At 39.7% G+C, this 115,343-nt stretch carries 87 protein-coding genes, 7 tRNA genes and 2 rRNA genes (1 of these 96 cut by a window edge); 51 read left to right on the top strand and 45 right to left on the bottom strand.

The window, feature by feature from the left end; translation table 11 throughout:
* The 20 genes from AACH28_RS11305 to AACH28_RS11400 form a co-directional block, all read right to left on the bottom strand.
* A 23S ribosomal RNA gene (locus AACH28_RS11305) occupies positions 1-285 on the bottom strand (it extends 2,597 nt beyond the left edge of the window).
* Between the two features lie 229 nt (positions 286-514).
* Positions 515-588, bottom strand: a tRNA-Ala gene (locus AACH28_RS11310).
* A gap of 11 nt (positions 589-599) precedes the next feature.
* Positions 600-673: transfer RNA gene (locus tag AACH28_RS11315), tRNA-Ile, on the bottom strand.
* 121 nt (positions 674-794) lie between these two features.
* Positions 795-2,324, bottom strand: a 16S ribosomal RNA gene (locus AACH28_RS11320).
* The 16S and 23S rRNA genes sit together here with 2 tRNA genes alongside, the layout of an rRNA operon.
* Before the next feature lie 112 nt (positions 2,325-2,436).
* Complete coding sequence (locus AACH28_RS11325) at positions 2,437-2,598, bottom strand: hypothetical protein (RefSeq protein ID WP_341832987.1); 162 nt, start codon at positions 2,596-2,598, stop codon at positions 2,437-2,439.
* Between the two features lie 479 nt (positions 2,599-3,077).
* Positions 3,078-7,355, bottom strand: coding sequence for a DNA-directed RNA polymerase subunit beta' (gene rpoC, locus AACH28_RS11330; protein ID WP_070566328.1), 4,278 nt, complete (start codon positions 7,353-7,355; stop codon positions 3,078-3,080).
* Between the two features lie 71 nt (positions 7,356-7,426).
* Positions 7,427-11,236 (bottom strand): DNA-directed RNA polymerase subunit beta, encoded by a 3,810-nt coding sequence (gene rpoB, locus AACH28_RS11335; RefSeq protein ID WP_046672286.1) that lies wholly within the window; start codon positions 11,234-11,236, stop codon positions 7,427-7,429.
* 168 nt (positions 11,237-11,404) lie between these two features.
* Complete coding sequence (gene rplL / locus AACH28_RS11340) at positions 11,405-11,782, bottom strand: 50S ribosomal protein L7/L12 (RefSeq protein ID WP_002992785.1); 378 nt, start codon at positions 11,780-11,782, stop codon at positions 11,405-11,407.
* A gap of 78 nt (positions 11,783-11,860) precedes the next feature.
* Positions 11,861-12,379: a 50S ribosomal protein L10 gene (rplJ, locus tag AACH28_RS11345; RefSeq protein WP_286778552.1), complete on the bottom strand. Its 519-nt coding sequence runs from the start codon at positions 12,377-12,379 to the stop codon at positions 11,861-11,863.
* Positions 12,380-12,381: 2 nt separating this feature from the next.
* Positions 12,382-13,080: a 50S ribosomal protein L1 gene (gene rplA / locus AACH28_RS11350; protein WP_341832988.1), complete on the bottom strand. Its 699-nt coding sequence runs from the start codon at positions 13,078-13,080 to the stop codon at positions 12,382-12,384.
* A gap of 22 nt (positions 13,081-13,102) precedes the next feature.
* Complete coding sequence (rplK, locus tag AACH28_RS11355) at positions 13,103-13,546, bottom strand: 50S ribosomal protein L11 (protein ID WP_028072660.1); 444 nt, start codon at positions 13,544-13,546, stop codon at positions 13,103-13,105.
* A gap of 265 nt (positions 13,547-13,811) precedes the next feature.
* Positions 13,812-15,395, bottom strand: a complete 1,584-nt coding sequence (locus AACH28_RS11360) for a S41 family peptidase (protein ID WP_341832989.1) — start codon at positions 15,393-15,395, stop codon at positions 13,812-13,814.
* Between the two features lie 69 nt (positions 15,396-15,464).
* Entirely contained in the window at positions 15,465-16,010 is a 546-nt protein-coding gene (gene nusG, locus AACH28_RS11365; protein ID WP_046672242.1) for a transcription termination/antitermination protein NusG, read from the bottom strand.
* 20 nt (positions 16,011-16,030) lie between these two features.
* On the bottom strand, positions 16,031-16,225 hold the full coding sequence (secE, locus tag AACH28_RS11370) for a preprotein translocase subunit SecE (RefSeq protein ID WP_028072657.1): 195 nt from the start codon (positions 16,223-16,225) through the stop codon (positions 16,031-16,033).
* 22 nt (positions 16,226-16,247) lie between these two features.
* Positions 16,248-16,318: transfer RNA gene (locus AACH28_RS11375), tRNA-Trp, on the bottom strand.
* Between the two features lie 159 nt (positions 16,319-16,477).
* The gene (gene tuf, locus AACH28_RS11380; RefSeq protein WP_070566283.1) at positions 16,478-17,662 is read right to left on the bottom strand and encodes an elongation factor Tu; all 1,185 of its coding nucleotides are present in this window, start codon (positions 17,660-17,662) and stop codon (positions 16,478-16,480) included.
* Between the two features lie 71 nt (positions 17,663-17,733).
* Positions 17,734-17,805 (bottom strand) — tRNA-Thr (locus AACH28_RS11385).
* A gap of 95 nt (positions 17,806-17,900) precedes the next feature.
* Positions 17,901-17,973, bottom strand: a tRNA-Gly gene (locus AACH28_RS11390).
* 50 nt (positions 17,974-18,023) lie between these two features.
* Positions 18,024-18,104: transfer RNA gene (locus AACH28_RS11395), tRNA-Tyr, on the bottom strand.
* Positions 18,105-18,130: 26 nt separating this feature from the next.
* Positions 18,131-18,203, bottom strand: a tRNA-Thr gene (locus AACH28_RS11400).
* A gap of 326 nt (positions 18,204-18,529) precedes the next feature.
* Here AACH28_RS11400 and AACH28_RS11405 point away from each other — a divergent pair.
* Complete coding sequence (locus AACH28_RS11405; RefSeq protein WP_286778550.1) at positions 18,530-19,693, top strand: BamA/TamA family outer membrane protein; 1,164 nt, start codon at positions 18,530-18,532, stop codon at positions 19,691-19,693.
* Positions 19,694-19,868: 175 nt separating this feature from the next.
* Here the strand turns inward: AACH28_RS11405 and AACH28_RS11410 are convergent, their stop codons facing one another.
* The 4 genes from AACH28_RS11410 to AACH28_RS11425 all read right to left on the bottom strand — a co-directional run bounded on the left by AACH28_RS11410 (position 19,869) and on the right by AACH28_RS11425 (position 24,675).
* Positions 19,869-20,396: a hypothetical protein gene (locus tag AACH28_RS11410; protein WP_341832990.1), complete on the bottom strand. Its 528-nt coding sequence runs from the start codon at positions 20,394-20,396 to the stop codon at positions 19,869-19,871.
* A 115-nt stretch (positions 20,397-20,511) separates the two neighbouring features.
* Positions 20,512-21,831 (bottom strand): HAMP domain-containing sensor histidine kinase, encoded by a 1,320-nt coding sequence (locus tag AACH28_RS11415; protein WP_341832991.1) that lies wholly within the window; start codon positions 21,829-21,831, stop codon positions 20,512-20,514.
* A gap of 3 nt (positions 21,832-21,834) precedes the next feature.
* A complete protein-coding gene (locus AACH28_RS11420; protein ID WP_286778547.1) occupies positions 21,835-23,196 on the bottom strand; it encodes a sigma-54 dependent transcriptional regulator in 1,362 nt (453 codons plus the stop codon).
* Between the two features lie 99 nt (positions 23,197-23,295).
* A complete protein-coding gene (locus tag AACH28_RS11425) occupies positions 23,296-24,675 on the bottom strand; it encodes a TolC family protein (RefSeq protein ID WP_341832992.1) in 1,380 nt (459 codons plus the stop codon).
* Between the two features lie 161 nt (positions 24,676-24,836).
* On the opposite strand from AACH28_RS11425, the gene AACH28_RS11430 reads away from it, so the two are divergent.
* From AACH28_RS11430 to AACH28_RS11510, 17 genes are all read left to right on the top strand, one after another.
* The gene (locus tag AACH28_RS11430; protein ID WP_341832993.1) at positions 24,837-24,989 is read left to right on the top strand and encodes a hypothetical protein; all 153 of its coding nucleotides are present in this window, start codon (positions 24,837-24,839) and stop codon (positions 24,987-24,989) included.
* A gap of 367 nt (positions 24,990-25,356) precedes the next feature.
* Positions 25,357-26,610, top strand: a complete 1,254-nt coding sequence (locus AACH28_RS11435) for an efflux RND transporter periplasmic adaptor subunit (protein ID WP_120333433.1) — start codon at positions 25,357-25,359, stop codon at positions 26,608-26,610.
* 66 nt (positions 26,611-26,676) lie between these two features.
* Positions 26,677-29,043 (top strand): ABC transporter permease, encoded by a 2,367-nt coding sequence (locus tag AACH28_RS11440; protein ID WP_341832994.1) that lies wholly within the window; start codon positions 26,677-26,679, stop codon positions 29,041-29,043.
* 91 nt (positions 29,044-29,134) lie between these two features.
* Complete coding sequence (locus AACH28_RS11445) at positions 29,135-29,812, top strand: ABC transporter ATP-binding protein (RefSeq protein WP_046672289.1); 678 nt, start codon at positions 29,135-29,137, stop codon at positions 29,810-29,812.
* Positions 29,813-29,856: 44 nt separating this feature from the next.
* Positions 29,857-32,262: an ABC transporter permease gene (locus AACH28_RS11450; RefSeq protein WP_341832995.1), complete on the top strand. Its 2,406-nt coding sequence runs from the start codon at positions 29,857-29,859 to the stop codon at positions 32,260-32,262.
* Positions 32,263-32,395: 133 nt separating this feature from the next.
* Positions 32,396-34,771: an ABC transporter permease gene (locus AACH28_RS11455; RefSeq protein WP_341832996.1), complete on the top strand. Its 2,376-nt coding sequence runs from the start codon at positions 32,396-32,398 to the stop codon at positions 34,769-34,771.
* A gap of 62 nt (positions 34,772-34,833) precedes the next feature.
* Positions 34,834-37,254, top strand: coding sequence for an ABC transporter permease (locus AACH28_RS11460; protein ID WP_341832997.1), 2,421 nt, complete (start codon positions 34,834-34,836; stop codon positions 37,252-37,254).
* 34 nt (positions 37,255-37,288) lie between these two features.
* Positions 37,289-39,760 carry an ABC transporter permease gene (locus tag AACH28_RS11465; protein WP_341832998.1) on the top strand — a complete coding sequence of 824 codons (2,472 nt, stop codon included), beginning with the start codon at positions 37,289-37,291 and terminating at the stop codon, positions 39,758-39,760.
* Between the two features lie 47 nt (positions 39,761-39,807).
* Entirely contained in the window at positions 39,808-42,216 is a 2,409-nt protein-coding gene (locus AACH28_RS11470; protein WP_341832999.1) for an ABC transporter permease, read from the top strand.
* A gap of 69 nt (positions 42,217-42,285) precedes the next feature.
* Positions 42,286-44,745 (top strand): ABC transporter permease, encoded by a 2,460-nt coding sequence (locus AACH28_RS11475; RefSeq protein WP_341833000.1) that lies wholly within the window; start codon positions 42,286-42,288, stop codon positions 44,743-44,745.
* A 33-nt stretch (positions 44,746-44,778) separates the two neighbouring features.
* Positions 44,779-47,142 carry an FtsX-like permease family protein gene (locus AACH28_RS11480; protein ID WP_341833001.1) on the top strand — a complete coding sequence of 788 codons (2,364 nt, stop codon included), beginning with the start codon at positions 44,779-44,781 and terminating at the stop codon, positions 47,140-47,142.
* A 215-nt stretch (positions 47,143-47,357) separates the two neighbouring features.
* Complete coding sequence (locus AACH28_RS11485; protein ID WP_312744859.1) at positions 47,358-49,748, top strand: FtsX-like permease family protein; 2,391 nt, start codon at positions 47,358-47,360, stop codon at positions 49,746-49,748.
* A 100-nt stretch (positions 49,749-49,848) separates the two neighbouring features.
* On the top strand, positions 49,849-52,242 hold the full coding sequence (locus tag AACH28_RS11490) for an ABC transporter permease (protein ID WP_341833002.1): 2,394 nt from the start codon (positions 49,849-49,851) through the stop codon (positions 52,240-52,242).
* 51 nt (positions 52,243-52,293) lie between these two features.
* Positions 52,294-54,684: an FtsX-like permease family protein gene (locus AACH28_RS11495; RefSeq protein WP_341833003.1), complete on the top strand. Its 2,391-nt coding sequence runs from the start codon at positions 52,294-52,296 to the stop codon at positions 54,682-54,684.
* A 33-nt stretch (positions 54,685-54,717) separates the two neighbouring features.
* A complete protein-coding gene (locus AACH28_RS11500; RefSeq protein ID WP_313419254.1) occupies positions 54,718-55,989 on the top strand; it encodes an ABC transporter permease in 1,272 nt (423 codons plus the stop codon).
* Between the two features lie 83 nt (positions 55,990-56,072).
* Positions 56,073-57,122 (top strand): FtsX-like permease family protein, encoded by a 1,050-nt coding sequence (locus tag AACH28_RS11505; protein WP_341833004.1) that lies wholly within the window; start codon positions 56,073-56,075, stop codon positions 57,120-57,122.
* 190 nt (positions 57,123-57,312) lie between these two features.
* Positions 57,313-59,718 (top strand): ABC transporter permease, encoded by a 2,406-nt coding sequence (locus AACH28_RS11510; RefSeq protein WP_341833005.1) that lies wholly within the window; start codon positions 57,313-57,315, stop codon positions 59,716-59,718.
* A gap of 72 nt (positions 59,719-59,790) precedes the next feature.
* On the opposite strand, the gene AACH28_RS11515 is transcribed toward AACH28_RS11510, so the two are convergent.
* Positions 59,791-60,459 carry a hypothetical protein gene (locus AACH28_RS11515; RefSeq protein WP_341833006.1) on the bottom strand — a complete coding sequence of 223 codons (669 nt, stop codon included), beginning with the start codon at positions 60,457-60,459 and terminating at the stop codon, positions 59,791-59,793.
* 129 nt (positions 60,460-60,588) lie between these two features.
* Between AACH28_RS11515 and AACH28_RS11520 the strand changes: the two genes are divergently transcribed.
* The 8 genes from AACH28_RS11520 to AACH28_RS11555 all read left to right on the top strand — a co-directional run bounded on the left by AACH28_RS11520 (position 60,589) and on the right by AACH28_RS11555 (position 70,305).
* Positions 60,589-60,813, top strand: a complete 225-nt coding sequence (locus AACH28_RS11520; protein ID WP_070566237.1) for a helix-turn-helix transcriptional regulator — start codon at positions 60,589-60,591, stop codon at positions 60,811-60,813.
* A gap of 204 nt (positions 60,814-61,017) precedes the next feature.
* Positions 61,018-63,459: an ABC transporter permease gene (locus AACH28_RS11525; protein WP_341833007.1), complete on the top strand. Its 2,442-nt coding sequence runs from the start codon at positions 61,018-61,020 to the stop codon at positions 63,457-63,459.
* A gap of 27 nt (positions 63,460-63,486) precedes the next feature.
* Positions 63,487-64,803 carry an ABC transporter permease gene (locus AACH28_RS11530; RefSeq protein ID WP_341833008.1) on the top strand — a complete coding sequence of 439 codons (1,317 nt, stop codon included), beginning with the start codon at positions 63,487-63,489 and terminating at the stop codon, positions 64,801-64,803.
* Between the two features lie 10 nt (positions 64,804-64,813).
* Positions 64,814-65,776: an FtsX-like permease family protein gene (locus tag AACH28_RS11535; protein ID WP_341833009.1), complete on the top strand. Its 963-nt coding sequence runs from the start codon at positions 64,814-64,816 to the stop codon at positions 65,774-65,776.
* Positions 65,764-65,934 (top strand): hypothetical protein, encoded by a 171-nt coding sequence (locus AACH28_RS11540; protein ID WP_341833010.1) that lies wholly within the window; start codon positions 65,764-65,766, stop codon positions 65,932-65,934. The genes AACH28_RS11535 and AACH28_RS11540 overlap by 13 nt, the downstream gene beginning before the upstream one ends.
* A gap of 256 nt (positions 65,935-66,190) precedes the next feature.
* Complete coding sequence (locus tag AACH28_RS11545) at positions 66,191-68,593, top strand: FtsX-like permease family protein (protein ID WP_341833011.1); 2,403 nt, start codon at positions 66,191-66,193, stop codon at positions 68,591-68,593.
* A 103-nt stretch (positions 68,594-68,696) separates the two neighbouring features.
* Entirely contained in the window at positions 68,697-69,356 is a 660-nt protein-coding gene (locus AACH28_RS11550; protein ID WP_046672265.1) for an ABC transporter ATP-binding protein, read from the top strand.
* 97 nt (positions 69,357-69,453) lie between these two features.
* Positions 69,454-70,305 (top strand): transglutaminase-like domain-containing protein, encoded by an 852-nt coding sequence (locus tag AACH28_RS11555; RefSeq protein WP_341833012.1) that lies wholly within the window; start codon positions 69,454-69,456, stop codon positions 70,303-70,305.
* Between the two features lie 8 nt (positions 70,306-70,313).
* Here AACH28_RS11555 and AACH28_RS11560 read toward each other — a convergent pair whose 3' ends face one another.
* Positions 70,314-71,483: a hypothetical protein gene (locus AACH28_RS11560; RefSeq protein WP_341833013.1), complete on the bottom strand. Its 1,170-nt coding sequence runs from the start codon at positions 71,481-71,483 to the stop codon at positions 70,314-70,316.
* 178 nt (positions 71,484-71,661) lie between these two features.
* On the opposite strand from AACH28_RS11560, the gene AACH28_RS11565 reads away from it, so the two are divergent.
* The 12 genes from AACH28_RS11565 to AACH28_RS11620 all read left to right on the top strand — a co-directional run bounded on the left by AACH28_RS11565 (position 71,662) and on the right by AACH28_RS11620 (position 81,713).
* On the top strand, positions 71,662-72,312 hold the full coding sequence (locus tag AACH28_RS11565; protein WP_070566227.1) for an epoxyqueuosine reductase QueH: 651 nt from the start codon (positions 71,662-71,664) through the stop codon (positions 72,310-72,312).
* A gap of 102 nt (positions 72,313-72,414) precedes the next feature.
* Positions 72,415-72,951, top strand: a complete 537-nt coding sequence (locus AACH28_RS11570; RefSeq protein WP_341833014.1) for a DUF177 domain-containing protein — start codon at positions 72,415-72,417, stop codon at positions 72,949-72,951.
* A 14-nt stretch (positions 72,952-72,965) separates the two neighbouring features.
* The gene (gene rpmF / locus AACH28_RS11575) at positions 72,966-73,157 is read left to right on the top strand and encodes a 50S ribosomal protein L32 (protein WP_046672269.1); all 192 of its coding nucleotides are present in this window, start codon (positions 72,966-72,968) and stop codon (positions 73,155-73,157) included.
* 106 nt (positions 73,158-73,263) lie between these two features.
* A complete protein-coding gene (plsX, locus tag AACH28_RS11580) occupies positions 73,264-74,202 on the top strand; it encodes a phosphate acyltransferase PlsX (RefSeq protein ID WP_046672270.1) in 939 nt (312 codons plus the stop codon).
* Positions 74,203-74,209: 7 nt separating this feature from the next.
* On the top strand, positions 74,210-75,199 hold the full coding sequence (locus AACH28_RS11585) for a beta-ketoacyl-ACP synthase III (RefSeq protein WP_046672271.1): 990 nt from the start codon (positions 74,210-74,212) through the stop codon (positions 75,197-75,199).
* A 74-nt stretch (positions 75,200-75,273) separates the two neighbouring features.
* Positions 75,274-75,753 (top strand): acetyl-CoA carboxylase biotin carboxyl carrier protein, encoded by a 480-nt coding sequence (gene accB, locus AACH28_RS11590; RefSeq protein WP_336833885.1) that lies wholly within the window; start codon positions 75,274-75,276, stop codon positions 75,751-75,753.
* A gap of 73 nt (positions 75,754-75,826) precedes the next feature.
* Positions 75,827-77,182: an acetyl-CoA carboxylase biotin carboxylase subunit gene (gene accC / locus AACH28_RS11595; protein WP_046672273.1), complete on the top strand. Its 1,356-nt coding sequence runs from the start codon at positions 75,827-75,829 to the stop codon at positions 77,180-77,182.
* A gap of 76 nt (positions 77,183-77,258) precedes the next feature.
* Positions 77,259-78,119, top strand: coding sequence for a twin-arginine translocase subunit TatC (tatC, locus tag AACH28_RS11600; protein ID WP_070566223.1), 861 nt, complete (start codon positions 77,259-77,261; stop codon positions 78,117-78,119).
* 12 nt (positions 78,120-78,131) lie between these two features.
* The gene (gene rpiB, locus AACH28_RS11605) at positions 78,132-78,578 is read left to right on the top strand and encodes a ribose 5-phosphate isomerase B (protein ID WP_046672275.1); all 447 of its coding nucleotides are present in this window, start codon (positions 78,132-78,134) and stop codon (positions 78,576-78,578) included.
* 179 nt (positions 78,579-78,757) lie between these two features.
* Positions 78,758-80,332, top strand: a complete 1,575-nt coding sequence (locus tag AACH28_RS11610) for a M28 family peptidase (protein ID WP_341833015.1) — start codon at positions 78,758-78,760, stop codon at positions 80,330-80,332.
* 153 nt (positions 80,333-80,485) lie between these two features.
* The gene (locus AACH28_RS11615; protein WP_070566219.1) at positions 80,486-81,418 is read left to right on the top strand and encodes a DnaJ C-terminal domain-containing protein; all 933 of its coding nucleotides are present in this window, start codon (positions 80,486-80,488) and stop codon (positions 81,416-81,418) included.
* Between the two features lie 4 nt (positions 81,419-81,422).
* Positions 81,423-81,713 carry a chaperone modulator CbpM gene (locus AACH28_RS11620; RefSeq protein WP_046672278.1) on the top strand — a complete coding sequence of 97 codons (291 nt, stop codon included), beginning with the start codon at positions 81,423-81,425 and terminating at the stop codon, positions 81,711-81,713.
* Between the two features lie 23 nt (positions 81,714-81,736).
* On the opposite strand, the gene AACH28_RS11625 is transcribed toward AACH28_RS11620, so the two are convergent.
* The 5 genes from AACH28_RS11625 to AACH28_RS11645 all read right to left on the bottom strand — a co-directional run bounded on the left by AACH28_RS11625 (position 81,737) and on the right by AACH28_RS11645 (position 86,048).
* Complete coding sequence (locus AACH28_RS11625; protein WP_070566215.1) at positions 81,737-82,627, bottom strand: hypothetical protein; 891 nt, start codon at positions 82,625-82,627, stop codon at positions 81,737-81,739.
* Between the two features lie 16 nt (positions 82,628-82,643).
* Positions 82,644-84,377 (bottom strand): energy transducer TonB, encoded by a 1,734-nt coding sequence (locus AACH28_RS11630; RefSeq protein WP_201639723.1) that lies wholly within the window; start codon positions 84,375-84,377, stop codon positions 82,644-82,646.
* A 31-nt stretch (positions 84,378-84,408) separates the two neighbouring features.
* A complete protein-coding gene (locus AACH28_RS11635) occupies positions 84,409-84,777 on the bottom strand; it encodes a BlaI/MecI/CopY family transcriptional regulator (protein WP_341833016.1) in 369 nt (122 codons plus the stop codon).
* Positions 84,778-84,927: 150 nt separating this feature from the next.
* Entirely contained in the window at positions 84,928-85,332 is a 405-nt protein-coding gene (arfB, locus tag AACH28_RS11640) for an alternative ribosome rescue aminoacyl-tRNA hydrolase ArfB (RefSeq protein ID WP_070566211.1), read from the bottom strand.
* The gene (locus AACH28_RS11645; RefSeq protein WP_341833017.1) at positions 85,329-86,048 is read right to left on the bottom strand and encodes a DUF1003 domain-containing protein; all 720 of its coding nucleotides are present in this window, start codon (positions 86,046-86,048) and stop codon (positions 85,329-85,331) included. Before AACH28_RS11645 ends, arfB begins: the two co-directional genes overlap by 4 nt.
* A 361-nt stretch (positions 86,049-86,409) precedes the next feature.
* Between AACH28_RS11645 and bshA the strand changes: the two genes are divergently transcribed.
* From bshA to AACH28_RS11665, 4 genes are all read left to right on the top strand, one after another.
* On the top strand, positions 86,410-87,552 hold the full coding sequence (gene bshA / locus AACH28_RS11650; RefSeq protein ID WP_046672291.1) for an N-acetyl-alpha-D-glucosaminyl L-malate synthase BshA: 1,143 nt from the start codon (positions 86,410-86,412) through the stop codon (positions 87,550-87,552).
* A gap of 73 nt (positions 87,553-87,625) precedes the next feature.
* Positions 87,626-88,330, top strand: a complete 705-nt coding sequence (pyrH, locus tag AACH28_RS11655) for a UMP kinase (protein ID WP_046672284.1) — start codon at positions 87,626-87,628, stop codon at positions 88,328-88,330.
* A gap of 28 nt (positions 88,331-88,358) precedes the next feature.
* Positions 88,359-88,922, top strand: a complete 564-nt coding sequence (frr, locus tag AACH28_RS11660; RefSeq protein WP_070566206.1) for a ribosome recycling factor — start codon at positions 88,359-88,361, stop codon at positions 88,920-88,922.
* A 230-nt stretch (positions 88,923-89,152) separates the two neighbouring features.
* Positions 89,153-90,136: a sugar phosphate isomerase/epimerase gene (locus tag AACH28_RS11665; protein ID WP_341833018.1), complete on the top strand. Its 984-nt coding sequence runs from the start codon at positions 89,153-89,155 to the stop codon at positions 90,134-90,136.
* A gap of 44 nt (positions 90,137-90,180) precedes the next feature.
* Here the strand turns inward: AACH28_RS11665 and purE are convergent, their stop codons facing one another.
* The 8 genes from purE to glyA all read right to left on the bottom strand — a co-directional run bounded on the left by purE (position 90,181) and on the right by glyA (position 98,326).
* Positions 90,181-90,690 carry a 5-(carboxyamino)imidazole ribonucleotide mutase gene (gene purE, locus AACH28_RS11670; RefSeq protein ID WP_088160297.1) on the bottom strand — a complete coding sequence of 170 codons (510 nt, stop codon included), beginning with the start codon at positions 90,688-90,690 and terminating at the stop codon, positions 90,181-90,183.
* An 8-nt stretch (positions 90,691-90,698) separates the two neighbouring features.
* On the bottom strand, positions 90,699-91,841 hold the full coding sequence (locus AACH28_RS11675; protein WP_336833870.1) for a 5-(carboxyamino)imidazole ribonucleotide synthase: 1,143 nt from the start codon (positions 91,839-91,841) through the stop codon (positions 90,699-90,701).
* 31 nt (positions 91,842-91,872) lie between these two features.
* A complete protein-coding gene (locus tag AACH28_RS11680) occupies positions 91,873-92,376 on the bottom strand; it encodes an NADH-quinone oxidoreductase subunit B (protein WP_088160295.1) in 504 nt (167 codons plus the stop codon).
* Positions 92,377-92,378: 2 nt separating this feature from the next.
* A complete protein-coding gene (locus AACH28_RS11685) occupies positions 92,379-92,969 on the bottom strand; it encodes an NADH-quinone oxidoreductase subunit A (protein ID WP_312744823.1) in 591 nt (196 codons plus the stop codon).
* A 335-nt stretch (positions 92,970-93,304) separates the two neighbouring features.
* Positions 93,305-94,645, bottom strand: coding sequence for a signal recognition particle protein (gene ffh, locus AACH28_RS11690; protein WP_046674043.1), 1,341 nt, complete (start codon positions 94,643-94,645; stop codon positions 93,305-93,307).
* A 133-nt stretch (positions 94,646-94,778) separates the two neighbouring features.
* Complete coding sequence (locus AACH28_RS11695) at positions 94,779-95,474, bottom strand: zinc metallopeptidase (RefSeq protein ID WP_313419246.1); 696 nt, start codon at positions 95,472-95,474, stop codon at positions 94,779-94,781.
* A 441-nt stretch (positions 95,475-95,915) separates the two neighbouring features.
* Positions 95,916-96,512 carry an RNA polymerase sigma factor gene (locus AACH28_RS11700; protein WP_046674045.1) on the bottom strand — a complete coding sequence of 199 codons (597 nt, stop codon included), beginning with the start codon at positions 96,510-96,512 and terminating at the stop codon, positions 95,916-95,918.
* Positions 96,513-97,054: 542 nt separating this feature from the next.
* Positions 97,055-98,326, bottom strand: a complete 1,272-nt coding sequence (glyA, locus tag AACH28_RS11705; protein ID WP_046674046.1) for a serine hydroxymethyltransferase — start codon at positions 98,324-98,326, stop codon at positions 97,055-97,057.
* A gap of 285 nt (positions 98,327-98,611) precedes the next feature.
* Here glyA and AACH28_RS11710 point away from each other — a divergent pair, with 285 nt between their 5' ends.
* The 7 genes from AACH28_RS11710 to AACH28_RS11740 all read left to right on the top strand — a co-directional run bounded on the left by AACH28_RS11710 (position 98,612) and on the right by AACH28_RS11740 (position 106,354).
* Positions 98,612-98,962 (top strand): iron-sulfur cluster assembly accessory protein, encoded by a 351-nt coding sequence (locus AACH28_RS11710; RefSeq protein WP_070562327.1) that lies wholly within the window; start codon positions 98,612-98,614, stop codon positions 98,960-98,962.
* Between the two features lie 213 nt (positions 98,963-99,175).
* Entirely contained in the window at positions 99,176-102,589 is a 3,414-nt protein-coding gene (gene ileS / locus AACH28_RS11715) for an isoleucine--tRNA ligase (protein WP_341833019.1), read from the top strand.
* Positions 102,590-102,592: 3 nt separating this feature from the next.
* Positions 102,593-102,979 carry a TraR/DksA C4-type zinc finger protein gene (locus AACH28_RS11720; protein WP_046674049.1) on the top strand — a complete coding sequence of 129 codons (387 nt, stop codon included), beginning with the start codon at positions 102,593-102,595 and terminating at the stop codon, positions 102,977-102,979.
* Between the two features lie 55 nt (positions 102,980-103,034).
* Positions 103,035-103,685, top strand: a complete 651-nt coding sequence (locus AACH28_RS11725; RefSeq protein ID WP_075991120.1) for a lipoprotein signal peptidase — start codon at positions 103,035-103,037, stop codon at positions 103,683-103,685.
* Positions 103,686-103,774: 89 nt separating this feature from the next.
* A complete protein-coding gene (locus AACH28_RS11730) occupies positions 103,775-104,719 on the top strand; it encodes a M20/M25/M40 family metallo-hydrolase (RefSeq protein ID WP_286710154.1) in 945 nt (314 codons plus the stop codon).
* A gap of 178 nt (positions 104,720-104,897) precedes the next feature.
* Positions 104,898-105,812, top strand: a complete 915-nt coding sequence (locus AACH28_RS11735) for an SDR family oxidoreductase (RefSeq protein WP_286710153.1) — start codon at positions 104,898-104,900, stop codon at positions 105,810-105,812.
* A gap of 14 nt (positions 105,813-105,826) precedes the next feature.
* Positions 105,827-106,354, top strand: coding sequence for an acyl-CoA thioesterase (locus AACH28_RS11740; protein WP_046674180.1), 528 nt, complete (start codon positions 105,827-105,829; stop codon positions 106,352-106,354).
* 107 nt (positions 106,355-106,461) lie between these two features.
* Here the strand turns inward: AACH28_RS11740 and AACH28_RS11745 are convergent, their stop codons facing one another.
* The 4 genes from AACH28_RS11745 to AACH28_RS11760 form a co-directional block, all read right to left on the bottom strand.
* Positions 106,462-106,869, bottom strand: a complete 408-nt coding sequence (locus AACH28_RS11745) for an EVE domain-containing protein (RefSeq protein ID WP_075991117.1) — start codon at positions 106,867-106,869, stop codon at positions 106,462-106,464.
* Between the two features lie 27 nt (positions 106,870-106,896).
* Positions 106,897-107,247 carry a gliding motility protein GldC gene (gldC, locus tag AACH28_RS11750; RefSeq protein WP_088160288.1) on the bottom strand — a complete coding sequence of 117 codons (351 nt, stop codon included), beginning with the start codon at positions 107,245-107,247 and terminating at the stop codon, positions 106,897-106,899.
* Between the two features lie 104 nt (positions 107,248-107,351).
* Positions 107,352-107,597 carry a hypothetical protein gene (locus AACH28_RS11755; RefSeq protein ID WP_286710152.1) on the bottom strand — a complete coding sequence of 82 codons (246 nt, stop codon included), beginning with the start codon at positions 107,595-107,597 and terminating at the stop codon, positions 107,352-107,354.
* 6 nt (positions 107,598-107,603) lie between these two features.
* Entirely contained in the window at positions 107,604-108,974 is a 1,371-nt protein-coding gene (locus tag AACH28_RS11760; protein WP_286710151.1) for a DEAD/DEAH box helicase, read from the bottom strand.
* Between the two features lie 176 nt (positions 108,975-109,150).
* Here AACH28_RS11760 and AACH28_RS11765 point away from each other — a divergent pair, with 176 nt between their 5' ends.
* Positions 109,151-111,289: a S46 family peptidase gene (locus AACH28_RS11765; RefSeq protein WP_286710150.1), complete on the top strand. Its 2,139-nt coding sequence runs from the start codon at positions 109,151-109,153 to the stop codon at positions 111,287-111,289.
* Between the two features lie 118 nt (positions 111,290-111,407).
* Positions 111,408-111,587 carry a histone H1 gene (locus AACH28_RS11770; protein WP_070562307.1) on the top strand — a complete coding sequence of 60 codons (180 nt, stop codon included), beginning with the start codon at positions 111,408-111,410 and terminating at the stop codon, positions 111,585-111,587.
* A 61-nt stretch (positions 111,588-111,648) separates the two neighbouring features.
* Here the strand turns inward: AACH28_RS11770 and AACH28_RS11775 are convergent, their stop codons facing one another.
* Together AACH28_RS11775 and AACH28_RS11780 are read right to left on the bottom strand one after the other, a co-directional pair.
* The gene (locus tag AACH28_RS11775) at positions 111,649-112,440 is read right to left on the bottom strand and encodes a GLPGLI family protein (RefSeq protein ID WP_286710149.1); all 792 of its coding nucleotides are present in this window, start codon (positions 112,438-112,440) and stop codon (positions 111,649-111,651) included.
* A 1-nt stretch (position 112,441) separates the two neighbouring features.
* Positions 112,442-115,159, bottom strand: coding sequence for an outer membrane beta-barrel protein (locus AACH28_RS11780; RefSeq protein ID WP_341833020.1), 2,718 nt, complete (start codon positions 115,157-115,159; stop codon positions 112,442-112,444).
* Between the last annotated feature and the right edge of the window lie 184 nt (positions 115,160-115,343).

A 115,343-nucleotide genomic window follows, 5' to 3' on the forward strand; every position in this document is an offset into this window, starting at 1 on the left:
CCTACAACCCCGACCATGCCGTAACATGATCGGTTTGGGCTCTTTCCCGTTCGCTCGCCACTACTTGGGAAATCATTGTTATTTTCTTCTCCTACGCCTACTTAGATGTTTCAGTTCAGCGCGTTCGCGTTTTATACGACTATTCTTCAAATAGTCAGGTTGCCCCATTCGGAAATCTCTGGATCAAGTCGCATTTGCCAATCCCCAAAGCTTATCGCAGCTTATCACGTCCTTCTTCGCCTCTGAGAGCCTAGGCATCCCCCGTGTGCCCTTATTTACTTTCTTCACCGGCATAGCCTTTTGCTACTATGCGGCTGCTTTTGATATATATACACCTATGCTACGTAAAGATTCGTTCGGCCTTGACCGAGGGTCTCCTCTTTACATCAAACACATACACGTATTGTCTCTATACTGTTGTCTTCTCTTGTAATTTTTTTTCTCTTTCAATATGTCAAAGAACTCTTTTTCCGGTATATTCTAGGACCATCTGTCGATGTTCCTCCCGGAGATGTGGAGAATAACGGATTCGAACCGTTGACCCCCTGCGTGCAAGGCAGGTGCTCTAGCCAGCTGAGCTAATTCCCCTTAACTTTTCGTAGTCCCGAGCAGATTTGAACTGCTGACCCCTACATTATCAGTGTAGTGCTCTAACCAACTGAGCTACGGGACTAGCTTATCTTGTTCATCTCTTTCTCTCGGTCCTGCTCCTTTCGGGGCGGGCACTTTCTTCTGATGTTTTTTCTTCTTGCAATCATATGTAACGTGACGAGCACCGATCTTCGATACTCTAGAAAGGAGGTATTCCAGCCGCACCTTCCGGTACGGCTACCTTGTTACGACTTAGCCCCAATTATCGGTTTTACCCTAACACGCTCCTTGCGGTAACATGCTTTAGGTACCCCCAACTTTCATGGCTTGACGGGCGGTGTGTACAAGGCCCGGGAACGTATTCACCGCGTCATTGCTGATACGCGATTACTAGCGAATCCAACTTCATGGGGTCGAGTTGCAGACCCCAATCCGAACTGTGAATGGCTTTTAGAGATTAGCATCATATTGCTATGTAGCTGCCCGCTGTACCATCCATTGTAGCACGTGTGTAGCCCCGGACGTAAGGGCCATGATGACTTGACGTCGTCCCCACCTTCCTCTCTGTTTGCACAGGCAGTCTGTTTAGAGTCCCCACCATGACATGCTGGCAACTAAACATAGGGGTTGCGCTCGTTGCGGGACTTAACCCAACACCTCACGGCACGAGCTGACGACAGCCATGCAGCACCTAGTTTCGTGTCCCGAAGGACGAGTGCGTCTCTGCACTCTTCACTAACTTTCAAGCCCGGGTAAGGTTCCTCGCGTATCATCGAATTAAACCACATGCTCCTCCGCTTGTGCGGGCCCCCGTCAATTCCTTTGAGTTTCACCCTTGCGGGCGTACTCCCCAGGTGGATAACTTAACGCTTTCGCTTGGACGCTGGCTGTCTATCGCCAACATCGAGTTATCATCGTTTAGGGCGTGGACTACCAGGGTATCTAATCCTGTTCGATCCCCACGCTTTCGTGCATCAGCGTCAATACCAGCTTAGTGAGCTGCCTTCGCAATCGGAGTTCTAAGACATATCTATGCATTTCACCGCTACTTGTCTTATTCCGCCCACTTCAAATGGATTCAAGCCCATCAGTATCAAAGGCACTGCGATGGTTGAGCCACCGTATTTCACCCCTGACTTAATAGGCCGCCTACGCACCCTTTAAACCCAATAAATCCGGATAACGCTCGGATCCTCCGTATTACCGCGGCTGCTGGCACGGAGTTAGCCGATCCTTATTCTTCCAGTACATTCAGCTAGATACACGTATCTAGGTTTATTCCTGGACAAAAGCAGTTTACAACCCATAGGGCAGTCTTCCTGCACGCGGCATGGCTGGTTCAGGCTTCCGCCCATTGACCAATATTCCTTACTGCTGCCTCCCGTAGGAGTCTGGTCCGTGTCTCAGTACCAGTGTGGGGGATTCTCCTCTCAGAGCCCCTAGACATCGTCGCCTTGGTAAGCCGTTACCCTACCAACTAGCTAATGTCACGCGAGCCCATCTCTATCCTATAAATATTTAATCAACTGAACATGCGAACTGTTGATATTATGCGGTGTTAATCTCTCTTTCGAGAGGCTATCCCCCTGATAGAGGTAGGTTGCTCACGCGTTACGCACCCGTGCGCCACTCTCACCATCTTCGAGCAAGCTCTCCGATGGATCCCGTCCGACTTGCATGTATTAGGCCTGCCGCTAGCGTTCATCCTGAGCCAGGATCAAACTCTCCATTGTAAAATGAAGTTTTTGATTCCAACTATTTACATAATCAGAATTCTTTTTTTATATCTCTGATCTTGGATCGAATTGAACGAATTACTTGAATTTGTTCATGACTTTCGTTTGTCTACTCGTCACGCTTACATGATTGTGTTTTCTTAAAGAACTTTGTCGCTTCAACTTCCGTATCTGCTTTATTCCGATAGGCATTGCGCCCCTCTTTATCGTTTTGTTTTCCCCTTCGTTTCCGTTGGGACTGCAAAGGTAGAAATCTTTTCTGAACTTCCAAAAACTTTTTGAAGTTTTTTTTCTTTTCTCTTTTTTCGATTTCCGCGTTTAAAATAAAATCAGCTGGATTTTAAATCCTGCCAAACTTCTCTTAAACCCTTCTTTTTTTCATGATTCCTTCTTTCGAAGTAACCGTGCCTCCCTTGCGGAGTGGTGCAAAGATAGGGAGTTTACTAACAAACTTCCAAGCCTTTTGTTTATTATTTTTTAATATTAAAGTTAACTAACTGTAACATTGAACGATTCATTTAAGATAGCTATGCTTTAAACCGTCCTATCAGGTAAAATTAACCAATTAAACGGCCAAGCTGCTTGCTATAAATTTCAGTTCGCCCCCTTCCTTAACAAGCAATTTCACCGCTAAAAAAGCAAGCTAAATATATTTTACGACCTTCTTCAATATCATATAAGGTCGTTATCGAAACAAAAAAGGTCCAGACGAATGTCTGGACCTTCCTATATAAAATAATCGAGTAACGATTAATCTTCTTCTTTCGAAGCCAACAATTGATCGTACTCCTCGCGAGAGCCCACGATTAAATTGCTGTATTGACGGATACCTGTACCAGAAGGGATCAAGTGACCAACAATTACGTTTTCTTTCAAACCTAATAAGTTATCACGTTTACCTGCGATAGCAGCCTCGTTCAACACTTTTGTAGTCTCTTGGAAAGAGGCAGCAGAGATGAACGATTTCGTACCCAATGAAGCTCTGGTAATACCTTGCAACAATGGACTTGAAGTCGCCGGAATTGCTTCACGAACTTCAACAAGTTTTAAGTCACGACGTTTCAGACTAGAGTTCTCTTCTCTCAACTTACGTAAAGAAACAATTTGTCCCGGACGTAAATTATTAGAGTCCCCTGCATCAACAACAACTTTCTTGTCAAACAAAGAATCATTTTCTTCCATGAAATCCCATTTGTTAACGGCTTCTTTTTCTAAGAAACGAGTATCTCCTGGATCTTCGATGTTAACTTTTTGCATCATTTGGTGAACGATCGTCTCGAAGTGTTTATCGTTGATCTTCACACCTTGCAGACGGTATACCTCTTGGATACCATTCACAATGTAATGTTGCACTGCTGATGGACCTTTGATCGACAAGATATCCGCAGGAGAGATCGAACCATCTGATAATGGCATACCAGCTTTCACAAAGTCATTATCCTGAACAAGGATATGTTTAGAAAGAGGTACCAAGTATTTCTTGATTTGACCATCACGAGACTCGATAGACATCTCACGGTTACCACGTTTCACACCACCCAATGTTACCACACCGTCGATTTCTGTTACTACAGCAGGGTTAGAAGGGTTACGTGCTTCGAATAACTCCGTTACACGTGGTAGACCACCTGTGATATCTCGCGTTTTACCTGTAGAACGAGGGATTTTAACGAGGATACCACCTTCTTTCACTGTTACACCATTAGCAACTGCAACGTGGGCGCCTACCGGGATATTGTAGGTACGAATAACCTCTCCCGATTTATCAAGAATCTTGATGGATGGGTTTTTCGTTTTATCACGTGTTTCAATAATTACCTTCTCTTTGTGACCAGTTTGCTCATCTGACTCTTCACGGAAGGTAACACCTTCGATAATTGCGTCAAATTCAACTTTACCAGCAAATTCAGAAATAATTACTGCATTATATGGATCCCATTCGACCAATTTATCGCCTTTAGCTACTGTACCGCCATCCTCAACGAACAACTGTGAACCATAAGGGATATTTTGTTGGAATACGATTTTATTATGTGCATCAATGATCTTAACCTCACCAGAACGTCCTAAGACTACCTGATGTGTGCCATTATCGTTTGTTTGCGAAACAGTACGTACGTTTTCAAATTCGATTTTACCATCGTATTTAGAAATGATACTTGAATCAGCAGCAATGTTCGATGCCGTACCACCCACGTGGAATGTACGAAGTGTCAACTGTGTACCTGGCTCACCAATTGATTGAGCGGCGATAACACCCACAGCTTCACCTAACTGAACACGCTTACCTGACGCCAAGTTACGTCCGTAACAACAAGCACAAACACCACGCTTAGACTCACAAGTTAATACCGTACGAATCTCAATTCCTTCGATACCTGCTTTTTCGATAGTTTCGGCAATTTCCTCAGTGATATCTTCATTTGCAGAAACGATCAATTCGTCAGTATCCGGATGAAGAACATCATGCAATGGTGTACGACCCAAAATACGATCGAACAATGGTTCAACAACATCATCATTATCTTTCAATGCTGTTGTATAAATACCACGTAAACCACCACAATCTTGTTCCACAACGATCATATCTTGCGCTACGTCATGTAAACGACGTGTCAAGTAACCCGCATCCGCTGTTTTCAATGCCGTATCGGCAAGACCTTTACGCGCACCGTGGGTAGAAATAAAGTACTCCAATACGGACAAACCTTCTTTAAAGTTTGACAAGATCGGGTTTTCGATAATCTCACCACCAGAAGTACCTGATTTTTGAGGTTTCGCCATCAAACCACGCATACCACATAACTGACGGATCTGCTCTTTCGAACCACGGGCTCCAGAATCCAACATCATGTAAACTGAGTTGAATCCTTGGTTATCATTCGAAAGAATATCCATAACGTGTGCCGTCAATCTGTTGTTGATACGCGTCCAGATATCGATGATTTGGTTGTAACGTTCGTTGTTTGTAATGAAACCCATGTTATAGTTATTCATTACTTCTTCAACCTCGTTAGTTGCTTGTTGAATCAATTCAGCTTTCGCAGCAGGAATGTTCAAATCTTCCAAGTTGAACGAAAGACCACCTTTGAAGGCCGTTTGATATCCCAATTCTTTCATATCATCCAAGAACTGTGCTGCACGGGCCATACCCGTAGTCTTCACAATTTCACCGATGATATTACGCAAAGATTTTTTCGTAAGCAATTCATTGACAAATCCCATTTCGTCAGGAACAACTTGGTTGAAGATCACACGACCTACAGTTGTTTCTAATAAGGTATCAACGATGCTACCATCTTTTTGTCTAACTTTTGTTTTTACTTTAATCCAAGCGTGAAGGTCAATTTGCTTCTCATTTAAAGCGATGATAACCTCTTCAGCCGAATAGAAAGTCATATCTTGACCTCTTACGATGTGATCGCCAGCAGTTCTACGGCCTTTAGTAATATAGTAAAGACCCAATACCATGTCTTGAGATGGTACTGTGATTGGAGAACCATTCGCAGGGTTTAAGATATTGTGCGCGCCTAACATTAAGATTTGGGCTTCCAAAACTGCAGCATTACCAAGAGGTAAGTGGACTGCCATCTGGTCACCGTCAAAATCGGCGTTGAACGCTGTACACACTAATGGGTGTAATTGAATAGCTTTACCCTCTACCAATGTAGGTTGGAAAGCCTGAATACCCAAACGGTGAAGCGTAGGTGCACGGTTTAGTAATACAGGGTGACCTTTCAATACATTTTCAAGGATATCCCATACCACAGGATCTTTACGATCCACAATTTTCTTAGCTGATTTTACTGTTTTTACAATACCACGCTCGATCATCTTACGGATGATAAACGGTTTGTAAAGTTCTGCAGCCATATCTTTAGGAAGACCACACTCGTGTAATTTCAAGTGAGGACCTACAACAATTACCGAACGAGCCGAATAATCCACACGCTTACCTAACAAGTTTTGACGGAAACGACCTTGTTTACCTTTCAAAATATCAGATAAAGACTTCAATGCACGGTTACCTTCTGTCTTAACAGCGTTCACTTTACGTGAGTTGTCAAACAAAGAGTCTACCGCTTCTTGAAGCATACGTTTTTCGTTACGTAAGATTACTTCAGGAGCCTTGATTTCGATCAAACGTTTTAGACGGTTGTTACGGATAATCACACGACGATATAAGTCATTCAAATCCGAAGTCGCAAAACGACCACCATCCAAAGGCACTAAAGGACGTAATTCAGGTGGAATGATTGGAACGATTTTCACAATCATCCATTCTGGACGATTCTCGATATTTTCACGTGAACTACGGAAAGCCTCAACCACATGAAGGCGTTTTAACGCTTCATTTTTACGTTGTTGAGAAGTTTCGTTAGCAGCTTGGTGACGTAAATCGTATGACAATTGATCCAAATCAATACGTTTCAACAAATCTTCTAACGCCTCAGCACCCATCTTGGCAACGAATTTTTGAGGATCGTTATCGTCTAAATATTGATTTTCTTTTGGTAAGGTATCTAAAATATCTAAATATTCTTCTTCAGTCAAGAAGTCCATAAAGTTGATACCATCTTCTTCTTTAATACCAGCTTGGATAACCACATAACGTTCGTAGTAAATGATCATATCCAATTTCTTGGTAGGAAGTCCCAATAAATAACCAATTTTATTAGGAAGAGAACGGAAGTACCAGATGTGTGCAACAGGAACAACCAAATTGATGTGTCCCATACGCTCACGACGTACTTTTTTCTCAGTTACTTCAACACCACAACGGTCACATACGATACCTTTATAACGGATACGTTTGTATTTACCACAGTGACATTCGTAGTCCTTCACAGGACCAAAAATGCGCTCACAGAATAAACCGTCACGTTCTGGTTTGTAGGTACGATAGTTAATCGTTTCCGGTTTTGTAACTTCACCACTTGAGCGTTCCAAAATAGTTTCTGGAGAAGCCAAGCTGATCGTAATCGAAGTGAAGTTGCTTTTAATTTTATTATCTTTTTTGTAAGACATACTTATTCAAAAGTTAAAGCTTTATAAAGAAGCTTTGAAGGACTGAGCCCTTCAAAGCCCTATTTGCTTAATTAATCCAATGTGATATCTAGACCCAATCCACGTAACTCGTGTACCAATACGTTGAACGATTCTGGTACCGATGGTGTCGGAAGGTTGTTACCTTTTACGATTGCCTCGTAAGTTTTGGCACGACCAACCACGTCATCCGATTTCACAGTCAAGATTTCTTGAAGGATGTTAGACGCACCGAATGCTTCCAATGCCCAAACCTCCATCTCACCGAAACGTTGACCACCGAATTGCGCTTTACCACCCAGAGGTTGTTGTGTGATCAATGAGTACGGACCGATTGAACGTGCGTGCATTTTATCATCAACCATGTGACCTAATTTCAACATGTAGATTACACCCACTGTCGTCGGTTGATCGAAACGGTCACCTGTCAATCCGTTGTACAAGTATGTACGTCCAGATTTTGGTAGGCCAGCTTTCGCAACCCAATCTTGTACTTGATCCATTTCAGCACCATCAAAGATAGGTGTAGCAAATTTCACACCCAATTTTTGACCTGCCCAACCCAATACGGTTTCGTAGATCTGTCCCAAGTTCATCCGTGAAGGTACCCCTAGTGGGTTCAACACGATATCAACTGGTGTACCATCTTCTAAGAATGGCATATCCTCATCACGTACAATACGTGCAACGATACCTTTGTTACCGTGACGACCGGCCATCTTATCCCCTACTTTCAACTTACGTTTTTTAGCAACGTAAACTTTAGCCATCTGCACAATTCCTGATGGAAGTTCATCACCGACAGATACTGCGAATTTATCACGTTTGAATGAACCTAACTCTTCATTAATCTTGATATTGTAATTATGAAGAGCCATTTTGATCAACTCGTTTTTATCTTCGTCAGTTGTCCATCCCATTGGGTTGATGTTGTTGTAATCTAATTCAGCCAGGATTTTTTGCGTAAACTTAGCTCCCTTAGCAACCAACAACTCTTTATAGACATTGTATACCCCTTGGCTTGTTTTACCATTCACGACAGTGAATAATTTTTCAACCAAACGATCTTTCAATGATTTAACTGCTCTATCGTGAGCAACCTCTAGTTTCTCTAAAGTTTTACGCTCAACCTCTTTAGACATTTTCTTCGCACGCGAGAATAACTTCGTATCGATAACAACACCTTTTAATGATGGTGGAGTTTTCAATGAAGCATCTTTCACGTCACCAGCTTTGTCACCAAAGATTGCACGTAATAATTTCTCTTCTGGAGAAGGATCTGACTCACCTTTAGGTGTGATTTTACCAATTAAGATATCACCACCACCCACTTCAGCACCGATACGGATAATACCGTTTTCGTCTAAGTCTTTTGTCGCTTCTTCAGATACGTTAGGAATATCAGCTGTTAACTCTTCTTCACCACGTTTTGTATCACGAACTTCAAGTTCGAATTCTTCAATGTGAAGAGAAGTAAACCAGTCTTCTTTCGCTACACGCTCAGAAATTACGATCGCATCCTCAAAGTTATATCCTTGCCAAGGCATGAATGCTACTTTCAAGTTACGACCTAATGCCAATTCACCATTTTCAGTTGCATAACCTTCACATAATACCTGTCCTGGTTCAACTCGTTGACCTTTCTTAACGATAGGTTTCAAGTTCATACATGTATTTTGGTTGGTTTTCTTGAATTTGATCAATTTATACGTTTTGACATCATCATCGAATGATACAAGACGATCATCGTCGTTTCTGTCGTAACGGATTTTGATTTCATCAGCATCTACATATTCTACTACACCATGACCTTCCGCATTGATCAATGTACGTGAATCTTTCGCTACACGACCTTCAAGACCAGTACCTACGATAGGAGCTTGTGGACGCAATACAGGCACGGCCTGACGTTGCATGTTCGATCCCATCAATGCACGGTTGGCATCATCATGTTCCAAGAAAGGAATTAATGAAGCCGCAATAGATGTAATTTGGTTTGGAGCAACGTCCATATAATCAAGCATATTAGGCTCGATAATTGGGAAGTCACCCTCATATCTGGCTTTCACTTTCGCATCTTCGAAATTACCTTTGTCATCATACAAAGCATTCGCTTGTGCGATTGTTTTACCATCTTCATCCTCAGCAGATAAATATACGACTGGCTCGTCAACCACAACAACCCCATCTTTTACCTTACGGTAAGGAGTCTCGATAAATCCTAAGTGGTTAATTTTCGCATGTACAGCCAATGAGGAGATCAAACCGATGTTTGGACCCTCAGGAGTTTCAATTGTACAAAGACGACCGTAGTGTGTATAGTGAACGTCACGAACCTCGAAACCTGCACGCTCACGGGAAAGACCACCTGGACCTAAAGCTGACAAACGACGCTTGTGCGTAATTTCAGCAAGAGGGTTAGTTTGGTCCATGAACTGAGACAACTGGTTTGTACCAAAGAACGAATTGATTACGGACGAAAGTGTACGAGCATTAATCAAATCGGTCGGCGTAAACACCTCATTATCACGAATGTTCATACGCTCACGGATTGTACGGGCCATACGAGATAAACCGACACCAAATTGAGCATATAATTGTTCACCTACAGTACGTACACGACGGTTTGACAAGTGGTCAATATCATCTACTTCAGCTTTAGAATTGATCAAATTGATCAAATACTTCACAATCGCAATGATATCCTCACGGGTTAATACTTTCGTATCATCCGGAGTTCCCAACTTCAACTTACGGTTGATACGGTAACGACCTACATCACCTAAATCATAACGTTTGTCAGAGAAGAATAAACGATCGATGATACCACGAGCAGTTTCTTCATCTGGTGGTTCAGCGTTACGCAATTGACGGTAGATATGTTCTACCGCTTCTTTTTCTGAGTTGGACGTATCTTTTTGTAAAGTGTTATATATAATAGAATAGTCCGCATTGTTTGACTCATCGTCTTTCGCTAAGATAATAGACTTAACGCCAGCTTCAATAATCAAATCAATGTGATCTTCTTCTAGAACAGTTTCACGCTCGAGGATAATTTCGTTACGGTCGATAGATACAACTTCACCTGTATCCTCATCCACGAAATCTTCTACCCATTTTTTCAATACCCTAGCCGCAAGACGACGACCAACATATTTTTTAAGACCAGATTTACTCACTTTTACTTCATCCGCTAAATCGAACAATTCTAAGATATCTTTATCCGAATCGTAACCGATAGCACGCAATAAGGTCGTAACTGGGAATTTCTTTTTACGGTCGATATAAGCATACATGACGTTGTTTACGTCAGTTGCAAATTCGATCCAAGATCCTTTGAAAGGAATTACCCTTGCAGAATAAAGTTTAGTACCATTTGTGTGTCTACTTTGACCAAAGAAAACGCCTGGTGAACGGTGTAATTGCGATACGATGACACGCTCTGCACCATTTACCACGAAAGTACCTTTAGGAGTCATATAAGGGATAGTCCCTAAATACACATCCTGAACAATAGTTTCGAAATCTTCGTGTTCTTCATCATTACAAGATAACTTTAACTTAGCCTTTAAAGGAACGCTATAAGTCAAGCCGCGCTCGATACACTCTTGGATATCATAACGTGGTGGATCAATGAAATAATCCAAAAACTCTAGCACAAAAATGTTTCTTGAATCAGAAATAGGGAAGTTTTCCGAGAATACCTTGAACAGCCCTTCCTGATGGCGGTTGTCAGAAGTAGTTTCTAATTGAAAAAACTCCTTGAAAGATTCCAATTGCACATCTAAGAAATCTGGATATTCCAATACTTTCTTACTTGTCGCAAAGTTTATTCTTTCTTGTTGAATATTATTGTTTGCCAAGGGAATATGAATTTTAGTTTTAAAAAAACTGCGCTTACACTTATGCTGTAAACCACCTTTCCACTGTGCCCAGCATATACACAGCATAGTGGCGTATTGATATAAATAGGAATAGACTCTGACGAAAAATCGTCAGAGTCTAAACCTTTTCGGGCTAATTAGTTGAGATTATTTAATCTCAACAACAGCACCAGCTTCTTCTAATTGTTTTTTCAAAGCTTCTGCTTCGTCTTTAGATACACCAGCTTTTAATTCTTTAGGTGCTCCGTCAACTAAATCTTTAGCTTCTTTCAAGCCTAATCCAGCTAAATCTTTAACCAATTTAACTACAGCTAATTTTTGACCACCAGCTTCTTTCAAGATAACGTCAAATGAAGTTTTCTCTTCTGCAGCAGCAGCACCACCTTCAGCTGGAGCAGCAGCTACAGCAACAGCAGCAGCAGCAGGCTCGATGCCATACTCGTCTTTTAAGATATCAGCTAATTCTTTAACTTCTTTTACTGTTAAGTTAACTAACTGTTCAGCAAGTTGTTTTAAATCTGCCATTTTATTTTGAATTTTTGAATGTACTTTATAAAAATTGTTAATTAAATTGTAACGAATGTTTCTGTTCTAGAGGATTCGTTAACCTCTTTCTTCTAAAGCTTTTACTAAGCCAGCAACAGTATTTCCTCCAGATTGAAGAGCTGAAATAACATTTTTCGCAGGCGATTGCAATGCAGCGATAACATCAGCGATAAGTTCGTTTTTAGATTTAAGATTAACTAATGCAGTTAATTGATTATCTCCAACGAATGCAGTTTGCTCAATGTAAGCAGCTTTCAATACTGGTTTGTCACCAGCTTTGCGAAGCTCTTTGATCAATTTTGCAGGTGCATTTGCAACTTCAGAAAATAACATTGTAGAAGCACCTTTTAGTGTGCCAAAAATATCTTCTTCGTCAACACCAGCTTCGATCAATGCTTTTTTGATCAACGTGTTTTTTACCGCTTTAATTTCGATACCTTGCTCGAAACATTTGCGACGGATGCCATTTATTTTTTCAACTGTTAAATCAGCAGTATCGGCAATGTAAAAGTTACCGTAAGATTTAATCTGTTCGGCTAAAGCTAGAACAATTTCTTGTTTTTCTTCTTTTCTCATGATTAAATACCCGCTACTGATTTAGTCTCAATATGAATACTAGGACTCATAGTTGAGGAAATGTGAATACTTTTAAAGTAAGTTCCTTTAGCTGCAGATGGTTTCAAACGAGCTAGAGTTTGTAATACCTCTAGTGCGTTATCATATATCTTATCTGCATCGAACGACGCTTTACCAATAGAAGTATGGATGATACCGGTTTTGTCAACTTTGAAATCGATCTTACCACCTTTTACATCTGTTACAGCTTTACCAACTTCTGTTGTAACTGTACCAGTTTTAGGGTTAGGCATCAAGTTTCTTGGACCTAAAATACGACCCAATTTACCAACTTTAGCCATAACACTAGGCATAGTAATAATGATATCAACGTCAGTCCAACCACCTTCAATTTTGCTGATGTAATCATCTAAACCTACGTAGTCTGCACCTGCCGTTTTAGCTTCTTCTTCCTTATCAGGAGTACATAAAACTAAAACACGAACAGTTTTACCAGTACCGTGAGGTAATGTTGCAATACCACGAACCATTTGATTTGCTTTACGAGGATCTACGCCCAAACGAACGTCGATATCCACAGAAGCATCAAATTTGGTCAATGAGATTTCTTTAACTAAAGCCGAAGCTTCTTTTAAAGAGTATGCTTTACCAGCTTCAATTTTGGATAGTGCCGCTTTTTGATTTTTTGTTAATCTAGCCACTTTTCTTAAATTGATTTCTTAATTAATTGTTCCAAGGAGCATTACCTGATACAGTAATACCCATACTACGTGCTGTACCAGCTACCATTCTCATAGCAGCCTCTACAGTAAATGCATTTAAATCAGGCATTTTATCTTTAGCGATTGTCTCAACTTGTTCCCAAGTGATAGCCGCAACTTTTTTACGGTTAGGCTCGCCAGATCCACTTTTCAATTTCGCAGCGTCTTTCAACTGAACCGCTACCGGTGGAGTCTTGATGATAAAATCAAATGATTTATCAGCGTAAACTGTAATGACAACAGGCAATACTTGACCTGGTTTGTCTTGCGTACGAGCGTTAAACTGCTTACAGAAATCCATAATATTCACACCTTTAGCACCTAATGCAGGTCCTACTGGAGGTGAAGGATTCGCAGCTCCGCCCTTAACTTGTAATTTTACTAACGCACTGACTTCTTTTGCCATTTTGTTTTGAATTTAATTTTGTTAAATGTCTGTTAGTAAGTTGGAAGCAAATAACGTAACATTCATCGATCGGGACGTAACACCCCAACCGAGGTGCAAAGTTAATAAGAAGATTTGAATCCTGCAAGTATCTAACTTTTAATTTTTCAGGAATTTATACTTTTTTTATATAGTTGCCGAGATCGCACATCTTCCTACAAAAAATCTTGACACTTCTTTAGATATTAACACTAGAATTATCGGATTAAACAAATTCACATCAGTTCTATTGAACTTTAATAGACTTCAGCACCTTATCCAATACCGGATCTTTCCCCTTGATAACATCATCAACACTGCGTACGACTGGAACATCAGGCATAACACCCCGCCCCGCTTCGTTTACTTGATAATAAGGTTTGACATCCATTAAGCCGAAACGCCAACGCAGATGGGAGTTTGGCAGTTTCAGTACAGGAAGAACTCCCGCAACCGTACCGCTAGCTGCACCACCAGTTTCCTCGCCCACAAACACAGCCCGCTTCCCAACTTTTAAATTTGTAGCAATTAAACTCGCGGCAGAAAATGTCCCGCCATCAATCAATACAAATAAATCACCGCGATAGCGATTGCCTTTTGATTTTTCACTTTTACTCCCTGTAAGGTGGGTATAATTTCTCCCATCTTTGGAAAAGGTCTTTGTCCAGGATACAACCGCACTAGGTATGATAAATGGCGATAAAACGGGATAAGACCAGCCCGGCAATCCTTTTATCTGATAGAACGGCAACTTGAATTTTGAATTGATTACTGCTGGCTGAACAAATTGGTATTTATCCTCCTCTACCAGATAACTATACAGCTCCTTCACATCGAATAAGCGTCCGCCCAAATTGCCACGAAGATCCAAGATCAGGTATTGTACCGAATTAAGCTCCAGCCGATCAAAAATCCTTCTGTAAGCTTCCTTTGGACGTCCATAGGAAAAGTCTGCCACCTTCAACAAAGCAATACTACTGTCGCCTTTGACAGGGAAAGAGAGCTGTTTACTCATTCTTTTTAGATTGGCATTATAACCAAAGATTTTACGCTGCTTTTTTAGATCACTTTTCTTCTGATCAGGCTGGCGCACTTTTTTCACAGCTGTGGTCGTTATCCCTGACTTAGCCTTTGTATCGACACTGTCAAACCTTCTGACAACAATCCGCTCATATGTACTATCGGCCCGAGAGAACAAAACCGAGATAGAATCTTTATACCCCAGTTCCAATTGGTAAAACCGAGGCAATAAACGCTCAAAAGCCTGATCTATAAATGTCGTATTATAGCCGTCCGACGTAAAGGTCGGACGATATTTTGTATATAGATTTTGCGGTTGTATGCCTTCAATGGCAAGAATTTTAGAGCCTAGGACCAAGCTTGAATCTAACGTCCCATTTTTTGAGAGATAGAGTGTATTTTCCTGCCAATGGAAACCCAGCTGTGAAAAGGGACCCTTACTTTTTTGATAACGGACTTTATCCTTACCTTTTGGATCAAATTTGGAAATAAGAGGACTCAGCGTCATATGCCCCTGCCGAACTTGAGCCAGTACAGATGCTAATTCCAGCTGAAATTGGTTGGGCAATAAGGGTTGACGGATCGCAGCACGAAGGCTATCAAACTTAGTCTTTAACTGATTTTCCCGCACATACAGAAACAGGTCTGGATGCATTTTCCATAAGTTATGCTCAACATAGTTGATATCTTGCTGCATAGCTTCCACTGACAGGGGAGTTTCAATAAATCGATTGTACTTCTCGACATTTGCACAGCTTAATAATGTCAGCACATACACCAATACGAATAGATAAATAGTTGGCCTTTTCATTTGTAGTAAGATACAAAAAAAGCCTTTCAATTTTCATGAAAAGCTTTTCTCTATCGTTAATTACTAATCTTATTCTTTTTCTACTTGCATGTAGTTTAGTTCAAGTGGCGTCTTACGACCGAAGACTTTCACCATCACGATTAATTTCTTTTTATCTTCGTGAACCTCTTCGATTTCTCCGGTAAATCCGTTGAAAGGACCATCGTTTACTTTCACTGTTTCACCCACATAGTAAGGAACGTTAATGGTTTCACCTTGCTCGGCCATTTCATCCACTTTACCTAGGATACGATTTACTTCTGCTTGGCGTAAAGGGACCGCGTTACCGGCTTTATCTCCCAAGAAACCAATTACACTATTGATATTTTTGATGATGTGCTCTAACTCACCGTCAAGAGCTGCTTCTAATAATACATAACCAGGATAGTAGTTACGCTCTTTAGCAACTTTCTTACCATCGCGCATCAAGTAGTATTTTTCCATTGGAATCAACACTTGAGGAATCAAGTGTTCAATACCTAAACGGCTAACTTCGGCATCAATATATTGCTTTACTTTCTTTTCTTTACCACTTACAGCACGAACTACGTACCACTTTAAACCTTGATCTGCCATAAATAAATACGATTGAAAAATTAAGAAGCAATACCGTACAAGAATTCTAACCCTACACTTGAGGCTTTATCCATTACAAAGACAACCAATGCAATAAGAAGAGAAGCAACAAGCACAATAACAGCTGAACTTTGTAACTGAGACCATGTAGGCCAAGTCACTTTCTCAGTGATCTCTACATAAGAGTCTTTAAAAAAATCAAGTACTTTTGCCATTTTAGTTTATCTGTTTTATAAGCACGGGCACCAGGACTCGAACCCAGACCAAAGGTTTTGGAGACCTTCGTTCTACCTTTAAACTATGCCCGTGTATTTCTTATTTTGTGATGCAAATATAGTGTTTTAAACCACTTTCTGCAAATCTTTTTTCACTTTTTTTTATTCTAATCCGATAAATCGCTTATCGAAAAAATAAGCTAATCAACTGAGGTTGATTAGCTTATTTTATTTAGAATAATCTGATTCAGATTATAAAATTTCTGTTACCTGACCAGCACCTACTGTACGACCACCCTCACGGATAGCGAAACGTAGACCTTTTTCCATTGCAATAGCAGAAATTAATTTCACGCTGATTGTAACGTTATCACCTGGCATAACCATTTCAGTACCTTCTGGTAAAGAGATCTCTCCAGTTACGTCAGTTGTACGGAAATAGAATTGAGGACGGTATTTGTTGAAGAATGGAGTGTGACGACCACCTTCAGCTTTTGACAATACGTAAACCTCAGCTTTGAAATGATCGTGAGGAGTTACTGAACCTGGTTTACAGATAACCATACCACGTTTGATATCAGTTTTCTCAATACCACGTAACAATAAACCTACGTTATCACCAGCCTCACCGTAATCTAAGATTTTACGGAACATCTCAACACCTGTTACTGTAGATTTCAAGTTCTCAGCACCCATACCTAAGATCTCAACTGGATCACCAGAGTTGATTACACCTCTTTCGATACGACCTGTAGCAACTGTACCACGACCTGTGATCGAGAATACGTCTTCTACTGGCATCAAGAAAGGTAAGTCAGTCAAACGTGGCGGAATTGGAATGTAGTTATCTACAGCATCCATTAATTCCATGATTTTCTCAACCCACTCAGGCTCACCGTTCAATGCACCTAAAGCAGAACCTTTGATTACAGGGATATCATCACCAGGGAATTCGTAGAATGATAATAACTCACGAACTTCCATTTCAACTAAGTCTAACAACTCAGGGTCATCAACTAAGTCAGTTTTGTTCATGAATACTACTAACGCAGGAACACCTACTTGGCGAGCCAACAAGATGTGCTCACGAGTTTGAGGCATAGGACCATCAGTCGCAGCAACTACGATGATAGCACCGTCCATTTGAGCAGCACCAGTTACCATGTTCTTAACGTAGTCAGCGTGACCTGGACAGTCAACGTGTGCATAGTGACGGTTAGCTGTAGAATATTCTACGTGTGCAGTATTGATTGTGATACCACGCTCTTTTTCTTCAGGAGCAGAGTCAATTGAATCAAATGAACGAGCTTCTGACAAACCTTTATCAGCCAATACTTTAGTGATAGCAGCTGTAGTTGTAGTTTTACCGTGGTCAACGTGACCGATAGTACCAATGTTTAAGTGTGGTTTACTACGGTCAAATTTCTCTTTTGCCATGTTTATGCGAATTAGTAATTATAAATTATTTCTATTTGTTATATACTCTTGCTTAACTTTACACAAGTACGAGCCAAAGATGGGATTTGAACCCACGACCTCTTCCTTACCAAGGAAGTGCTCTACCCCTGAGCTACTTCGGCTTACTAAAAAACCTTATTTACGTATTAATGCCCCCACCTTTAGATACATTATTATCAAAGAAGATAGAGACTAAATTTAATACTTGAAAAATTTGAGCGGAAGACGAGGTTCGAACTCGCGACCTATAGCTTGGAAGGCTATCGCTCTACCAACTGAGCTACTTCCGCTTAATAATTAGAAACTAGAGTAAATCTAACACCCTAATTAAAATAAAGTGTGGAGGGAGAAGGATTCGAACCTTCGAAGCCGAAGCAACGGATTTACAGTCCGTCCCATTTGACCGCTCTGGAACCCCTCCAGACCTGTAACTTTCGTTACATTTAGAGCCTCTTATCGGAATCGAACCAATGACCTACTGATTACAAGTCAGTTGCTCTACCAGCTGAGCTAAAGAGGCTTCTAATATCTTTATTTAAACTTACATTCTATCAACGTCTGACCAAGTATTCCTACCTTTTCAGCGAGTGCAAATATCGAATTTACTTTTGATTTCTGCAAGTTTATTTTTTATTTTTTTTCATTTAAAGAACTAAGCAAACTTTCGTTGTTTTGAACCGTTGTTCCCTTGTTTGCTGATGCAAAGATAGACACAAAACTCACTTTACAAAAATATTTATCAAAAAAAAACGACAGTTTTTGGCAATTATACTGATATGCAGCACAATAATTTTTGATAGCATATTTACCTGTTTTGGTTATTTGGCTAATATACTATCTTTGGGCATGCAAATTTTACCGCAATCACTTTCAAAACTTACCCGATACTCCGTACTATTTACGGTACTTTTAATGGGATCGGCCGAATTGAAAGCTCAAAATATTATTCAAAAATTGAGTAAAAAATTTCTTTCCGCTGAAAGAGATTCGACACGTTCGGGTAGTTTTATGGTATTACCGGCCGTTGGCTATGCGCAGGAAACGGGTGTCGAATACGGCCTGGCCAGTGCTTATAATTTTTATCTGGACAAATCTGATCCCAAAATCCGCACCTCCACCGTCATGGTCATGGGAACCTTTACATCCAATAGTCAGTCCAACTTCAAACTGCAGACCGATCTTTGGACTAAAAACAACGACTACCATCTGATTAGTGAAATACGCTACCGCAATTGGCCCTTTAACTATTATGGTATCGGTATGGACACTTGGAAAGCAGATGAAGAACGCATTGATCAAAAATTATTTCGCGTCAAACTCGAAGCTGAGAAAAAAATCAGCAACGGCCTTTATTCGGGTATCAACATTCAATACGATAACTTCACCATTCGTAGCGATAGTGCCGATCGCATTTTCAATCATTCTGATCTTATTGGAAAGCATGGCGGACAACAGCTACTCCTAGGTCTTTCGCAATTGTTTGACAATAGGGACAACGTTTCTTATACAACAAAGGGGTATTATGCTAAATTGCGACTGGCCTATGCACCAAAGTTATGGACAAGTACGGATTTTACAGGAGCAAATCTTGATGTAGATCTCCGTGGCTTTATTCCCCTGCACAATCAAGTCACGCTGGCCCTTCAAGGAATCTTTCGTTCCACATTTGGAAAAACCGTCCCATTTTACAACTACCGTGAGCTCGGTGGCGACATGATGATGCGCGGTTATTACCTCGGACGTTATCGCGATAAGAATTATCTGGCCTCGCAGGCTGAACTGCGTTATCGTTTTCATCCGCGCTTTGGTATCGTTGGATTTTCAGGGCTCGGATCGACCTTTTCCAAGGAAAATAGCAGCCGATATATCGCAAACTATGGCGGTGGTTTGCGTTACTTCTTCAGTCTCGAACACAACAGCAGTATACGCTTTGATTATTCTTTTGGTGAACAAAGACCCGGAGAAAAAAGACAGTCGGGTTTCTATTTGTCCCTAAGTGAAGCTTTTTAATAAACAAGAGCATCCATAAATTTATGGATGCTCTTGTTTATTCTTGCCTAATGACATCCAACTTTTCCTTTTTCCCCTCCTTATCCAATATTGCAAGCTTTAAATAATATTTTAGGTCCAAAAGACCAGTGCCTGGATGTCCGATCGCTCACCATGCATTGGTAGCAACAGCAGCCTAAAACCGAATCAGAAAATTCTCTTTTCGCTGTTCTTTCCTAAAGAAAACCAAACCAACACGATATAAATCGATCGTAACCACCACGCGATCATCTTTTCTAATCTTATCCCAATAGGCTTCCCTCTTCTCCGATTGATGAGGTTCGTTTATAATCAATAGATCTCGATCGCCAATATTTTCCAAAAAATTAAGGTCAAGATCTTCCCGATCAATATAATAAATATGTCGAAAGGCATAACTTCCACATTGCTGCTGCAGGAGACTAGCGTAACTTTCCTGAGGCCGATCGGCCCAATAGCTAAAATTGTCGTAAGCAAATGTCGTTAATAATCGATCGATTAATGCATACTTTTTCTGTTCTACCTTGCTCTCGTTTTGAATAGTTTGTGGTAATTGTGAAACGCTCGCTTTGGATGTCTTTTGATAGATTACTTCGTCTACCAATTTATAAACAAAAGGAGAATGGGTCCCATGGCGACTATGGGATATAAAATAATGCCGCCAATACTTAAGTATGTAGTTCATTTCGCTGCAAACATCGCTAAATTTTATGATTTTTCACATGGAACATCACGCTTTATTTGCTCGACCAACGTGATTATCAAGACAAGAAAGAAATTTTGCCGCCGGATAAATGGTGTTAAAACTGAAGCACAAAAACACTCCCCTCGCCTTCTGTACTATTGAGGAAAATAGTCCCTTTGTGCAAAAGCATGATCTGTTTGCTTAGGGTGAGGCCGACCCCTGTACCCGTTTTCTTTGTTGTAAAAAATGGCGTGAAGATCTGTTCCTGGAGATCGGCAGGAATTCCGGCCCCATTATCTTCAATCCGGATCTGCACTTTTCCGTCTACTTCAAGAGCAGATAAACTGATATAAGCCTCTTCCCTATGTTTAACCGCATCAATGGCATTCAACATTAAGTTGATAATAACCTGTTCGATCAAGTTAACATCTGCAGACAGCACTAATCGGGTATTTTTCAGAATAATATCAACATCAATATTTTTTTGGATCAGTGTAGGCTCAAGCAATTGATAGATATGTTCAAATAACTGAGAAATCTGAATCGGCGCCAGCTGAGGCTGATCGACCTTATTGATTATACGATAACTCTTCGCAAAATGTAAAAGTCCTTCGCTACGACGTTTGATGGTGGAAATGCCTGTTTTTAAATCATCAATATCTTCAGTTCCTTTAAAATGGTCCAAACGACCGTTTAAGGTTTCAGCCAGTGAGCTGATCGGAGCGATGGAATTCATGATTTCATGTGTCAGTACACGTAATAACTTGTGCCATGCTTTTGTCTCAGTCTCATCAATTGCTTCGTTGATATTTTGGTACACCACAATGCGAAACAAGGCGTCCTGTGTTTCAAAGCTTGAGCTCTGAATCAATAGCTTTATTTTTCCTTTACTTGACTGAACGGACTCCATCTGCTGCTGTCCATTTTCAAGTAACATGGTCTTTTCATAAAGATCATTGTTTTTTTTCTTTAGCCCGGCAATGTTCCCGAGATGCGGCAAGTGAAACAGTTGCTTAAATGCTTCATTCACCCACATGACCTTACCACTATCCATCTCGTAAAAGATAATCGCCGAATTCAGCATATTGATCACACGATCCAGATATTGGTGCTGAATCTCCTGCTTAATGCTGATTTCCTTATAAGTCTCGTTGATCTGATTAAAGGCCGTAAAAAGCTGCCCTTCCACTGACTTTGTATTTTTCACCAAGAACCGCCTGGTAAAGTCGCGGTATTTGACCGCTTCGGAAAATTCTATCAGCTGCCGAGCCAAAAAATTATACTGTGCATATAGGTTAAAGCCCAGATAAAGCATAATACAAAAGATCAAAGACGCCTGCACGTATTCACCCTTTAGCAGCAAATAAGCACTCATGAGAGCAGCTGCCAGCAGTACTATAATCTTGATCGCATTTAAGATTTTTCCGTGCCTCATCGACTAAATATCATATTTCTCCAGACGTCTATAAAGCGCAGCTCTTGTCAGTCCCAATTCTTTTGCTGCCTTACTGATATTTCCGTTGTAACGCTCAATCGCCGATTTGATTGCTTTACGTTCCAATTCTTCCAGATTTTGACTGCTAGGACTAGATTCGACAATGCGGTTATCTATTTGTTGTTCTATTGGCGAGAAAAAGAGATCATTTCCAGCAATACTGAGCTGATCAGCCATAATAACGGCACGCTCGATGCTGTATTGGAGTTCCCGGACGTTGCCCGGAAAATGATAGGCAAACATTTTCTTAACCGCATCCGATTCAAAGCCTTCAATCCGTTTATTGTATTTCTTTGAATAGATATCGAGAAAATGATCAGCCAATAGCTTGATGTCCTCTCCTCGTTCACGTAAGGGCGGTACTTGAATTTCAACGGTATTGATTCGATAAATTAAGTCTTTTCGAAAACGACTTTCATCCGCGAGTTGTTTAAGCGGTACGTTCGTTGCTGAAATTAAGCGTATATCTACCGAGATTGGCTGATAGGATCCCAGGGGGGTCACCTGTCTATTCTGCAATACAGTCAACAATTTAGCTTGCTGCTGTAAAGAGATATTGCCAATTTCATCGAGGAACAATGTCCCGCCATTCGCCGCTTCGAATCGCCCTTGACGGTCTTCACGCGCATCCGTAAATGCGCCCTTCTTATAACCAAAAAGCTCGCTTTCAAATAATGTTTCTGTCAGCGCCCCTACATCAACCTTAACGTAAGTCCGATCGGAACGCAGTGATCTTCGCTGAATGGCTTGAGCAATCAGGTCTTTCCCGGTCCCATTTTCCCCTAATATTAATATATTGGCATCTGTAGGCGCTATTTTCTCCAGCTTGTATTGCAGTTCGTCCATAACAATGGAGTTACCAATCAAATCGGGACTGTTCGCACTGCTGAGCAAGGAACTTTTACTTTTCTTTTCTTTATTTTTTGATTCAGCAAGAGCGCTTTCGATCGTTGCCAGCAACTGCTCATTTTCCCAGGGCTTCACCACAAAATCCGAAGCTCCCTGCTTCAATGATTTTACGGCCAGATCAACAGCTCCATAAGCTGTTATCATAATCACATGTATCTGTGGGAACTTTTCTTTGATTCGAGACAACCAATACAAGCCCTCATTACCGGTATTGATTGTACTTTTAAAATTCATATCTAAAAGCACCAGATCGTAAGGTATCTTCTCCAAATGTGCGATAAGATTCTCCGGATTAGGCTCGACCTGAATATGGCTGACTTTAGGTTTAAGCAAGATTCTCGCTGCCGTTAGTAAGTCCTGATCATCGTCAACCACTAAAATTGATGCTTTTTTCATCTTTTCAAATTATGATTTTCTTTATTTTAATGGAATTAAAGAACTTGTCACACGCTATGTGATTTTTCCATGTGCTAAAATACGAAGACACTAATATAGCTATAAATTTAACGAGCCTGCGTAATAATCATTGATATATTTTTGCAGCAGCCATTCGTATTGTTTTACCAACAATTGAATTTGGCTGTTATCGTATTTATTTTTCGCGGTCAAAAATATTACTGAATTACTATTTCCTAATTCGAAAACGACTTTGGCAATACGAAAAGATTCGGCGTAATTTTCATTTTGACTACGCAATTGTGTAATCATATTGCTTGCGTTCTGTAAGTTAAAAACGGCATTGGACGTTTCAGTACGGAGATTATTTAATTCCATTTCCCTACGGAATTTTACGGATTCCAAATCCAATTTTGCCAGTTTAACTTGATTTCGGACCTGAAATCTATTAAAAATAGGTATAGAAAGCCCTAAAGAAATAGATTTACCTAAGTTGTTATTTACCTGATCCCAAAATTTCTCTGATTTTGTATTCGAAAAATTTGAGTTTATTCCAGCCCCTAAACTCAGTGATGGCCAATAAGCCGTTTTCGCGACTTTTATATTCTTTTCCGCAGCTTTAATCCGCCAATTTAGAGCAGGAATATTTGGTAAAGCTTCGGTAGCGAGCTGAAAAAGCTCTTCAGAAGATAATTTTCTTCCATCTTCATTATATTCTGGTGTCTGCAACTCACCAAGCTGCTGTTCATCAATATTTAGAAGATTAGCTAATTTAACCCGATAAGCATATAACAACTGTCGATTATTCTGAATTGTATTTATGTCATTGGCGAGTTGTCCTTTCAAGTCAAAATAATCTCCAGGATTAATTGCACCTTCCTTATGCATAGACTCGGCCCTATTGACCTGCTCCTTTGTAACCTCAGTCTGCATTTCAGACTGTCTCAGTACATCTTTTGCTGTGAGCACTTGGATAAAACATGTAATGACATCTAAACGTAACGTATTGATCTGAGAATCGAACTCCAATTTGCTGGCCGACTTTGCATCTGCCTTCATGCGGATATCATAAAGCAAACCCAATCCTCTAAATAGCGGAATATTGGCATCAATACCATAACTTCCAAATTCGCTATTGTTATTTACATACTGTTTGGTAGATTCATCAAAGAATCTACCGAAACTGAATACATGATTCATATTTGCGTTCAGATTGGGCAATCTATTCGCTTTGGCCTGCGCCAAATTCACCTCCGCACGCTTCACGTCCAGTTCATTCTGCAATAAGGCTGGATTGGCCTTTATTGCCAACTGGATACACTCAGCTAAGCTCCGCTTTGCAATTTGCTTATCGTCAATCTTTGTTACTGCTGTTGCTTGCGCCACTTTTTCTGGTAGCCGCTGTTCAATCTGCTGCGCCCCTGCCTTGGCATAACTCAATAAAAAGCATAATGTACTATATATATAGACTCTCTTCATATCCATTTTTTATTTTCTTGCTGACCATCGCCATGCCAAACAACTAAAACACTAAATATCAAACTGATATAAAAAGTGAATTTTGAAAAATGTTCGTTAATGAACAGTCGGTGTGCGTAGTTGGACAATTAAAATCCACAAGCGTATAAATTAGGAACGTGATGAACATCAAGTTCACCATTTATTCGTTTATTCTACGGATATTCATCGGTACTCCTTCGGTATTTCTTCGGTTACAACCGAAGAAGTACCGAAGGAGTACCGAACAAGCTCCGAACAAGCACCGAGTAATCTATGAATACAATAGCCATTAATTATTTAAAATGGCGGTATTGTCTCATACTTAAATAGATCAAAATCCTGAATTTTCAACAACCCATTTTTACCAACTTTTAAGACCGATCGACCAATATAGCTACCTACCCCCTTCCCTAATTTACACCAACAGAGTAACCCCTGCTCCATCGGAATTAATGTGCATCACCGCAGCCAGATTATATCTGCCAAAAGCGCTTCAGTTGACGCTCTAAACAGCAAAAAACTTCCAGTTGTACGCCTTCGTACAAGAAGTGTCCGCTATCGAACACCAAGCTTAAAACTAAACAAAACAAGAACCTATCAATCAATATTTTACATTCTTGGCACAGCTTTCATAGTTATATACAAAATTGATATTAAATTATGGACAGACCTTTAGAAAAGAAGAAGTGGAATAGCAAACGTATCATGACTATTGTGGGGGTTGCTGGCTTAGTTGGATTGATCAGCGCCAGTTTCTATTTTACCTCCGGCAAAAGCAAACTGAATGTTGAAGCTGACCGCATCTCTATTGTCGAAATAAAAAATGGAAACTTTCAGGAATTTATCCCTATAAATGGTACTGTGCTTCCTATTAGCAGCATATACCTCGATGCTTCTGTTGGTGGACGCGTAGAAGAAAAGTTTGTAGAAGATGGCGCTATCTTAAAAAAAGGGGATGCAATCATGCGTCTTTCCAATACCGATCAGGAGCTTACCTTGGTACAACAAGAAACACAAGTGCTGAATCTATTGACACAGTCCCAAATAGCGCAGACCAATGCACAACAAGCATCGATTAACAATCGCAATCAAATGGCTGATGTGGAACAAGCCTATAGAGAAGCTGAACGTATCTATACCTTAAATAGAAAATTACTCGCTGAAAAAGCCATTGGCACACAAGAGTTCGAAAAATCAAAGAACGAATACAACTATCAAAAAGAGCGGGTCAACTTGACCAAACAGATCCTAAAACAGGACGAAATCTCCAATGCGCAAAAAACTAATCAGGATAAGCAAACGTATCAACGTACACAGAGTGCATTGGAACTGATGAAAAGAAAAATTGGTGATCTGATCGTTAGAGCGCCTGTTGACGGACAATTGACTGCTTTTGATGCAGAAATCGGACAAAACAAAAATGCCGGGGAACGGTTGGGACAAATCGACGTTTTGACAGGATTCAAAGTGCGTGCTGATATTGACGAACATTATATCAACCGTATTTTCCCAGATCTACAAGGTGAATTTTCTATCGGTGAAAAAACCTACAAACTCCGTATCAAGAAAGTCTATACACAAGTCACCAATGGTCGATTCCAGGTTGACATGGAATTTATCAATGATGTTCCAAAAGGGATCCGTCGTGGACAAACTTTGCAGATACGTTTAGCGTTAAGTGACGAGACAAAAGCATTATTACTGGCAAAAGGAGGATTCTATCAACAGACCGGTGGTAACTGGATCTTCAAATTGGATAAAAATGGAAGCACAGCGTATCGTGTGGATATCCAACTAGGAAGACAGAATCCGGAATATTATGAGGTCATCAAAGGTCTACAACCGGGAGATAAAGTTATTGTATCGAGCTACGAGACGTATGACAAGGTTCAAGAACTGAATATTAAAAAGTAACATCATATAGCGGTTATCGAGAACATCAGGTCTGTCGATAACCGCTTTTATCATACGACCATAATTATGATTAAAAACTTTATTAAAACCGCACTTCGCAACCTTTGGAAAACCAAAGGTTACAGCTTTCTCAATATTTTTGGACTGGCGGTCGGGATTGCTGCGGCATCGTTGATTTTTTTATGGGTTGAAAATCAGTTGAGCTTCAACGATAATTTCGCCAACAAAAAGGATATCTACATTGTCAAATCAAAACAGACATACGATGGAGCCACCTATGTATTTGAATCTACCCCAGGACCCTTTGCCCAAAGCATAGCGAAAGAAATCCCAGGCATCAAGCATGCAGTACGCATAAGCTGGAATTCGCCAATGCTGTTTTCCGTCGGAGACAATAATATATTTCAAAATGGTGTATATGCCGATGGAAGCATCGCTGATGTGCTATCCCTTGCATTTCTTGAAGGGGATCGAAAGACTGCCTTTGATCAGGTCAATAACATTGTATTATCAGAAACTGCAGCGAAGAAATTATTTGGCAACCGTCCTGCCTTGGGAAAAACCGTCAAAACAAACAATAGTGAGCCATTTATTATTGCGGGGGTAATCAAGGACCTCCCCAAAAATAGCAGCTATGATTTTCAATGGCTCATCCCTTTCAAAAAATTTGAAGCAGGTCAGGATTTTCTAAAAAATTGGGGGAACAATAGTGTTCAAACGCTAGTGCAAGTCGAAGAGAATGCCAACGTCGATCAGATTAACAAGCAGATGATGGATTTCGTCAAACACAAGACCAATGGTGAAGTCACTTTTTCACAGAATTTCCTCTATCCAATGGAGCGTTGGATTACCTACAATCAGTTTGATAACAGTGGTATTGAAAAAGAAGGTGGCATTAAAAATATTCGTCTATTTACCTTTATCGCTTGGGTTGTCTTACTGATCGCCTGTATCAATTTCATGAATCTTGCAACTGCAAGATCTGAAAAAAGAGCAAAAGAAGTTGGAATGCGCAAAGTGGTTGGTGCGAGTCGCAAATCGCTCATTGTGCAATTCTTGGGAGAATCCCTTGTTTTGGCAATTATTTCCTCTCTTGTTGCTATATTACTAATCTATATCTTCATCAGGCCGTTCAACACCATGATAGGCCAGGATCTTCAGGTTAATCTTTTAGCCCCCCCACACCTGCTATTTTTAACGACAATAACATTAGCATGTGGATTATTTGCAGGTAGCTATCCCGCATTTTTCCTTTCGGCATTCAAGCCGCTTTCAACGATCAAAGGGACAAAACAGAAGGCCGGTAGTGGAAGTCTCGTCCGTAAAGGGTTGGTCATCCTGCAATATACAGCCTCAGTTGTGTTAATTATCTGTACCATTATCATCTACCAACAGATTCAGCACAACAAGAACAGAGATCTCGGTTTTGATAAGAGTCAGGTGTTGACTACAGCGCTACAAGGCGATATGGCCAAACATCTGCCGCTCATTAAAAATCAATTATTGGCAACAGGGGTTGTTCAAGAAGTCGGTGTCAGTGACATGAGTATCCTCAATATCAACTCCAATACGTCCGGTTTTAGCTGGGATGGAAAAGATCCAAATGCCAGTATTTTGATTGGTATGTTACGTTCTGATGAGGGCCTTATTCCAGCTTTAGACTTAAAGCTTTTTGATGGTAGAAACTTTCATCAAAATTTTGTGGGCGACAGCACATCGGTTGTCATCAACGAAGCATTTGCAAAACTGATCAAAAAAGATGGCCTTGTGGCCGGTAACATCATCAGCTACGGTGAGGAAAAGTTTACTATCGCCGGTGTCGTCAAGAACTTCGTTTATAACAATGTGTATGCCGATCCTGAGCCGATGCTGTTTCTACCAATGAATAGAGATAATGGGATCATGACCATTAAGACAAAGGCTGGAGTAGATTTACCAGATGCCATTCAACAAATCGAGAAGATCATCGTCAAAAATAACCCAGGCTTCCCTTTTGACTATAAATTTTTAGATGATAGTTTCAATAATAAGTTTAAAGCGGAGCTTTTTGTACAGCAACTATCCAGTGTATTTGCACTGATGTCTATCATTATATCCTGCTTAGGTCTATTTGGTTTAGCCGCCTTTGCAACAGAGCAACGCGCAAAAGAGATCAGCATTCGTAAAGTCTTGGGCGCCTCTGTTTCGGGACTTATCCAAATGCTCAACCGTGAATTTGTCATTCTTGTAGCAATATCATGTATCATTGCCTTTCCTATTGCATGGATGATCATGAGCAAATGGCTAACTAATTATGCACATCATATCGATATTTCCTGGACCATTTTTATCATCAGTGGTCTGACAGCTATTATCATTGCCCTATTGACCATCAGTTCACAGGCATTTAAAGCAGCGATAGCCAATCCGACAAAGACTTTAAGAGATCAATAAACACTAAAAAAGAATTTAATAACAGAAATAGTAACTGTCCAAAGCAATTTCGCCAAGGATACAAAACATAAAAACCATGAGCACAAAAAATATGATCAAAATCACAAATCTTCAAAAGTATTACCGCACAGAAGAAGTTGAAACCGTCGCATTAAACAACCTCAATATCCATGTCAAAGAGGGAGAGTTTGTTGCTGTAATGGGGCCTTCGGGCTGTGGGAAATCGACTTTACTCAATATCATTGGTCTATTGGATGATTTGGATGAAGGAAGCTATCTATTCAACGAGATTGAAGTTGCCAAATTCAAAGAACGCGGTCGCTCAGATCTTCGCAAACATAACATTGGTTTTGTGTTCCAGAGCTTCAATTTGATCGATGAGCTGACCGTATTTGAAAACGTAGAACTTCCACTGGTTTATACCAATGTTCCAGCAGCAGAACGCAAAAAACGTGTAGAAGAAGTTTTGGAAAAAGTGCAGATCATGCACCGTCGCAATCACTTCCCACAACAGCTTTCCGGAGGTCAACAGCAACGTGTGGCTGTCGCTCGTGCGGTTGTCAATAATCCCAAACTGATCCTTGCCGATGAGCCTACGGGTAACCTCGATTCCAATAACGGCAACGAAGTTATGCAACTCCTGACTGAATTGAACGAGGCCGGCACAACCATCGTCATGGTAACACACAGTGAGCACGATGCAAAATTCTCTGACCGTGTAATCCGCATGCTAGACGGACAAGTGATTATGGAAACAACTTCGGTATAAGACAACTCATATATAACCAAGATATTAATCCTAATAACCTATAGATGATGAGCACGATTAAATTAATTTTCAGACAATTATGGCGCAACCGTCTTTTCACATTTTTAAATGTATTTGGGCTTGCCATCGGAATAAGTGCCTGTTGGCTAATTTTCCGTATCGTCAATTATGAATTTAGTTTTGATCAGCATCATCCGGAAAGTGAGCAGATTTACAAGGTCCATACCTCCTATGAGGAAAAGGATAAATTAGATCATTTCGATGGTGTTCCCGCACCATTACCGGCATATATCAAGGAAAACTTTGTCAATGTTGAACTGACAGTACCCATCTTTAAACAATACTTCGAGCGTGTCAGTAATAATCGCGGAGCGCAGAAAATAGAGTTTGAAGATCAGCCCGAAATCATCGGTACCACGGGAGACTATTTCAAAATGACACCTTATGTTTGGTTAGCTGGCGACCAAAGGAATATACTAAAAAATAGCCATGAAGTCATCCTGACAGAATCGCGGGCTAAATTGTATTTCCCAAACACGTCAATAGACCAAATCATAGGACAGACCTTATCCTATGATAGTACATTGTACAATGTCGCCGGTATTGTAAGAGATCTAGCTCATCCAAGCAGCTTTTTGGGTAAAGAATTTATCCGGATTCCAGAACAGGAATGGAATAGCACAAACTGGAACAATTCAAATTCCAATTGGCAGCTCTTTATTAAGGTAAAATCATCGGCTTCCCTTCCTAACCTCATAAAGACAGCCGACAAAAAGGCGTATGAGATGACACATGCTGAATTTGACAAGTTTGGATTTAAAATGCATGTAAATACAGTTCCTTTAAAAGACTTACATTTTACTTCTTATGCGCAAAATAATGTTGATCAGAAAATAATGTACGGTCTTATCGGCATAGGTATATTTTTGCTCTTACTCGCCTGTGTCAATTACATCAATCTCGCTACAGCCCAAATCCCACAACGCGCCAAGGAAATTGGTATCAGAAAGACATTGGGAGAAAGCCAGAAAAGAATTACAAAATCCTTTCTGCTAGAAACATTTTGCATTACGGCTTTTTCGGTGCTTTTATCTTGGCCTTTACTTATTCTCATTCAAACAGTTTTAGCCGCATATATTCCCGATCAGCTCAAGCTATATCCAGATCCCTGGGGTGTATCGCTATTTTTAGCAACACTTACAATTACGATTACTTTAATTTCCTCAGGTTATCCGATTTTATTGACAAACAAAGTCAAGATTGTTGAAGTCATTAAAATCTCGAATGCGCAAACGCTCAAATTTGGCAATCTTTCTTTTCGAAAAATGCTCATTGTTTTTCAATTTTTGATTGCCCAGCTATTTGTTATTTCAACTTGCATCATTGGTCTACAATTGAAACATGCACTACAGAATAACTACGGCTTTGATAAGGATGCGATCATTACCCTACGTTTCCCGAGTAAAAGCTATCAGGACAGTAATGTTGATCCCTTTGTTTTCAAACAAGCGATTAAGCACATCGCAGGTGTAGAACAGGCTTCCTTGGGGCATCTGCCCATGAGTAACGACCATTGGGGAAATGCCTTGTTTGCCAAAAGTGATACGGGACAGTTACAAGCCGATGTACAAATGAAATTTGTCGACCAAGATAACTTTAAACTCTATAATTTTAAAATGCTTGCTGGCCGCCCGCTGCAATTGGCCGATACCAGCACAGGCATCGTGTTAAACTTAGCCAGCGTTCAAAAATTAGGTTTTAAATCTGCTGAAAACGCTGTAGGGAGCTTTGTTACGTATACCGACAAACAGCGCCAGATTGTGGGAGTAACCGACAATTTTCACACGAAAAATCTCCATGCAGCTATTCAACCTGTTGTCATGCTGAGTTCCATTAAAAAATGGGAATTAAACAGACTAAGTGTGAAACTCAACAATAATTCAACTACCTGGCCGGAAACTTTAAAACAGATTGAGAAAGAATGGAAAAAATATTATCCAAAAGCCCCATTCAAATATGATTTCTATGATCAGCAAATCAAAGAACTCTATAGCAGTGATCTAAAATTCTCGAAGATCATCAATCTATTTACATCGACGACAATTCTCATCAGCTGCTTGGGATTGATCGGCCTGGTTACCATCACCACGGTACAACGTACAAAAGAAATTGGTATTCGAAAAGTGTTGGGAAGTACGGTACTGGGGATTATTGGGTTATTATCAAAAGATTATATCAAACTTATACTCATTTCTATTTTGATCGCCACCCCAATTGCTTGGTGGGCGATGCACAAATGGTTGGATGATTTTGCTTATAAGATAGATCTATCCTGGTGGATGTTTATCATTCCGGCTGCCGCAACCCTACTTATTGCATTTTTTACGATGAGCTACCAATCCATAAAAGCGGCACGTGCAAATCCCGTAAATAGCTTAAGAGATGAATAAAATAGTAAAGAAGCTCAATAGTGATCAAGGAGAATGATGGGAATCAGTCATGATCCCATCACAATCCTTGTTTTGAATAAAGCGCCACAAGGAGTGACAAAAAAACAAAATTAATCAAAGAAAGCCTATCACCATGATAAAGAACTATTTAATAACCGCAATTAGAGAATTAAGGAAACGGAAATTCTATACCGCGATCAATATATTAGGTCTGTCGGTCAGCCTTACTGCCTCCATATTAATTATTTTCTGGGTACAGGACGAAAAGAGCTTTGATAAATTCCACCCAGACTTTGAACAGATTTACAAAGTCAATTCTCATTTGGATCCCGAGCACAACGGTTCGATATGGGGGACATCTCCCGGGCCTATAGGAAACTATGCACAAAATGTACCGGAGGTAGATTACGCAACGCGTGTTTCACAGGATTACAATACCACGTTGGTCAATGACAAACTGAAACGTCCGGTAACTAGTATGAACATCTATTATGTAGATGGTAATTTTTTCAAGATGTTTCATTTTCCATTACAAGAGGGCTCCCTCTCAGGTTTTCAGGAAAATTATAAACAGGCGCTTATCACCCCTTCGACAGCCGAAAAACTTTTTAGTACGCAAAAAGTCATTGGAAAAACTTTCCGTTACCAGAAAGATCTCTTCACTGTAGCCGGTATCCTAAACGATATTCCACAAAATTCCTCGATGCAATTCGATGTCGTTATCCCACTGGGGTATCATGCACAGCGGTTTACAAACTGGGGTGGTAATGGTAAATGGAAAACAATCGATGAAGATATGGGTAACTATAGTTTTTCAACTTATATTAAAGTCAAACCTCATGCTTCTGCAGCACTTATCGGAAAATCGGTCACAGACACTTATACCAAAGCCCGCAACGGTGAAAACTCGACTCTATTTGTTTTAGATCCACTCAAAACCATGCATTTAATCGCTCCTGACGGAAATAAATCGACACTTCGCATGGTTCAGATTTTTGGGATCATTGCGATATTGCTCTTGGTGATCGGTGCGGTAAATTATGTCAATCTAAGTACTGCAAGAGCATTGGATCGGGCGAAAGATGTTGGTATCCGCAAAATAATCGGCGCCAACCGTCTCCATTTATTCCTACAATTTATCACCGAAACTGTTGTTGTATTTCTTTGTTCACTACTGATCGCTTTCATCCTTATCGTGATCCTTCATACCGGATATAATCAGATCGCACAAAAATCAATCAGTCTATCTTTCCATAACACGACGATATGGCTGTATATTGGGGCAGCAATTATAGGCACATTGGGACTGTCCAGCATATATCCTGCGATACAGCTTTCCTCGTTCAATCCCATTCATTCGTTAAAAGGAAAATCAATAAAAGGTGTTTCCTCGAATACCATGCGTAAAATATTGGTGGTTTTCCAGTTTACGCTCTCCGTAACGCTAATTGTATGTACGCTGATTATTAAAAAGCAATTGGACTTTATCCAAAAGATCAATTTGGGGTATGATAGAGATCATGTACTAACGCTTGGTCTTCCTGAGGAGGCTTACAAACATATGGACGCGATACGTGCTGAACTAAAAAGCAATGAGGCGATACAAGGGGTTTCCCTATCAAGTTTATACAACATGACCGATTTTGGAAATGCCACGGGCGATATAGACTGGCCCGGCAAGTCCAAAGACAACAAACTCATTGTTGCTCAAGCGACCATCGATAAGGATTTTATTCCTTTGATGAACATGCAATTCCTGGAAGGAAAAAACTTTAGCGGAATGCCGGTTGATTCGTCCGGCTATATCATCAACGAGACTTTGGCGAAACAGATGGGATTAAAGCCGCCGTACGTGGGATCCAATATGAGTTTCCACGATTTCCCTGGACAAATTATCGGTGTTGTGAAAGACTTCCACTTTAAATCCATCAAAGATAAAATAGGTCCAATGGTCTTCTGGACGCGCTGGGGATCGGGTACACTTTATGTTAAAACGAGTACGACAAAAGCCCCTGAGGCCATTAATGTTTTAGAAAAGATCTATAACCGATATCCATCAGATGCTCCTTTTAACTACACCTTCATTGATCAGCAATTTGATAATCTATATAAATCCGAGCAGCGCACAGGTTTGTTGTTCAATATTTTCGCTGGCATCGCCATTTTTATATCTGCTTTAGGTCTGTTTGCGTTGGCAACTCACGAAGCGCAAATGCGTGTAAAGGAAATTGGCATCCGTAAAGTTCTTGGCGCTAGCACCTTTGGTGTCGTCCGGCTATTGGGGAAAAATTTCGTGATACTCGTCTCCATTTCCATTCTGATTGCCTGCCCTATTGCAGTTTACCTGATGAAACAATGGTTAAGCAATTTTGCCTATAAAACAGATCTAGAGGTGCAAACATTTGTCTTCGGTGGTATCCTGGCCTTGCTGATCGCCATTTTCACCGTCAGCTATCAGGCTGTTCGGGCAGCTTTATCCAATCCCGTAGATAGTTTAAGAGACGAATAATAAGAAAAATACAGTAAAAGTGGATTAAACATATTGATACACTAAAACTAAAGAATAAAGCAATGATCAAGAACTATATAAAAATAGCCTGGCGCAATATCTCCAAAAATAAAGGGTATTCAACCATAAACATAATTGGCTTGGCAATAGGATTAGCCTGTTGCCTATTGATAGCAATTTATGTACAAAATGAATTGTCATACGACAAATATCATGTGAATAAAGATCGAATTTACCGCATCGTCCATGACTATAAAGATGTAAGCAGCACAGAACAGCATCAAATCTGGGGCAATGGTCCAATCGGTGAAGCCATCAAAGCAGATTTCCCTGAAATCGAAAAGGTCGTTCAATTTTCAGGGCAAACGTCTATCCTGCTCAAACAAGGCGATAAAAGATTCCAGGAGGAAAATGTATTTTTCATGGACTCTACTGCATTTGATGTCTTTAGTTGGAAGGTTTTGGCCGGCGACCCGCATACAGCCTTAAAGAACGCCTATTCTGTCGTATTAACAGAAAGTACCGCTAAGAAATATTTCGGAGATCAAAATCCCATTGGCAAGACGCTTGAGGGAGGTTTAGCTGCTGGTCGTGCCGATGCAGGTCTATATACTGTAACGGCAGTAATGGCCGATGTACCTGCTAATTCACACTTTACGTTCGATGCATTGCTCTCGATGAGTACATTCCGAAAAGCACGGCCAGACGTATTTAATAAAGAAGGCTGGGATTATGTAGACTTCTACACGTACTTTCTCGCTTCAAAAGACTTTGATCCTGTAAAGTTCGACCAGAAAATACCGGAGTTTCTCAAGCGGCATCTCCCAACAAATGAAAACCCAAATGCAAAATACAATTTCCATATCGAGCCGCTTCTGCAGGCTTACATGCACTCGTCTGCGGATCGTCAACCCGGTACCAATGGAAGCTATCAGAATTTATACATATTCAGCATTATTGGCGGATTCATCTTACTGATCGCCTGTGTGAACTTTATGAATCTGGCTACATCAAGGTCAATGGAAAGAGCAAAGGAAGTCGGCGTACGAAAAACCATAGGAGCAAGCAAAAGCAATCTGATCTTTCAGTTTATGTCTGAATCATTGGTTCTTGTATTCGTCAGTAGTATTTTGGCGATACTGCTCGTTATGGCCTTTCTCCCCTTTTTGGAAGCATTCTCGGGCAAACACCTCAATTATTCGTCCCTGAAAAATGGGACGACCTGGGCAATATTCCTATTCACCACCATTTTTACGGGACTTCTTGCTGCCAGCTATCCCGCGTTGATTCTAGCAAATTTCAAACCGATTGCAGTACTTAAAGGAAGTTATAGCAACAGCAAAGGGGGTACATTATTACGTCGCGTATTAGTTGTTTTCCAATTTTGCCTTTCTATTGCGCTCATTGCAGGTACAGTCGTCGTCTTTTCTCAACTAGATCAATTACAGCACCGAGATCTTGGATTTCAAAAAGATCAACGGCTTGTGATAGATTATAATTTCGATGATAAGGTAAACAATAACCTGGAAGCGATAAAATCTACACTAGCAAAAGATAAAGATGTTTTGTCTGTCACTGCATCACGTACGGTACCGGGAACATTTTTTCCAAATGCAGGAACAGAAATCATGTCAGCAAACGGAACGATGAGTCAATTTGCTCCTTTCTTATATGAAGTCGATGTTGACTTTATTCCTAATATTGGTCTGCAAATGGCCGCTGGGCGTGCCTATTCCAGGGATTTCCCAGCGGATACGGCCCATTCACTTGTTATCAATGAATCTGCTGCAAAACAATGGGGCTATTCAAATCCACAAGATATTATTGGCAAGCAATTTCGTCAATGGGGAAGAGAAGGAACGGTTATCGGTGTAGTGAAAGATTTCAATTACCTTTCTTTACACCGTAAGATTGAGCCTTTAGCTTTGCGACTTGAACCAAGCAGCAGCCGGTATTTAACCTTGAATATCCAACATGTAAACCAGCCTGAGACCGTTGCCAGAATCGGCAAGCTGTGGAATGAACTTGTACCAAACCGTCCATTTTTATATAGCTTTCTCGACGACAATTTCAATCGACAATATGAAGCGGATTTTAATTTTAGAAGACTTTTTACAGCCTTCTCCGGACTAGCACTTTTTATTGCCTGTTTAGGTTTATTGGGACTTGTTACGTATACAGCCCAACAGCGGACCAAAGAAATCGGCGTACGGAAAGTTCTCGGTGCATCCATCTATAATTTAATCCTCCTGCTCTCTTCCGACTTCATCAAGTTATTGGCTGTAGCGCTTCTCATCGCGACACCGCTATCTTGGATGGCGATGAAAAAATGGCTTGACAATTTTGCTTATCACATTGAACCACAATGGTGGATGTTTGTCTTTGCTGGTTTTGCTACAATCATTATCGCATTAGTAACGGTGAGTTTTCAAACACTCAAGGCTGCCAAGGCAAATCCTGTAGATAGTTTAAGAGACGAATAACAATATAATCTAATCCCATCACGATATTCCAGCTATGAACAACCTCCTATTAAAATCGGCAATTCGACAACTTTGGAAGAATAAACTATTCTCCCTATTAAATATTATTGGACTAGCCATCGGCATTACGTCATGTTGGGTCATATTTAAGATTGTCAATTATGAGTATAGTTTTGAAACTGGAGTTCCTCAGCTTGATCGAACCTATCGGATCATTTCTCAGTTTAAAAATGATGGCAAGGATAATTACAATGGGGGATTGGCCAAGCCGTTTTATCAGGCCATCCGAAAAGAAATTCCGGGCGTGGAACTGGTCGCTCCAGCATTCAGAAATTATCAAATGGAATCTGTCACAATCAACAAGGGACAAAAAAATCAAAAACTTGTCGAGGACTTTGATGAGGCTGAAGGCAATGTGACGGAGACTACCAGCGACTACTTCAAGCTCGTTGGCTACAAATGGTTAGCCGGTTCACCTGAGAAAGCATTTTCAACTGCCAACGACATTGTACTGACAAAAAAAAGGGCTGCCATTTATTTCCCAAACCAGGCTGTCCAGGGCTTAATCGGCAAAACCATCTTTTATAACGACAGTATACCCAAAACAGTAACTGGCATTGTTGATAACCTTGGCTTCAACACGGAGTTCAATGGCACAGAATTCGTCTTGCTTAAAGAAGAAGTCTACCCACTGAATGTCTGGACGAATACCAATGGTACTGACAGACTTTATATCCGATTAAAAGATGGTGTAAAAGACCTTCCAATCCAGGCAGCTATCAATAAAATCGGACAAAAAAAATGGCAGGAATTCAGCCAGGAAAAAAAACCTAAGTTTGACTACAACCGTAAGGTCGTGGTCATGCCACTAAAAGATTCCCATTTTGCAGTCCACATAAAAGAATGGTACGCCGAAAGAACAAGCAAAACCGTTATTTATGGGTTAATTGCCGTAGCTGCTTTTCTGATGCTTTTGGCCTGTATCAACTATATCAATCTTAGTACGGCACAAATACCAGCGCGGAGTAAAGATATTGGTGTCCGTAAAACATTGGGAAGTAGCCAGGGAAAATTGGTTAGCCAAATTATTTTTGAATCGCTTTTAACCATTGCCATTGCACTTGTTTGTTCGGTCTTTCTGACGAAACTGGCCTTTTTCTATTTTCAGGAAATGATTCCGGAGAAAGTAAAGGATTTTACAAGTTCGACGACATCAATGCTGTTTATCGCAGTTTTACTGACCGTAACGACTTTAATTTCCTCGGCATATCCTTCTTGGTTAATTAAAAAGGTACAGCCTGTCAATTTATTTCGGGCTGGCAAGCAGTTTCAAATCGGAAAAACACAAATCAACCTTCGGAAAACGTTGATTGTATTCCAATTCTTTATTGCTCAATTCTTTACGGTTTCAGCACTCATTATCGGCCAGCAACTCTCCTATACCCTCAACAAAGATATGGGATTCGACAAAGATGCTGTTGTTACTTTCGATCTACCTTCCAAGCTCATCAACAAATTTTATGAGGAAAAACTGGATCAAAGTAAGAAACAAACACTCCTACATGAGATCCAAAAAATAAAAGGTGTTTCGGCAGCCTCAATTGGCAGCAAGCCTTTGACAAACAATTACTCCTCCTCTTGGTTTCATCGACAAGACCCTACCTTAAAAGAGAAAATTTCATCCGATATTTTCTTTAAAAATGCAGATCCGAATTATATAGCTGTATATGACATGAAGCTAATCGCGGGAAATAACCTACCACAATCAGATACTGTCAATGCCTATATCATCAATGAATCTGCTGTCAAGGCATTCGGTTTCAATTCCCCTCAAGATGCCATCGGGAAGTCAATTGGTCAAGAGGACAGTACCTTCCCGATCGTTGGCGTTATTAAAGATTTTCATGCCCAGGAATTCTATAAAGAGATCACACCTTTGGCTTTGCGCAGTTTTAGTCGCGGTGCTTATACCTTCAATATAAAACTATCGGGAAACAGCAAAGAATGGAAAACCAGTATCCAAGCGATCAATAAAGTATATACACAGTTTTTTCCGGAACTCCCGATAGAAATAAAATTCTACGATGAAACGATCGCTTCTCTTTATCAAAAAGAGCAAAATCTGACCAAATTAATTAACGTGAGTACAATTGTTGCTGTTTTAATCGGTTGTTTGGGTCTCTTTGGGCTGATTACCCTTGCGGCTTTCCAACGCAGCAAAGAGATCGGTATCCGTAAAGTTTTGGGTGCAAGTATTCCAAGTATCTTTCATTTATTGGCTAAGAACTTCGTACAGCTCATTTTAATCAGTATCCTAATTGCCGCACCATTGACCTGGTGGACGTGTAGCAAGTGGCTGGAAGATTTTTACTACCGCATCGATCTTACGGCAACTCCTTTTATTTTAGGCGCTGGGCTTGCATTATTTGCGGCTGTACTGACCATTAGTTTTCAATCGATCAAGGCGGCTATCCAAAATCCTGTCAATAGCTTACGGGACGAATAGCAACACGAGTATATCAAATCAGAGGGTTAACAAAAAACGAAATAACAATGATTGTAAATTCACTTAAAACAGCCTATCGTTTTTTAAAAAAACATAAGTTGATCACGTTCATCAATATCACGAGTCTCGCGATTGGTATTACCGCGACGCTGGTTATTTTCCTGATGATCCAATACGACTACAGTTTTGACAAACATGTTCCCAATCAACAACAGGTCTATCGTGTTGTCAATAACGGAGAGTTCAAAAATGCCGGCGTCTACGTACCGTTGGTACGCACCATGCAAGCAGAGTTACCCAACTTGGAGGCTGTAGTCCCGATTTATCGAAGCCATGTCCAAAAGCTAAAAGTTTCTCTGGCAACAGACAAATTCCAGACTTTCCCGAAAGAACAGAAGATGGTATTCACGAACAGCCAATATTTCGATATTTTCCCTTCAAAATGGTTGGCTGGAAGCGCTAAAGCTTTGAATTCATCCGGAAATATTATCCTTACAGAGAAAACATTAGAAAAATTTTATGGAAAAGAACTGCCTGCAAATGTGATTGGCAAAACCATCATCTATGCAGATAGTATCCCACTTCAGGTCGCTGGTGTAATTGAAAATCCGCAGCATAATTCGGATTTCAATTTTGAAAGCTTCATCGCTGAGTCGACGATCCCTCAGGATAACAATCTAAAAAACATGTATACGTGGGAAGCTTGGAACAGCATATCGGATTCACATCAGGTGCTTATCAAGACAAAAGCACAAAGTAATCCGCATCTACTGGAACGAAATATTGCTAATCTCCTTAAAAAATATAAATACAAAGAAGGGGAGAAAATTAACGATAAGCTTGAATTACAAGCATTGGCAGATGTACATTTTGATACAAGATTTAATTATGAAGCGACCCATCCGGAAGCACTACGCAACCTTATTTTACTTGCAGTTTTCCTCTTAGCCCTGGGGGCCGTAAATTTTATCAACCTATCCACGGCGCAATCCATCGAAAGAGCCAAAGAAGTGGGTATTCGTAAGACGTTGGGTAGTTCTAAAACTACATTGATCAAACAGTTTTTGATCGAAACTTTTCTGATAACTTTGACCGCAACAGTACTTGCGGTCTTATTATTGCCATTGTTCTTACATGTCTTTGAAGGATTTATTCCGAAAAACCTAAGCATGGAAGGCCTGGACAAAAGCGTTATTATTTTCTTTCTATTTGGACAATTGATCTTAGTAACCTTACTAGCCGGATTTTACCCTGCCTGGGTACTGACAGGATATGCTCCGGTGCTAGCGCTCAAAAACCAGCTCGGAAAGAACACGAATCTTTCCCGAAGTGCATGGATACGCAAAGCACTGACCATCTTCCAGTTTGTCATGGCCCAGGCTTTCCTGATCTGCGTGCTTATCGTCGTTCGCCAAATAAATTATGTTACTCATAAAGATATGGGCTTCCAGAAAGATGCTATTGTCAATCTCTATATTCCTGGAGCGTTCCAAAATTCCGCCAAAGGTGTAGTTCTTAAAAATGAACTCAAAAAGCTAAAAGATATCAAGGCCATAAGTTTTGGGAATATCGCTCCTGCAATGAATGGCTGGATGACTACCGCAATCGCTTACGATCAATCGCCAAATAAGGAATCCTTGACTTTTGATAGCCGATCGGGTGATGAAAACTATTTAGATGTCTATCAGATTCCGCTTTTAGCGGGAAGAAATATCCGTTTATTGGATTCAACAAGTGAAATGTTGATCAATAGAAAAGGACTTGAACTACTGCATATCAAAAACCCGCAGGATGCCATTGGTAAAACCTTCGAAAATGGACAGAACATCATCGTTGGTGTAATGGAGGATTTTGATTTGTCTTCAGCGCGACAAGGGGTTAAACCAGTTCTTTATACAGGCAGTAAAGAAGGATATGTACTCCATATTGCCTTGGATCAATCGCATCCTGAAAACTGGAAAAACGCCATTGATAAAATAACATCAAGCTACAAATCGGTGTTCCCCGATGATGAATTGGACCTACGGTTTGTAGATGAGGTCATCCAGAACTTCTATACGCAAGAGAAGCAGCTGTCTAAGCTCCTTTCTTGGGCAGTAGGACTCTCTGTGCTAATTGCTGGATTAGGCTTATTTGGACTTGCCATATTTACGGCAAATCAGCGCACAAAGGAAATTGGAATTCGCAAAGTATTGGGGGCTTCTGTGTTCCAGATCACCTTTTTATTACTTCGGAATTTGCTGTCGTTGGTTGCAATAGCCTGTCTGGTAGCTTTTCCAATTGCTTATTATTTTATGCATAGCTGGCTGAACGACTTTGTTTACCGAACCACAATAAGTCCCTGGATTTTTGGGCTGTCAGCCGTAGGGTTGATTGCCTTTGCAAGTCTTGTACTATCAACCAAAAGTGTCTTTGCAGCAAAAGCAAACCCGATCAATAGTCTAAGGGATGAGTAAATCAGCGAGTAAAAGAGATAGGCTTATGTGTATTCATAACATGTATTAAGAACTTAAACCCCCATAACAATGATAAAGAACTTCATCAAAACCGCATGGCGAAGTATTTTTTCTAATAAATTCTACAGTGCCATTAATATTTTAGGATTAACAGCAGGAATGGTTGTGGGGATATTCCTATTGCTATGGATACAAGATGAGCTGTCCTTTGACCGATTCCATAAACATCAGCGCTCCATTTACAAAATTGGAATAGAAGGGGGAACGGGGATATCAAAACGAATCTTTGGATCCATCATTGCTCCCGTAGGAAATTTTGCAAAAAAGGAAATTCCCGAAGTCCAAGATGCAGTACGTATTTTCAAAATTGGAGATGCTGCACTTAAATATAAAGAGAAGAGATTTAATGAAAAGAATTTTGCATTTGTAGACCCCAGTTATTTTACGGTTTTCGATTTTCCGCTACTACAGGGAAATTCAAAACAACCCTTCCCTGACAACAATTCCATTGTAATCACCCAGCGCACGGCACGTCGGTATTTCGGTGATGAAAATCCAATTGGAAAAACCGTAACATTGGGTATCGAGGACCTTTGTGTTGTATCAGGTGTCATTGCTGATTATCCTGAAAACTCTACTTTTCAATTTCAGGTTCTGCTCCCCATTTCGAGATTTAATGAGCAAGCCTACATCAAAAATAAAACGACCTATGATAATAAGACCTTTCTATCTTCCATGGATGAAGATTGGTCCAATTTTTCATTCGAAACCTATCTGCTGCTGAGGCCTGATGCAAATCTTGCTACAGTTTCAAAAAAGCTTCAGGCGATACACGAAAGGAACAAACCTGAGGATGCCCCTGTCCCCTACGTTACACAAGCACTCGCAAAGGTGCATCTCTACCAAATGGATGGTAGTGATGGCGGAATTGACAATGTTCGAGTTTTTATAGGTGTAGCGATTATGATTCTTGTAATAGCAAGTATTAACTATATCAATCTTTCTACTGCACGGTCGTTGTCGCGCGCCAAAGAAGTGGGGATACGTAAAGTTATCGGCGCAGGTAGAAAGGAACTTTTTTTCCAATTTATATTGGAAACAACCATACTATTTGTCATTGCGTCAACATTGGCACTTGCCTTCGTATTTATTGGTCTCCCCCTATTTAATAATTTCTCGGGGAAGCAGATTTCCCTACAGCTCTTTAATCCTACACTATGGATAAGCGTGCTGATTATGCTTGTGGGAACACTGGCACTTACAAGTATATATCCTGCCCTACTTTTATCCAAATTTGATCCGATTAAAGTACTTAAAGGCCGATTTACCATAAAAAATTCCAGTGCACGAAAAATACTGGTTGTCCTGCAGTTCACTGTTTCTATAATTCTTATCACCTTAACAATTGTTATCGGTCGTCAATTGGATTTTATAAAACATCAAAATTTAGGCTACGAAAAGGATCATATTATTTCCGTTACTATGGCGCCAAAAATGTCCAAACATTTTGATGCTGTCAAAACCGAACTTCTAAAAAATAAGGATATTGATGATGTTATCCGTCTTGGCCGCGACATGGTTTATGGTGGTGCTTCAACTGGGGACAACGATTGGGAAGGAAAGCCAAGCAAATCCAATCTTTGGTTCAATATGACATATTCCGATCAATCGGCGCTCGACTTTTTTAAGATAAAACTTACGCAAGGTCGTAATTTCACAGGCTCCATAGCAGATTCAACCCATTTCATTATCAATGAATCGGCAGCGCGGGAAATGGGTTTAAAAGATCCGATTGGCGTACGTTTACGCATTCGAACAGTTCCGGGAACTATTATTGGGGTTGTAAAGGATTTTAATTATGCGAGCGCCAGACAAAAGATTGAGCCTATGGTCTTTCAGTATAGCCCAAAAGATTGCTGGCAGCTATACCTTAAAACAACAACTTCTGGTACAAAATCCGCATTAAACTCCTTGCAACAGATCTGGAAAAGTTATTATGATGATATGCCGATGAATTACAGCTTCCTGGACGAAAGCTATCAAAAGCAATATACGAATGAGCAGAAACAAGGCTCCTTATTCAATTTTTTTGCCCTGATTGCCATCGTCATCTCCTGCCTAGGACTCTTAGGACTATGCACCTATACAGCGCAGGTTAGAACCAAAGAAATTGGTATCAGAAAGGTCCTTGGCGCTACGGTATTTAGCATTATACAATTATTAACTGCACAAGTTAGGACCAAAGAAATTGGTATCAGAAAGGTCCTTGGCGCAACGGTATTTAGCATTATACAATTATTAAACAAGGAATTTCTACTCTTAGTCATTTTGGCCAATGTCATCGCAATACCAATTGCTGTATATTTCAGTATAAATTGGCTCGATGGTTTTGCCTTTAGAACGACGCTCCCATTCACCATATTTCTATATGCGGCAGGGATAACCATTGCTATTGCATTATTTACGGTGAGTTTCCAATCCATTAAAGCGGCATACGCCAATCCTGTGAAAAGTTTGCACGATGAATAGTTTATATTTGAGAACCAAAAACAACAGCATAAAATGATTCGATTATTCCTAAAAACAGCGCTGAGAAATTTGAAGCGCAGTCCCTTAAACACAACAATAAATATTTTGGGATTAGCACTGGGGTTTACTGTTGCCCTGATAAGTACATTATGGGTACTGAAACAATTTTCTTTTGATAAGCATTACAGCAATTATCAACATATTTATCAGGTCATGATGACTGGAACCTTCAATGATGAGAAATCTACTGATCGCTCCACCCCTATTCCCTTGGTCAAAACAATCGCGTCTGATTTCAAAAATGAGATGGCAGATGCCACTTTGGTCACCAATATGGAAAGCAACAATCTTAAAGTAGGTGATAAAAAGCTTAATGCACCGGGATTCTATGCCATGGGAAAATTCGCCGAATTATTTTCCCTCGAATCTTTAGAAGGAAATAGTACCACACCGGGCAATCCATCGACCATCATAATTTCCGAATCCTTAGCAAAACGACTGTTCAATCAGACAAGTGTTATCGGGAAAACGCTCCAATTGAATGGTAAAGAACAATATACTGTTCAGGGCGTGTATAAAGATATTCCTGAAAACAACACTTTTTATGGCTTAGATTATGTATTGCCGTTTGTCGATTATCTTGCTAAAGACCAAGGTATTGAAGAAAGCTGGTCCAGCTGTTATTTCAGCACTTTCGCTAAGATCGAAAATGCTGCCTTTGTTCCCGCTTTGGAAAATAAACTAACAAATATCATCAACAAAAAACTGACGGATATAAAACCTGAAATCCTGTTACATCCGATGTCCAAATGGCATTTATACGATTCATTTAAAAATGGAAAGAACGTCGGCGGGCAGATTCAATATGTATGGATGTTTGTTTGGATAAGCGTATTCATTATTTTATTGGCCAGTATTAATTTTATTAACTTGAGTACGGCGAGAAGCCTGAAAAGAGGAAAAGAAATCGGGGTTTTAAAATCGGTTGGTGTCAACCGCCGGCAGCTTATTGCAGGCTTTCTTGTTGAGTCAATCCTAGCGGTAGCCTGCGCATTTTTGATCGCTGTTCTATTCGCTACATTGCTGTTGCCTTGGGTCAAAACGATTACACACACTTCATTGCATATCCCTTTTGCGGATATTCGTTTTTATGGCTATTCTTTATTAGGAATAGGCGTTATAGGGCTTTTAGCGGGTATGTATCCGGCATTATTTCTATCGGCCTTTAATCCTATTCTTGCACTTAAAGGTAAGATCATCAACCGAAAAGGCGGATCAAGAAGTAGAAAGGCAATGGTCATCGTGCAATTTGCGATTTCTATTTTCCTGATGATATCCACTTATCTAGTGATTCAACAACTGCATTATACCAAGGACCGCCCAATAGGTTATAAAGGTTCAAATTTGATAAACATTACTTCATCCAATTCAACTATCGTCAAAAACTTTGATGTCCTTAGAAAAGAGTTGATCGGTCAGCGTTTAGTTAAAGATGCTTCCCTTTCTTCCAACTTTGTCAACCACCTATCCTTAACGGGTGGTGGCTTTAATTGGCAGGGCAATGATACCAGGGACGGTGCGATCATGGGGATCTTCACCGTGGATGAAAACTTTGCTAATACTGTACAATGGAACTTTATAAAAGGACGCAATTTTTCAAAAGATTTCAAAACAGATTCAACAGCTGTTATTCTGAACGAAGCTGCGGCCAAATTTATGGGAGTTACCGACCTAAACAGCAAACAACTTTCACGAGCCGGTATTGATTACCATATCGTGGGTATTATCCAGAACACGCTGTCCGAATCGCCGTTCAAATCCATTACACCGACGGCTTATTTTCTAAAATTTTTACCAAAGAATAAAATCACGCTTCAACTGGATGAAAATCAAGATGTCAAACAAAACCTAAAAGCAATTGCCACAGCATTCAACCGCATAGATCCTGATCTTATTTTTGATTATACCTTTACGGATCAGGAATATGCCAAAGAGTTTCAACAGATGGAAATGATCAAGAGCTTAACCAGTTTATTTACAGGGTTGGCCATACTCATTTCATGTCTTGGTCTCTACGCGCTGGTTTCCTTTCTTACGGAGCAACGAGAAAAAGAAATTGGCATTCGTAAAGTATTGGGCGCATCAGAACTTGGCTTGTGGCGACTACTTTCCACAGAATACATTTGGCTCACAGGCATTGGCTTTTTACTCGCAGCCCCTTTAGCCTATCTGCTAATGGAATCATGGCTCGAAGATTATGTCTACCGCATATCAATTACATGGACGGTCTTTGCTATCACAGGCTTAACCGCCCTAATCATCACCTTATTAACCGTTAGTTACCAAGCGATTAAAGCAACATTAGCAAATCCTGTAAAAACCTTAAGAAGCGAATAATACCAATTTGTTCGGGGACGGACACTATACTGTCCGTTTCCGAACATTTAAAACCGCTATAAAAACATAACAAAAACCTAAAAATCAATACATTATATTTATGGCAAACGAATTGAACTACTTGGCTTTGCTATTTTTCGAATAACGGAGCCTTCTACTAAAGCGAGCTAAGTGACAAGAATATAGCCTAATTAACAGTATAAATGCTCATAACCATGTTAAAGAACTATTTTAAAATTGCTTGGCGGAATATCAGAAAAAACAAAGGATTTTCTCTTTTAAATATGTTTGGCCTCAGCATCGGAATAACATGTTTCCTATTGTTGGCAGCGTACATCTATCATGAATCCAGTTATGAGCGTTTCCTTCCCAATGCGGACCGCCTGACTTATATTAGCCTCACCTATAAAGCACCCAATAGCACGGAAGAAGTAAATTCTGCCGTAACACCGACAGGCTTAGCTCCTACGTTGCAGGCTGAATTTCCGGATGTAGAACAGGCAACCAGATTATACGGCTATTCCAAAGGCGGCAAAATAGAATCCAAAGAGGCACTAATAACTGAAAAAGGCCTACTGTATGCTGACCAGAATGTTTTTAAAACTTTAGGTTATACCTTTCTCGAAGGTGATTCACGATCAGCCTTAGCAGAACCAAATCAGATTGTCTTAACAAAAAAACTCGCAGCGAAATATTTCCCCAATCAGTCGGCCATCGGTCAGACACTATCCATTGACAAAGTCAACTGGAAAATCACAGGTATCATCGCAGACTTGCCCACAAATACACAGTTGAACTTCTCTGCGCTCCTTTCCAACAAAGGATTAGAACGCTACAAAGAAATGGCTTGGTCATCTGCAAATGATATAACCATAGCGCTCCTAAAAAACAAAGATCAGGTCGGTTCGATCCAACAGAAATTGGACCAAATGACAAAATCAAAATTCGCCGAAGCAACAAAACAAGGCTATCAATTTCGATTCGTCCTGGAAAAGCTGACCGATATCCATCTTCACTCCAAAGCAGCAGGTACGGGAAACATCACTTATATCTATATTTTATTGGCATTAGGTGCTGCACTTATTATTTTAACCTGCATCAATTTTACAAATTTGGTCTTAGCACATGCGCTTGAACGCAAGAAAGAAATCGGTGTCAAGAAAGTTTTGGGTGCAGCAAAGAAAACGATATTCTTCCAGTTCTTTTTTGAATGTAGCCTGATGGTTTTTCTAGCTGTTGTATTTAGCCTTCTGACTACGGTACTCTTGTTGCCCGTGTTCAGTTCATTTATGGGGGCCGAAATGAAATTAACCATATGGACAGACCCTCGGTTTTATACAATTTTACTTGTTTTCATAGCCTTGCTGACGCTTTTGTCAGGTGGCTGGCCAGCCTATTCAATTGCCAGTTCAAAGCCTATTTCTATTTTCAAGCGAAAATTAACTGAAAAACTACGTGGCCTATCTTTAAGCAAGGTGCTCGTTACTTTTCAATTCAGTATCTCTATATTTTTTATTATCTGTACCTTATTTGCGAGTAGACAGATGGATTTTATCCAGTCTAAGAATACCGGGTTAGATCGCTCTGATATGCTTGTCATCGATGGCCGAGGATGGCAAGATAAAGAAAGGCAGCTATTAAAAGAAAAGTTAATGCAGCTCAACAGTGTCCAGGGGGTTACCGCTTCGTATGACAACCCCGTCAATATCCAAGGTGGCTACAGCATCAGTGAAGTAGAAGGCCAACCCAATGATTTTGATATGAATGTCACTGCAATTCCGATTGAAAAAGATTTCGTATCCGTTTTCCATATTCCATCTGTTGCCGGTGCACCGTTGTCAGACGCGGACATTTTGCGCGCAAAAGACACTATTTCACCAGAATATGGTTTTATAGTGAATACACTTGCTGCATCCGCCATGGGTTTTACTCCTGAACAGGCTATTGGAAAGAAAATCAACTTGAATGGGCGTAAGGGCAGCATCAAACAAGTCGTTGCGAGTTTTAACTTTGCGTCATTACATAACGAAGTCAAACCAATTGTGCTTTTTCCTGAATATGATTATTTCGGTAATATTTTCATTCGACTCAATCCGACGTCGCCGATAAAAGATGCTCTTGCGCAGATAAGAGCTGTCATCAAAGATATTGATTCAAAAAACAGCTTTGAATATCATTTTCTCAATGACGACTATAACAAATTATATCTCAAAGATCAGCAAACAACACGGGTAATGCAGTTATTTTCCATCATTACAATTGCTATCGCTTGTATGGGCCTTTTTGCCCTATCAGCTTATGCTGTACAACAACGCTTTAAAGAGATCGGTATCCGTAAAGTATTAGGTGCTTCAACGATCAAGATTGTCAACATATTGAGTGTTGACTTTATGGCCCTCGTCCTGTGTGCTGTATTGATCAGTGTACCCTTAGGCTGGTATGCCATGCACCGCTGGGTAGAGAATTTTGCTTACCACATCACCCTAGACTGGTGGGTATTTATTGTGGCGGCGATAAGCGCATTATTGGTATCATTTATCACCATTAGTTTTCAAACCATAAAAGCTGCGATTCTAAACCCGGTTGATAGTTTAAGAGATGAGTAATTGTTTTAGTAGCTATTAAAAATAAAGACACCTGATAAATAACAAGCTGGACCTTTAAAATTCAAGTTTTTTCTATTTAGCAATAACCAATACGACAAATATGCTTAAAAATTATATCAAAATAGCATGGCGCAACCTGATGAAAAACAAATCCTTCTCTTTGATTAACATCATCGGATTGGCGATCGGTATGGCCGGAGCATTACTTATAGCACTTTGGTTGCAAAACATGTTAACCATGGACCGCTTTCATGAAAAGGGTGATCGCCTGCATGTATTGAGTAATCGAGACGAATTTCAGGGCGATAAATCAGCTTGGGCCTTCACTCCTAAAATATTAGGTCCCTCCTTGTCCGCCGATTTTCCAGATATAGAAACTTTTACCAGATATAATGAGAGCGGCCAATTTCTAACGACATTCAAGGATAAAAAACTGATCGCAAATACTGTTTTCATCGATCCCGGTTTTTTCAAGATGTTTTCTTTGCCTTTTGTGAAAGGAGAACAGAATATTAAATTTGATAACCCTAAAGGCCTTGTTCTCACAGAAAGCTATGCCAAGGCTTTATTTGGCAGCGAAGATCCTATTGGAAAATCAGTTCGGATAGACTCTGTTAATCAGGTCTCCGTACAGGCGGTACTTAAAGACCTTCCGAGTAATTCAAGTTTCAAATTTGATATTCTCCTACCATTTGAATATGCAAAAATAATTGGTTACGTGGATGATAACTGGAGCAATAATTCATTAACCACCTATGTGCTCCTAAAAAAAGGTGTCTCACTTACCGCGTTTAACAGCAAAATCAGAGCCTATCTGAGAGATCATATCAATGCAAGTAATAAGGCTGCCGGTTACCAATCGGCTAGAAATACGGGTGAGATCTTTGCTTTTCCCTATTCTGATTCGTTTCTTTACAATAGCGGAAAAGGAGGAAATTATACGTCCGGACGTATCGATATCGTCAAGCTATTTGCTTGGATTGGTGTATTTATTTTATTAGTGGCAAGCATCAATTTTATGAATTTGAGTACGGCACGTTCCGAACGCCGTGCGAAAGAAGTCGGTGTCCGCAAAGTAATTGGCGCAAATAAGACAAGCCTAATGGCGCAGTTCCTCGTTGAAAGCATATTGATCAGCCTAATCGGCATGGTACTCGCGACGATACTTGTTTTTATTGTCCTGCCATTCTTTAACGAGCTTGTCGGAAAACAGCTTAGCCTATCGTTATTAAACTTACCAACCTGGCTATTTTTAATTGGCTTTGCTTTATTTACAGGTATATTAGCCGGCACCTATCCCGCCTTTTTCCTTTCTTCCTTTCAACCTATCAAAACGTTGAAGGGGAAATTCGTTTCTAAAACGAGGGGTCTTAGTATTCGCTCCATCTTAGTGGTCATTCAATTCAGTCTCGCGATTATATTGATTATCGCAACGGTCATTGTCGCCAAACAAATCCAGTACACTAAACAGCGCGACCGTGGTTATAATGAAAATGGGTTGCTTTACAGCAGTATCAAAGGTGACTTAGAAAAGAATTATAAAATTTTACGCGACGAATTACTAGCCAGCAACGCAGTTGTTTCTGTATCAAAAAATATGTCGCCAGTAACCGATTTCTATAGCAATGGCTGGGGATTTACGTCTGGGACACCAACGGAACAGGACAAACGCATTTCCTATAACCGTTTTAGTACCGATGCAGATGCCGTAAAAAATCTAGGCCTAACTCTTATACAGGGGCGGGATATCGATATTTACAAGTTTGCGACAGACAGTACTGCTTTGATTTTAAATGAATCCGCGGTAAAAAGTTTGCACCTCAAAAACCCGGTCAATAGCATTGTGGATGGTGATGGAACAAAATGGACCGTAGTTGGGGTGGTCAAAGATTTCATTATGGGATCGCCATTTGGAGACAATAAACCCATGGTGATATTAGGACCGCAAGCCTGGTTTACAACGATCCATTATCGTTTAAATCCAAACAATGACATCGGAGACAACTTAAAAACGATTGAGTCCATCTTTAAAAAGTTCAACGCAGACTATCCTTTTGAATATCAATTCATTGACAAGACCTACGAAGAAAAATTTAAAGAGACAAAAGCTATAGGTACGCTAGCCATGATCTTTGCAGGATTGACGATCTTTATATCCTGTCTTGGTTTATTGGCATTAATCGCCTATATGGCCGAAACGCGCATGAAAGAAATTGCTGTCCGCAAAGTTCTTGGAGCAAGTGTCACCCAAGTAACTTCTTTACTTTCAATCGATTTTATTAAGCTTGTTGTGGTCGCAATTTTTATCGCCACACCTATCGCTTGGTGGGCCATGGATAAATGGTTACAAGATTACAGCTATCGAATTGAGATACAGTGGTATTACTTTGTCATTGCTGGACTATTGGCTATTCTGATCAGTATGGCCACGATAAGCTATCAAGCAATTAAGGCTGCACTGGGTAATCCTGTCGATAGCTTACGTGATGAGTAGCTTAAAGTCAAACAACATTTTTTTCGATAGCTTAAAACCAGATAGAAGACTATGAATTCATTCAAACTTGCTCTTCGCAGCATCATTGTCAACCGACAATATACCTGGATCAATATCTTGGGTCTAAGTATTGGTTTCTCCTTGTGTCTTCTTGTATTCGCTCTTGTCATTGAGGAAAATTCGTACGACAAAAGCTGGAAAAATGCGGATCATCTCTTTCGGATTGTCACTATAGATTCAACGGCTGGCCTTGAACGCCAAATGTCCAGAACATTCGTTAATTTAAGTACGGAACTCAAACAAGTATTTCCGGAGATTCAACATGAGGCTCGGATAGAATCCAGAAAATATTATTTAAAACCGCATGCAAGCTCAGCACAGCCCATAGGCATACAGGTTTTGGAGTCGGAAATAAATATCTTGGATATGTTGACCATCAAGGTTCTCGAAGGCAATCCCAAACAGCTGGTCCAAGGAAAAACAAACTTGCTCATCGGCAAAGAATTCAAAGAAAAGTACTTTAAGAACGAAAATGTCATCGGCAAAGTCATCCAAAGTGCCGACCCCTATACCGATAAGCCATCCGATTATATCATCACGGGTGTTATGGATAATCTTCCTTATAATTCAACGCTCAGAGCTTCCGCCATTGCTTTAGTCCCCAAAATATCGATGGAATTAAGCAAAGATGGCTCAGGCTACTACACCGAACAATTTGTACAACTAAAACCCGGGACACCAAGAATAGATCTCGAGCAGAAACTAAATCATTGGTATAAAGGATACCTCAGTCCTAACACAAAACATGTGACTTCCTTTCGCCTGCAGCCTATTCAGGATATATATATGGAGCCATTAGGCAGTGCAGATATCAGCGGCAACCAAAAAACAACAAACATATTTGTGGGTGTTGCCGTTTTGGTCTTTATTATTTCCTGTATCAATTTTATTAATATTTACGCTGTAAGAACAGTTAAAAAATTAAGAGCACTTCATATACAAAAAGTATTGGGGGCCAGCCGAGCCCAGATGATCAGACGAATGCTGTTAGAAACAATCCTACTGTTTTTTATTTCTGCATTATGTAGTTTGGTACTTTTTAGACTTGGATTGTCCCAACTGGAACACTTTACAGGCTATGATCTCGCTTATATTAAATCCATACAGCTCCCGTTGCTATTGGCCTTTATGACGACATCAATCGCCCTCGGCCTGCTAATTGGTTTTTATCCTGCATGGCTGATCTCTGGTATTAAGAGTTCAGATGCCTTAAAAAATAAGCTATCAAAAATTCCCCATGCGGAAGTCTTTATCAAAAAAATGCTTATCACTACACAGTTTAGCATTGCCATTATCGTCATCATTGGACTTATAACAATCAAGTCCCAACTCAGTTATATGCAAGCAGCTCCCTTGGGAATGGAAGTCAAAAATGTGCTAAACATCGACTATTTCAATAAGGGTACACAAAATACAAATATAAAAGATCGAATTGATCAACTTACTGGGGTTGAATCGGTCAGCGTCGCTGCCTGGACGCCGACAATCGGGTCAGGCTACCTTGCCAAGACAATCGTTGACAAGGACGATCCAGGGAAAAATATCCAAGTCAGTTTCATCGGTGGCGATGTCGATTTGCCCAAGACTTTGGGAATCCAGCTGGTTAAAGGTCGATTATTGACTCCTGAAGATTATACGCATGTTGAAATGGATCTGGGAGAAGATGAAGGTATCAATAATGCCCTTGTGACCGAAAGTACGGCAAAAAAGCTTGGGATAAACAAACTCGGTATCCTGTATAAAGACCTTCAAATTATCCCCGTCGGAATCATTAAAGATTTCCATAGTGAGTCTTTTCGTAGCAAAATAGTACCAACAGTAATTTTGGCAAAAGATTTTAACGGAAGCGGCAATATTCTGATAAAAGTAGGGAAAGGACAAGAACAACAAATCTTTCGATCGGTATCTCAAATTATACAAAACACCTATCCTGATAAACACGTTTCCTTCCATTGGATAGATGAGTTGATTGCAAAACAATATGAAAAAGAGAACAAGCAAGTGCAATTATTTATCCTATTCAGTGCATTGACATTGTTGATCTCCGCCTTAGGAATTACAGGATTGATTATGCAAAATCTCGAACAGCGTACTAAAGAAATTGGCATACGCAAAGTACTAGGCGCTACAGTGCTTGACATATCACGTCTCTTTTCAAAAGATTATCTCATCTTATCCACCTTGGCTATTTTTATTGCCAGTCCAATAGCGGGGTATTTTTCAAAAAAATGGCTTGAAGATTATGCGTACAATGTGGGCGTGCAATGGTGGTTCTTTATCCTTGCCGCGCTTGCCATCTTTTTGATCAGCATCATTACTGTCAATTTCCAAACAATACGTGCCGCACTAAACAATCCAGTAGATAGCTTACGAAACGAGTAAATATTCATTTATAGTAATAGAGGGGGCCTCAATATGATCAAGAATAATTTAAAAATAGCATGGAGAAATTTAACCCGCAATTTCTCTACCTCGTTTATCAACATCGTTGGGTTGGCCATGGGCATTGCAACCTTCCTTCTGATCAGCTTATATGTGACCGATGAATTTAGTTTTGATCGTTACAACGAGCATGCAGACCGTATTGTACGTGTTGTTTTCAGAGGAACGGTTAAGGGCGGAACGATCAATGAGGCACATGTAATGCCACCTGTAGCTTCGACGATGAAGTCAGAGCTGCCCGAAGTTGAAGAAACTGCACGACTAAGAATAGGTGGATCGCCTCTATTTGTCGTCAATAATAAAGTTTTCCACGAAGAAAAAATGGCTTTCGTGGATGCTTCTTTCTTCAAAATTTTCACACTCCCTTTTATTAAAGGGAATTTGTCTACAGCTATTTCTTCCCCTAATTCTGCAGTGATATCCGAATCCACTGCCTTAAAATACTTCGGCACAAACGATGTTGTCGGTCGAGACCTCATCATCAAAGACAATACAAATATTCTCAAAATCACTGGCGTAATTAAAGATGTTCCTCAAAACTCCCATTTTCATTTTGATGTATTTACCTCTTTGGATGCACTGGAAGATTCACGTTCAGATTCATGGATGACCTCCGAATACTATACGTATGCGCTTCTTTCAAAAAATGCATCACGTGAAAAGCTCGAAAAAAACTTAGCCACCCTATTCGACAAACATGTTGCCACACAATTTATGGCCGGTTTTGGCATGAGTTACCAAGAATTCAAAAAAACGGGAAATAAGATCGGTCTTTACCTACAACCGCTCACAGATATCCATCTACATTCGAATTTCAACTATGACCTCAGTGTCCCTGGGGATATACGGTACGTTTACATCTTTAGCGCTATTGCACTTTTTATGCTATTGATAGCCACTATTAATTTTATGAATTTATCTACAGCCAGTGGTTTTAAGCGATGTAAGGAAGTTGGCGTACGAAAAGTACTGGGTGCTGACAAGCAAAACCTGATGCGACAATTTATGCTAGAGGGTGTCCTCCTGACTTATATTTCCTTAGGAATAGCTCTGGGAATTGTTTTACTTGCCCTCCCCCTATTTAATCAGATTTCCGGAAAAGAGATTGATATTCAAAAACTTGAAATATCTAAAATCATCCCCATCTTACTAGGTTTTGGTCTAATTGTCGGTCTATTTTCCAGTAGCTATCCCGCGTTATATCTATCCTCATTTAATCCGCTACGGGTATTAAAAGGGAAATAAGCCGCTCGACTAAAGGCTTTAATTTACGTAGCGGACTTGTTGTATTTCAATTCATCATTTCTGTCGGGCTTATCTTTGGAACCGTGGTCGTTGTTCAGCAGCTGGATTATATGCGTCATATTAAACTTGGATATAACAAGGATAATGTCCTTATTATACCGAGCTGGCCTTTGGGAAAAAACGAAAAGACATATTATAATTTATTGATGCAAGACAGCAGGATCAAGCATGTCTCTCATTCGTCCTATCTTCCTGCTGGAGAAAGCAACAACAACAATTTTTTCATTTATCCAGATGGCAATACTGATCAATGGGTCAAAACAATTCGTTACGATGTTGATGAAGAATATATTCCTGTTATGGGTATGCAACTTAAAGAAGGACGGAATTTCGCAAAAACATTTGGTAATGACAGCCTTTCTGTCATCATCAATGAAACCGCGGCAAAAGATCTTGGTTGGAACGATCATAGCCTTGGCAAAATATTGACCAATAAAGACAACAAAAGCTATCGTGTTATTGGTGTCGTTAAGGATTTCCATTTTCGCTCTTTACATGAGCAGATCTCCCCGCTTGTGATGGTTCTTAGCGATCAAGCCGGGAGTTTGATTCTTAAAACCCAAACAGCCGATATGGAGAAGCTCATTCAAAAATTAGCGTCTCTCTATCGTTCCTTTCCGACAGACATTCCATTCAGCTATTCCTTTCTGGATGAGCGATACGCACAAACCTATCAAGCAGAAGTGAAAACGGGTAAGTTACTGAGTATCTTTGCGGGGCTGACTATTTTTGTGGCTTGCCTCGGTTTATTTGGCTTGGCTATTTTTACCGCCAATCAACGCAAAAAGGAAATAGGGATCCGGAAAGTTGTTGGGGCTACAGTTCCCGACATCACACGCATGCTTTCCACTGAATTCGTCAAACTCGTTCTCATTGCCATTGTCATTTCTTCTCCCCTAGCTTGGTGGATGATGCACAAATGGTTAGAAAATTTTGCATACCGTATTGAGATGCAATGGTGGATGTTTGTACTAGCAGGCGCGCTAGCCGTTTTTATTGCTTTAATTACAGTAAGTTCACAAGCGATACGCGCAGCCCTAACAAAACCTGTCGACAGTCTACGTGATGAATAAAATAGACTCGTCTGTTCAGCTATGGACAAAGCACTGTCCGATATCGAACAGCGAGTAAAAGAATCAGGAATGCAATCCGTTAATGATCAACAGGATAATTACTTGGCCAAACATTTGTATTTTTAATTTTTTAAGTAGAGCACAAGCTATCAGCAGCTCCACGACCAAAATAAATTCATATTTTAAGACAATGAACTTTACAAACTTCAAGATTGCTTGGCGAAATATCGGAAAGAAAAAAGTACAAAATCTGATCAATCTAATTGGATTGACCTGCGGTATTACTTTTCTATTACTTGTAGGTGCTTATGTATGGGATGTACATCAAGTGAATAGCAATATCAAAAATATTGATCGGCAATTTTTGTTGCAAAGCAAGTATAAGAAAGAAGGATTTGGTATTGACTTAACTACATTAGGGGCACTCCCCAAAGCTTTACATGAGGAGTATCCCAACCTGGTCTCCAATTATTATCGGATTGATGGGTTGACCGGTATCGTAGCGAACGGAGCAACAATCCATGAAGAAGGCATGTCTCTTGGAGATCCCAGTCTATTGACGATGTTCGGATTCCAGATTTTAGCAGGCAATGCCAATACCGCTTTGAATAATCCCTTTTCAGTAGTCATCAGTGACAAAGCAGCCATAAAATATTTCGGAAATGAGGATGTACTTGGCAAATCGCTACAAATAAAAAATTTCAAGGGTGAAAAACATGATTTTGAAATTACAGCAATCATTAAATCTGATGTCCAAAACGCCATTATGGATCTCACAAAGAATATGCATGCAGACATATTTTTACCGATCATCAACGAGCAATTCTTTGGCCGATCGATAGACAATTGGGATAACCCTTATATTGCCGGTTATATCGAATTGAAACCAGGTGTAAGTGTGGAGCGCGTAGATGCCGCCATCGAAACGCTGGTAAGAAAGAATACCGATAAAGAGTTTTCCAATCAATACAGCCCTAATTTAAAACCATTGAAAACCTATTATTTGGATGACAACCAAGGGGCCGTCCGCAAAATGATACAGACGTTGGTTTGGACTGCCATTTTCATCTTGATCATGGCCATCATCAATTTCATCAATTTTAGTATCGCTCAGCACATTACGCGATTAAAGGAAATCGGTGTTCGCAAGATGATGGGATCATCTCGCATGCAACTTATTAGACAACTGATGACCGAATATATCCTGATTGTGGCCATAGCAGCATTGATCAGTCTTCCAATTTACATCATCACGAGTCCAATCTTCGAACATGTCTTGATGCGTAAGCTACCCTCGTTGGTGGAATTGCCTATTTACTTTTTTGGTTTACTGATTATAATGACGTTGTTCATTGGTCTACTAGCGGGGCTCTATCCAGCCATTAAACTTTCCAATGTCGCGATACTTCCGGCAGTCAAAAGCCAGTTTTCGACGCTGGGGGGCAAACAACTGGTGCGAAAAATTCTTTTGTTTTTTCAATTTGGGGTAGCCTTGCTCCTGCTTGTCTGCACATTGATTATTTCCAAACAAGTGGACCTATTTCTCTATAGCAATCTAGGTTACAACAAAGACTACTTATTAACCGTTCAGGTACCTAGAGATTGGTCCGAAGATGGTGTTCGCAAAATGGAGACTTTACAACAGGAACTCAGCCAACAGCCAGAAGTAAAATCAGTAAGCTTATCTTATGAAACTCCTGGATTGCTGGGGTCCAATATGCAGCCTGCATTCGGGACGACAGACGACAGAGAAATCCAGGTACAACGGATTTCAAGTGATAGTCACTTTTTGGAAACCTACGAGATACCGCTAATTGCAGGAACTTTTCTTCCTAAACATTATGCAACGAATGCGGATAATAGACCAGTTGTCATCAACAAGAAGGCTATGGATGATTTTGGCTTTAAAAATGCCGAGCAAGCAATTGGTCAGCAAATAGCAATAAATGATCCTAATTACAAAATCACTATTGTGGGCGTTGCTGAAGATTTTGTAGCCAACTCACTGCATCAGGCATCTCCGCCTATTATCTGGATGGATGTACATGAGAGTCTTCAATATCGATACCTTAGCATTCGATTGAAGCAGGGACCTCTTTCCAATGCAGTACAACAGCTCGAAAAAAAATGGAAAACGTTGCTACCTGATGCACCATTCGAATATAAATTTATGGATGAACGCATCAAAAATCTATATGAAAATGAGCTGCAGCTGCATCGCGCTTCCCAGATTGCTACGTTTGTTTCGCTGCTGATTGTTGTATTGGGACTTACCGGATTAATATCGCTTTCCATCCATCTGCGCAATAAAGAAGTCGGCATTCGTAAAGTACTAGGGGCTTCACTAGCACATTTGATGTTGCTCTTTTCAAAAGAGTACTACGGAATCTTCCTATTTGCTGCGTTTACGACAGTTCCACTGAGTTATCTATTGATGCAATACTGGCTACAAAATTACATCATCCGCGTAGAAATCAATGCATTTACTTACTTGTTACCATTGGGTACATTGATTGGATTGCTGAGTTTATTGGTTGGCATTATTGTATTTCGATCAACTCGGTTTAATCCCGTTGAAAAATTAAGAGATGAATAGAAAAATGAGCGTTGTACCCATCCAGTTGGTGTTCGTTGCGAACAGCTACTGGATGGGTAACTCCTTATTCCTTTAACCTTCATAGCTTTTCGATAGATAAACAAATCCATATTTTGATTCTTTCCGAATAAGTTTAAGCTCATCAGACCGATTGAGCAAATCTTCAAGTATCTTCATCAAGTTTTTAGGTTTTACATATGTTTCGAGTATCATACAAACCAATTTATGTATCTCATAAGGACTCCTATTTTTATTAAAATATCCCGTGCCAACCTGCGCTTCGATGATTCTCTTGACCTTCCGAAGCTCATTCAACGTAGAAGGTTCATTTGGATCAAAATTATGGCGGATGTCCATTATCTTAAATTCGATCTCCTGTACCCCTTCTTCAATGGATAATCTATATAAATGGTAAATAACCTCCTCAGCCAATGTATTAACGTGCAACTCATAAGCATACTTTTGCTTGGATAAATTCATCCCTAAAGGCAACATGGCATGTATACTCCCCACTTCTAACACACGACAAAAAATATAGTAATCAATAGCAAGAATCGTTTTAATTTTGAAAGACTCAACTTTGCTTATAAAATCCAGTGCTTTTCCCATTAAAAAAGATACTTCTTCGGGTGAGAGACCATTTGAAATACGCTGTAATATCATCCGATAAAAGAACTGCATTTCCAACGGTTGACAACGATGCTTATACACCCGTTTGAACACTTTAAAATTATTTCTCATTATAGCTCATATAGTTATTCCATACAAAAGAAATAGAAATAATTTAAAAATTTAAAACATTTGTATAAATAAAAATAACATTTTGTATATTTATCTATACAAAAAAAAAGAGCATACTAAATCATAACTATGACAAAACTAGGTGAATTTTTAGAGAAGAAATCCGTTAATAAATCGCGAATTGCGCGAAAAACGGGTTTAAGTAAGGCAAGAATCAATGAGTTAACGATGACCGAAACGGCCAAATTACGTTTGGATGAAATGTACCTGATCGCATTGGCTATTGATACAGATCCAGCTAAAATGATGTTCGAATTATGTGATCATCTCCAGTTGAAAGAGATTGAAGAGTAAGCAATTCTCTATTTTTCGCCAGTGCCTAGCTCGTCTGTGCGATACTGAACGCCAAACTGTTCGATATCGTACAGACGAGCTTTTCAATTTTAAACCAAGAAACTAATTATCAACACATTAGCAAAATGGCAACGCAATTGATTTCAGCTTAAACGCCTGTTTTGATTATAACTACCAATCATTCAGGCTTAAAAAAAATCTGCTATGATAGGAAATAATCTCAAAATAGCTTGGCGGAATATGGCAAAAAACAAGCTATATTCATTCATCAAGATTGGCGGCTTTGCCTTTAGTATTGCCATCTGTATTCTTATTGTTTTATATATAAAACATGAGACGAGCTATAATAAGTTTTATCCGGCGATGGATAGAGTTTACCGTTTGGTCGTTCAGTTACCTATTGAGCATAAAATCGAGCGCTGGGTTTCACTTTCTGCCCCTGTGGCGCCGACCCTGAAAGCAGAAATCCCGTCCGTTGAGCAAACGGGACGCATTCTACCAAACCCTTTATTCGGTGCGGGCAGTAACCAATTGTCATTAAATAACAGCCCTGATAGCCATTATGATGATGGATTTGTCTATGTCGATCAGTCCATTCTCGACATGTTTCCTATGCCCATGGTTTCGGGCCAGCTGTCCCACGCACTTGACAAGCCCAACACATTGGTAATCACCAGAAGCAAAGCCGAAAAATATTTTAAAAATAATCCAATTGGACAAACGATCTATCTCAACAACAATAAGTCGAAAGCCTATACCATCACTGGGGTAATTGAAGATATGCCCAACAATTCGACCCTTGCCGGTTATAGTTTTTTTATGTCGCTCGCTGGAGAGCCTTTTTATCAAGGTGAACAGACTGCTTGGCTCAATAACAATTATACCGTCTATGTCAAATTAAAACCCAACGTAAATGTTGCACTGGCAGAAAAAGAAATTTCAAAGAATTACTTAGAAATACATTATCTCCCTGAATATCTAAAATCTGGACGTAAACTTAATCCGCTTTTCAAGCAGGCAAAAATAACCCTACAGAATGCCCTCGATATGCATCTAAAATCTGCGGATGTAAGCGACGATAAAGTGAGTACATTGAACAGAGGGGATATTCGCATGGTTTGGACCTTCGCAACTATAGCCTTATTTATTTTGTTCATTGCCTGTATTAACTTCATCAACTTATCGACAGCAAATGCAGCAACAAGAGCAAAAGAAATTGGTATCCGTAAGACTATTGGCTCCTCCAGGAAGCTGCTTATTGGACAATTTCTTGTTGAAGCAATCTGTTATAGTGTACTGTCACTGATTATCGGGCTCTTTCTAAGCTGGCTACTACTACCCGTATTCAACCAACTAGCCAACAAATCCTTGACCATTCCCTGGATAGCGGCATACTTCTTTCCTTCTCTTTTGGCGGCTATATTGGTGATCGGCGTCCTTGCCGGAATCTACCCAGCATTGTACCTATCCAAATTTAAACCAATCACTGCACTGAAAAACAACGTCATTGGTGCCAAATCTTCGCTTTTTAGGAATAGTTTGGTTGTCTTTCAATTCGCAACCTCAATGATCCTTATCGTTGGCGCATTGGTGACCAATAAACAGATAAACTACATATTAGACAAAGATCTGGGATTTGACAAGGACCAAGTTGTTGTGCTTCGCGGAATTGGAACATTATCGAAACAGCTTCCAAGTTTAAAAAATGAGCTAAAAAGCCTCCCAGATGTTGCTTCAGTTTCCCTGAGTGATTTTCTCCCTGTACCCATCGATGGTGCCAAACGAAATGGCAATCCGTTCTGGATTGATGGTAGAAGAGATCTCGATATGGCTACACAGGGCCAATTTTGGGAAATCGATCAGGATTATCTGAGCACATTCGGTCTTCATTTAAATAAAGGACGAAATTTTGATCCCACGAGAGCCACCGATAGCAGTTCGGCTATTATCAATCAAAAGTTGGCCGACGAACTTCAATTAAAGAATCCCATTGGTGCAAAAATCACCAATGGCAATACCTGGACGATCATTGGCGTAGTAGATGATTTTATTTTTGAGTCGTTGAAGGAGAAGGGGTATGCAGGACTTTGTATGACATTACAAGGCAATCCTTCCCTACTCTCTATTAAGGTAAAATCGCAACATCTCAAAAAGACAATCGCTGATATCACAGCAGTATGGGACAAATTTGCACCAAATCAACAAATTAACTACAGCTTTTTGGACGAAGGTTTCGAGGCCCTTTATCAAGATGTGGAACGGACCAAGAATATATTCACTTGTTTCGCTCTTGTTGCCATTTTTGTCGCTGCACTCGGGCTTTTCGGCCTTGCAACGTATGTGACACAACAACGAACCAAAGAAATTGGCGTACGTAAGGTACTTGGAGCCAGTGCGATCAGATTACTCCGATTATTGTCTGGAGATTTTATAAAATTGGTGTTTGTAGCCTTGGTCATTGCCACACCTGTTGCGTGGTGGGCAATGAACCAATGGCTTACTAATTTTAACTATCGAATCGAAATAAATTGGCTATACTTCATTCTTGCAGGTATGAGTGCCATTTTAATTGCTTTAGGCACAATCAGCTATCAGACTTGGAAAGCCATTCGCGCCAATCCGGTGGATAGCCTGCGTGATGAATAAATACAAAAACTGTAAAAGAACTTTATTATGATAGGAAATAATTTAAAGATCGCTTGGCGAAATATGGCCAACAACAAACTTTACTCGATCATCAAGATCGGCGGGTTCGCTTTTAGTATTGCCATTTGCATTCTTATTGTACTGTACATTCGCCATGAAACCAGTTATGACAAAATGTATCCCGACATGGACCGTGTTTTCCGTCTTATCGTTTCGGCACCCGATGGTGATAAAGTGAGGCAAACCTTTGCCTTTCCTGCCCCAGCAGCTAAAACCTTGCAAGAGGAAATCCCAAGTGTAGAATTAGCCGGCCGCATTTTACCCAATACATTATTTGGTGCCGGAAGCAATCTATTTACGGTAAATGGCCGCGCAGAGAATTACCTTGATAAAGGATTTGTTTATGTCGATCAGTCCATTTTGGAAATATTTCCACTTCCGGTCGTACAAGGACAGCTATCACATGCGCTGGACAAACCCAATGCGATAGTCATTACCAAAAGTAGGGCTGAGAAATATTTCAAAGGAAATGCCGTAGGGCAGACGATCTATCTCAACAATAATAAAAGTATTTTATATAACATAACGGCTGTCATCGATGATGTTCCGAACAATTCCAGCCTCTATGGTTATGATTATTTTATATCCCTTGCAGGCGAACCATTTTACCCGGGTGAACAAAACAATTGGGGCGCAACAAATTACATTACCTATGTAAAACTGAAGGAGAATGCAGATATTGCCAACGCACAGGGTAGCATTTCAAAAAACTATATTCAGGACAATTATATTCTGATTAATAAAAAAAATGGAATGAAAATATCGCCCGAAATGATGCAATCAACGGTATTACTTCAAAACGCCCTTGATATGCACCTGCACTCGAAGAATATTTCGGAATATGGAATGGCGACACAATATCAAAGCGACATTAAGATGGTCTGGATATTTGCTGGCATTGCATTTTTTATATTATTGATTGCCTGTATAAACTTCATCAACTTATCAACGGCGAATGCAGCAACACGAGCCAAAGAAATCGGGATTCGAAAAACCATTGGATCCAATCGAAAGACACTGATTATCCAATTTATGACCGAAGCGATATGTTACAGTCTTATTTCACTTCTTATAGGGTTATTATTAGCCTTCCTGTTATTACCACTATTTAACAATCTAGCCAACAAAGCGCTGTTTATACCGTGGACAGTGTGGTACTTTGTGCCTTCGCTGATTTTGAGCATGTTGTTCATCGGTATCCTCGCTTGGCTTATACCCAGCGTTCTATTTATCAGGATTTCAGCCGATCAACGCATTAAAAAGCAAATCGGTTACGAATCCTAAATCTTCATTATTGCGCAATGGACTGGTTATTTTCCAGTTTGCAACATCTATTATATTGATCATCAGCGCACTCATTGCAAATCAGCAAATCAGTTTTATGCTTAATAAAGACATTGGCTTTGATAAGGATCAGGTCATTGTACTTCGTGGTGTAACGGGAATTGCCTCCCAGGCGAAAGAATTAAAAAATGAATTAAAAGCCATTCCAACGGTTCGTGATGTCTCTATTGGCGACTATTTACCGGTTCAATTGGATGGTGCAAAAAGAAATGGAAATCTTTTTTGGGCCAAAGGCAAGGAAGATCTTGAATTAGGTGAAGGTGGGCAATTCTGGAATATCGACGAAAGCTACCTTTCCACTTTTGGTCTGAAGCTAATAGCCGGCCGAAACTTTGATCCACATATCGCATCGGATAGTTCTGGTGCTATTGTTAACAAAAGAATGCTTGCTGATTTAGGCATCAAAGGAAATCCCATTGGTACACAAATTACTAACGGCAGGACATGGACCATTATCGGTGTCGTCGACAATTTTATCTTTGAATCAATGAAAGATGAGGGCTACTATCCCGTTTGCATGACCCTTGCCAATAGTCCTTCCATGCTTTCGATTAAGACCAAATCGACGGACATGTCCAAAACATTAGCCGACATTAATACCGTTTGGAATAAGTTTTCGCCGAATCAAAAAATCGACTACAATTTCCTTGATGCCGGCTTCGCTGACCTCTATCAGGATGTCCAACGGACTAAAAATATCTTCAGCTGCTTTGCCTTTGTAGCCATTTTTGTTGCCGCCCTGGGACTTTTTGGACTAGCAACATATGTGACCCAGCAACGTACAAAAGAAATTGGTGTCCGTAAGGTTCTCGGTGCCAGTTCCATCCGATTACTCAAATTACTCTCCGGAGATTTCATAAAATTGGTCTTTGTAGCCTTAGTCATTGCTACACCTGTTGCATGGTGGCAATGAATCAATGGCTGGCGGATTTCAATTATCGAGTAGAAATCAATTGGTTCTACTTTATTCTAGCGGGTCTCAGTGCAATCCTGGTTGCTTTCGGAACCATTACTTATCAAACATGGAAAGTCGTCCGTGCCAATCCGGTCGATAGTTTAAGGGATGAATAAAGTCAGAAGATCTTAAAAATTGGTGTTTGTTGCCTTGTTCATTGCCTTGCCTGTTGCTTGGTGGGCAATGAACCAATGGCTCAGGGGGCATGGATGTTCGATTCTGGACGTAAACTGTTCGAAATCGAACATCCAAAAACAAAACAAAAACACGATAAGTGATTTATAATAAAACTATTACGACACTGGCAAGGGGATTGTAATTTTAATTGAGTGAATTGGTTCGCATTAGTTTAAACATAATATCCTCCAAAAAATGGCAAAAAATGATTTCAAACTAGCTTGGCGCAAACTTTTAAAAAATAAAGGTTTTACTTTCTTAAATATTATTGGATTGACCCTGGGTTTTACAGGTTTTATCCTTTCGTATCAATACATCAATCGGGAAACGAGTTACGACAAATGGAATCCCCATTATAAGGATATCTATCAAGTTGGTTTGGAGGCCGAAGGCGCTTTTACAGATGAGACCTCTCCTGCAATGGCTCCATTGCTAAAACAAAATTTACCAGATATCATCTATGCCGGCAGGAAAATAGTTTACAATTACGGCAGTTATCCGCTTTTTGGGGAGAAGACGGTGCTTATCAAAAACGCTGCATTAATTGATTCTTCTGCTGCGCGGATTTTTCAGATAGAAAATGCGACTGGGCCGCTCTACAAAAACAAGGACCAAAAGGAAGCGACCATGGTCAAAAGTCCTATTGCCGAACAACTATTCAAAAAAGAAGATCTAAATTTTGACAGTCCCCAGTCGATTCCAACTCAAAGCCTTGCTCTAGGTGTACGGGAGACGATTTATGGCACTATAAAAAAGCAGGGGCTGTCCATAATTGATTACGATCTCCTTGTCATTCGTGAACCACAGGATCTCTTCGCCGATAATAATCCTTTTTTGTATCAAACTTTTATTCAGGTTCGTCCTGGTACGGATATCACGAAGTTGACCGAACGCATCAATGCACTTTACCAGAAAGAAATTGCACCAAAAGATAAAATACGTTCATCCAGTTATGCCAAGGGAAAAATCTTTCTAGATCCACTTGCCAACCTTCACCTTCGGCCAAAAACAGGCAGTAACACGGCTTATATCATTACGTGGATTATTGGTATTCTTTCGGTCTTGATTCTTTTACTTGCTTCAGCCAATTTTGCCAACATGATTATGGCACAGGCGGATCAACGACTTAAAGAGCTTGCTCTAAAAAAAATATTGGGAAGCTCCCGTTGGGCTATCGTCAGGCAATTGGTACTGGAAGTATTTATCCTGACTTTCAGTGCTGCAATCCTAAGTTTCGTCACTTTGGCCCTCACAGGAAATATCCTCCAAAAATGGTTCAATGATGATCTTAAGGGGTATATTTTGAGTTCAGAGACAATCGTACAACTCACTATCGCAGTACTATTGACAACAATTATATCGGCAATATACCCAGCCATCGTACTCTCGGGCTTCAAATCCGTTAATCTCCTAAAAGGTGGACTGACATCAATACTCAAAAAAGGGACTTTCCGAAATGCACTACTGACGTTCCAGATCAGTATGGCCATCCTGTTTATCTCGGGCATGCTGGTTATTAGATCACAGCTAAATTATATGCAGCAGGCGGATAAAGGATTTGAGCCTGCACAGGTTGTTAATTTCAAAGGAATAGGCATGTATTATGATTCCAAAATTGATGGTTCCTATCAACAACTAAAACGTCGGTTAGAAAATGATCCAAGTATTGCCTCTGTTGCATCAGCGACAAATATTCCAGGGGAAGGCGAACAACCTCCCAAAATGGATTTTTCCTATGCTCAAAAAAACGTTTCGTTTGCACATGTCGGTATTGATCCTGGATACTTCAAGACGCTAAATATCTCCAGTATACAAGGAAACACCACTGTTTCAATAGATCAACTGCTTCACGATTCCTTGGCCAACTATGCTATTATCAACGAATCTGCAGCCAAAAATTTAGGACTTGAAAACCCGATAGGTGCTAAAATCAAAGGCTGTGATGTCACCTTTGAAATTGTTGGCCTAGTCAAAGACAGTAAAGCTTATGGCTTTGAAAATGTAGTTCAGCCGAGCCTATATTCATTTAAAAACGAATGTGGTACTATGCGCTTTCAGACAACCCTCATGGTCAAAACAAAACCGGGAATGGTTGATCAGGCCATCAATACAGTCAAAGCAGAATGGGAGAAAAATCCATCCGCAAAAGATCTGCCTCTTGATTATTCTTTTATGGATGAGCAATATGCTTTACAGCACAAAAAACAGCACGAATTGCAGACTGCTTTTAATAGTTTCACCAGCCTTTCGGTTATCATCGCGGCCTTAGGGCTATTTAGTATGGCGGCGTATCAGGCGGCATTACGAAAAAAGGAAATGAGCATCCGCAAAGTACTGGGGGCCTCGGTACAATTGCTCTTTATTCAATTGAACAAACCATTTTTCAAGCTCTTTTTAGTCGGGATCGGCATAGCCCTTCCAATAGCCTATCTACTCATGAATAAATGGCTTTCCAATTTCGCCTATCATATTCAGCTGTCCTGGTGGTCGTTTTTGATCCCAATATTTTGCATATTTATCCTCATATTGGTTTCCATCAGCTTCCAATCTATAAAAGTCGCAAAAACAAATCCAATAGATAGCCTGTGCGATGAATAAAAGATAATTTGAGCGGTAAAGGGCCCTATTCCCCAGTCGAACAGTAATTATGATGACTAATAAAAATATAAAACAAGAATATCTAAGATCTCAATACTAAAAAATGATACAATTAAAAAATTTATTCAAGTGGTATAACGTAGGTGGTACACGCTCATTCGTCCTTAAAGATGTAAGTCTCGATATTGCTGAAGGTGATTTTATCTCCATCATGGGGCCATCAGGGTCTGGAAAATCAACTTTATTAAATATTATCGGTATGCTTGATGAACCTGATGAGGGTGAATATATCTTTATGGGCGAGAATGTATTGGAAATGAAAGCAAAGAAAAGAACGCAGCTATATCAATCCCACATAGGCTATGTATTTCAAGCTTATCATCTCCTGGATGAATTGACCGTGTATGAAAATATCGAAACACCCTTGATCTATAAAGACATTTCAAGCAAAGAAAGAAAAGCTATTGTTGCCGATATGCTTGATCGCTTTGGCATTGTCGGGAAGAAGGATCTCTTCCCGGCCCAGCTATCCGGTGGTCAGCAACAGATTGTCGGTATAGCGCGTGCATTGGCGGGATCACCGAAGTTATTGCTGGCCGATGAGCCTACGGGTAACTTAAATTCCAAACAAGGCGAAGAAATCATGGATTTATTCAAACAGCTCAACGATGATGGCGTTACAATTATACAAGTAACCCATTCTGAAAAGAATGCCGAATATGGTAAAAGAGTTGTCAATATGCTGGATGGTCAGCTCAAATAATTGTATGCCAATTTAACCTGGATAATCCCTACGCAGTACATCAATGACGGTAGGGATTTTTTTAGCTCATATCTCGAATCAATTAGTTAACTTCGTTATGATGAATGAGAGAGAGTTGAAATCGCTAATATCCCTGTTGGACGACACCGACCAACAGATTATTCAGGAAGTGGAGCACCAGTTAAAAAGCCAAGGTCCTGAGATTGTACCCTATTTGGAAAAATTTTGGGAGTCCAGCTTCGATCCCAGAGTACAGGGGCGGTTAGAGAATATCATTCATGAAATTCAATTTGATCAGACCAAAAACGAGTTACAGATCTGGAACCTAAGTAACTCATTTAATCTACTGGAAGGATTAATTATCCTCAATAATTATCAATATCCTTCTTATGAGGATCATAAGATTGTTTTAGCGATAGAAGACCTCAAAACTGAGGTATGGCGCGGTTTGCATTACGACATGAGCCCGCTGGAAAAAGTGAACCTGATGAATCATGTTCTTTTTGGCTCCTTCGGCCTAACAGGAAATACAAAGGATTATCATCATCCACAGAATTCCTATATTGGTCAAGTACTCGATACCAAACAGGGGAATCCCTTAACCCTATCCTGCATTTACAGTATCATTGCACAAAAATTGGACATTCCGATCTACGGTATTAATTTACCAAAGCATTTTGTATTGGCGTATATGGATTCGGATGAAGAAGGGAATGAAAATGTGCTGTTTTACATCAATGCCTTTAATCGTGGGCAGGTTATGCAAAAAAGCGATGTAAATTCATTTTTGAAGCAACTGAACCTCAATCCGGATAGAGAATTCACCTATCCCTGCGATAATGTGACCATCCTTAAACGAGCTTTGCGAAACTTGATGTCTGCCTACGAGGAACATGAAAGTTCAAACAAGCAACAGGAAATCAAAGCGCTTTTCCAGTTGCTTGCTTAAACTGCACGTTAGAAAATATTAGCTTCGCGAGCATCTAAAAAGATATAATTAGGTGTTAAAGAGCCATAGGTTTTCGCCGCAATATCGGGTTTTACATTGCCTTCACTTAAGCCAACCAATGGAAAACGCGAAATTGTACGATTCGTTAGATCAGAAACATAAAAGAATTTCCCTTGTTCTGTACGGTCATCAATCGCTACACCCCAAGGTTTTACTAAGCCTGTATTAGCCCCACCGACAACATAGTCCGGCTCCACGTTCGTTTTATCCGTGGCGCCGCTAAATAAGGTTTTTGGATCTTTGAAAAATAGCACTTCACTACCGGAAGTTACCGCCAACAAACCCTTTTTGGGTGCATAGGACACCGAGCCTAATCCCGTTTTACCATTGATATATACTTTCATCACTGGCGTAAATCTAGTGGAAGCTACAATGGTATCGCGAGGACGGTCGATGAGTTCTTGTTTGAGTTGAGAATATACAGCAAAACCACTTCTATTTTCTGTTCCTTCATTATTAAAACCAATCAGCACCAATTTCTCATTACTATCACTTGTATTGCTATTCAATAAAGTCAGTGAACTCGGAACCAGGTTCCCAAGGTTAATCTGTTTGTCAATGATTGGTGCTCCACCTTTTGATCCCACTTTTCCACTTGGTGTACTTATCGCATATAACATGGAATTACCTACTCCGCGATTTGTAACCGCCAGAAGAAATGGTGTTGTTACAGATCCAGATGTACCATTTTGTTGGGCATACGTATAATAGGCCAATCCCCTAACATTCGTAAAACCGCGGTATCCAATAGCACCTGCATTACCGGGAATTCCATAGATCTCATTGGCAAATGGAATCACCTGAAGAAAGGTATCCTGTGCCGTAACACTCGCCTGAAAGATAGCCCGGGCAGCAGCATCAAAAAGAATTGGTCCGCCCCCTTTTGCCGGAGAAAGATATTGATAGATATTATCTAAATTGGTCGTATCAGCCGGATCGATAATCATCATGTTTTTAAGCGCAGAATTGTTCTGGTCGTAATCCGAGAAAGAAACATATAATCTAGAGATCAAAGTAGCCCCCGTTCGTACAGGCTCATCATCCAGTTTCTTGCAAGAAGTAAAACCTATTACACTGGCAACGAATAGGATAATACAGGATTGAAACGAAAATTTCATATATTTTTTATTAAAAATAGCGTATTGCGTTAAACATACAAATCTACTAATATATGCAGAATATCAATGAATTTATATGATTCTTTTAGGGGCAAACCCGTATAAGTAAAACGGAAATATTTGTCAATCCGCTACTTTTTGATTAAAATTGCCTTTGTTTTTGTTAGCACATACGATTATGGAAAATAAGGAATTTGTAAGGGAGACGTTGACATTACCGGGAGAGGGCAAAAAATTACTTTTACACTCCTGCTGTGCTCCTTGTTCTGGAGAAGTGATGGAAGCACTCATTGCTTCGGATATCGATTTTACAATCTATTTTTACAATCCCAATATTCATCCCCGCAAAGAATATGATTTACGCAAAGACGAGAACATCCGATTTGCGGAAAAACATAATATCCCTTTTATTGATGCGGACTACGATGTTGATCATTGGTTCGATTTGGCCAAAGGGATGGAGCAAGAGCCTGAAAGAGGCATTCGTTGCACAATGTGTTTTGATATGCGTTTTGAAAAAACGGCTGAGTATGCAGCTGCGAATGGCTTTGATGTGATTTCAAGTTCGCTGGGTATCTCCCGTTGGAAAAACATGGAGCAGATCAATGACTGTGGTTTACGTGCGGCCTCCCGCCATGAAGGGATGGAGTATTGGACTTTCAACTGGCGTAAGAAAGGTGGTTCTGCCCGTATGCTTGAAGTCTCCAAAAAGGAGAAGTTCTATATGCAGGAATATTGCGGCTGTGCTTATTCGCTACGTGACACTAACAAATGGCGTATGGCAAATGGGCGCGAAAAGATAGAGTTAGGCAAAAATTATTATGAATAAGCCCTGTTACTGGTGTATATAACGCTTTGCTTCGGAATATTTAAAAAAATATTTCTATCCTAATGATTTTATACATACCTTTGCAGGCTCAAATGCAAGATTGTGAAACATCTAAAACAATACAGAATTCCCTTTTCGGGGCTCAACGCTGGAAAGCACAATTTTGAGTTTGACATTAATAAAAAGTTCTTTGACTGCTACGAACATTCGATTGTAAAAGATGGCAATCTGAAAGCAGAAGTTGAATTGCAAAAACAAGAAAATCTATTGATTTTGCATTTTGATATCCAAGGCGAAATTCAATTGACTTGTGATACCTGCTTAAAAGAGTTTATGTCGCCGATTTCAATTCAAGAACGAATATTAGTCAAATTCACGGATGAAGATTGGACAGATAATACCGAAGAGGTGTTGATCTTATCCAAAAGCGACCATGAGTTGGATATAGCTGAGTTAATATACGAATACATTAATTTAGCTGTTCCCTATATCGTCAAATGTGAAGAGCAGGGACAAGGCATACAATGTGATCCTGAGATGCTCGCGTTATTTACAAGCGAGCCTGATTCAGAGGAACAAAAAGAAGAAGAAATTATCGACCCACGTTGGGAAGCATTGAGAAATATTAAAAATAACTAAAACAAGAATACGAGATGGCACATCCAAAACGTAAAACTTCTAAATCAAGAAGAGACAAAAGAAGAACACATTATAAAGCTGAAGCTCCAAGCTTGACAGTATGTAAAGAAACTGGCGCAGTTCATTTACCTCACCGTGCATATACTGTAGACGGAAACTTGTACTACAACGGTAAATTGATCATTGAAAATACAGCTGTTGTCTAAGGTAAACCTTTCATAACACCAAAACATCCCAGACAAGCACTATTTTAGAAATTTGCTTTACTTTGGGATGTTTTTTGCGTATTATTGATTTACTAAATAATAACGGATGAAGATTGGTTTAGATATTTTAGGAGGAGATTATGCTCCTAAAGCAACGATAACAGGTGCTATCGAAGCACAAAAGCAGCTTACTGGAGACCAAAAAATAGTCCTTTTTGGTAAAACTGAAGAGACTAAACAATTAATCAATCAAGCCGGAGGAAATTCATCTGACTTTGAATATGTGGAGGCTCCAGAAGTCATTGCAATGGGTGAACATCCAACCAAAGCAATAACTCAAAAACCCAACTCAAGTATTGCGAAGGGATTTGAATATTTAAAAAACAAAGAAATTGACTCATTCGCTTCTGCTGGTAATACTGGCGCCATGCTTGTGGGCTCAATGTTTAGCGTTAAAGCTATCCCAGGCGTATTACGCCCTGCAATAGCATCCATTGTTCCCAAATTAAAATCAGGCTTCGGAATCTTATTGGACGTCGGCGCTAATGCGGACTGTAAACCAGAGATGTTGAACCAATTTGCAATCTTGGGAAGTGTCTTTGCCGAACATGTGTTTAATGTATCCAACCCTAAAGTGGGATTATTGAATATCGGAGAAGAAGAAGAAAAAGGAAACATCCTAACAACCTCTACCTACCCCCTACTTAAAGCCAACGACAAGATTAACTTTATCGGAAATGCAGAAGGCCGTGACCTGTTCAGTGACCATGCCGACGTTTACGTCTGTGATGGATTTACAGGCAACGTCGTCTTGAAACTCGCAGAATCATTTTATGTAGTGACGTTGAAAAAAGGTTTTAAAGATGATTTCTTCGACCGATTCAACTACGAGCAGTACGGCGGAAGCCCCATCTTGGGAGTTAATGCTCCTGTCATTATTGGCCATGGTATTTCGACACCTGAGGCCATTAAAAATATGGTTTTATTTTCAAGAGATATGATCGAGTCTAAGTTCATTGACAGCATCAGATCTATTTTCAATTAGAATATTTATGTCAAAGATTCACGCCGCAATCACGGCTGTAAATGGTTACGTTCCGGATTATATCCTTACTAACAAAGAATTGGAAACAATGGTCGACACCAACGACGAATGGATTGTTTCCAGAACGGGAATCAAAGAGCGTCGCATCTTAAAAGGTGAAGGGCTTGCTACTTCAGATCTTGCTGTACCTGCGGTTCAAGGTTTATTGAAAAAAAGAGGTATAGCTGCTACAGATATTGACCTTATTATCTTTTGTACAAGCACACCAGATATGCTGTTCCCTGCGACTGCAAATATTCTGGCCGATAAAATCGGAGCTACAAATGCATGGGGATTTGATCTTCAGGCCGCTTGTTCAGGTTTCTTATTCGGTCTGAATACGGGAACACAATTTATCACTGCTGGTACACATAAAAAAGTCCTTGTTATCGGCGCAGATAAAATGTCTTCGGTGATCAATTATCAAGACCGTAATACCTGTATCCTATTTGGTGATGGTTGTGGTTGTGTATTGTTGGAGCCAAATGAAGAAGGAATGGGTATACAAGATGCTATTTTAAAAACCGATGGTTCCGGAGGACAGTTTTTGAATATCAAAGGTGGGGGTTCACTAAATCCGGCGTCGCATGCAACTGTAGATGCAGGATTACATTATGCTTACCAAGAAGGTCGTACGGTGTTTAAATTTGCAGTAACCAATATGGCTGATGTAGCGCATGAGGTTATGGTCAAAAACAACTTAAAATCAGAAGATATTGCTTGGTTGGTACCGCATCAGGCCAACAAACGTATTATCGATGCAACTGCAGAACGTGTGGGTCTTCCGGAAGAAAAAGTGATGGTGAACATTCAAAAATATGGGAACACGACCAGTGGTACTATTCCTTTATGCCTATGGGAATGGGAATCTCAATTGAAAAAAGGAGATAATCTTATCCTTGCAGCTTTTGGCGGTGGTTTCACTTGGGGATCCATCTATTTAAAATGGGCGTATTAATTGTCCATTTTATGGTATAATTTATTACTTTTGACAGTTAGAATTTTTTAGAAACAAACAAAACCTAGAATACTATGGGTATGGATATCAAACAAATTCAAGACTTGATTAAATTCGTTTCAAAATCAGGTGTGAATGAAGTCTCAATTGAAGAGCAAGATTTTAAAATTACAATAAAGACAAATCAAGAACCTACGTACGTAACAGCTACTGTTCCTGCTGTTGCTCCAATTGCTGCTCCTCAAGTTGCACAAGCGGCGGCGCCAGCTCCGGTAGCTAGCCCTGCAGCACCTGCTGCAAGTGCTGAAGCAAACTTGATTACAGTCAAATCACCTATGATCGGTACATTTTACCGTTCGGCAGGACCTGGTAAACCATCTTTCGTTAATGTTGGTGATGATATCAATACCGGTTCTGTATTATGCATCATTGAAGCAATGAAATTATTCAACGAAATTGAATCTGAAGTTTCAGGCAAAATCGTTAAGATTTTGGTAGAAGACGCTCAACCTGTTGAGTTCGACCAACCATTATTCTTAGTTGAGCCTAAGTAATTTACAATTACGTAAATGAATACATGTAGCCTCCAAAGGGCTACATTTTTTGCAAACTTCATAATTCAAGACAATGTTCAAAAAAATATTAATTGCAAATAGAGGCGAGATTGCCCTGCGCATTATCCGTACCTGTCGTGAAATGGGTATTAAAAGTGTTGCAGTATATTCCACTGCTGATCGAGATAGTTTACACGTAAGATTTGCGGATGAAGCAGTTTGTATTGGTCCTCCACCGAGTAGAGACTCTTACTTAAACATTCCAAATATTATTTCTGCAGCTGAATTGACAAATGCAGATGCGATTCATCCAGGATACGGCTTCTTATCGGAAAACGCACGCTTTTCAGCAATCTGTGCAGAATATGGTATCAAATTTATTGGTGCAACTGCAGAGCAGATCGAAAAAATGGGTGATAAATCCCGTGCTAAGGATACCATGAAAAAAGCTGGTGTTCCTACAGTTCCAGGATCGGATGGTTTGATCTCAAACGTAAAAGAAGGTATTACCTTAGCCAATGAAATCGGCTACCCAGTTATCATCAAGGCTACAGCCGGTGGTGGTGGCCGTGGTATGCGCATCATTTGGAAAGACGAAGAGTTTGAACCAGCTTGGGATTCTGCACGTGTTGAATCTGCTGCGGCTTTCGGTAACGATGGCATCTACCTTGAAAAATATGTAGAAGAACCGCGTCACATCGAATTCCAAATTGTGGGCGATCAGTTCGGTACAGTATGTCACTTATCGGAACGTGACTGTTCTATTCAACGAAGACACCAAAAATTGATTGAAGAATCTCCATCACCTTTTATGACTCCCGAATTGAGAGCTGAAATGGGAGAGGCTGCTGTCAAAGGTGCTAAAGCTGTAAACTATGAAGGTGCTGGTACAATCGAATTCTTGGTTGACAAACACCGCAACTTCTACTTTATGGAAATGAACACTCGTATCCAAGTAGAACACCCTGTAACGGAAGAGGTAATCAACTTTGATCTGATCAAAGAACAAATTAAGGTGGCCGCAGGAATTCCGATCTCCGGAAAAAACTACGAACCAGGAATGCATGCGATCGAATGTCGTATCAATGCGGAGGATCCTTTCAACAATTTCCGTCCTTCACCAGGTAAAATCACCAACTTCCACTCACCAGGTGGACATGGTGTACGTGTAGATACACACGTTTATTCTGGTTACTCAATTCCGCCAAACTATGATTCTATGATTGCTAAATTGATCACCGTTGCGCAAACACGTGAAGAAGCAATTTGTACTATGGAACGTGCATTGAGTGAATTCGTCATTGAAGGGATCAAAACAACCATTCCTTTGCATTTGAGATTGATGCGCGACCCTAACTTTAGAGCCGGCAATTTCACGACAAAGTTTATGGAAACTTTCGACCTAACGGAATATCCTGCAGAAGATTAAATAAAATTATCTTTACATACATAAAAAATACCATTCTTTACAATAAGAATGGTATTTTTGTTTCCAAACAATTTTTATGAGTACACCTAATTCGAAAGATCTAATACAAGCTATTAAAGATAAAGGGAAGAATATAGAAGCGGAAATGTCTTTTTTTGACCACCTTGAGGTTTTAAGATGGCATTTGGTCCGTTCAGCAATTGCGATCTGTATCTTTGCAGGTATTGCCTTTACATTCTACGATTTCGTATTCAACGATATCATCATGGGGCCAAAGAATTTAAATTTTTGGACCTATCGCATGATGTGTAAGGCAGCAGATGCTTTCAATTTAGCAGACTTCTGTGTCAAGAAAATTCCTTTTAATATCATCAATACCGAACTAGCAGGTCAATTTATGCTTCAGATAAACTCCTGTTTATTGATGGCTTTGATGATGGGATTCCCCTACCTCCTTTTTGAAATTTGGTTATTTGTAAAACCAGCACTGACCGATGTGGAAAGACGGTCTGCACGCGGGTTTGTTTTTTACTCTTCTTTATTGTTTATTTTAGGAGCACTCTTCGGATACTACATTGTTGTACCCTTATCCATCAACTTTCTAGCCAACGTATCCCTAAGTGATGAGATCGTCAACCAGATTACCATTGATAACTACCTTTCTACGATAGCAACGTTAACATTGGGCTGTGGAATTGTTTTCCTACTCCCGATACTGGTATTTATTCTCTCGAAAATAGGCATTATGACCCCTGAATTTATGCGGGCCAGCCGTCGTTATGCAACTGTAATTATTTTAGTGATAGCAGCTATCATTACACCTTCCGCAGATATCATCACCATGCTGACCGTTGCAGCACCAATGTTCTTATTATATGAGATAAGTATCATGGTTTCGGCCGATGTCAAAAGAAAAAAATTAGCACAAGAAAAATAAAATAACAATAAAATGAGCAGCGTAAAGAAAATTGCGATTGGAAGTGACCATGCCGGCTTTGAATACAAAACAGCTTTGGTAAGTTTTCTAAATGAACTGGGTTATGAGGTAACAGACTTTGGAACAAACTCTCCAGATTCAGTTGATTATCCAGATTTCGCACACCCAGTTGCATCAGCAGTAGAAAATAAAGAAGCTGATGCTGGAGTCTTAATTTGTGGAAGTGCAAATGGTGTTGCTATCACAGCTAATAAACACCAAAATATTCGTGCTGCTATCTGTTGGTTGGAGGAAATTTCGGCTTTAGCCCGTCAGCATAATGATGCGAACGTCGTATGTATACCTGCACGTTTTATCGACCTTGACCTCGCTAAAAAGATCGTCAACACATTTATAAACACGGAATTCGAAGGTGGGCGTCACGCTAACCGCGTAAACAAAATAGCTTGTAGCTGTTAGGTAAATTAACATATTTTAAGAAGCGGATGAAAAGCAAATTACACTTTTCATCCGCTTTTTTTTATATATTGTGCAGATAACGACACCTGTTATATCAATTAAGGAGATGATACGCAGCTGATCTGGTTAATTAAATTACAAAATAAGGTACTGAAAGTCACACTAGTAAAAAATAAACAATGAAGAAAATATACAACCTGCTTTGGATAGCATGCGCTCTGATGAGCTGTGCAAATGCACAGGACATAAACAGTAAATATGCCGATGAAATCACGGTAGAATCTACACAGAAGCATCTGCGCACTTTAGCTTCTGTCGATTTTGAAGGCCGAGGAACCGGCCAAAAAGGCGGACGTCTGGCAGCAGAATATATTGCCAATGAATTTAAAAAATATGGACTTAGTGCACCTGTCAACGGATCCTATTTCCAACCCCTGCAACTAATTCGCAACAGCTTTAAAGTAAAGCAATTTAGTATTAACGACAGGCCCTTCCAGCATGGTAAGGACATTTTCGTCATTGGCAACAACGAGAACAAATTCTTCGAAAGCAATGAAATCGTGTTTATTGGTTATGGCATAGATGACCCCAAGTATTCGGATATCTCGGGCTTGGATCTCCACAATAAGATCGTTATGTTGATCAATGAGAATGAGCCAACAGATGAGAAAGGAAATTCATGGATTAGCAGCAAAAAGACTGCGTCGGACTGGGCAACAACCCGAAATAAAAAAGTCAAAGAGATCCTTAAACACAATCCCAAAATGGTATTAGCGATCAATAGTCAGCTGTCCCAACTTTTGGAGGATGCGGGAGACCGTGCTATTGAGGGTCGTTACAATTTGGCGGTGGACCAACCTGCGCCGGAAAAGTCGCCAATGATCCCTGTAGTCAACATTACAGACCATGCCGCAAATTATATACTAAACCTGGCGAGAACTAACCTTGCTACTGTTGTTGCAAAGATTAATCGTACGGGAAAACCTAATTCCTTTGTTATTTCAACAAATTTTAAAGCTGAGTTTGGCACCAATGCGGCTGCTTTAGCTGATCCAAACATTCTTGGCTATCTGGGAGGAACAGATAAAAAAGACGAAATCGTTGTGATCGGAGGCCACTACGACCATGATGGAATGGATTCCAAAGGCAATATCTTCTTTGGGGCCGATGACAATGCCTCGGGCACAACAGCCGTCCTTGAATTGGCACGCGCTTTTTCGAAAGCTAAATCAACAGGAAATGGCCCACGTCGCAGTATTTTGTTCATCACCTATGCTGCAGAAGAAAAAGGTTTACTAGGTTCCAAGTTCTATACAGAAAACCCCATATTTCCATTGAAAAACACCGTTGCTTGCATCAATATCGATATGATCGGCCGTGTCGACGACAAGCATCTCAAAGGCAATCATGATTATATCCACGCTATCGGTTCAGATAAATTGAGCTCCGAGTTATATGAGATCAATAAAAATGAGAATGAAAAACATACGAAACTGGAGATTGACTATATGTATGACAATCCAAAGGATCCTATGCGTTTGTACTATAGATCCGATCATTATAACTTTGCCAAGAAAGGTATTCCTTCTGTCTTTTATTTTTCGGGCCTGCATCCGGACTACCACACGCCTGCAGATACCTATGACAAGATCGACTTTCCATTAATGGTAAAACGCGAAAAGCTCGCATTTTACACGGCATGGCAAATAGCCAATAGGGAAAATCGCCTGGTCATCGACAGTAATAAAGAGTAAGGTCAAATTATCGGCTTTATCAAGGATTATTTTGTACAATACAAAAAGCAAGTAAATGATTGTTTACTTGCTTTTTTATGTACTAAAATGACCTTTAGCATAAACCTTTTATTCACAATTATTGTTATCTTTAATACAAAACAAGTATAATTTATGGCTTTTGTAGATTACTATAAAGTGCTTGGCATTGATAAAACAGCTTCAGCTGATGACATCAAAAAAGCATATCGAAAACTAGCCCGTAAATACCACCCTGATGTCAACCCCAATGACAATGAGGCCAAACAACGATTTCAGGAGATTAATGAGGCAAATGAAGTATTATCCGATCCCGAAAAGCGCAAAAAATATGACCAATACGGTGAACATTGGCAACATGGAGAGGAGTATGAAAAAGCGCAACAACAATACCGTCAGTCACAATCTAACGGAGGAAATCCATTCGGCGCTGGAGGAAATCCATTTGGTGGTGGCGGTTCCCATGAGTACACTGGAAACTTTGATGATGGGCAATTCTCTGATTTCTTCGAACAGATGTTTGGTAGCAGACGCGGAGGAGGCCGCCAAAGTACATTCCGCGGCCAGGACCTTAATGCGGAGCTCAGCTTAACCTTACAAGAAGCTTACACGACACATCAACAGACCTTCAATATCAATGGAAAAAGTATCCGCATCACGATTCATGCTGGCGTGGAGGATGGTCAAAAGATCAAACTGAAAGGTTATGGCGGAGAGGGCATCAACGGTGGCCCAAAAGGAGATCTCTATATCACTATCAACATCACGCCTGATGCCCGTTTTAAACGTCAGGGGAATGACTTATACACAACACTTGATATAGACCTCTATACAGCTATTTTAGGCGGTGAAGCAACTTTAGATACATTCGGCGGCAAAGTTAAACTGAAGATTAAAGCCGAAAGTCAAAATGGTGCAAAAATGCGACTTAAAGGAAAAGGATTCCCCTTGTATCGCAAAGAAGGTGAATTTGGCGATCTGTATGTCACATTGAATATTCAAATGCCCAATAATCTGTCTGCCGAAGAAAAGGCCTTGTTCCAACAATTGAAGGATTTAAAACACTAATCTTATGGAAACGACACTCATTAAAGTCATCGACTTCTGCCAGTCCAGAAAGGTTGAAACAACATTCCTGCAAACCATGGAGGAATACGGACTCATACATATTGTCATTCAACAAGAAGAACAATATATTGATGAAGAAGAGCTCCAAAAATTGGAACGCTTTTCAAATCTCTACTATGATCTTGAAGTAAATCCTGCCGGAATTCAGGTTGCCAGTCACCTATTGGAGAAAGTTGAACAGCTCCAAAATGAAATTTCACATTTAAAGAATAAATTGAAAGCCCTGGATTATTGATCCAAGGCTTTCAATTTATTTCGTTAGAATTTGACATCCCGCTCTGTATTCACCTTGGTCTGCCAAACAATCTTGTCCTGCAATGTGGTATATAGAATTTCATAATCCCCTTTACAAGTCACAAAGGAACCATAAAAATCACCAGGCTTCATCACGCGGTAAACAACCAGTTTTCGTTCTCCGTCAACTTCACCATAAGCTTTCATTAACATGTAACCTGTTTTATTCACCTTTTCTTCCGGAATTTTATAATCTAAATGCGAACGGCTACTACCATCATCAGGACATAAAATCTCTGTGCGGCTCGGGGTAAATTTATAACGATCGCGATACATAGCAACATTAGACATCACTACATCCTTCGCCCACGCGATATCGGTAAAATCCTCCGGGAAAAGAAAGATCAGCGACACCATTTTCTCTTGCCAAAGGCGCCCATTAAACGGAATTACAAAATGAAGCAGCTTTTGCCCCTTAAAAGTTGTAGTTGTATAAAAATATCGTCCCTCCTTATTTTGCTCCCGTTGAAAAGAACTTAAATCAAGTAGGTGATTTTTTTTCCCTTTTACATTTGGCGAGTTGTTGACTACAGCAAGCATGTCATACTGATATTTTCCTTCCAGATGTCCAGAAAACAAAACCTGATACGCGGTATCTGAATAGCGTAAATGGCGTAATACACGACGAAATCGATTGTCAACCTGCTTTGCATTAATCGGATTAGTCTTACCTTGCCAATTTTTATCCTCCATAATATCATCCCCGAGGAATACCGTAAGCTCTTTGTTAATATTAACAAAATACTCATCACCTTGTACAGCAAAACCGTTGGGAACCACTTTATAGGACTTACAGGAAGAAAGCATGGCCAAAACCACAATAAAATAGAAAATTTGAATGAATCTGCTCTGCATATTTATGATCTAATCTTTACTTCTTTAAATTTAAACGAATCGGCAATGTGTAAGCCACGCGTACCGGTTTACCGTTAACTAATCCCGGTTTCCATTTTTTCGCACCTTTTAGGAGCTCCAATGCCGCCTCTTTGGTTCCATAACCAAGATCTTTTTTTACATCAACATGGGATAAACTGCCATCCTTTTCGACAATAAAAGCCACTTCAACAATGCCATTAACCTCCCGTTTAATTGCTGCTTCCGGAAAAACAAAATTATCGCCTACCCAGATCATAAAAGATCGCATTCCCCCAATAGGTGTTGGTTGCACCTCAACTTTATCAAAAGTTACTAAATCGGACTGAAAATCCAATGAAAGATTCCAGCGGTCGCTCTCATCTTCCGTCCTTATCGATTTTACTTCCTTGAGTTGTTTTTCCGTCTCTTCACCAGATTCAGCGCCCGGGAATGAATGAGATGACATCCGGACCTTTCTGCCCAATGTGTCAGTTTCCTCCCAATAGTACGTCGTTTTTCCGCCAACGGTAACGGGTAAGGAAAGCAGCGATCGAACGACTTTCCCATTGACGATTGCAGGTTTCCATTTCCCACTTGCTTTTACAGCATTTTCCACAGCGGATGCCAAGCCATAGCCCAAATCATTCTTAGCCTTTATATGGCTCAACTCACCATTTTTCTCCACGATGGCTGAGATGACAATTACCCCGATCATATTATTTTTGATTGCTTCATCACTCACGTGGATTCTACTGCTCAATCCCATGACATACTTTTTCATTCCTCCAACTGGAATAGCCATGATCTCAGGATCTTTGTAGACCTTACTGTCTTCATTTACCTGTCCATTTTTCAGCTCCTCAGACTGGCTCGGCAATGTCTGCTCATCAGTCACAGTTAAGCCATTAACGCTTTCTTCTACATCCGCTACCATAGCCTTGGCCCTACTCGTATTAAAGACCAACGTAGACCCCGCTACCACCAATAACATGGGCAGCACAATCACATATAACAAGCGTTGTCTTTGTACAGATTTATCTTTAAATAACATCGTGATGCGCTGCTTTAAAAAAGAATGATTGGAAAACTCATGTGAAAAAGCCAATTGATCTGTACGTAATGCATGAGCAACCAGCATTTCTGCATAAGCCACTTTATCGGTCGAGCAAATTTCATCTACAATATACTCGTGTTGAAACCTTATTTCCTTTTGAAAGAAATACACAACAGGATTGAACCAATTGAAAATTTTAAGTAGCTCAATCAACAGTAAATCATAGGAATGTCCCTGCTCAGCATGAACCTGCTCATGCCATGCAATATTCTTCTTGTTTTTAATCGATTTTCCAATCACAACCCGATTAAAAAAAGAAAAACTCAGGTACTCAGGAGAAGAACGCAATACCCGAACAAGTTGCTTGATCCGTATCGCCAAGAAAAAAAAGGCGATTCCCGCTCCTATCCAATAGATCTTGGCAAGAATATCCAACAAAAAAAGAGGTTTTTTTTCGATCGGGCTCCCGATTTCGACATCCATATATGTTCCTAAGTCGACCTGTGGAATATGATTGGAAATCATTTCCGTCTTGGGTAATTCAATAAAAATACCCACAGGAGCTAATAAGGAAAATACAACCATTCCAATCAGATAGATCCGGTTCCATTGAAAAAAAGTAAGTTTTCTAAAAATCAGTTTGTAAAGCACAAAACTGATAATCAATGAAATATTGACAATCAATAAGTAAATCATAATCAAAAAGTTTATAAAAGGGTATTGGTTGTTATTTATTACGTTCGATGATCGATAAGATGTCATCAAGTTCTTTGATGTCCAGCCTATTCTCTTCCAAAAAATAAGAGAGCATACGCTTGGGCGAATTATCAAAATAATTCGTTAATAACTTTCCTGTGATACCTTTCTTATATTCCTCTTTTGAAATCTTTGGTAAATATTGATGACTTTTACCAAAAGATTCATGCCTTACAAAGCCCTTTGTTTCGAGAATACGAACGATGGTCGAGACCGTGTTATAGGCCGGTTTCGGCTCCGGAAGTCGATCAATAATTTCTTTGACAAAGCCACGGCCCATCTCCCAGAGCTCTTGCATAATCTGCTCCTCAGCTTTCGTTAACTCTTTAAAATCCTTCATAACTCCTCAGGAATAAAATAAATACCAAAATAATAAATCAATACACAAGTTATAACTAAAATCATAGTTTTACAACTAATAAATTAGTTTAAAATACAAAATACTGATAATTAAACAATTAATTTACAACAATACGTGATATTGTCATCTTTATTCGTCGAAATTCTTTTTCCTTGAGGCTTTCAATTGAGACTGCTGTTTCTTTCGATCCAGTCTTTTCAGCACACTCGAATACGGAGTTTTGGTTTTTTTACGGGGTTTTGCTGGCACAAGTGCGCCTTCCACTATACGCTTAAAGCGATCGATTGCGATTTCTTTATTACGGATCTGCGACCGATCGATATCGCACTCCAATTGCAGTATTCCTTCTTTATTGATACGGTTTGCCAACGCGTTGAAAATCATTGCTTTTTCTTCAACAGAAGCAGCTGTGGATAGCGCAACATCCCACTGCAACAATACTTTCGATGACACCTTGTTTACATGTTGTCCACCTGCTCCACCCGATCTGGAAAACTTAAACGTAAGTTCTCCTATTACTCCTTCTAAATTCATTTATTTTTAAATGCTTCTTCTATTTTTTCCATCTTTTTTAATAGAAAGCTCAATTTTTCCACTTGATCCCGTTGTACTTCGACAAGTTCTTGTTCTTTGCGGATAATGAGATGATCTATTTTCTCATGCAATTCCCTGATTTCGAGTTCAGCCTTTAAGTTGACCATATAGTCATTTCTTGCACGTTCACGATCCTTATCTTCCTGTCTGTTTTGACTCATCATAATAACTGGAGCTTGCAAAGCAGCTACGCAGGACAAAATTAGGTTCAGTAAAATAAAGGGATAAGGATCAAAGCCTTTATTATTTAACCAAAAGATATTGGCCGCAATCCAGACAATCAAAAATAAGACAAAGGAAATAATAAAGGTCCAGCTTCCGCCAAACTCAGCCACTTTATCGGCAACCCGGTCTCCTACGCTGACTGGCTCCATATTATCTCCATCCAAACTTGCGCTGATCACTTTATTTTCCTTAAAACTGTTGATGACCTGCTGATCCAATTGACTTAACTGTCCAGACTCATCTTTCAGAAATTCGGCGATATAAGTTTCTTTAAATCGTGTCAACTCACTTGCGGCGATATACTTGTCCTTACTAAAACCTGGATATTCCTTTTTTATCAGCTTAAAAATGGGTTGTCGGATTGAAGCCGCCAAAATACGTTGTTCCGAAGGAAATTGCTGTCCTGAAATATCACTTATAAAGTTATCCATATACCGATTTAATATCTATTTAAAGATAGTGCTTTTTAACCAATCAAAAAATTCACAAAACTATGGCAATTGGTTTTTGTTATTTTACGCATAAATAGACGAAATTTGCAACACAAAATTCAGGAATAAGCATCTTCAATTTACCTTATTATCATAAAGTAAAATAAGAGGGCAATTGTCAAGCTAAAGAACTTCGTCGGTGCCACATGAATGAATAGCGTTTGTATGTAATGGACATTGCGAGTCTTGAACAACGACAATCAAAGTACTAACACGAGGTTCCCGGGAGCCTTTTAACAAAAAATAAACAGCGTTTATAACGGGATGCCGTTAAAATATGCGCTCAGACATAATTACGCAGATGAAAATAGGAATTGTTTGTTATCCCACCTTTGGTGGAAGTGGTGTAGTTGCAACCGAACTAGGAAAGGCCTTGGCCGCAAATGGACATGAGATTCATTTTATAACCTATCGACAACCTGCACGTCTGGATTTCTTTTCTGAAAACCTATACTATCATGAGGTAGCTGTTTCGCAGTATCCTCTTTTTGATTTTCTACCCTATGAATCTGCGTTAGCCAGCAAACTGGTTGATGTTGTTCGCTTCGAAAAGTTGGATTTGATCCACGTCCACTATGCCATTCCACATGCATCAGCGGCATTTATGGCCAAACAGATCTTACTCACTACCTACGGCATTAATATTCCTGTCGTGACGACTTTACACGGGACGGATATTACATTGGTTGGCAAAGACAAGAGTTTTAGTCCGGTCGTAACATTCTCCATCAATCAGTCCGATGGCGTAACCGCTGTATCACAGAATCTGAAAGATCAGACGCTTCAATATTTTGATATTACGCGCGATATCAAAGTGATTCCCAACTTTATTGACCTCGACAGATTTAGCAATAAAGATCGGTCACATTTCAAAAAAGCCATTGCCCCCGGCAATGAGCGTATATTGGTCCATACGTCCAACTTTAGAAAAGTCAAAAATACAGAAGATGTCATCCGTATTTTTAAGAAAGTACATGATGTTATCCCTTCCAAATTATTGATGGTAGGTGACGGCCCTGAGCGTCGAAATGCAGAAGAGCTATCCAGAGAACTTGATGTATGCAAGGACGTCCGTTTCTTGGGGAAACAGGATGCAGTGGAAGAAATATTGTCTGTATCAGATCTATTTCTGATGCCTTCAAGTTCGGAAAGTTTCGGTCTTGCGGCCTTAGAAGCCATGGCTTGTCAAGTTCCAGTTATCTCTTCCAATACTGGAGGGTTACCTGAGCTGAATGAAAACGGCGTCACTGGATTTCTCAGTGCTGTTGGTGATGTTGAAGATATGGCAAAGAATGCGATTTATATCTTGGAAGATGGAGAGCGCTTAGAAAAATTTAAGGAAGCGGCATTAAATCATGCGAAAAAATTCCAATTGTCCAATATTATGCCTTTATATGAACAGTATTACGGAGAAGTCATTAATCAAACAATAAAAGCACAATAAATATTATTTTAGGCTTAAGGGATAAAAAAAATATTTTATCTTTGACCTTTGGAAAATTTCCAAAAAAACAATTATGAAATACAAACGTATCTTATTAAAACTTAGCGGTGAATCCTTAATGGGTGACCAAAGCTACGGTATCGATATTAACCGTGTATCACAATACGCTAATGATATCAAAGAACTTCACGATCAAGGTTTAGAAATTGCAATTGTTATCGGTGGCGGTAATATATATCGTGGTCTAAGCGCCGAAAAATCAGGCATGGACCGTGTTCAAGCAGACTATATGGGCATGCTTGCCACAGTCATCAACAGCATGGCACTTCAAGATGCGCTTGAGAAAGTTGGGAAAAAGACACGTTTGCTTACTGCGATCAAAATGGAGCAAATCTGCGAACCATTTATTCGCAGAAGAGCTGTACGCCATTTGGAAAAAGGCCGTATTGTTATTTTCGGAGCTGGTACAGGAAACCCTTATTTCACAACGGATACCGCTGCATCTTTGCGTGCAATCGAAATCAATGCGGATGCCGTATTGAAAGGAACCCGTGTGGATGGTATTTACACCGCAGATCCTGAAAAAGATCCTACTGCAACAAAATTTGAAGAAATATCATTCACAGAGGTTTATGAGAAAGGATTAAATGTTATGGATATGACAGCCTTTACCCTTTGTCAAGAAAACAAATTACCGATCATCGTATTTGATATGAACAAACCAGGCAACTTATTGAAACTTGCTAATGGTGAACATGTCGGAACTGTGGTTAAATAATTTAAATCTGTAAAAAACGTAATCTTATATGAACGAACTAATTTCAATTGAATTGGACGATTGTAAAGACAAGATGTCCAAAGCAGTTGCTCACACCGAATCCGAATTAACTAAAATTCGTGCGGGTAAAGCTTCTCCATCGATGTTAGATGGAATTTCAGTAGACTATTATGGTAGCGCCACTCCACTTTCACAAGTGGCCAACATCAATACAACTGATGCACGGACTATTGTTATCCAACCTTGGGAAAAATCGCTCATCAACGCAATTGAAAAAGCTATCACTGACGCTAACCTAGGAATCAACCCACAGAATGACGGTATCGTTATTCGTCTGAATATTCCTCCTTTAACAGAAGAAAGAAGACGTGATTTGGTTAAGAAAGTAAAAGAAGAAACTGAAAGAGGCCGTATTGGTGTACGTAATATCCGTAAAGATGTCAACGAATCCATCAAAAAATTAAAAAATGACGGCGCTTCTGAAGATGAAATCAAAACTGCTGAAGGTGAAGTTCAAAAATTAACAGATGCATTCATTGTAAAAGTTGATAAATTGGCTGAACTGAAAGAAAAAGATATCATGACTGTTTAAGTTTTCCTACTTGAATAGAAAAAAGGTCTGAAAAATATTCAGACCTTTTTTATTGGTGTGAAGAACTCCGCACTCCTCCCCTAAAAAGAACTCTTCCCAACCTACAAGACATTGACCTTCCAAAAATTTTATGGGTTAAGATTCAGCATACACTTCAAAAATATTCCCTGTTGTACCATTGATTTCTGAACAAATAATTGTACATTGTACACTAACAAGTAATCAATTATATGATGAACAATTCTCGTCGTCAATTTTTAAAGCAAGCTGGAATAGGTCTTTCGGCAGCTTATCTGGTGCCCAACTTTATATCTTGTCAAAATAAAGCCGGTGCAATCAGCGACAATCCATTACAGAATATAGGCGTACAGCTGTATTCCATTCGCGATTTAATGGATAAAGATCCGAAAGGATCTTTGGAACAAATTGCCAAAATTGGGTATAAACATGTTGAGCTCTATGGGATAGACGCCACAGCCAAGCAGTTCTGGAAATTGCCTTACAAAGAGTTGAAGAAAATATTGGATGATAACGGTCTAAAAACACATTCAGGCCATTACGATATGTCCAAATACCTCAGTAAAGCGCATACCGACAAAGAAGATCTTGCGGCTTATTTTGATGCAGCAAAAGAACTTGGCCAAGAATATGTAATTGCTCCTGTGACACCGATGTTTGATCTGAATGCATTGAAAAAAGATGATTATCTCTATGCTGCCGAGCAATTGAATAAAGCTGGTGAACAGGCTAAAAAATTGGGTCTAAAAGTTGCCTACCACAACCATTTCTGGGAATTTAGGGATCTAGGCAATAATACAACGGGTGAAGAGGTGATGTTAGCATTCACCGAACCCGACTTGGTCGATTTTGAATTAGACCTTTTCTGGGCAGAAAAAGCAGGTAAAAACCCGATAGCTTTGTTTGAAAAATTCCCCAACCGCTTTAAACTTTGGCACGTTAAAGATATGGATAAAACAAAATCCAATCCCATTGAATGGCCTAAAGATGGAAAATTGCCTATCGAACAAATCTTCAACGATATCAAATATACCGAAGTGGGAACCGGAAGCATCAATTTCCCTGAAATTGTTAAAGAAAAGAGCAAATCAGGACTTAAATATGCTTTTGTTGAACAAGATAATATTTATATGCCCAATAAGATGGAAAGTCTTAAAAAGAGCTACGATTATGTTCAGGCAAATCTTACAAAATAAAAAAGGGAGCAATGCTCCCTTTTTTATTTTGTAAGATTGTCAGCTTAAAATTCGGTATCTTCTACCTCTACTGCAGTCTCGATTACTTTTCTCGCCAACTCTTCTTTAAATTCGATGATATTCTTGCTGATTGTTTCATCATGTGTACCAAGAATCTGAGCCGCCAATATACCTGCATTCTTCGCCGCATTTAAAGCGACAGTTGCTACAGGAATACCATTTGGCATCTGAAGAATAGAAAGTACCGAGTCCCATCCATCAATGGAATTTGATGATTTTACAGGAACGCCTATTACGGGTAAATGTGTAATAGAAGCGACCATTCCTGGCAAATGCGCCGCACCACCAGCTCCAGCAATAATAACTTTCAAACCACGAAATGCTGCATTTTTCGCATAATCAAACATACGTTGTGGTGTACGATGTGCTGAGACGATCGTTACCTCAAATTCCACTCCAAGGGCTTTGAGCACATCTATAGCATCCTGCATAACCGGAAGATCTGATTTGCTTCCCATGATAATGCCTACCTGGGCCTTATTATTGACTGACATAGTATTGTTTAAGCTTTAACTTTTAATATTTCTTGTACTTTTCTTGCATTGGAGATCGCTTTCTCCCGATCATCATTGATGATACAAACATGGCCCATCTTGCGGAATGGCTTCGTATATTTCTTTCCATATAAATGGATATATACGCCTTCCATTGCCAATACCTCTTCTACTCCCTCATATTTGGCCAATCCTTCATAACCAGGTTCACCTAACAGGTTAATCATAACGGCATTCGTTCTGCATCTGGTATCACCTAACGGTAGATTGAATATAGCCCTTAAATGCTGTGCAAATTGCGACACATAATTACCCTCTATTGTCTGATGACCACTATTATGCGGGCGCGGAGCCAATTCGTTGACCAAAATATCACCATTTTTCGTTAGGAACATCTCTACAGCCAATATACCCACGATCTGCAAATCATCGGCAATCTTTTTTGCTATCGCCTCTGCGCGTTGCTGAATCTCTACACCATACAAAGACGGCGCAATCAAAAATTCCACCAAGTTAGCCTGAGGATTAAATTCCATCTCCACCATTGGAAATGTAGACACCTCCCCCTTATCATTCCGGGCAACAATGACCGCAATTTCCTTTTCAAAATCTACCCATTCTTCAATTAAGCTAGCTTCTTCGAACGCATCTTGTATATCCTGTTGGGTAACAATCTTCTTCACCCCTTTTCCATCATATCCATCCTTACGTAATTTCTGGATATACGGTAAGTTTAACGAGGCATTTACTAAATTATCTTTATTGGATATCAATTGAAACGCCGAAGTTGGTATATCGTTTTGTTTAAAAAATTGCTTTTGTAGACCTTTATCTTGAATCAGACGAATGATACGTGATTGTGGGTACACAATTACTCCCTCTCCTTCCAATTTCTCCAAAGCATCTACATTCACCTTCTCGATCTCGATCGTGATCATGTCCAGATCCTTACCGAAATTATAGACCGTTTCAAAATCGCCCAATGAACCACATTCAAATTTATTGCACAACTTGCGACAAGGAGCATTCTTATCCGGGTCCAATACATGAACATTTACATTGTAATTAATGGCTTCCTGGATGAGCATTCTTCCCAGTTGACCACCGCCAAGAATACCCAATTGCAATTCACCATAAAAATCTTTTGCCATAATTGATTTAAAATCTTATAAAATTTATCTTTTAAGCTTTTCCGCTGAACAATTGCTCACCTAACAAGCTTTCTTTGTCTATCTTTTTTTGCAATTCAATAAAAGCACCAATTAGCGCCTCGGGACGTGGTGGACATCCCTGGACATAAACATCCACAGGGATAATGCGATCTACCCCCTTGACCACATGATAACCATGCTGCCAATATGGACCACCACAGTTGGAACAAGAGCCCATCGAAATAACATATTTAGGATCTGGCATCTGTTCATATAGTTTCTTGATACGATCGGCCATCTTAAAGGTAACCGTTCCAGCAATAATGATCACGTCGGATTGCCTTGGAGAAGGCCTTGGAAATACGCCCATCCGATCTAAATCATACGTTGAAGCCATTGCCCCCATCATTTCAATGGCACAGCAAGCAATACCAAAGCTCATGGGCCACATTGAAGATAACCTTGCCCAATTCAGCAAATCATCTAATTTGGCAACAATAACACCATTATTCTGCAATTGACTATCTAAACTCATGCTTACTCAGGTTTTTTAAATCGAGGTTTAAAGGCTGGTTTCGGCGTCGACACCTGTTCATCTGTCGTCGTTTTGTGCGCGACAGCATCCTCTACAATCCGTGCATAATCACGCACCTGATACGTCCTACTATTCAGGCTTGCATAGGCACTATCCGGGATAGCTACAGGAACTTTAGGTAAGGACACATTCGGTTTAACCCATTCCAAATCGCCCTTTTTCCAGACAAAAACCAATCCTAAAATTAAAATGCCAATGAACATAGCCATTTCAATCATGGTAAACCACCCCCATCTTCCATCTGCCGCAATATATTCGGACTGTCCAAATACAGTGGCCCATGGAAAAATAAAAATAAGCTCTACATCAAAAAGTAAAAATACAAGGGCAATAACATAGAACCGTGGATTAAACTGAACCCAAGAAGAACCAATGGGATCCTCTCCACATTCGTAAGTACCAGATTTGATGGGATTATTCTTTTTCGGAGAGATTAAACGTGCTAGAAAAATGGTCGCACAGACTAACAGCGCCCCTATCAGCAGAATGATAAGGATTTTGCCGTATTCCGATAATTGCGCGGGGTCATCCATAATAATTACAAATTTAACAAATATTTCGTTTACTCGGGTGAGGAACTTGAAATTACGAATTATTTCTTTAAAAACAGTTCGAATTTTAAGGCACTAATGCTCCGTATCCGGTCTGCAAGCAGTCCCCAATTCATCTGGTGCAGCACTTAGCAGCAACCGAAAATTAATCGAAAGAGCAATGCCATGTTCAAAACCTTCATGACTTTGCAGACACCAACAGCAATGAAAGCGGACTGAAGGTTCTTTCTGGCCAATAAGATCAGACATTTTCAGAAAAAAAAAGAGGGCATCGTATAAAACGATGCCCTTCTTATGATGTAACTATTCTCTAAAAATTACATTTTTCCTGGCATTTTGGGCATATTACGCATCAATTTAGCCGCCATCGCCGGATTAGACATCTGCTTCATGACTTTACGCATATCACCAAATTGTTTCAATAACTTATTCACTTCATTAATATCAGTACCTGATCCCTTCGCAATACGTAAACGACGTTTTTGATCAATGACATCTGGGTTTTCGCGTTCAAAAGGTGTCATGGAATCGATAATCGCTTCAATGGGTTTGAAAGCATTGTCATCGACTTCAATATCTTTCATTGCTTTCCCAACGCCAGGGATCATTCCCATGAGGTCTTTCATATTACCCATTTTCTTGATTTGTTGAATCTGGGATTTAAAATCGTTGAAATCGAATTTATTCTTACGGATTTTCTTTTGGAGCTCTGCGGCTTGCTTCTCATCAAACTGTTGCTGTGCACGTTCCACTAAGGATACCACGTCACCCATACCCAAAATACGAGAGGCCATACGATCAGGGTGGAATACATCCAATGCATCCATCTTTTCACCTGTACCAATAAACTTGATAGGCTTATTAACGACAGATTTAATCGATAAAGCTGCACCACCGCGTGTATCACCATCCAACTTAGTCAATACTACACCTGTAAAGTCCAGACGGTCGTTGAACGTCTTAGCTGTATTCACGGCATCTTGACCAGTCATTGAATCCACAACAAATAGGATTTCGTCTGGCTTTGTCGCCTCTTTAACTGCTGTAATCTCTACCATTAAAGGCTCATCGATGGCCAAACGACCGGCTGTATCGATGATTACGACATTATTTCCATTGCGTTTTGCTTCTTCCACACCGGCTTTGGCAATCGCAATAGGATCGTTAGATTCACGATTCACATACACTGGTACGCCCACTTGTTCGGCAAGCACTTCCAATTGATCGATCGCTGCAGGGCGGTAAACGTCACCAGCCACCAACAATGGTTTTTTATTCTTTTTATCTTTAAGGTACAAGGCCAACTTACCGGAGAAAGTTGTTTTACCAGCACCATTCAAACCCGCAATTAGAATGACTGTTGGATTTTTTCCAGTCTCAAGCTCCGTAACGGATCCGCCCATCAAAGCTGTCAACTCATCGTTCATGATCTTCGTCAACAATTGGCCTGGGGAAATACTTGTCAGTACATTTTCGCCTAAAGCTTTTTGTTTAACATCGTCGGTAAAAGTTTTGGCAGTTTTATAATTCACATCGGCATCCAACAACGCTTTGCGAATTTCTTTCATCGTTTCTGCAACGTTGATCTCGGTAATACTACCCTGTCCTTTTAATACTTTAAAGGCCCTATCTAACTTATCTTGAAGATTTGAAAACATAAAATCTGAATCTTATTCTATATAAACAGCAAAGTTAAAAAAATTGTCTATAGTAACCTCATTAACACCCCATAAAAAATGCGACTATGAAAAATAATCGCATTTTTGTAGGATAAAGTTACAGTATCCGTATTTAATCACTTCTACGGCCACCGAATAAAATAGACGCATAATACAAAAGTGTTACCAACGCACTTAACGCCGCTACGACATAAGTCATCGCTGCCCATTTCAAAGCATCTTTCGCACCGTCATGTTCCTCACCATTATAGGTTACACCAGCATGGTTTAACCATTCCAGCGCACGGTTAGACGCATCAAACTCGACAGGCAAGGTGATAAAAGAAAACAGGGTCGTAATAGCCAAAGCCCCCACTCCAACAGCTAAAAGCCATGGATTACCCCCTTTGGAAAAAGCAAATAGCATAACACCCAGCATCAATACCCATGATGTCATTTTAGACGCTACATTTACCATCGGAACCATTGCCGAACGGAATCCCAACCATTTATAGGCTTTGGCGTGCTGTACAGCATGACCACATTCGTGCGCCGCTACTGCTGCAGCTGCAACACTGCGGCCACTGTAAACTTCAGGACTTAAATTTACGGTTTTATCTGACGGATTATAGTGATCTCCCAAGCGATCTGGGATAGACAATACCTTTACATCATATATACCGTTATCATTTAACATTTTTTGCGCAATCTCAGCTCCAGACATTCCGTTGCTCAAAGGCATTTCGGCGTATTTCTTAAATTTGTTTTTGAATCTTGTTTGGACAATTAGGCTTACCACCATTATTCCAATAAATAAAATCAAGTACATAGCTATTCAATCGTTTTATTTTATTATATGACTATCAAACCTTATTCCAATCGTCGAAAAAAGGCATATGCATGAATTTCTAAGGTAAAAAAAGTCTTTGACCTGACAAAAAGAACAGGTTCTTCTGATCTCCACATGACATAATTGCCAGATCATTTGGGCAGATAACTCCATTTTCAGCTTCGTACAGTGAAACACCTGCGCTATTTAACAAGAATCCAAGATGTAGTCTCATCGGTGAGTATTGGAGATGCGTTTTATTTCAAGTTCGATCAGGGAGCTTATTATTGAAGCAAATGGCTTTTGAAAACACGATGCTCAACGGATTGTAGCCTTGCTATACTATTAAGACAAAGATGAGAAACTATAAAAGCGTCAAGACTTCCTATAGCTCCAATTAGCAATGCAAATAAAAAGGGGCATTAAAAAATGCCCCCTTTATTATAAATAGCCCATTTGCAGGGTAAGATCAGTACCTTCAATCATTTTACGTAAATTGCTCAATGCGTAGCGCATCCTCCCTAAAGCAGTATTGATACTTACTTCGGTTATCTCCGCAATATCTTTAAAACTCATATCACAAAAGTGACGCATAATAAGCACTTCTTTTTGATCGTCCGGAAGCTTTTGAATCATTTTTTTAAGGTCGACATCAACCTGCTGTTTGAGCATTTTTGACTCTGCGCTTTCATCACTAAATTCGAGCACCTCAAAAATATCAAACCCGTCGGCATTCACAATATTCGGAGCACGTTTTGCTTTTCTAAAAAAGTCAACGATCATATTGTGCGCTATACGTATAGCCCATGGTAAAAATTTACCTTCTTCATTATATTTACCGGATTTTAAGGTGTTGATGATTTTTATGAAAGTCTCCTGAAAAATATCTTCAGCAAGATATTCATCTTTTACTTTCATATATATGGAAGTATATATTTTCGATTTATATCGATTCAACAATGCCTCTAGACCGGACTCTTGGCCGCCGACATACATTTGGATCAACTCTTGATCGCTTTTACTTTTTAAAAGTCTCATACGTCACTTACTTTTTTAGCAGTTCGCAAATAAATTATCAGTTCTGTGTTAAAATGTAAATGTTTGCCGTATAAACTATCCTTTCTTATTGTAAAACAATCAATTAATCTAAAACCAAATTACCGTAAAATAAATGAGTAATCAAATTATTACAATTTATTTTAAGATTTTTTAACATTTAAAAATAAGTTATCTACCTCATAATTCCAAAATAAAGGTTCTTCGACCACAGTACGCCCCTTCAGACAAGATGGAATAACAACCTCGAACAGCTCCAAAATAACAAGTTTTAAAGTTATTACTTCATACGGACTTTATAGGGAGCTAATAGGGACCTTATAGGGACCTCATTCGGATGAATGCCTATAAAATCCGTTTAAAGTCCGTATAAGATTGTTGTTAATATCGTCTAAAAAGTTAAGTTGATACGAGACTATAACGGGATTATCCTTTCTACAATGGCAGTAGAAAAAAAGACGGGATAAAAAAAGCGGAACCACCGCATCGGTAATTCCGCTTTTTCTATTCCTATGGAAAAAGTCTTATTTATACAATGGGAACTCAGCCATCATTGCTTTTACTTTGCCATGGATCAAATCCAGTTGCGCATCATTAGATGCATTTTTCAATGCCTCATCGATCAATTCACCGATTTGAATAATTTCATTCTCTTTAATACCACGTGTAGTGATTGCAGCAGTACCAAAACGTACACCTGAAGTCACAAAAGGAGAACGTGTATCGAAAGGAACCATATTTTTATTTGTTGTGATACCCGCTTTACCCAATACAGCTTCGGCTTCTTTACCAGAAATATCTTTATTGCGTAGATCCACCAACATCAAGTGATTGTCTGTACCACCAGAGATGATCTTATAATCTCTTTCTACAAAGAATTGCGCCAATGCAGCTGCATTTTTCTTTACCTGAACGATATATTCCATATACTCATCGGATAAAGCCTCACCGTAAGCAATTGCTTTCGCTGCGATTGTATGCTCCAAAGGACCACCTTGTGTACCTGGGAATACAGCTAAATCCAATAATTGCGTGATTGTACGGATTTCACCTTTAGGTGTTTTGATGCCCCATGGATTTTCAAAATCTTTACCGACCATGATCATACCACCACGAGGGCCACGAAGCGTTTTGTGCGTCGTTGTTGTAACAATATGGCAATGTGGAAGTGGATCATTCAATAAACCACGAGCGATTAAACCTGCAGGATGAGAAATATCAGCCATTACGATAGCTCCTATTTCGTCTGCAACTTTACGGATGCGCGCATAATCCCAATCACGAGAATAAGCCGAAGCACCACAGATGATCATCTTTGGTTTTTCACGAAGCGCTGTTTCTTCCAATTGCTCATAGTCAATTAAACCTGTATCTTCTTTTACACCATAAAATAATGGTTGATAGATCTTACCAGATAAGTTCGCTGGTGAACCGTGTGTCAAGTGACCACCGTGAGATAAATCAAGACCTAAAATTTTGTCACCAGGTTTGATTGTCGCCAAAAAAACAGCCGCATTCGCTTGAGCACCAGAGTGAGGCTGAACATTTACCCATTCTGCGCCAAATAATTGTTTTGCACGATCAATTGCGATGGTTTCAATCTCATCCACAACTTCACAACCTCCATAGTAACGTTTTCCTGGGAGGCCTTCTGCATATTTATTTGTCAACACTGAACCAGCAGCTTCCATCACTTGTTTTGAAACAAAGTTTTCTGAAGCAATTAATTCAATACCTTCTTCTTGGCGTTTAAGCTCATCAGCTATTAAATTAAAAATGGCTTGATCTCTTTCCATTGTTTTTAAATGTTGTAAAGTAAATTTTGTAGTTTATTTTAATGCCCCAAAGATAGCATATTCCATAAAGAATATCGACAAAAAGTCCTATTTTATTAAATGTTCTTAGAAAAACAGCCTTATTTATGCGAATTACCTAATTAGGTCAAGATCATTTTATGGTGCTATCGGATCGAATAAGCGTACGAAGAATTGAATGTTTCGAAAATGTCAAAAAATCCCGGTCAAGCAATTTGCCATTAAAAAAATGTATTTTTGTATTGGATTGGCTAAAACACTATTACAATGAGTACAGAACATACAGCAGTTGCTCCTATTTCTTTAACAGAAGGGGCAATCAAGGAACTAAATAAATTAAAGGATCAACAAGAAATCTCTGATGATTTTGGTTTACGTGTCGGTGTTGAAGGCGGCGGTTGTTCCGGTATGAGTTATATCTTGGGCTTTGACCAGAAAAAGGAGGGCGATAACGAATACGAAATTCAAGGAATTCGCATCTTTATGAACAAAGCACATGGCCTATATCTTGCCGGTATGGAAATCGACTTCAAATCGGGACTCGATGCAAGGGGCTTCACATTCAATAATCCCAATGCAACAAGTACCTGCGGATGTGGAAGCAGTTTTTCAGCATAACTGAATTTCAGCACGAATGAAATAACAAAGGGACTGCCGATGGCAGTCCCTTTGTCGTAGCAGATGCTTCCATCATTTTCGCCAGTTGACCGAGTGAAGATTTCAAAAAGTTCAACCTCGATTTAATGATATAAGCACAACAAAGCCCTCTTTCATTTTCCATCATAAATCACTAAATTAGCGACCTTTAGAAAAGAAGCATACAACAGTCTGATGTACAAAGAATATAAGCAGTTAAATTTACCCGAGATAGGTAAAGAGATTTTGACCCGTTGGGAACAGGAAAAAATATTCGAAAAAAGTATCAATAATCGTCCTGAAAGCAAGACCTATACATTTTTTGAAGGTCCGCCTTCTGCAAATGGAATGCCTGGAATTCACCACGTGATGGCACGTACGATTAAGGATATTTTCTGTCGTTACAAGACTTTGAAAGGTTACCAAGTGAAACGAAAAGGCGGCTGGGATACCCATGGTCTGCCCATTGAACTTGCTGTCGAAAAAGCTCTTGGAATCACAAAAGAGGATATCGGCAAAAAGATTACCGTAGAACAATATAATGACGCTTGTCGCAAGGAGGTAATGAAATATACCGATGTATGGAATGACCTAACCACCAAAATGGGCTATTGGGTTGACCTTGAACATCCTTATATTACTTACAAGAATGAATACATCGAAACCTTATGGTATTTATTGAAAGAACTTTACAAAAAAGGTCTTTTGTACAAGGGTTATACGATACAACCTTACTCTCCGGCAGCAGGTACGGGATTGAGTTCGCATGAACTAAACCAGCCCGGCACCTATAAAGATGTTAAAGATACCACCATCGTTGCAGAGTTTAGACTTATCAAAAGTCAGCTTCATCCAGCTATAGAAAAATTAGTTGACGACGATGCGGAGGATGTAGCATTCATTGCCTGGACGACCACGCCATGGACTTTACCGTCCAACACAGCCTTGGTTGTAGGCAAGAAAATAAATTATGTTAAGATCCGAACTTTCAATAAATATACCGGTGCTCCTGTATCTGTCGTATTAGCGAAAGATTTGATCAGCAAACATTTTAAAGCAGAAGGCGAAAATGCATCCTTCCAAGACTATAAATTGGGCGACAAAGTAATTCCTTGGGAGCTTGCAGCAGAATTTGTAGGCGAAGAACTTGTTGGCTTGCGCTACGAGCAATTGTTGCCTTATATCACCAACGAGGACTTACAAGAAAATGCTTTCCGCGTTATTCCAGGCGACTTTGTTACGACTGAAGACGGTACCGGTATCGTTCACGCTGCTCCTACTTATGGTGCGGATGACTTTCGTGTAGCAAAAGAACATGGTGTACCGGGCATCTTGGTGAAAGATGAAAATGGAAAAGAGGTACCTACTGTTGACCGTACCGGACGTTTTGTAAGTGAAATCACAGATTTTGCCGGAAGATTTGTCAAAGAGGAATATTATAGCGCAGAGGAACGTTCAAAAGAAGACTTCAAACCCACAGACGTGTTGATCTCTATCAAACTAAAAGAGGACAACAAAGCTTTCGATGTCAAAAAATATGAGCATACCTATCCACATTGTTGGCGTACAGACAAACCTGTTCTATACTATCCATTAGATAGCTGGTTTATCCGCACGACAGCAGTGAAGGAAGATTTGGTTGCATTAAATAAAACCATCAACTGGAAACCTGAAGCAACCGGTACCGGCCGCTTTGGAAACTGGTTAGAAAACTTGGTGGACTGGAACCTTTCGCGTTCGCGTTACTGGGGAACTCCACTTCCTATCTGGCGTTCAGAAGACGAAAATGAAGAAGTTTGTATCGGCTCCTTACCTGAATTAAAGTCCTTATTGGAAGCTTCTTTGACCTCCGACATTCTGTCTGAGGATGAAAAAGCGAAAAATAAAGCTTACTTGGATAAATTCGATACCGAACAATTGGACCTTCACCGTCCCTATGTAGACGATATCGTCTTGGTTTCCGATGCCGGACAAAAATTATTCCGCGAACCTGATCTGATCGACGTCTGGTTTGATTCGGGGGCAATGCCTTATGCGCAATGGGGATTGGATCACGAAAAATTAGCCAAAGGCGAAAAGTTTCCTTTTAAAGCAGGATTCGATCATGCATACCCGGCAGATTTTATCGCTGAAGGAGTTGATCAAACACGGGGTTGGTTTTTCACCTTGCATGCGATTTCTACGATGATGTACAAATCGGTTTCCTTCAAAAACGTGGTTTCCAATGGCTTGGTGTTGGATAAAAATGGAAATAAGATGTCCAAACGCCTAGGCAATGGTGTTGATCCATTCTCAACGATCGATCAATACAGCGCCGATGCAACACGCTGGTACATGATCAGTAATGCCGCACCATGGGACAACCTTAAATTCAATATGGAAGGATTAGATGAAGTCCGTCGTAAATTCTTTGGTACTTTATATAATACCTACGCTTTTTTTGCATTGTATGCCAATATCGATAAGTTCTCGTATTCAGAACCAGATATTGCTTTGGAAAAACGTCCTGAAATTGACCGTTGGATTATCTCCTTGTTAAATTCGTTGACCAAGGAAGTAGATGAATACTTAGCAGATTACGAGCCTACAAAGGCCGCGCGCGCTATTCAAAACTTTGTTGATGAACATCTCAGCAACTGGTATGTCCGTCTTTGCCGTCGTCGTTTCTGGAAAGGAGATTATACAGAAGATAAAATTTCGGCCTATCAAACACTTTATACATGTCTTGATACGATTGCGAAATTGATGTCGCCAATATCACCTTTCTTCTCGGATAGATTATTCCTGGATTTGAATTCAGCCACGAACAAGGAACAAGTTGAATCTGTTCACCTGGCGAATTTCCCGGTTTATAATGAAAGTCTAGTCGATAAAGATCTGGAAGAACGCATGGCTTTAGCGCAGGATATCTCATCGCTGACACTTTCTTTACGGAAGAAAACTTCCATCAATGTACGTCAACCATTAAACAAAATTTTGGTTCCGGTACTTGATAGTGCTTTCCAAGAAAAGGTAGAGAAAGTAAAAGATCTGATACTTTCTGAGACCAATATCAAAGATATCGAGTTCATTACAGATACCACTGGTATTATTAAGAAAAAAATAAAACCAAATTTCAAAGCTCTTGGCGCGAAAGTTGGTAAGGATATGAAGTTAGTTTCTTCGTCTATCCAATCGTTGACTATAGATCAAATCAGCACGTTGGAATCAACAGGCGAATTGGCCCTAGCAGGCACGCCATATACGATTTTACTGAGCGATGTAGAAATTATAGCAGAAGACGTTGAAGGATGGCAAGTAGCAAATCTAGGTAAATTGACCGTAGCATTAGATGTACATATCACCGAAGAATTGAAAAAAGAAGGTTTGTCAAGAGAATTGATCAACCGCCTACAAAATCTAAGGAAGGATAAAGGATTAGAAGTTACTGATAGAATTAACGTAAAGTTAACAGCTGCTTCAGAAGTGGTCAATGCTGCCAACGAAAATTTATCGTATATTTGCACCGAAATTCTGGCCGATTCATTGGTATTTGAAGATTCACTAACTGAAGGAGAGACCATCGAGATCGATGGCAAAGAACTTAAGGCATTAATCCAAAAAAATTAAATTATGGCAAACAACAACGAGAAAACACGCTATAGCGATTCAGAATTACAAGAATTCAAAGATATTATCTTGGACAAGCTTAGAATAGCAAAAGAAGAGCTTTCCTCGTTGACCGCAACGCTTAATAACAGTAATGCTAATGGTACCGACGATACTGCTGGAACGTACAAGACATTGGAAGACGGTTCAGCTACTTTAGAAAAAGAGCAAACAAATCAATTGGCTGCTCGTCAAAAGAAATTTATCGACAACCTAGAAGCGGCGTTGGTGCGCATCGAGAACAAAACGTATGGTATCTGTAGAGAGACCGGAAAACTGATTCAAAAAGAACGTTTGAAAGCTGTTCCACATACAACGTTGAGCATCGAAGCGAAAAACAAACAATATTAATTTTAGGCATTAAATATATGGTCTTTGCTTAGGCAAAGACCATTTTTATAACACAATGAAGGGTTATACGAAACCGATCGCGCTCATCGTAGCGATACTTTTAATAGATCAATTGTCAAAAATATGGGTTAAGCTCACAATGACAATTGGACAAAGCCACCATGTATTGGGCAAATTTTTCCAGATTCATTTTATTGAAAACAATGGAATGGCCTATGGTATGGAATTTGGCGGTGATTATGGAAAATTATTTTTGACGGTATTTCGTATTTTAGCCGTAGCTGGTATTGGATACGGCCTGCATTACATGATCAAAAATAAGTATAACCGTGGTTTCATCTTAAATGTTGCCTTAATTCTCGCCGGTGCCTTAGGAAATATCATCGATTCTGCTTTTTATGGCGTCATCTTTAGTGAAAGTACCTGGTATGATAAAGCGAGTTTATTCCCCGCAGGTGGTGGTTATTCTTCCTTCCTGCACGGAAAAGTGGTCGATATGCTTTATTTCCCATTAATTCAAGGCAACTTCCCTTCTTGGGTACCCTTTTGGGGCGGTGAAGAGTTTCTCTTCTTCCGACCCGTATTCAACATTGCCGACTCGGCAATTTCTGTTGGGGTGGTTTTGATCCTGTTATTTCAAAAACGGTATTTCAAAACAGAAAAAGAAGAGAAATCCAGCATCCACAGTGAAATCGTTGAAGATTAACGAAATATCCCTAAAAGCCTTGTTAATCTCAAGGCTTTTATTTTTTTGTACATATAACCCAATACAACTATCTAAACTCTACTATGAGCATGAAAAACATTAGCCTACTTCTGACATTTTGCTGCCTACTAGGAATCCAAATAGTACAGGCACAGCAGATCGAAGTTTCCAACTTAAAGAAACATATTTATTACCTCGCTGACGACAAAATGCAGGGACGGGGAACGGGCAGTAAGGAAGTATTTAAAGCTGCAGATTATATTGAAAAGGAATTCAAAAAATACAAACTTGAGCCCAAAGGTGAAAAAGGGTACCGCCAATCCTTCAAGGCCAAAGTCTGGAAAGTAAAAGTTGCAGACAGCATTCGCAATGCCGATAATATCATTGGATTTATTGACAATGGTGCAGATTTAACAGTTGTTATAGGCGCACATTACGATCACTTGGGAACAGGTCGTCAAGGAAGCTCAAAAGATTCCTTAGGAGTAGGCAAAATCCACAATGGAGCCGACGATAATGCTTCCGGTACAGCTGGTTTATTGGAGCTCGCACGTTACTTTAGCAGCAACAATGAAAAAGAAGCCTACAACTTGTTGTTTATTGCTTTCGGAGCGGAAGAATTGGGATTAGTTGGTTCCAAATATTTTACGGAACACCCTACCCTACCATTGGAGAAAATCACAGCCATGCTCAATATGGATATGATCGGCCGCTATAATCCCAGCAATGGCCTTGCTGTAATCGGCTATGGAACAAGTAGTCAATGGCCAGCTATATTCAAAGATGTTCAGGCACCTATAAAATTTAATCTTAGCAAGGATGGCAACGGCGGATCTGACCAAACTTCATTCTACAAAAAGAATATACCGGTGTTGTTTTTCCATACTGGTGGACACCCAGACTACCATATGCCGACCGATGATGCCGATAAAATTGATTATAACGCTTTAAAGTCCATTTTAGATCTAGAAAAAACAGTAGTTGAAAATATCATGAAACAATCCAGTAAAATGGATTTTATATGGACCAACTAAAACAAAAAAGGCGGATTTGTGTCTAACAAAATGTGATCATCTAGCTTTTTATATGCTCAAATGCTATAACAGCGATTAGTAAATTAGTTTGTAGACACGAATAAACTAAACAGCGCACTTAAGACCCCGCAAACGAGTCTTTATAAACAGGTGCTTGAATATCACTTAATTATTGTTGATGAAAAAAATTCTAGTGACAGGATCCAATGGATTCCTTGGCCAAAAAGTCGTTGATTTACTTGCTAAAAATGACCAATATGATGTTGTTGCCATTTCAAAGGGGCCAAATCGTAACCCGAATCAAGTGAATTATGCTTTCTTTCAGATAGACCTCTCGGATCGGGAAAAATTAACAGATTTTTTATCTACACAAACTTTTGATGCAATTGTACATACAGCAGCCATGACCAGTGTGGAAGCTTGTGAAGCAGATCAAGCAGCATGTCAATTGCTTAACGTCGATCTCGTAGCCTATTTGGCTTCCTATTGTACTGCACATCAGACCCAACTGATCCACTTATCTACGGACTTTGTATTTGATGGCAAAAAAAATGCGCCTTATGATGAAACAGATCTCCCCAATCCACAAAGTGAATATGGGAAGAGTAAATATGCTTCCGAACAAGTGCTTGTGCAATCCAACTGTAATTATGCTATCCTTCGCACGATATTAGTATATGGGATCAATGCTGACCCCAATCGTTCGAATCTAGTATTATGGGCTAAAAGTAAGTTGTCGCAAAATGAGCCCATAAAAGTAGTCAATGACCAATGGAGAATGCCTACCTTTGTGGATGATTTAGCTTATGCTTGTCAACTCGCTATTGACAGAAAAGCGCAGGGAATATTTCATATTTCAGGAGCAGAATTAATGTCGATCAATGAGGCAGTCTACAAAATTGCAGACTACTGGCAGCTAGACAAAGGACTGATTTCAGAGATCAGTGCTGCCAGCATTGGACAGGCGGAGAACAGGCCACGGCAGACAGGCTTTGATCTGACTAGATCTAACGCTGAATTGGGTTATGTGCCGACGTCATTTATGGATTCTTTGGCAATCATAGATAATCAATTCAAAACGTTTGGACGATAATGACAAATAATGATATGATAGAGAAATTTGCGCGAGAGTCATACACTGAGATGAACGAATTGGTATTACCCAACGATACCAATACATTTGGGAATTTGATGGGTGGCCGTTTATTGTATTGGATGGATATCTGTTCGGCTATTGCTGCTCAAAAACACTGCAGCAATGTCGTCGTCACAGTATCAGTCGACAATGTATCTTTTAAGCGCTCCATTAAACTTGGTGAGGTCGTCACGATACAAGCTCAGGTAACACGTGCGTTTAATAGTTCTTTGGAGGTGCGCATGGAAATTTTCGCTTCTAATTTACCGGAAGGCACCCGTGTAAAAACCAACGAAGCTTATTATACCTTTGTTGCTGTTGATGCGGATAACAATCCTAAAGCTGTGCCTGTATTAATTCCGGAAACAGATATAGAACACAAAGCTTACGAAGATGCATTACAACGAAGAGAACTGCGCCTTATTCTCGCGGGGAAATTAAAGCCTGAAAATGCAAAAAAATTAAAAGCGCTGGTCAGTCTTTTTAGCCAAAAGAACTAATGCTTGATGTTCATGACTTACATACCTTGTAAATAATCAAAAAGGGAAAACGATCGTTTTCCCTTTTTTTATATCCCCATACACTGGGTCGATTTATTTGCGCTAGCTTACGCGTTGCCAAGCGCTAAAATCCGATCAAATTCTTCTGGCTTCAAAGGCATGACAGACAAACGTCCTTGTCTGACCAAGGCGATATCCTGCAACTGTTCATCAGCCTTAATGGTTTCCAACGTAACGGATTTCTTCAGCGTCTCAACAGGTGCCAGATCCACCACGACCCAACGCTCATCATCTGTTGTCGGATCTTGATAAAATTCCTTGACGACTTTGGCAACCCCCACAACTTCTTTTCCTTCATTGCTATGGTAGAACAGGACCAGATCCCCTTCTTTCATAGCTTTGATATTATTCCTAGCTTGATAATTACGAACGCCATCCCAAAATGTACGGCCATCTTTATTAAATTGTTCCCAGCTATATTTAAATGGTTCAGATTTTACTAAGAAGTATTGCATGGTCAAATTTCTGTTAAGCGTTAAAAACTATTGTTGTGGCATTAAAACTTCCATTTTATCTGCAAAATGCGCACAGTAATCACGCAAGTCGCCAATAACTTTTTCCGCCATCGGATCACCGCCTGAAGAACGGATAAAAGAGTCGCCCAATGTTTGCAGCGTTTCATAGAAAAAACGTTTCATCTCATCGTAGGGCATATCTTTAGTCCAAAGATCAATACGCATTGAATTTTTATAATGTGAATCCCATAGGGCTAAAAACATCGCTTTTGCAGGTAATTCCTCCGCATTATTTCCATCTGTAGAAGACCACATGATATTTTCAGGCACGTTGTTTTCATCTAACTCTACCTGTAATTTTATTTCAGCTTTTTTCATTTTAATATTATTGAGCTATTTATATTGAGCTATGTTTTTTGAAACAGGAACTATATTTGCCAACGATTCACAACCTAACTCGTCTTTATTTTTAATTTTACTTCTTACCCAAAGGTTACTTTGACAATTAAACTGGTGACACAAACGACTATCAAAAATGCCAATTGTAATAACCACATTTTTTTATTTGGCTTTACAAAGACCCTAAATACAATATCAATGACGGTCAATATCAACAACAATAGGATAAATGCGCCCCAAGTAAATAAGGCCTTTTCGTCATTGGGGTTTTCCATAACAAACCAGGCAACAAGGCATGCACTAGCGATATTTAGTGGTGTAAAGCGCACAATAAATTAACGTTTTTTAAAATTACGATTTGTTCCTCCCGACTTTCCGCCTGCAGACTTACTTTTACTTTTTGCTTTTGGTTTAAATCCGGAAGCTCGTTGTGCCTCCCGCACTTCTTTCTGTTTGATAACGTATTTTTTCTCGTGAAAAGCACCTTGGAAATCTGGATCATCTTTCCGCTTTTGATTATCAATCTCTCGTGCAATATCCTGTTTTTCATGAAAGGGTGTTTTCTCTATAAAAACATCCTCTGGTAGTGCGTAGACAGGAATACTTTGCTTGATCAATTTTTCGATTTTGCGAACATAATATTTCTCGGCATCATTACAGAACGTGATAGCATCCCCCTCATTGAAAGCTCGCCCGGTACGTCCAATACGATGCACATAATCTTCTATAACAATAGGTACTTCAAAGTTGATCACATGGCTTACATTAGAAACGTCAAGCCCTCGCGCCGCCACATCCGTTGCGACCAAAATACGAATATTCCCTTCCTTAAACGCATTGATGGAGTTGATACGTGTATTCTGACCTTTATTGGCATGAATAACACGAACCTCATCTTTACCGTATTTACGTTCCAAAAAGTGGAAAACATTATCTGCTACCTGCTTTGTTTTACAGAAAACAATCAATCGGCTAAACGCTTCATCATCTTTCAAGAGATGTTGAAGTAAATTCAATTTTGTCTTTTGGTTAGGAACGACATATAGCGCCTGACTTACCGTCTTGGCTGGTGTAGCTTGTTCGGACACCTCAATAATGGTCGGAAACGCTAAGAAATCACCTGCAATTTTGCGAACAAGCTCACTCATTGTTGCTGAGAACAATAAGTTCTGACGTTTGCGTGGCACAATTTCAAGTACACGATGGATCTTACTAATAAAACCCATATCCATCATCTTATCGGCCTCATCCAAGACCAAAAATTTGAGTGATTTGACAACAATGTGCCCTTCCAGGTACAAGTCCAAAAATCGACCTGGTGTTGCAACGATAATATCCACTCCTTTTTCGAGTGCTTCTATTTGAGTTTTTGGTCCTAATCCACCATAAAGTACCACTGAACGCAAATCAAGATAAGTAGAAAACAGCTTAATATTTTCTTCGATCTGCATGGCCAATTCTCTCGTTGGTGTCAAAATCAACGCACGCGCATCATTTCCCTGAGCATATTTTAGCTTCATCAGCATCGGCAAAACGAATGCTGCCGTTTTTCCTGTTCCAGTCTGAGCGATTCCCATCACATCCTGCCCGGCCAATATTGGCGTAATTGCCTTTTCTTGGATCTCTGTCGGTTGTTCATACCCCGCCTCCGCTATCGCATTTAAGATCTGTTTATTGAATTTAAAATTTTCAAATGATTGCTGCATCTTGCAAAGATAAGGAAAAGAGTCCATTTGACTTTCCTTGACAACCAATACGGTACACATTTACTTTCAATTGACATAAAAATTGGCAAAAAGCATATTATAAAGTCTAATATTTTGGTTTTTAAGAGAATTAAAGCATTTTTGTACTGTATAAACAAACTTTTTATCAGGTTGATATGAAAAAATTATGGATGTGTTTGTTGTTCATCACAACAAGCTTTGCTGCATTTGCCGATGAGGGAATGTGGTTTTTAATGTATCTAAAGCGTCTGAATGAGTCAGATATGCAGAAAAAAGGACTTCGCTTAAGTGCCGAAGAAATCTACAGCATTAACCACTCTAGCTTAAAGGATGCAATCGTACAATTCAATGGTGGCTGCACCGCTGAGATCGTTTCTGATCAAGGATTGGTATTCACCAACCATCACTGTGGATATGGTGCTATTGCGGAACTTTCTACACCCGAAAATGATCATTTAACAAATGGTTTCTGGGCCAAATCCAAAAATGAAGAGTTAAAACCTAAGTCTCTATCGGTTCGCTTTTTTGTGCGCATGGATGATGTTTCAAAACGAATCTTAGGTTTGGTCAACAACAACATGTCTGAAGATGAACGTAAAAAGATCATCGCTGCTGAGACTGCTAAAATCCAAAAGGAAAATAGCGAAAATGGCAAGTATGTGGTTGAAGTAAAATCGTTCTACCAAGGCAATGAGTACTATTATTTTGTATACCAAGATTACAATGACGTTCGGTTGGTGGGCACGCCTCCAAATAGCATCGGTAAATTTGGTGGTGATACCGATAACTGGGAATGGCCCCGTCATACCGGAGATTTCTCAATTTTCCGCGTATATGCTGATAAAAATGGGAATCCCGCAGAGTATGCACAAGATAATGTTCCTTTGAAACCAAAACATTTCCTACCTGTCAGCTTAAAAGGTGTTCAAGAAGGAGATTTTGCAATGATCTTAGGATATCCAGGTCGCACCAATCGTTGGATGCCTTCTGGTGGCATCAACCAAAATGTTAAATTCGCTTATCCAGCTTGGGTAGAAGCTTCTAAAACAGGTATGGATGCCATGAAAAAATTCATGGACCAAGACCAGGCAGTCAAATTGAACTACGCTTCGAAATACTCTCAAGTAGCGAATTACTGGAAAAACCGTCAAGGAATGATTGACGCTTTGACATTACATAAAACGGCGGAAGCGAAAGCAAAAGACGAAGCTAAATTTGACAAATGGGCAAATAAAGCTGCTAACAAAGCAGAGTACGGTGATGTCATCAAAACAATCAACGAATTTTATGCTTCGACAAACGAGAAAGCTAGACATGACAACTATTTAATGGGCATGCTGCGTTCTAGCGCAATGGCAGCGTTACCGTATACAATCGGATCCGGTTTAGAAGTTTATGCTGCTGGAGATGAAGCAAGAAGAAATGCTATTCTTCCTCGTTTAAAGTCGGCCATCGATGCAGGTTATGAAAAAATGTATATGCCGCTTGAAGAGCAGGTATTGATTGACGAATTGAATCTTTACGCTAAAAAAGCAGGAAATATTGCACCATATATTGCAGAATTGGCGGCTAAAAACAATGGCGATTTTACGGCGTATGTCAAAGAATCTGTGAAGAACAGCATCTTCGCTTCAGCGGAACGTTTGAACAATTATCTGGCTACCCCTAACGCTGAAATCTTAGCCAATGATCCATTGTATAAACTTTCTTCGGCCCTACTTAACAGATACCGTCAAGTAGATCCTAGCTGGAAAGCACAAGACGACAAATTTGAAGGTGCTTATCGCAAATATGTTGCTGGTGTATTGGCTTCTAATCCAAAAGGTAAATTCTATCCGGATGCGAACAGTACTTTACGTTTAACTTACGGCTCGATCAAAGGCTTACCACAAGACCCGCGTAACGATGCTGACAAGAACTTTTACACGACGTTAAAAGGTACTATTGCAAAATACAAAAAGGGCGACGAGGAGTTTGATTTGCCACAGCGTTTGATGGATCTGTACAATAATAAGGACTATGGTCGCTATGCGGACAAAAAAGGACATTTACCAGTAAACTTCCTAAGTGACAATGACATAACAGGCGGAAACTCAGGTTCACCAGTGATAAATGGCAACGGTGAATTAATTGGCCTAGCTTTTGATGGTAACATTGAAGCAATGGCTGGCGATGTGATCTTCGACCATAAGCTACAACGTACAATTTCAGTTGATATCCGTTATGTATTATTTATCATCGATAAATTTGCAGGTGCAACTAACATTATTGACGAACTTAAGGTTGTTGAATAGTTTTTTTTAAGCTTTTTCGATAAAAAAAAACGAAATTTATTTTCTATTTGATTCGTTTTTGTATATTTAAGGAGTGTTTAGGAAAAACCATAAAAACTAAAATTATAATTATAAAAAAATGGAAAACTACGTAAAATTAAAAGAGTTAGTAGCTTCTATCGAAGCTGATGCAGACAAGTTCTTCAACAATGGTAATTCTGCAGCTGGTACACGTGTACGTAAAGGATTACAAGAAATCAAAACCTTAGCACAAGAACTTCGTAACGAAGTTACTGCTAAGAAAAACGACGGAAAATAGTTTTTTTTCGAAGTTAGACATAAAAAAGGCCTTTCAAATGAAAGGCCTTTTTTGTTGGCTGCTACAGAAATGTACAGGCCATCACCAAATTATAAATCCTAATACCCAGGTAATCACCGAAAGAGGACTTCAGTTTATCATAAACCTGCTGCCTGGTCAAGGGTTTATCTTTCTTCTTTAACAATGTTGCCGATGAAGGATTTACAGCGCCCAATTCCACCTTCGTCGCAAACATATTGTAATGTAGTTCCGGAACGGCCAAACCAAGGATCATTCCCGGTAGTCCATTAAAGGCCGAAGGACCTCCCGAAACAGGGATTTGATCCGTATAAAAAGCAACGGCATAGATGGAATCCAATACAAGTCCATTGGCCCTGCGGCAGGGATAACCTGCAATTTCACGGTACTCATTCGTAATTTTCCACTTGATCTTCAATGTCGAATCCGCCACGACAACCCTTTCCCCACCTAACTCAAAGACAGAATTAAAGGCTTTACTTTTCAGATTCTGATAGCCACTTATCCCCGACTCAAAAATTCCAGAGCGCATCAAGCCACTAACAACGTCCGAATACTCTTCAGCAATATGCTCATAGAGCACCTCATCATTGAAGAAGGTCAGTTTCTTTTTCAACACCTGATTTTCGGGAATCTGCCCCATCATTTCTTTGATGGAGTTTCGTGTATCCTCGTCTTTTGCATAAGTTGCATAGCGTTTGAGCAGGTTTTTAAGAAACACAGTCTTGTCATACGTAATTGTTCCTTGTGTAGGAAAATAAGCATATTGTCCAACAGCTGTAGCTCCCCAGAAAAAGAACAGCAATAGGACGAGTAAATTTTTGATATCTTTCATTTTATTTCGATTTTACGAGCATTTTATTTATTTCCCAAGTGAGCTTAACCATATAATATCTACTGATTGTATTGTATCGGCGTTCGGTCAGTAGTGTTCCATTTTGACTTCTGTCAAAACCCACATTCTGTTTGAAGAGGTCATTAACCATAAAGGTCAATTCGAGCTTTTCATCTTTTCGGAATTTTTTTGACAATGCAGGGCTCAGCACAAATCGTTCAAATTTTTTACTGTACACCGCCGTGGGTGCCTGATACGTATAGCTAAAATCTGCCCGCACAATAAATTTAGCCGGAAGAAAATACTTTAGGTTTCCTTCAGATGAAAACGTAAATCCCTTACTATCTTCCATTTCACCGATGGAATTGTCTTGTATAAGATATCCTGGAGACAATTCAATACCAAAGTCCAAGCCTTTGGTGGTCGATCGCTGTAGACTATAATTGATCGCATAACGCTGAACTTTGGCATTCGCCAAAACAGTATTGACATAGTTATAATTGTTGCTGAAAGATACCGATGGACCGCCACCATGTCTCAATTGAATTTTTTTCCATAATTTGCCGTAATACATTGGCCTGATGCTAATTTGATTATTGCTGTTATGATTCAAATTTCCCCAGACAAATGTCGTCTTGCCCAATGAATCAATCGTTGTATTTTGCACCAAAGCATTGTTGGTACGTGAGGCACTCAAAAATATACCTATAAACTTATCTTCCAATACGGAATACGTTCTAAAGCTTAGATTCAAATTATTGGTGTAGGAGGGTTTCAAATTTTCATTACCTAGATATTCATTCAAAGGGTCCAAATTCGACCGGAGTGGCTGGATCTGATTTAAAGAAGGCAAACCATTGGTACCCTGATATTCCAGATTGATCGATTTATTTTTTTGTATTTCATAATTAACATTAGCCACCGGATTATAGACAAAAAAAGATCGTGAGAGTCTCGAATTTTCCATCCGGTTTAACTGTGACAGATTACTGTTTTCAAACTTATTCGAGACATTGACCACTAGCTTTTCCAGGGGTTTATAATTAATTGCGAAATTATAGGTGTTTTTTATCGTTTTATATAAGAAATCATTGCTATACAAACTATCTAGCCTATCAAAAGTACCGGTATGCTGATTTTTATCGAAAGATCTAACTGCGTTGTTATTTCTGTTGAGATTCAATCCATATTCAAAAGAAAGGATCATCTTTTTTGAAATCGGTTCGGAATAAGCGAATTCACCGCCCGTGGAAAAAGAGCTGTTTTTCACAAATTTCTTCTGGTCGAGAGTCGAATCTCTTTCAGCATTCCCTTCTTTGTAAAATTTGAGTTTAGAAAACAAATCTTGCTCACCATCCTGTTTATTACCCGATGTAAAATAGTTGAATGATAACGAACGGCCTTTCTTTTTAAAACGTCTTACATAGAGTGCTGAGGCATTATACTGTTCTGACTTAGAATCGTTCGTAAACTTCCGCATGTTATAGTTGATCTTTTGATCAAATTGATTTACAGTAGTTGATTGTGTCTCTGAAGAACTATTATCATGTCTTTTGTTTGCACCTGCCCAGACCGTTAAATCCGACATGGAATCGACCTTAAATTCATATTTCAAACCAATATTATGCTTTCTGTTCTCATTTGACGCCAATGTGCTGCTATTGCTAGTCAATATCGTGTCGCGTGCCGCATTGCGCGTAAACACACTGCGATCCAGATCAACATCAGATCGGATATGCTTATAGTCGATCCGCCAAGCATGTTTTTTGTTAGCGGTTTTATCCGAATATAAAAATCCTGTATTCAAGGATTTGGGAATACCTTCGCCATTAAAATTATCACCGCCATTGTAATCTCCCCCCATACTATTCACTTCATCATAGCTGAGACCGGTCTTCCCGGTATTGCTTGCAATCAAATAAGCCGAAGCTTTAAACGATTGATTAAAATAGTTCAAAAAGCCCTGTCCAGCGTAGAATTTATCGCTACCTCCACCGACATCAACTTTTCCGAATATTCCGCGTCTAGCTTCCTCTTTTAGTTTCACGTTGATTGTCTGTGTACGTTCACCGTCATCAATTCCTGTTTTCTCAGCCTTATCAGACTTCTTTTCATAAACCTGAATTTTATCAACCATATCAGAACGAATATTCCGGCTTACTAAAATGGGATCGTCACCAAAGAACTCCTCCCCGTCAACAAGCATTTTCTTCACTGTTTTTCCTTGGGCAGTAATTTTTCCAGAGGCATCGACGGTGATCCCAGGTAAGACTTTCAACAAATCTTCAACTTTGGCGTTCTTTTCCACTTTAAAACTTCCAGCATCATATTCCGTTGTGTCCCCCTTGATACTAATGGGCACCCGTCCCATTACAATGACTTCCTCCAGCAAGGTTGCGCTGCTGGTCATTCCAATAGATAGGTTATTGTAATGCTGCCCTGGCAAGATCTCCGCGTAATATTCACCATACTTCGGATAGGTTACAATGATAAAATATTGTCCCGTATCTGGTCGCTCAAGAGAGAACTTACCTTGTTCATCTGAACGGGTAAAATTGGTCAAAATAGAATCTTTGGCAGTTAACAACATAATGGTTGCATTATGCAGCTTAAGCTGATCCTTTACATCACTGATTTTTCCTTCAATACGGGATTGAGCATGAACTATTCCGCAGAAACAGAATAAAAGAAGTAAAAGTAGTTGCCCCACTCTTTTCATAATATGGTTTTGGATAGTATATAATTATATAAATAATAAAATTCGTGCACAAAACTAATATTTTGTTTTAGTTAATTTTAGTTTATCTCAAAAAAAATACAAGCAATAAAAAGGTGTTAAAAAATAAAACAAACAATTGACTAACAATGCAATACAAACTAAAAACCATAAAAAAGCTCTTCTT

Origin of the sequence: Sphingobacterium thalpophilum (genome assembly GCF_038396785.1) — a bacterium.
Classification (GTDB): domain Bacteria; phylum Bacteroidota; class Bacteroidia; order Sphingobacteriales; family Sphingobacteriaceae; genus Sphingobacterium; species Sphingobacterium thalpophilum_A.

Coding starts and splice junctions, on each gene's coding strand:
- AACH28_RS11440 (WP_341832994.1), top strand. CDS start 26,677: ATGATTAAAAACTTTATTAAAACCGCACTTCGCAACCTTTGGAAAACC.
- AACH28_RS11780 (WP_341833020.1), bottom strand. CDS start 115,159: ATGAAAAGAGTGGGGCAACTACTTTTACTTCTTTTATTCTGTTTCTGC.
- AACH28_RS11490 (WP_341833002.1), top strand. CDS start 49,849: ATGCTTAAAAATTATATCAAAATAGCATGGCGCAACCTGATGAAAAAC.
- plsX (WP_046672270.1), top strand. CDS start 73,264: ATGAAGATTGGTTTAGATATTTTAGGAGGAGATTATGCTCCTAAAGCA.
- AACH28_RS11540 (WP_341833010.1), top strand. CDS start 65,764: ATGGTGGCAATGAATCAATGGCTGGCGGATTTCAATTATCGAGTAGAA.
- AACH28_RS11545 (WP_341833011.1), top strand. CDS start 66,191: ATGGCAAAAAATGATTTCAAACTAGCTTGGCGCAAACTTTTAAAAAAT.
- bshA (WP_046672291.1), top strand. CDS start 86,410: ATGAAAATAGGAATTGTTTGTTATCCCACCTTTGGTGGAAGTGGTGTA.
- AACH28_RS11770 (WP_070562307.1), top strand. CDS start 111,408: ATGGAAAACTACGTAAAATTAAAAGAGTTAGTAGCTTCTATCGAAGCT.
- AACH28_RS11585 (WP_046672271.1), top strand. CDS start 74,210: ATGTCAAAGATTCACGCCGCAATCACGGCTGTAAATGGTTACGTTCCG.
- AACH28_RS11415 (WP_341832991.1), bottom strand. CDS start 21,831: ATGAGGCACGGAAAAATCTTAAATGCGATCAAGATTATAGTACTGCTG.
- ileS (WP_341833019.1), top strand. CDS start 99,176: ATGTACAAAGAATATAAGCAGTTAAATTTACCCGAGATAGGTAAAGAG.
- AACH28_RS11435 (WP_120333433.1), top strand. CDS start 25,357: ATGGACAGACCTTTAGAAAAGAAGAAGTGGAATAGCAAACGTATCATG.
- AACH28_RS11630 (WP_201639723.1), bottom strand. CDS start 84,377: ATGATTTACTTATTGATTGTCAATATTTCATTGATTATCAGTTTTGTG.
- AACH28_RS11410 (WP_341832990.1), bottom strand. CDS start 20,396: ATGAACTACATACTTAAGTATTGGCGGCATTATTTTATATCCCATAGT.
- AACH28_RS11615 (WP_070566219.1), top strand. CDS start 80,486: ATGGCTTTTGTAGATTACTATAAAGTGCTTGGCATTGATAAAACAGCT.
- AACH28_RS11445 (WP_046672289.1), top strand. CDS start 29,135: ATGATCAAAATCACAAATCTTCAAAAGTATTACCGCACAGAAGAAGTT.
- rpmF (WP_046672269.1), top strand. CDS start 72,966: ATGGCACATCCAAAACGTAAAACTTCTAAATCAAGAAGAGACAAAAGA.
- frr (WP_070566206.1), top strand. CDS start 88,359: ATGAACGAACTAATTTCAATTGAATTGGACGATTGTAAAGACAAGATG.
- AACH28_RS11610 (WP_341833015.1), top strand. CDS start 78,758: ATGAAGAAAATATACAACCTGCTTTGGATAGCATGCGCTCTGATGAGC.
- rplJ (WP_286778552.1), bottom strand. CDS start 12,379: ATGAGAAAAGAAGAAAAACAAGAAATTGTTCTAGCTTTAGCCGAACAG.
- AACH28_RS11485 (WP_312744859.1), top strand. CDS start 47,358: ATGTTAAAGAACTATTTTAAAATTGCTTGGCGGAATATCAGAAAAAAC.
- AACH28_RS11735 (WP_286710153.1), top strand. CDS start 104,898: ATGAAAAAAATTCTAGTGACAGGATCCAATGGATTCCTTGGCCAAAAA.
- AACH28_RS11475 (WP_341833000.1), top strand. CDS start 42,286: ATGATAAAGAACTTCATCAAAACCGCATGGCGAAGTATTTTTTCTAAT.
- secE (WP_028072657.1), bottom strand. CDS start 16,225: ATGGCAAAAGTACTTGATTTTTTTAAAGACTCTTATGTAGAGATCACT.
- rpiB (WP_046672275.1), top strand. CDS start 78,132: ATGAGCAGCGTAAAGAAAATTGCGATTGGAAGTGACCATGCCGGCTTT.
- AACH28_RS11720 (WP_046674049.1), top strand. CDS start 102,593: ATGGCAAACAACAACGAGAAAACACGCTATAGCGATTCAGAATTACAA.
- AACH28_RS11680 (WP_088160295.1), bottom strand. CDS start 92,376: ATGAGTTTAGATAGTCAATTGCAGAATAATGGTGTTATTGTTGCCAAA.
- AACH28_RS11765 (WP_286710150.1), top strand. CDS start 109,151: ATGAAAAAATTATGGATGTGTTTGTTGTTCATCACAACAAGCTTTGCT.
- rpoC (WP_070566328.1), bottom strand. CDS start 7,355: ATGTCTTACAAAAAAGATAATAAAATTAAAAGCAACTTCACTTCGATT.
- AACH28_RS11480 (WP_341833001.1), top strand. CDS start 44,779: ATGATTCGATTATTCCTAAAAACAGCGCTGAGAAATTTGAAGCGCAGT.
- AACH28_RS11745 (WP_075991117.1), bottom strand. CDS start 106,869: ATGCAATACTTCTTAGTAAAATCTGAACCATTTAAATATAGCTGGGAA.
- rplL (WP_002992785.1), bottom strand. CDS start 11,782: ATGGCAGATTTAAAACAACTTGCTGAACAGTTAGTTAACTTAACAGTA.
- AACH28_RS11685 (WP_312744823.1), bottom strand. CDS start 92,969: ATGGATGACCCCGCGCAATTATCGGAATACGGCAAAATCCTTATCATT.
- AACH28_RS11450 (WP_341832995.1), top strand. CDS start 29,857: ATGATGAGCACGATTAAATTAATTTTCAGACAATTATGGCGCAACCGT.
- AACH28_RS11710 (WP_070562327.1), top strand. CDS start 98,612: ATGAGTACAGAACATACAGCAGTTGCTCCTATTTCTTTAACAGAAGGG.
- accC (WP_046672273.1), top strand. CDS start 75,827: ATGTTCAAAAAAATATTAATTGCAAATAGAGGCGAGATTGCCCTGCGC.
- AACH28_RS11520 (WP_070566237.1), top strand. CDS start 60,589: ATGACAAAACTAGGTGAATTTTTAGAGAAGAAATCCGTTAATAAATCG.
- AACH28_RS11525 (WP_341833007.1), top strand. CDS start 61,018: ATGATAGGAAATAATCTCAAAATAGCTTGGCGGAATATGGCAAAAAAC.
- AACH28_RS11470 (WP_341832999.1), top strand. CDS start 39,808: ATGATTGTAAATTCACTTAAAACAGCCTATCGTTTTTTAAAAAAACAT.
- ffh (WP_046674043.1), bottom strand. CDS start 94,645: ATGTTTTCAAATCTTCAAGATAAGTTAGATAGGGCCTTTAAAGTATTA.
- AACH28_RS11460 (WP_341832997.1), top strand. CDS start 34,834: ATGATCAAGAACTATATAAAAATAGCCTGGCGCAATATCTCCAAAAAT.
- AACH28_RS11695 (WP_313419246.1), bottom strand. CDS start 95,474: ATGTACTTGATTTTATTTATTGGAATAATGGTGGTAAGCCTAATTGTC.
- rplK (WP_028072660.1), bottom strand. CDS start 13,546: ATGGCAAAAGAAGTCAGTGCGTTAGTAAAATTACAAGTTAAGGGCGGA.
- AACH28_RS11550 (WP_046672265.1), top strand. CDS start 68,697: ATGATACAATTAAAAAATTTATTCAAGTGGTATAACGTAGGTGGTACA.
- AACH28_RS11730 (WP_286710154.1), top strand. CDS start 103,775: ATGAAAAACATTAGCCTACTTCTGACATTTTGCTGCCTACTAGGAATC.
- AACH28_RS11625 (WP_070566215.1), bottom strand. CDS start 82,627: ATGCAGAGCAGATTCATTCAAATTTTCTATTTTATTGTGGTTTTGGCC.
- AACH28_RS11500 (WP_313419254.1), top strand. CDS start 54,718: ATGATCAAGAATAATTTAAAAATAGCATGGAGAAATTTAACCCGCAAT.
- gldC (WP_088160288.1), bottom strand. CDS start 107,247: ATGAAAAAAGCTGAAATAAAATTACAGGTAGAGTTAGATGAAAACAAC.
- AACH28_RS11420 (WP_286778547.1), bottom strand. CDS start 23,196: ATGAAAAAAGCATCAATTTTAGTGGTTGACGATGATCAGGACTTACTA.
- AACH28_RS11675 (WP_336833870.1), bottom strand. CDS start 91,841: ATGGCAAAAGATTTTTATGGTGAATTGCAATTGGGTATTCTTGGCGGT.
- AACH28_RS11555 (WP_341833012.1), top strand. CDS start 69,454: ATGATGAATGAGAGAGAGTTGAAATCGCTAATATCCCTGTTGGACGAC.
- tuf (WP_070566283.1), bottom strand. CDS start 17,662: ATGGCAAAAGAGAAATTTGACCGTAGTAAACCACACTTAAACATTGGT.
- AACH28_RS11360 (WP_341832989.1), bottom strand. CDS start 15,395: ATGAAAAGGCCAACTATTTATCTATTCGTATTGGTGTATGTGCTGACA.
- AACH28_RS11635 (WP_341833016.1), bottom strand. CDS start 84,777: ATGAAGGATTTTAAAGAGTTAACGAAAGCTGAGGAGCAGATTATGCAA.
- AACH28_RS11495 (WP_341833003.1), top strand. CDS start 52,294: ATGAATTCATTCAAACTTGCTCTTCGCAGCATCATTGTCAACCGACAA.
- AACH28_RS11510 (WP_341833005.1), top strand. CDS start 57,313: ATGAACTTTACAAACTTCAAGATTGCTTGGCGAAATATCGGAAAGAAA.
- purE (WP_088160297.1), bottom strand. CDS start 90,690: ATGTCAGTCAATAATAAGGCCCAGGTAGGCATTATCATGGGAAGCAAA.
- AACH28_RS11405 (WP_286778550.1), top strand. CDS start 18,530: ATGCAAATTTTACCGCAATCACTTTCAAAACTTACCCGATACTCCGTA.
- AACH28_RS11430 (WP_341832993.1), top strand. CDS start 24,837: ATGAACATCAAGTTCACCATTTATTCGTTTATTCTACGGATATTCATC.
- AACH28_RS11465 (WP_341832998.1), top strand. CDS start 37,289: ATGAACAACCTCCTATTAAAATCGGCAATTCGACAACTTTGGAAGAAT.
- AACH28_RS11645 (WP_341833017.1), bottom strand. CDS start 86,048: ATGGATAACTTTATAAGTGATATTTCAGGACAGCAATTTCCTTCGGAA.
- AACH28_RS11530 (WP_341833008.1), top strand. CDS start 63,487: ATGATAGGAAATAATTTAAAGATCGCTTGGCGAAATATGGCCAACAAC.
- AACH28_RS11455 (WP_341832996.1), top strand. CDS start 32,396: ATGATAAAGAACTATTTAATAACCGCAATTAGAGAATTAAGGAAACGG.
- accB (WP_336833885.1), top strand. CDS start 75,274: ATGGGTATGGATATCAAACAAATTCAAGACTTGATTAAATTCGTTTCA.
- AACH28_RS11560 (WP_341833013.1), bottom strand. CDS start 71,483: ATGAAATTTTCGTTTCAATCCTGTATTATCCTATTCGTTGCCAGTGTA.
- AACH28_RS11740 (WP_046674180.1), top strand. CDS start 105,827: ATGATAGAGAAATTTGCGCGAGAGTCATACACTGAGATGAACGAATTG.
- AACH28_RS11515 (WP_341833006.1), bottom strand. CDS start 60,459: ATGAGAAATAATTTTAAAGTGTTCAAACGGGTGTATAAGCATCGTTGT.
- AACH28_RS11700 (WP_046674045.1), bottom strand. CDS start 96,512: ATGAGACTTTTAAAAAGTAAAAGCGATCAAGAGTTGATCCAAATGTAT.
- AACH28_RS11425 (WP_341832992.1), bottom strand. CDS start 24,675: ATGAAGAGAGTCTATATATATAGTACATTATGCTTTTTATTGAGTTAT.
- arfB (WP_070566211.1), bottom strand. CDS start 85,332: ATGAATTTAGAAGGAGTAATAGGAGAACTTACGTTTAAGTTTTCCAGA.
- AACH28_RS11775 (WP_286710149.1), bottom strand. CDS start 112,440: ATGAAAGATATCAAAAATTTACTCGTCCTATTGCTGTTCTTTTTCTGG.
- AACH28_RS11725 (WP_075991120.1), top strand. CDS start 103,035: ATGAAGGGTTATACGAAACCGATCGCGCTCATCGTAGCGATACTTTTA.
- AACH28_RS11565 (WP_070566227.1), top strand. CDS start 71,662: ATGGAAAATAAGGAATTTGTAAGGGAGACGTTGACATTACCGGGAGAG.
- nusG (WP_046672242.1), bottom strand. CDS start 16,010: ATGGCAGATCAAGGTTTAAAGTGGTACGTAGTTCGTGCTGTAAGTGGT.
- AACH28_RS11760 (WP_286710151.1), bottom strand. CDS start 108,974: ATGCAGCAATCATTTGAAAATTTTAAATTCAATAAACAGATCTTAAAT.
- pyrH (WP_046672284.1), top strand. CDS start 87,626: ATGAAATACAAACGTATCTTATTAAAACTTAGCGGTGAATCCTTAATG.
- AACH28_RS11620 (WP_046672278.1), top strand. CDS start 81,423: ATGGAAACGACACTCATTAAAGTCATCGACTTCTGCCAGTCCAGAAAG.
- AACH28_RS11665 (WP_341833018.1), top strand. CDS start 89,153: ATGATGAACAATTCTCGTCGTCAATTTTTAAAGCAAGCTGGAATAGGT.
- tatC (WP_070566223.1), top strand. CDS start 77,259: ATGAGTACACCTAATTCGAAAGATCTAATACAAGCTATTAAAGATAAA.
- glyA (WP_046674046.1), bottom strand. CDS start 98,326: ATGGAAAGAGATCAAGCCATTTTTAATTTAATAGCTGATGAGCTTAAA.